A 115,343-nucleotide genomic window follows, 5' to 3' on the forward strand; every position below is an offset into this window, starting at 1 on the left:
GCCGGCACCCTAGTGCGGGTACTTCCGTCATTGAGACGGGAACCCATTGAGCTTCACGCGCTGTATCCGACTCACCGCAGCATGTCAGCAAAGGTCCGCGCCTTCATTGATGCCCTGATCGTTCACCTTGATACAGTCAAGCCATCGTCCTCGCGCGACTAGCAGCTGTTGTCCGCCAAACGAGCGCCCAGGCATCGATACCGGCAATTGACCCGACGAACAAGATCATGGTCTGAACGTCGCTTAGCTGCGTGTAGCGGACCTTCGAATGTCCGACTCTTTCGTTGGTCGGCGGACCGAAACTGGCCGCTCCCAGACAGTCGAGCTGCGCTAGATTTTAGGGAGCGATCTATCGTCCCTGCCCCTTTCGCTCACCAAAACCGCTTGCTAAATCGCGGCGTTCATATATGTACACATCGGCAATCCCTCCCTCGGCATTTCCTCATCTTACGCGTCGATCGCCAGACACTCGCTTTTTGAGATGAGTGCGCTACAATGCCCGAAGGCTGTATATCCATACAGTATTGGCGACCGACCACCATGCACCCTGCTCTCGCGCATCCGGAACTGATTCACCGCGACTTGTGGCGGGCCAGCCAGCTGGCCCACGGCGGCGTTCGCGGTATCGAAACAGGGCATGCGGCGCTGTCGGCCGAGCTGCCTGGCGGCGGCTGGCCACCAGGGTGCCTGGTCGAGCTGCTCACCCAGCAACCTGGCATTGGCGAGCTGCGGCTGCTCGCACCTGTCCTGGCTCGCTTGCAGTCGAAGCCGATCGTGATCGTGCAAGCGCCGCACACCCTGCAACCGGCCGCACTCGCATACTGGGGCGTAGATCCTGCTGGGTTCGTGAGCCTGCGTGCGCCGCGTACCGCTGACGGCCTATGGGCTGCTGAACAAGCGCTGCGCGCGGGCACATGCGGTGCGGTGCTGCTCTGGCAGCATGCCGTGCGGTCGGACGCACTCCGACGCTTGAATCTGGCTGCGCAGGCCGGCTCCGCGTTGTTTTTCATGTTCCGGCCGCTGGGCACCACTCGCGATGCATCACCGGCGCCTTACCGCGCTATGGTTTGCTTGGGGATGTTCCGACTGGAGCAACGTCATTTTGTCGTGCTCCCGTCACGGTTCCGCCATGAACATCCCGGAGATGCCGCCTGTTATACCAGGCTCGGTTGAATCACAAAATCTGCACGATCCTTGCCGACAATCCACGACGGCTCTCGTCCGCGGCCGCTCCACGTAACGCCACTTATCGGATCTCGATACTTGGCCACCGAGGTGCGATGCTTTTTGCGCGCTCGCCTCGCGGTCAGTTCGTCGGCCGAAATCCCGAACTCGGCCATCAAAGTCTTGATCTGCTCGATCGCAGCGCTGCGCTCGGCTGTCTGCGCGGCGGCGATCTCAGCATTGATTCTATCGAGATCCGCGATCAGTTCCGGATAGCTTTTGTGCGTCGTCATCTCAACCCTCGCTTACTGCTTGATCAAGAAGCGATCGCGATTCTTCGCGTCGCGGATCCACAGCGGAGCGCGACCGCGGCCGGACCACGTCTCGCCGGTCTTCGGGTTCTGATACTTCGCCTCAATGACCGCCGGCTCTTTCGCTACCTTCGGTCCACGCTTACGGCCGAAAATTTGTTCCGACGTGATGCCGTATTCAGCGACCAACTCCCGCACCTGCGTAATCACCCGTTCGAGCTCGGCGACGCGAGCGGCTTCCGCCCGCTCTTGCAGCGAGTCGAGTTGAGCCTTGAGTGCCTTGTAATTCTCTGCCATCAGTTAATTCCTTCCAGTGAGTCGATGGTTTTATTGTCTGCCTTGCTTAGAAAATCCTGACCGCGAATTTCTTCGAATCAGCGGCACTACATCACAGGTCCGCGTATCCCGGCAAGAGATCTTGGTCGACCAGCCGAATCTCGATGCGATTGGCAACATCGACGTGTTCGGAGTCGTCCGCGGAAAACACTTCATCTGGAACACTCACGACAATCGTGCCCCGTTGCTTGCGACTGTCATCGGGAACTGGAATCAGTGCACGCGCCTCCGGGATTTGCTGCTCGGTGAGCACCTTGGGGAGATAAAGCATCCAACCAACACCCGGCTTGTCATCGAACACCTGGCGGGGAAAATAATCCCGCGAAGAGACCGACACATACAGCGGATCATAGACAGCCACTATCGCAGACACGATCTCCGCTACGCCACGGGAGCTCTGCACGTCTGTCGACGCCGCACTCTTTGCCGGCAGGCCGATCTCCACCTCGCTGGGCAGGCTCCTTGTATCGATGCCAAGCTTCAACGTCGCGCTATCTGCTTCGGACATTCGACCGTTCCAAAAGCCGAAAACTTTGGGTCGGTCCATTTTCTTCTCGTACCGCTGGGCTAAGACTGCCAAAACAGCGGTCGACGGAACACCAGGCGATTCATACATCGGGTACAGACGCGCTTCTTCTTCAGTATCCGCTTTCAACCACCACTGGCCCAAGCGCTCATCCAGTTGCGACATGGCTTCGACTACTGGCCATAGACGCACGAGATGAGCCGAGAAATCGCCGACATCGGCGAAATCGGGAGCGCTACGGAATTGCGTGACGATTTCCATGTTTCTCAGGGTACCCATTCAGACTGGACACGGAGACGGGCGAGCGTGGTGCGCATGTAAGTCCAACTGCGTTCCGTCTGGAAATACCATTTCAGTTTCGCTGGAGGATTGTCATTTACCACCTCGGACTGGCCTTGGGCCTGCTCCTCCATGTCATCAAATGCCTTCGTGTAAGGCTCGTTGTTCTTGTCCAAGAACTGGTCGTACTTCCCCTTGGCTTCTATCAAAGTACAACTATCGGCGCGAAAGCCATCGAAGTCACGCATCCAGACCCACTCCATGCTCCAGCCCTCTCCGACGTTATACGGGAAGCCCGTCATGCGGCCTTGATACTCGCGAGAATTGGCGCTCATGCTCCAGTTACGTCTCTGCATGCTGCCCGCCTCCGGCGGACATTTCTTGCAGCTCTCTCCCGTGCGTGGAATCGATCTGGCGATGGGTGCGGCCTTGCTATCCTTCTCGGGGGGGGTCGCCCGACAGGCTAGCTGTCCCCGCCGCTGCGGCTCCGCCCAATAATGCGGTTCCAGCGCGAGCCAAAGCTGGTCCGAGTTCCGCTACTGCCGCTTCGATCGCCGGCACTGCCAATCCCGACATTCCCAGTCCCTCCCTCGGTTTCCTGATGTTCGATGCGCCATTTCATGACGCTACTCTTACTGTGTCAGTAAATTCATGCCACTATAGAAGCTCCTTCATCTACGGCGTGGGGAATGATGGACTGGGAGACGTCATTCGAGTTGTATCTGGGACATTTGTGCGAAGCGCTTGAGCATAACGATCGGGAAGCAGGATTGAGGGGCTATTGCCAAGGGCTGATGCTGCCAATTCGACGCAAGAGCGTCGAGCCGCTGGCGGCACATCTGGAACCGGAGCATGTGAGCGCGCGACACCAGTCGCTGCATCATTTCGTGGCGAAGTCGGGATGGTCCGATACGGCGCTGCTTGAGCAAGTGCGGCGTTGGGTGCTGCCGCACATGGACCCGACTGATGGGTTGTACTGGATCATTGACGACACGGGATTTCCCAAGAAGGGCAAGCATTCGGTCGGCGTGGCGCGGCAATACTGCGGCCAGTTGGGCAAGCAGGACAACTGCCAGGTTGCGGTGAGTCTGTCGGTGGCGACGGAAGACGCAAGCCTACCAGTGTCGTATCGACTGTATCTGCCGCGTGAATGGAGCGACGATCCCGCGCGACGACAGAAAGCAGGCGTACCCGATGAAATTGAGTTTGCAACCAAACCGGAGATTGCGACTGAGCAGTTGCGCGAAGCACGGCAAAGCGGCGCGCCCGACGGTATCGTGTTGGCCGATGCCGGCTATGGAGACGACACCTCGTTTCGCGAAGCCGTTAGCGAGTTCGGGCTGCAGTATGCGGTGGGAATTCGCTCGAACACGCGTGTATGGGCGCCGGGCACCGCTCCTCTACCGCCCGAGCCCTCCACGGGGAAATCGGGCCGGCCGCGTAGCTTGTTAAGGCGCGCGCCCGGACATGAGCCGATCGGAGTCAAGGATCTGGCCTCGACGCTCGATGCCTCGCGCTATCGCAACGTGATATGGCGCGAAGGCACGTGCGCCGCGCTCAGTTCGCGCTTTGCCGCCGTGCGAGTGCGTGCCTCACACCGCGATTATTGGCGGTCCACACTGCGCGATGAGGAATGGCTGCTAATCGAATGGCCTGAAGGTGATGCGGAGCCACTCAAGTATTGGCTTTCGACTATGCCCCCGGACACGACGCTCGAACGCATGGTTCATGTCGCCAAGATGCGCTGGCGTATCGAGCGGGACTATCAGGATCTCAAGCAGGAATTCGGCCTGGGACACTTCGAAGGGCGCGGTTGGCGTGGATTCCATCACCATGCATCGTTGTGTGTCGCCGCCTACGGGTTTCTTGTTGCTCAACGCCTCATTCAAGGCGACAGTAAAAAAAACTCCGCGATCCGCGACCCATTTGCCTTACCCTCGGATTACGTGCCACGCGGGTCCCCAGCGCGCGCAGCGCCACGTAGCTGATTCCATCACCACGCTGCGCTGGCGTATCGCCGCGTACATCGCGCGTCGGCTCCTGCGATGTCCGTTTTGTTCAGCGTTTAAGATTAATTTTTTGACACAGTAAGATTAGGTTGCTGAATCCGTCGAGCGTCGAAACTCGCACTGCGAGCAGTACTTCGACGCGCTATGAGGGTGCTTTTCGTTATGGTGCATCAAATGCGATGGCCTGATTCCTTGCTGCGGTCGCTTGTCCGGCTTCCGCACGATTGCGACATAATCTTGCTAATGGTCTTCACGAAGCTTTACGCCATGCCGCGGGCTGTGCCGTATGGAGGCAACGGCTTCAGACCGAGCACTGTTTCAAATTAGCACGTCTCGTCCACCGTATAGCCCGAGCCGTTGCCGCTCAATCACTCGATTTCGAACTCGGTATGCAGCACATTCCCGAACTGATTGTCCACGGAAGCCTGACCTCCGCCCTCAGAAAGATGGGCTTTTACAGTGCAGTCCAGTTTAGCTTGCACGCGCTGGGGACGCCTTCGATGTCGTCAATGTTGCAATCTCGGACTATGAAGATGGCCGCCAAATCCGACACTGCGTTTGCGGTAAGGCGTCGTGGGGCCGAGAAGGTGGTGCCGACGCTCTGCAGTAGTACCCGGTCTTCGCCAAGCGGCCCAAGGACTATTGCTTTCATGCGTAACAGCCGCTCGCCGAGCGCGCCTGAGACATTCTCGAGCCAGTCTAATACATCGTCCCATTCGGCAACGCCATCAAACTTTGCGCGAAGGACTCGCACTCGCGGATGCAGCAATGCTCGCTTGACACGAGGTATTTCGGCTTCGATTGGAAGCGATAGCTGAACCCCGCTGCCGACATCCTTAAACGTAACGCGAGCGCGGATGATTGGTGACTGCTCGCTCACGATAGTAGCGAGCGGGTTGATTGCCTTCGCCTCGCGCTCCGCCTGCTGCCTGACATCCAGGCCGACCTGGTCAATCTTCGTCAGCACGATGGTTTGAGCGGCAGCCAACTGCGCGCTCACCGTTTCGAAGTCTTCACCGGCCAGCGGGGGAATAGCGCAATCGAACGTGGTTATGACTCGAACCCGCAATCCGAGCTTCGAGAGCGGGGACAACGAACCAATCACCTGACCGGGCAACGAGAGGCCGCTGCACTCAAGGACGATTCGTTCGAATGGAGGCAAACCGCTGTTCGACCGATCCGTGACCAGTTCTTCGACCGTGATGACCAGGTCATCAGTCAGCGAACAACAGACGCATCCGTTACTCAGCTTGGCCAGCGGAACGCCGCGGGCGGATTCTGTAAGAACTGCTCCGTCAATGTCGATGGCGCTGGCCTCGTTCACAATCACGGCCGTGGCGTTACCAACATTGCCGCTCAACAAGAGCGCTTCGATTAGCGATGTTTTGCCGCTTCCCAGTTTGCCCGCAACAATGATGAATTCGGTTGACTTAGCCATGTTGCCATCACCCCTGGCTGCCGCTTCGGAACGGCGACTCGTCCGCGCCCCAGGTGCCGCGCACCATTTCTCGCACGTCGTAGAGCAACTCGTCAATGTCGAACGTGACGCCGCCTTTAATCGTCGTCTTGAGCGAGCGTTTCTGTTCCAGTTGCCGGACGTCATCGTTCAAACGCAACGCGCCAGTGCCGTAAAGCAACTTGAAATCGGACAATGGATTTTGTGAGTGCACGAGCATATCGGCGCGCTTGCCGACTTCGAGGATACCCGTTTCGTGCTCAATGCCAAGAAGCTCTGCGCCGTGCAGTGTCGCAGCACGGAGAACCTCCATCGGGAGGAAGCCTGCCTCCTGCAGCAACTCGAGCTCACGCACATAGCCAAAGCCGTAGATTTGAAACATAAAGCCAGAATCGCTACCAGGACAAACGCGACCGCCAAGATTCTTGTAGTCGTTCAGGAATTGCATCCAGATACGGAAGCTCTCTCTCCATTCGATTTCGTTCTTCACCGACCAGCGATAGAAGTAAGCACCATGGCCACCGCGCTGAGGCTGAAAGTATTTCCACGTCGTGCTGTCGGTGTAACTCTCATGCCACTCGGCACGACGCGCGCGCATCAGATCGCGGTTGCTGTCGTACACGTTCATGGTCGGAACGAAAGTGTGGCCAGCTTCTAGGAACGCATGCAGAACCTCGTTCCATTTGTCCGACCCCGGCTTTGCCGCCTGAAGGAAGGTTTGCCCAGCGGTCGAGAAGCGCAGGTACTCGTCGTTGTAGTTGTAGTCGTCGCCGATGCTCTGAAGGGTTCGACCGTCGAAGAGCGCCTCCGGCAAGCCATAGGAGTGCTCGGTACTTACGAGTCCCCAACGGGCAGTCTTCAGGGCGTTCATGCGTCCCACCGAGAGCTGGGCATGATGACAGCATGTGCGCAGGCCAATCTTTTTGCACTCGTCGAGAGCGGCTTCCATGATTGCCGGCGGCGCGCCGAAGAACTTCACGCCTTCCGCACCTTTATCCCGTACCTTTCGCAGCCATTCACGGCCCTCCTCTGGGCTGTATATGGTCTTTAGGTAATCGTTGACGGCGGGAAAATATACGTAGGGGTACAGGTGGGGTGCAGCTATCCGGTTCTCGCGTGCGGCCTGCTTCTGTTCGATGGTCCAGGCGAGGCCGTTCATGCAGCCAGCTTCACGAACCGAAGTCACGCCATGCGCCAGCCAAAGCTTATAAGCGTAGTCGGCCGGCAGCATCTCACCATTTTCGGCATGGAACGGAGTGCCGATATGTGCATGGCTGTCGACGAAGCCTGGAGTGACGAACTTGCCGGCACAGTCGATTTCATGGTCCCCGGCGGCTGGGCGGCGCGCGCTATTGATGGGCAGCCCAGGAACGCCAACTGCAGCAATTTCGACAATCCGGTCTCCTTCGACAACGATGTCGGCTGGTCCCCATGGCGGAGCGCCCGTGCCGTCGATGACAGTTGCACCGCGAAGGACGAGCCGACGGAACGGGCCCGCGCCACGGTTTCTCGAGGTGGCCGGACGCACCTGTCCGAGCCCCTTCTTCGCGAAGCCCGCAACCATTTCTTCGCCAATCTCAATCGATGAATTCTGCTGTTCCGCCATATTTCCTCCAGATGCCGCCTGTGGGGTCACGCGGTAACGATGCCGCGCTCTGCTCCTACGCGCCTCAAAATACCTTCGTTCCAGGAGGAACGAACCGCTCCGGCTTCAGATACACGACTGCACCATTGTCCTGCGGGACACCGAGCATCAGCACTTCGGACTTGAATCCGGCGATGCGCCTCGCACCCAGGTTCACCGCGCAGACGACAGATTGCCCCACCAAATCGTCCGGCTGATAAAGAGCGGTGTACTGAGCACTCGTTCCCAGTACACCGAGTGGACCAAAATCAATCCAGATTTTGTACGCAGGCTTCTTCGCTTCGGCATTTACTTCGATACGCTCCACGCGCCCGACGCGCATATCGACGATATTGAACGCCTCGTATGGGGAAGTCTCGCTCATTTCAAAATCCAGGTTGTTCGTTTGACCGGGTGGTCGGATAGGAACGATGTACTGCTCGCAGATAAGGAGAGTGCCGCATCACGTGCGGCCCCGGGACCCTCGCGTCCATCGAAAGCAAGGAATGCTCACAAGAGACGGCTCCTGACTCGTTAATCAGCACATGAGAAAATCCCAATTCATCGGCATAAGCCATTGCATGGCCAACATCGGCGCACCATATCCACGCCACTCTGCCCCGCGTACCTCTCGAAATGGCTGCGGCAACCTGTTCAGCACTGTAGAAGCGAAACACTGACGCGAGCGGCCCGGGTGGTGCCTCTAAGGTCGAGTCCATCACGATGCTTGTAAAGTCTAGGATAGTTGGTGCAACACGAAGACCGCCGCTTGGACGCCCACCGGTTACGACGCGCGCTCCAGCATCGACGGCATCGTCGATATGCTCGAGCAGCATCGTAAGTGCCGTCCCATCAATGAGCGGGCCGACCTGAGTATCAAGCTGCCGCGGGTCGCCTACAGTCAATGCCGAGACTCGAGCACGGAGCATTCCAATTAAGCGCTCGGCCACGGATTCATGAACATAGAGCCGGTTTGCGCTAGTACAGTCCTGTCCCGCATTCCGCAGGAATATGCACTCGACGATTGCGTCGGCGGCTTTTTTGAGGTCCGCATCAGGGAACACAATCATCGGGCTAAGGCCGCCCATCTCAGTGACCGTGGACTTATGCGCTTCAGCACATCGGGCCGAAAGATACCGCCCGACATCCAAGCTGCCTGTGAAGCAAACCAGGTCAACATTCGATGACTGCAGACACGCTGCAAGTGTTCCGACAGGGTCATCCGTCGTGAGGACCTGCACGGTACCCATCGGTCCGCCGGCTTCCGCCCACAAATCGGCCAGCATCAGAGCTGTGAGCGGCGCGCGCGACGAGGGTTTGATGATGATCTGACAACCTGACGCCAGCGCGAGCGCCGCGCGTCGAGCAACGGTAAAAGTAGGCTGGCACCAGTTAGTGATGGCGAAGACGGTCCCTACGCCTCGAACGGTGCTAACCAGTTGACGCCCGTCGTTCTGCTCTGAGTAGAATGATTTCTCAGCGACCCTGGCAAACTCCGCGCAGCGTTCGATAAACGAGGTGGCTTCGGCGACCTCAGCGCGCGATTCCGCTACAGGTTTCCCCGTCTCGAGCGTTATTGAAGTGGAGATTCGGCCGCTGTGCTGAGCAATGAGTGTGGCCCAGCGGCGCAACAGCATCGCGCGATACTCGGGCATGGCGCATCGCCAAACAGAGGCAGCCAAGGCGGCACCCTCGGCTGCGAGGAGCATCGCTTCGCGACCGCAGAACGCCACCATTGCGACTGGCTGCCCAGTGACAGGACTGGGTACTGGAAAGTATCGTTTCTCCAAATGCATTGCGCCAGCGACTCGAGCTTGCCAGCGATTGATGCTTCCGTTCCCCAGGTCTGCAACTTCCATAGCGACTTAGTTCACCTGCTTTGCAACAGCCACAGCGCGACCAAACATCGTCAGCGCATCGGAAACGTCTTGGTCCGAAGCCGTAAGCGGTGCGAGGAATCGAACGACATTGCGCTCGACTCCACACTTGATGACCAGCAGACCTTCGGCACGAGCCGTATCGAGCACGCGCTGGACCAGCGCGGCTGCCGGCGCCTTCGTCGCACGGTCGGTTACAAACTCGACGGCAACCATCGCGCCCGTCTGGCGAACTTCGCCCATTTCTTTGTGCGTCTCGCGCAAATTTTCGAGGCCGTCACGCAGTTGCTCACCAATCTTGCGGCTACGCGCGAGGAGGTTCTCCTGCTCGAAGATGTCGAGCACGGCGTTCGCTGCCGCGCATGCCAGCGGATTGCCGCCATACGTGCCACCGAGGCCGCCTGGAAGCGGCGCATCGATGATTTCGCCTCGGCCCACGACACCGGACACGGGGAGACCGCCGGCAAGGCTCTTCGCCACGGTGATGAGGTCAGGCTGGATGCCCGAGTGCTGGAAGCCGAACATCTCGCCCGTGCGGCCGAATCCCGTCTGGATTTCGTCCACAATCAGGACGATGCCGAGCTTGGTCGTCAGTTCGCGGAGCGCCTTCATGAACTCAGGCGGCGCGGCAAGGAAGCCACCGTCGCCCTGAACCGGTTCGAGGATGATTGCAGCCACACGGTCTGCTGCAATCTGGGTAGCGAAAATCTGCTGGATGGCAGCCAGCGCGTCGTCCGACGAGATGCCGTGGTATGCGTTCGGATAAGGCGCGTGATACACGTCCGGCGCGAACGGACCGAAGTTCTGCTTGTACGGCGCGCTCATGCCAGTGAGCGACATGCCCATCAGCGTGCGGCCATGGAACCCCCCGCGGAACGCGATGACGCCCGGGCGGTTAGTGTGGCCGCGGGCAATCTTGACGGCGTTCTCGACGGCTTCTGCGCCGGTGGTGAAGAACACCGACTTGTAGCCGGCGTCCGGCGCAACCAGTTCTGCCAGACGCGCAGCGAGACGAATGTAAGGCTCATAGCCTACAACCTGGAAGCACACGTGGGAAAACGACTCGAGTTGCTGCTGTACCGCCGCGACAACGGCCGGGTGGTTGTGGCCGACGTTCAGCACGCCGATACCGCCGACGAAGTCGAGGAACTTGCGACCTTCCGTATCCCAGAGGTACGCGCCGGCGGCGCGGCCGGCAATAATCGGATGCGCCGTCGCGACGCCGCGCGGCACGTAAGTGTCTCGGAGAGCGGCGAGTTCGCGGCTCAGTTGTTGATCGTTGCTCATTGGCCTTCCTCCATTGGGTCGGCCAATAGTAGGAATCCAGAAAATCACACGATACCTACTATAGGTATGATTAACGCCCGCCTTTTTCCTTCTTTTTATCGAATGTGCTACGTTAAGTAGTAACGGTACCCTTCGTTTATCTACTTATCGTGCGTAGTTATGCGATTTCTGGCTGATTCCAATTGTCTGCGAGGCGCAGTGAAAGCGCTGACGCCCCCGGATAACGGGGCGCCATCAATAGCAGGCATTGGGAGTGGAGATGAACACAGTCAACTACACGGGAAGCTTCGCGGCAGAGCGCAGCGCTCGCCGCAGGGCAATCGTCGCAACCATACTCGGGAACGGGTTCGAATGGTTCGATTTCATGGTCTACGGGTTCTTCGCCATCATCATCGGGAAGCTGTTCTTCCCGACCGGGAACGAACTGTCCTCTCTGATGCTTTCGGTCGCCACGTTCGGTGTCGGTTTTCTCGTTCGACCGTTCGGCGGCATCCTGATTGGCATCTATGCCGACCGGGCCGGCCGAAAAGCTGCGCTGTCGCTGACGATTCTCCTGATGTGCGTAGGTACGGCCATCATCGGGCTGGCTCCGACGTATTCGCAAATCGGCATCGCAGCACCCTGCCTGATTGTGTTGGCGCGGCTGCTGCAGGGCTTCTCCGCCGGCGGCGAGATGGGCACGGCAACCGCGTTCCTGACCGAGCACGCCCCCCCGGGCAAGAAGGCTTACTACTCGAGTTGGATTCAGACGAGCATTGGCTTCGCCGTGCTGCTCGGCGCGTGCTTTGGCACGGGTATCACGCTCGGGCTGTCCACTCAGGACGTCGAAAGCTGGGGCTGGCGCATTCCGTTCCTCTCCGGCCTGCTGATTGGCCCGATTGGCTTCTTCATTCGACGCAACCTGGAAGAGACACCGGTCTTCCTCGAGACGACCGACAAATCCAAGACGCCGCTCATGGATGTCTTGCGCGATTACCCGTGGCAGGCGTTCGCCAGCTTCGCGATGGTCGTGCTTTGGACGGTGTGTATCTACGTCATTCTGTTCTACATGCCGACGTTTTCAGTGAAGGTGCTGAAGCTACAGCCGTCGGCATCGTTCATCGCAGCCATGGTCGGCGGTGGCGTCATCACGGTTTGCTCGCCCATCACCGGCTGGTTCTCGGACAAAATCGGCCGCAAGGTGCTGCTGGCGTCCTCGTCCTGCGCGATGCTGCTGCTGGCATGGCCGATGTTCGCAATGATTGTGAACTCGCCGTCGCTCGGCACGCTCTGCATCTTCCAGGCAGTGTTCGGCATTCTCATCGCCATCTACACGGGCCCCATCCTCGCGGCATTGTCCGAGACCTTCCCGACGAAGGTACTGTCGACCGGCCTGTCCGTGGCCTACAACCTCGCCGTCATGACATTCGGCGGCTTTGCCTCACTGATTCTCACATGGCTGATTGCAAAGACCGGCACCGCAATGGCGCCGGCGTTCTACGTGATGTTTGCAGCAGCGTTCAGCTTGCTCGGGGTCATATTCGGGTATCGGCAGCCTGTCACACCGAAGAGTTGAATCTCTCGGCGGCATGGTCGCGCTCGCTTGTGGTCGGGGGGGCGGTATGAAGCTCCAGACCGCAATCCGGGAGACCGTGCTGCGAGAGGCAACAGTGGTGGCCGGCGCGAACAATCTTGAGCGGGATATTACCTGGGTTCACATGGTGGACCATCCCGACATCACAGACTGGGTCAGAGCCGGCGAACTGCTCCTCACGACCGGTTATAACTGGCCTCAGGATGCTGCCGCGTCCCGCGCGCTCGTCCGTGGGCTCGCCGAGCTTAAACTCACGGGCTTAGTGCTTGCTGTACCGCACTTCCGAGACCATTTCCCGCCGGAAGCGATTGCCGAGGCCGACGCTGTTGGCCTCCCGCTCCTCGAACTGCCCTGGGACGTGCAGTTCAGCCAGGTGACGCACGAGATTCTCGCGAAAATCATCAATTTCCAGAGCGAAATCATCGAGCGGTCGGAACAGATTCACCGCGCTCTGACCAACGCCGCCATCTCGGCGACGAACCTCACGGACATCGCGAACGCTCTGAGCGACCTGCTCGGCCAGACAGTCACTTTCTCTGACCCCTCAGGATACGTTCTGGCAAGCTCGAAGAAGACGGGCGAGACCGCGGTTGTTGAGGAGCAACTCGTTACCACGGTCCGCGACGATACGACCCGTCTGGCCGAGGCTGAGCGCCCATCTTTGGTGGCGTTCAAGACCGAAGAGGGTGTCACCCATCGACTTTGCCAGCCGGTACAACTGCAGGGCACTCTGGGCGCGCTGCTCTGGCTCGATGTGGACGTAGAGGCAAACCACGAGCTCGACGCGCGAGCCATCGAACATGCAAGCGTCGTGGCGGCCTTGCATTTGATTCACCAGCGGCAGCTTGCCCAGCAGGAAGACCGTCTCGGGTATGCACTGGTTGCCGGTCTGCTCGATGGAGAGTTCAACCCGACCGCGAGCGCACTGGAAAGAGCACGTGTTTGCGGCTGGAGCGATTCGCGTCAGTATCGCGTTTGCCTCGTGCTGCTCGATGAACCTATCCCGCTGACCACAGAAGGACTGTCGCGCCGCGAACGTTGGACCGAATCGCTGAAGCGCCAGCTCCGCGCTCGCGGCATGCCCGAGCTGCTGGCTATTTGGCTCAACCAAATCAAGTTCATCGTGCCGGCCGACGCCTCGCTCGACGCGCTCTGGGAGTCGATTTCTGACCGGCATGCGGCGATGGCCATCAGTCGCATACATGTTGGGGTCAAGGGTATGGCCACCGCAGCGAAAGACGTTGACGCGCTCGTCTCGTCATTGCGCCCAGGCCGCGTCCATCATTTCGACGAAATCCTGTTTCCTCGTGCCCTCATGGGTGACCCGGACGCGCGCGAGATGCTGCTTCAAAGGCTCATCAGGCCACTGACGGAAAAACGCAAAAGTGACTCGCTGCTCGAAACCTTGGCGAGCCTTACGGACGAAGGCTTCCAGCTTGCGAACACCGCCAAGGCGCTGGGTATCCACATCAGCACATTGCGCTATCGGCTTGAACGAATCGAGGACGTGCTAAGCGTAAAACTGGAGGAGCCGCGCGTGCGATTCCAGCTTCAGGTCGCCATGGCACTCCATCGACTCAGCGAAGAATAGGCCAATTTTTCCTATTTTTCCTACGGAGACGGGGACGTGATTCGCCGCTTTAATAGGAAGCATCAGCACGTGCGCTTGCACGTCGCATCGAATACCTAGCAAAGCGTCCTCGACGTCTCATTGAAATGACTGAAGCAACATCCGCGCGTCGTCACGACCTGAATGTACTTCTCGCTTTGCAGCGCGAGATTCAGAACACAACCAGCGCCGAAGTTCGCTTCGACGCTGGCACCCGCGCGGCCTACGCGTCGGAAGCATCGAACTATCGGCAGGTCCCGATTGGCATTGTGGTTCCGCGTACGATCGAAGATGTGGTCAAGACGATGGCGGCCTGTCACAACGCCAAGCTTCCGGTCCTCACCCGCGGTGCCGGCACATCGATGTGCGGCCAGTCAGTCAACGCGGCCGTCATCATCGACACATCGAAGCACCTGACCGACATCGAGGAAATCCACGTCGCGAGGCGGTACGCCACCGTGCTGCCTGGTGTCATCTGCGACCAACTCAAGGACGCGGCCGCGCTGAAGGGCCTGACGTTCGGACCGGACCCCGCCACGCACAGCCGATGCACGATCGGCGGTATGGTCGGCAACAACTCGTGCGGCGCCCACTCGGTGATGGCTGGCAAGACAGCCGAGAACATCGAAGCACTCGAGGTTCTGACCTACGATGGCGCGCGCTTCTGGGTGGGCCCTACAGACGAGCGGGCGTTCGACGAGCACGTGGCTGCTGGTGGCCGTCGTGCCGAAATTGTCCTGCGCCTGCGCGAGTTCGTCGGCAAGTATGAAGACGTGATTCGCGAAGGCTTCCCCAAGCTCAAGCGGCGCGTGTCGGGCTACAGCCTGGACCAGTTGCTGCCAGAGAACGGCTTCAATATCGCACGAGCATTGGTCGGATCCGAGGGGACTTGCGTGTCCGTGCTGCGCGCGAAGACGACGCTGGTCACCAACCCGACGCATCGTGTTTTGGTGGTGTTCGGCTTCCCGACGATTTACGACGCTGCCGATTGCGTGCCCCAGTTGCTTCCGCTCAACCCCATTGCGATGGAAGGCCTGGACACCGGCATCGTCGGCGGGCTCAAGGAACGTGGCCTGGCGCTCGCGGATATCGCCGAGCTTCCGCCGGGCGAAGCGTGGCTGATGGTGGAGTTCGGCACAACCGACGCGGCAAGTTCCGCCGCATTGGCGAACCGTGCGGCGGAACTTGCTCCCTCTTTGCCGGGCAAGCCGGCTGCAAAAGTTGTCTTCGAAGCATCGCTGATGAAGCGGCTGTGGTCTGTCCGTGAGACGGGCGCTTCGGCCACGTCCATCGGTGACGATCCATCGAAGCCGGACCCGGTCGTTGGATGGGAGGACGCCGCAGTCGAGCCGCGGCATCTGGGCGCTTATCTGCGTGAATTCTCGGCGCTGGTCGCGAAGTATGGCTACAAGACGAACATGTACGGCCACTTCGGCGATGGCTGCATCCACTCGCGCATCACCTTCGACCTTCGCGATCCGCAGGGTGTGCATACATGGCGCGAATTCCTGGTCGAGGCCGCCAACCTGGTCGTGAAGTACGAAGGTTCGCTCTCCGGCGAGCACGGTGATGGTCAAGCCAAGGGCGAACTGCTCTCGTTGATGTACTCGCCCGGCCTGATGCAGGCGTTCCGTGAGTTCAAGGCCATCTGGGACCCCACGGGCCGCATGAATCCCGGCAAGCTGATTGATGCAATGCCCGTCGACGAGAACCTGCGGCTCGGCCCGACCTATCGCCGCGTGGACGTCACCAGCCCGTTCTCATTTGGCTCCTCGGTTAAACCGGAAACCTTTGCACGTGCTACTGAGCGCTGCATTGGAATGGGCAAGTGCCGTTCCCTCAATGGCGGCACGATGTGCCCGAGCTATCGCGCGACGCGAGAAGAAAAATACTCGACGCGCGGCCGTGCCCGTCTGTTGTTCGAACTGCTCAAGGGAGAAGTCATCAAGGACGGTTGGCAGAACGAGGATGTCAAAGAGTCGCTCGACCATTGCCTGGCGTGCAAGGGATGCCGCAGCGACTGTCCAACACACGTGGACATCGCGAAGTACAAGAGCCACTTCCTGTACGAGTATTTCAAGAACAAGCGTCGCCCTGTCATGGACGCGATGATTGCGCGCATCGGTGCCTGGTTGCCCGTCGCGACGCACCTCAGCGGCATCACGAACATGCTGATGCGCAACCCGGCATTCCGCCGGATTGGAGCGCAATTCGGGCTGGCCGCCGATGTTCGTTTTCCGGCCATCGCTGGCGTGAGCTTCCGGAACAGCAGCAGCGCCAAGCGCCTGATGTCGACTCAGGCTACTCCTGCGCAGGTACGAGGCACGGTGCTGCTCTGGACAGACACATTCAACAACGGCTTCTCGCCCGACGTGATGGAAGCCGCAGTGCGAGTGCTGGAGCGCAACGGCTTTCACGTCCAGCTTCTGAACAAGCACGTTTGTTGCGGCCGACCGATGTATGACGCAGGGATGCTCGACCAGGCGCGCGCGAATCTGCGCACCATCATGACGGAGATGGAAGACGTCATCGCGATGAAGACGCCGATTGTCGTGCTGGAGCCCAGCTGTCTCTCAGTGTTCCGCGATGAACTCGGCGCGCTGTTCCCGAACGACGGCCGCGCGAAAGCCCTCGCTACCTCTGTCAAAACGCTGGCTGAATTGTTCCGTCAGCACGACATTCCGCTTCCGAAATCAGATGCCGAAGTGCACATCCACGGGCACTGCCACCAAAAATCGTGCGGCGGCATGGGCGCCGAGACCCAGTTGCTGAAGCAAGCCGCCCGCGATGGCAGCGTACTGTCGACTGGATGCTGCGGAATGGCTGGCGCATTCGGCTATCACGCGAAGACGGCCGACATTGCGAAGCGGGTTGCAACTAGCGAACTGGTTCCGGCAATCAATCGCCTGAATGGCGACGCGGTGGTGGTTAGCGATGGCTTCAGCTGCCGTTCGCAGATTCGAAACACCACGGGCCGAACTGCAATCCATCTCGCGCAATGGCTCGACTCGGCTGTGACGCTTCCGTCACAGTCGACGTCGGCGCAGGCCCAAGAAGAGGCGTCGTAACGACCCACAAAGGCGAGCAGGCAAGGCCGCGTACCGTTGGCAGCAAGTGACTGCGCGCCGGCTTCGAGTTGCTCAATTTATCGAAAGAATCTGCTGCTGATGGTCTGTACTTCGTTACTCCATGCTTGAGTACAGACCTACCATCACTGGTATCAAACCAACTTTTTGAGAACCGTCATGTCCACCAGTAACCTCATCGAATCAGACCGAAAGCATCTCATTCATCCCGTGGTGAACTACCGTGCCCATGAAGCGCGGGGCGCAACTATCCTCGAGTCCGGCCACGGTTCGTGGTTGCGTGATGCCGACGGCAATGAAGTTCTGGATGCGTTCGCAGGACTCTGGTGCGTGAACACGGGTTATGGCCAGGAAAGCATCGTGCGCGCTGCGACCGAGCAGATGACTCGCCTGCCTTACGCGACTGGCTACTTCCACTTCTCGTCCGAGCCTGCCATCCAGCTCGCGGAGCGCCTTGTTGAACTGGCGCCGGCGGCACTGCAGCACGTCTACTTCTCGCTGGGTGGCTCGGATGCGGTCGACTCTGCGGTCCGCTTCATCACGCACTACTTCAACGCGATTGGCCGCGCGACGAAGAAGCACATCATCGCGCTCGAGCGTGGCTATCATGGCTCGTCATCGACCGGAGCGGGCCTGACGGCGATTGCGAGCTTCCATCGCAACTTCGACTTGCCCCTGCGCAGTCAGCATCACATCCCGTCGCCGTATCCTTATCGCAGCGCAACCCCGAACGATGACGCTGCAATCATCGCTGCATCGGTCGCCGCGCTCGAGGCAAAGGTCGCGGAAGTCGGCGCGGAGAACGTCGCGGCGTTCTTCTGCGAGCCCATCCAGGGTTCGGGCGGCGTGATTGTTCCGCCCAAAGGCTGGCTCAAGGCAATGCGCGAAGCTTGTCGGCGTCTGGACATCCTGTTCGTCGCTGACGAAGTCATCACGGCGTTCGGCCGCACGGGCCCGATGTTCGCCTGCGAGGCTGAACAGGTCGAGCCGGACCTCATGACGGTGGCAAAAGGCTTGACGGCCGGCTACGCCCCGATGGGCGCTGTGCTGATGTCCGACCAGATTTATCAAGGCCTGGCCGACAGCGGCTCGCGCGGTGACCCGATTGGGCACGGCCAGACCTACTCGGCACACCCGGTCAGCGCAGCCATCGGCCTCGAAGTGCTGCGCCTCTACACGGAAGGTGGTCTGCTCGAGAACGGCGTCAAGCAAGGCGTTCACTTCGCAAATGGTCTCGACAGCCTCCTGGACCACCCCCTCGTTGGCAATTCGCGCCATCGTGGCCTGCTAGGCGCCGTCGAGCTGGTGGCTGACAAGCAAAACCGCACTCGTTTCGACCCGGCGCTCAACCTGTCGAGCCGCATCGCGGAAGCCGCGTACAAGAACAAAATCATCTTCCGCGCGTTCGGCGACAACATCCTCGGCTTCGCACCGGCCCTCTGCTTCACCGAGGAGGAAATCGGGCTGCTCGTCCAGCGCGTGCGCAAAACGCTTGACGACGTACTGGCCGACGCCGATGTGCGTGCAGCCCTGCGCCAGCCGGCGACCGTTTAAGTAGCGGAATCAAAACGACCCCGCCGGAAAACACGATGTTGCCGGCGGCAAGTGAAATCACGGAGGAAACAATGTCACTGAATCTCAAGCGCCCGGAACTGCTGCGCACCAAAAACCTGATTGGCGGAAAATGGGTCGACTCGAATGTCGAAGCACGCTACCCGGTTGTCAATCCCGCGACTGGCGAAACCATCGCGTCGGTCGTCAACAGCAACGCCGACGATGCGCGACGCGCGACCGATGCTGCTGCGGCGGCGCTCCCGGCATGGCGCAATACGCTGCCCCGCGAGCGGGCGGAAATCCTCCGCCGCTGGTACACACTCATCGTTGAGAATACCGAAGACCTCGCGACGCTCATGTCGACGGAACAAGGCAAGCCGATGGTGGAAAGCCGTGGCGAAGTGGCGTACGGCGCCTCGTACGTTGCGTGGTTCGCTGACGAGGCAACCAGGATTTACGGCGACATCATCCCGCAGCAGCAACGCGGCAAGCGCATGAGCGTGGTAAAGGAGCCCATCGGTGTGGTGGCTGCCATCACGCCGTGGAACTTTCCGCTGGCGATGATTGCTCGCAAAATCGCACCAGCGCTCGCAGCTGGCTGCACGGTCATCGGCAAGCCCGCCGAAGATACGCCGCTGACCGCGCTCGCGCTCGCTTCGCTGGCACAGGAAGCTGGTGTGCCGGATGGCGTCCTCAACATGATTAGCGCAGACCGCAACGAAGGCATCCAGGCGGTTGCCGACTGGCTCGCCGACGACCGCGTCCGGAAAATCACGTTCACCGGCTCGACCGCGGTGGGTAAGCATCTCGCCCGGGAATCCGCAGGCACGCTCAAGAAACTCTCGCTCGAACTCGGCGGAAACGCTCCCTTCATCGTGTTCGACGATGCGGACCTCAACGCTGCCGTCACCGGCGTCATGGCTGCCAAGTTTCGGAACGGTGGCCAAACTTGCGTGTGTCCGAACCGCATTTACGTTCAGGCGGGTGTCTACGACCAGTTCGCTGAACTGCTGGCGCAGCGTGTGGGCGCTCTGAAGGTTGCACCGGCATCTGATCGGGCCGCCCAAATTGGACCGATGATTAATCAGAAGGCCATCGACAAGATTGCGCGTCACGTCGACGACGCGGTCTCGCACGGCGCGACGGTGAAAGTCGGCGGCAAACGCCTCGAAGAGCTCGGCCCGAACTACTACGCTCCGACGGTCATCACGAACGCGAACGACCAGATGCTGGTTTGCCGTGAAGAGACGTTTGGGCCGGTTGCGCCCCTCTTCAAGTTCGAAACGGAAGAAGAAGCAGTACGGCTCTCGAACGACACGCCGTTCGGCCTAGCTGCCTACTTCTACACCACGGATATTCGTCGAATCGACCGCGTCGCGCGCCAGCTTGAAGCTGGGGTCATCGGTATCAACGAAGGCGCGGTTGCTAGCGAAGCCGCGCCGTTCGGTGGTGTGAAGGAGTCGGGCTATGGTCGGGAGGGCTCCAAGTACGGTCTCGATGATTTCCTCTCGGTCAAGTACATGTGCCAAGGTGGTTTGGACTGATAGTCCAGTTGTATCGTCTCTCCCGCCTCCCGGTGGGGGGGCACCGGCTGAATCAGCCCGGGCCTCAGGCCCGCAGTCGCCGGCCTGAACCAGGTGTATCTACCCTCTGCCGCGCCAACCGAGCGCGACAAGCGACGCGACAGCTGTCTGTCGCAAGGTAAGCATCTGATCTGTACCGTTCCCCGACTTGCGTAGAAGATGCAATCATCGGCTGCGACGGACATGAGTGACCGACTCTGTCCACAAATAGCGAGAATGGACACAGTGACTCAGACAGTCGAGTTACCCGCAAGGCGCCAGAACCGACGGCATCCGTTGGAATGGAAGCGATTAGTCGTCGAGCAGACATTTGAACCCGGTGCTTCTGTCGCCCGGGTCGCCCGCGACAACCATGTCAACGCCAATCAGGTGTGGGCCTGGCGCAAACTGTACACTCAAGGTCTGTTGAAGATGTGCAGACGCAGACCATGTTGCCTGTCGTTGTAGATGGTCAGTCCGATCGATCCGCGATCCATGCGCTGGCGGCGACGGAAGCGCCGACACCTCCGGTGACGACAACCGGCAGCATTCAGCTTCAGCGTGGCGACACTTCGGTCCGGATAGAAGGTGCGCCCGATGCGACGATATTGCGGCTGGTCCTTGAGCGGATTCTCCGATGATCGGTATGCCTGCCAACACGCGGATCTGGATCGCTGCCGGCGTCACCGACATGCGCTCCGGCTTCAATTCGCTCGCAGCAAAGGTACAGACGGTGCTTGAGAAGGATCCGTTCGGAGGCCATGTTTTTATCTTCAGGGGCCGCCGTGGTGATCTGCTGAAGGCGCTGTACTGGAGCGATGGCGGCCTATGTTTATTTGCGAAGCGTCTTGAGAAAGGACGTTTTGCATGGCCCCGAGCCGACGCCGGCGTCGTGGCGTTGACCACAGCTCAACTCTCGCTCCTGCTCGAAGGGTTTGACTGGCGACAACCAGTCGAAGCGGCACGCCCGCACAGTGCTTTGTAAACGTCTGTTACCGCGTGCCTTTGCGTGCGCCAGATAGTCGTAAACTATCGCGATGGATCTGACCGATTCTGGCCTGCCCGACGACATTGATGCGCTCAAGGCGCTGGTGCGCGCGCATGCGGCATCAGCTCATGCAAACGCGCAGCGGGTCGTCGAGTTGGAGGACCAACTCAGCTCCCGCATAATCGAGATCGAACATCTGAAGCTGACGATTGCGAAGCTGCGCCGCATGCAGTTCGGTCGCAAGTCTGAGAAGGTGGAGCGTCAGATAGAGCAGCTCGAACTGCGGCTTGAGGACCTGCAGGCCGACGAAGGTGCGACTGCACAGGCTGACTCAAAGAAGGCGCAACAACGCCGCGAGAGCGCCTGTCGCAAACCGCTGCCCGATCACCTCGAACGCGAAGAGCGTGTGCATCGACCCATTGAGGAAGACTGCCCGGAATGCGGTGGCGCGCTCAAACCGCTGGGCGAAGACGTTTCCGAACAGCTTGAATACGTGCGCGCGCACTTCCACGTCATACGTCATCGCCGTCCCAAATTCGCCTGTTCGTGCTGCGACTGTATCGTGCAGGCCGCAGCGCCGAGTCGGCCGATCGATCGTGGCCTGCCGGGTCCGGCTTTGCTCGCCCACATCACGACATCGAAGTTCGCGTACCACATCCCGTTCTATCGCCAGTCCGTCATGTACGCGCGCGACGGCGTTGAGATCGACGCGGGCACCATGGGCCACTGGCTGGGCAGTCTGACATGGCTACTCAGCCCTCTGGTCGACGCGGTGCGCCGCCACGCGCTTGGTGGCAGCAAGGTTCACGCCGACGACACCCCGCTGCCGGTGCTCGCGCCAGGCAATGGCAGGACGAAGACCGGTCGGCTCTGGGTGTATGTGCGCGATGACCGGCCCAGTGGTTCGGACGAAGCGCCGGCCGTCTGGTTTGCCTATACACCGGATCGTCGCGGCGAACATCCACAGCGTCACCTTGCCAACTTCACGGGCGTACTGCAGGCAGACGCCTTCGCCGGTTATGCGGATCTGTATCTGGGCGGTCAAATTCACGAAGCAGCGTGCATGGCGCATGCACGTCGAAAGCTACATGATCTACACGCTGTTCGGGCATCGCCGATCACCAGCGAGGCACTCGAGCGCATCGGCGCCCTCTATCGCATCGAAGAGCACATTCGTGGCAAGCCGCCTGAAGAACGACGGCGCGTTCGCCAGGAGAAGGCTGTGCCGCTGCTTGATGACATGAAGCGGTGGTTCGAGGCGACACTTCTCACTCTCTCCGCGAAATCAGACACCACCAAAGCGATCCAGTATTCGTTGAATCGCTGGCCTGCGCTGGTCTATTACTGCAGTGATGGTCAGGCCGAGATTGACAATCTGATTGCCGAGCGCGCATTGCGCGGCGTGGCAATCGGAAGACGGAATTTTTTATTTGCCGGTGCGGATTCAGGCGGAGAACGTGCAGCCGCGATGTACAGCCTGATCGGATCTGCCCGCATGAACGGCGTTGATCCCGAAGCCTACCTGCATTACGTCATCGAACGCATCGCCGACCACCCAGTGAATCGCATCGATGAACTATTACCCTGGAACGTTGCTCCGTTAATGTCCGATACGGCACGCATCATGCCGATCAGTTAACGGAAGGTCCCTGTCACCGTTGCACGCCGACTGCAACTCGTCTCGCGTGATAGCGTAACGCCTGCACGGCACGCCGTTGTGCACGCCATCTCCACGATGCGTCATGCCCAACTTCGATGCCACACGTATCGATGCGCTGTTCTCCGGATGAATGTCGGCCACGATCTCCCGCAGCCCAAGCGTGCGAAGGGCGTAGATTGCCACTGGACGTGCCGCCTCCGTCGCATAACCGTGCCCCCACGCTTCCCTGTTCAAACGCCAGCCGACTTCTATCTCGGGTCCGACGGCATCGTAGGGTATGAGCAGCACCCAGCCGAAAAAGCGCTCAGGAATCTGCTTTGAGAAAATAGACCAGTAACCCAACCCCTCGCCGAAGCTCGCTTCAATGCGACTCTTAAGAAAGCGTTGGTGTTCCAGAAGATCGTCCCAGGGCCCAGCGACAAACTGAACCACCTCAGGATCCCGATCCATAGCAAGACAGGCATCAAAATCCCGTATCGTTCGGGGCCGAAGTTCCAGACGGTCGGTATGAAATGTCGGAAGCGGCATGGCTCGCATCAGCAATCGGCAACAGGGAGAACAAGCTTAACATTCTCGGCGCAGCGCATGATTCCGGCGGCGCCAGTCCGTCAAGACGGCGTTCCCTGAATGCTTACGTCGCAAGCGAGCCACCAGATTCCTGAAAGTCGAGACGAGCGTCTCATCGTGATGCCCTGCCGCGCTGTCGGCGCGCTGCATGGTCTCGGCGTTGGAGCGCCAGAAGGGCCATTCGGGCGGGGGCATGTCGAACTCCTCGTTGTGGTGACAGCCCGAGTGTCGCCATCCAAATTTCGCCGGCCTACCTACGAGATGTAGGAATGTCTCTGCTTCGTTCCAAACGCTGGGTGGAAGTCGTGGCCTTCAAGATTCCTGCTTCGAGGCCTGAGTGAGCTGGCGCCCGGCGCACCATTCGCGAAACGCGGTCGCGCAACAGAAGTTGAGGTGGTATCCGAGGGCAGTAACGGCACGGTGACCGAGCAGGAGGCCATTGGCCCCTGCTGTCCTGAGGTCGAATTTGTCATCGATTTCACCGAGCGCTTTCAGACGACGCAGTGTGCTGGTCAGCTGCTGCTGAGATGCTCCAAACAAATGCGCGACTTGCTGTTGTCGGACCCAAACAGCTTTTCCATCAAGGTGCGCCAATATGCTCCGACCACTTCTGCCGCATGTGTATTGGACGCAATCGTGGTGGTTCATTTTGCATCTCTCTATTCGTCGTCCGTCAGGAGCTTGTCCAACGGCAACACATGCTTCACGAGGGGAGACCGAATGACGATGTAGCTGAAGTATTTCTCGATGCCGATATTCCGGTCGACAAGATTCTCGATGACTTCCTGGTAATGACCAATGTTCTTCACCAGGAATTTCAGGAGGTAGTCGTATCCACCGCTGACGAGGTGGCACTCCATGAGCTCATCGCATTCCCGGAGATTGCCTTCGAATCGCACGAAGTCGTCCCTGCGGTGGTCGTTCAGCAGTATCTCGGTGAACACGGTAACGGAACTGGTGAGCTTTGCCAGACCGATGTGAGCGCCATATCCCGATATGACACCCGAGGCTTCCAGTCGCTTGACTCTCTGCAGGCAGGGGCTTGCTGAAAGGCCCACCGCGCTCGCGAGACTGGCGTTCGTCATGTTCCCGTTCCTCTGCAGCTCGCAGAGGATTTTGAGGTCAATTCGGTCGAGTTTCGATGAGTTGCGCATATCGTGCCGGTCTTCTGCCCTGAATCGCGCCTACGGGTTTTCGCCTAATTTCGTGCGAGCTCTTCGTGGTGAGCCTTAACCAACTGCGCCATGCTAGTGAAACGATAGTCGACCACGGGCTCAATCGAACTACGCATTGTTGCACCGAAACCCCGCTGCTCAAAGCGGCGGTGAATCCAGCATGACGGGATGCCAAGTTCGCCGGCCGGCGCCAGGTCGTGGAAGATGCTGTCCGCGACGTGCAAGCTCTCGCCCTTCTGAATGCCCATCGAGGACAGCGCATCGAACATGCACTCGAAGTTGCGCGCCGACGGCTTGTACGAGCCCACATCCTCTGCAGTCACGACTGCGTCGAATTCAACAGCGAGCTTCGCCTTGCTTGCTCGAAAGCTCTCGTTATCGACGTTCGAGACGATGACCAGTTTGAAATACTTCGCGAGGTACTGAAGAGTGCTTGCGGAATCGGGGAACGCCGGCCAGTTTTTCACCGACTCGCCGTATGCCTGTGCATCGTCCAATTCGTAGGGCGAGGACCACTCTTCTGCCAGTCGCTTGTAGACGATGGCGAGCAGCTGGTTATACGGCAGCTTAGGCGTCAACTGCTGCTGGTCTGACTCGTGACGAGCGTGTGCCTCGAGCACCTGGTCTCGCGAGAGCTGGTGACTCGCCTTCGATGCCAGCCTTGACAGCCCATCGGCAATCCCCGATTCCCAATCAATCAGCGTGCCGTAGCAGTCGAACGTCAGTGCCTTGAAATCAGTCAACCGCACATTGCTCTCCTCGTTTCAGATGCATTAGCTTGGAGTGTACCGATTCCGTGTTGGCGGTCGGTCGCCTGATGGGTTACATCGAGGCCGGCCACCAACACGTGTGGAATCGAGATTACTTCTGCGCCAGCGCTTCCTGGTGTGCCTTCGCGAACTCGCCCATGTTGTTGAAGCGGAAGTTGATGTTCGGTTGCATGCCAGGGTTCATCGTCGCGCCGAAGCCTTCCTGAGCGTGGCGGCGGTAAATCCAGTTCGATGCCAGGCCGAATTCGTTGGCGGGCTTGTGGTCGTGGAACAGGCTTTCTGCCGTGTGCAGAATCTTGTCCTTGCTGATGCCACGCTCGCCCAGCTTATCGAGCATGTAGTCGAAATTGCGCGGCGACGGCTTGTACGAACCGACGTCTTCGGCTGTGAAGATGGCGTCGAATTCTACCTTCAGGCGCGCATTGCTGTACGTGAAGGTTTCGTTGTCGACGTTCGACAGGATGACAAGCTTGTAGTGCTTCTTCAAGTATTGCAGCGCCTCGACGGTGTCGGGGAACGCAGGCCAGTCACGGACCGATTGACCGTACGCCACACACTCTTCGTGCGTGAACGGGACGCCCCATTCTTCGGCCAGGCGCTTGTAGACGATGGGCAGCAGGTCTTGGTAGCGCTTGCTCGGGGTGTACTTCTGTTGCGACGACTCGTGGCGAGCATGCGCTTCGAGCACCTGGTCGCGCGTCAGCGCCGGTTTGACTCGCTCAATCAGCGTCTTCAGGCCGGTGAAGATTCCGGATTCCCAGTCGATAAGCGTACCGTAGCAGTCGAACGTCAGCGTGTTGAAGTCAGTCAGTTTCATGGGTGTCACTCCTGTCTCGTTGTTTGAAGATGGAGATGACAGTGTAGGGACGGGCTGCGGTAGCCGTAACCGATGTTGCTAAACCAAACAGCAACTTCTATGGTGTTCTGCGAGGGGCGCAGCAGAATCTGCTGAGGTTGACCTCTCCCGACTAGGGCGCGTTCACACTACCCTGATTTAGAACCGCTAACACAAGCCATCCACGAATCTCGAGCAGATGATGGCGGCAGCCAGGACGAGCAAGGCGGCATGAATATTGAGGCGCCGCTCGAAGCGAATCCGGAGCTTGCCGAATCCGGAGAACCGGGCATGCGTGCGCTCGACCACCCAATGATGCCGCCCGAGCCGCTCACTGCTTTCGACGCCGCGACGGGCGATACGGGCCTTGATGCCATGTTGTCTCAGATAGCGCCGGCAACGAGCGAAGTCGTACCATTTGTCCGCGTGCAGTTTGGTGGGCCGCTTGCGCGGCTGACCATTCAGGCACGGCAGGAATGGCATCGAGCGTGGACTCGAACGGCATCGAATCACGGCGGTTGGCTCACGTGATCGTGACGGCCAGCGGGATGCCGCGTGCATCTACGACGATGTGTCGTTTCGATCCGAGCTTGCCTCGGTCGGTCGGGTTGGGGCCGGTTTCCTGGCCCTCCGGGGGCTGGAGGCGCTGGCTCCATCAAGACTGGCGCGCTCCCAATCGATCTGGTCGTGCTCACGCAACCGACGCAGCATCGCCCGATGCAGCCGATGCCATACGCCTTGCGCCTGCCAGTCTTGCAGACGTCGCCAGCACGTCATGCCACTGCCAAAACCTAGCTCTTGCGGGAGGTCTTCCCAAGGGATGCCAGTTTGCAACACATACAGGACACCGTTGAGCGCTGCGCGATCATTGACCGTGCGCCGTCGCCCGCCTTTGGGCGAGGGTGTGAATTCCGGAATCGGAGGTTCCAGTGCTACCCACAACTCGTTGCTGATTTTGCGTCTTGCCATACCGCAGACGATATGATGTTCGCAGCTTCATGTCCAGGTTGTGTTAGCGGCTCGTATTCAGACGTCGACCGCTGGTCGGCAATCAAGCGGCGACGAGGCCCTATTTGAAGTAGGAAATGCTCGAGCTTCGGTTCATATGGCTTGACCGATGACAGCGCTGTGCAAAGGAGCGACAGTCCGAGCTATTTGCGAACCACGACGGTATGGCTCTTTTTGGCGTTCTCATCACGATACTGATGTGGAGCACGCTCGCGGCGAGCGTAGATTCCCTACACAACTTCCCGACACTGATGCTGAACGGCATAGCATTGACGATAGGCGGCCTTATTGGCTTGCCCTGGGTGCGCCATTGGCGGATGCCCGCCGGCTTGGCCGTGTTGGGCTCGACCTCCATGTTGGCGTATCACGTGGTGTATTTCTATGCGTTGCAGGTCGGTGAGCCCGTAGGAGTGAGCCTGCTTCACTATCTTTGGCCGCTGCTCATAGTGGTTATGACGCCTGCATCGTGGAGTCGCGATGCTTCGGTAGTCCGGCAGTTTCTGGGAGTGGTGCTCGGCTTCACCGGTGCGATCTTCGCCTGCATTGCGAGCGTCGAGAGCGCACAGCCAGATGTCGCCACACTGACGCTTGGAATGCGCATCTTCTCGTACGGCCTAGGTCTGGTATCTGCATTTGCGTGGGCCGGGTACTCCCTGCTGGGCCGGCGCTTCGGTTCGGTTTCAAGCCATTCAGTCGGACTATTCTGTCTCATCGCAGGCATTGGCTGCCTGGTACTGAGCATCTGCGCGAGAGAAGTTCCCCACTTTACTGGCCGGGACAGCATCACACTCGCGTATCTGGGCCTCGGGCCGATGGGGGCGGCGTTTTACATGTGGGACTATGGAATGAAGCGATGCGACCCGAGGAAGGTAGCAATCCTGAGCTACGCGACCCCGGTACTGTCGACGATAGCTTTGTGCATTCACCTCAATCGCCCCATATCGCTGATGACATGGATAGGAACGGTACTTGTAGCCATCGCTATTGCCATCGCTCCGAAAGCGAAATCACGCTCGAGTTCTTCCGGCATGTCGATGGCATCTGAGAGCTAAAGTCAAAATTGGTGTGTGAACCGCCCCGGCTTTCGAGGAGGCCGGTTGGTTTAGGTTAACGCAGGCGCTTCAATAGTATTTCTGAGTTGCCTATAGTAGTTTGTCTCAGCCTCGACTGGCGGGATATAGCCCAGAGGTTCCATCAGCCGATGGTGGTTGTACCAGGCGACCCATTCCAGCGTTGCAAGCTCGACGGATTCCCTTGTTTTCCAAGGCGCTCGTCGGTGAATCAGTTCCGTTTTGTACAAACCGTTGATTGTTTCCGCCAGGGCGTTGTCGTAGCTGTCGCCGCGACTGCCGACCGATGGCTCTATGCCCGCTTCGGCAAGCCGCTCGGTGTACCGAATGGAAACGTATTGCGATCCCCTGTCGGAATGATAAATCAGCGTCCCGTCGTCGCCCGGTTGGCGAGCGTACAGCGCTTGTTCAAGCGCATCGAGTACGAAGTCGGTGCGCATGGCACGACTCACCCGCCAGCCAACGACGCGCCTAGCAAACACGTCGATGACGAACGCCACATACAGCCAGCCCTGCCACGTCGAAACGTAGGTGAAATCGGAAAACCAGAGTTGATTCGGCCGGTCGGCCTTGAATTGGCGATTGACTCGATCCAGAGGACGAGGTGCCGAGACATCGGGAATCGTCGTGCGAACCCGTTTGCCGCGAACCGCGCCTTGTAATCCCAATCGCTGCATCAATCTCTCGACCGTGCAACGGGCCACCCGGATTTGCTCCCGGTTCATCTGTTTCCAGATCTTATCCGCGCCGTAGACCCGCATGTTGGCGTGCCAAACACGCTGGATTTCCGGGCATAGCACGTCATCACACTTCGCGCGGGCGCAGCGCTTCGACGGATCACGAAGCTGGGCGGCATGGCGCCAGTAGGCCGACGGGGCGATCCGCAAAACCTTGCAGATCGACTCGAACCCGAAGGTGTCGCGATATTGATCGATGAAGGCTTTCAGGACTTGATACGGCGGTCGAGTTCCGCCTGGGCGAAAAACGCGCTGGCCAGCTTGAGAAGCTCGTTGGTCTTGCGCAATTCCTTGTTCTCGCGCTCCAGCGCCTTCAGGCGCTCACGCTCGTTTGTGGTCAGGCCATCGCGTTCGCCGTTATCGATCTCGTCGCGCTTGACCCAATCGTTCAGCGTTTGCGGCGTGCAGCCTATCATCGGCGCAATCGACTCGACCGCCGCCCACAGCGACGGATGCTCGCTACGCTGCTCGCGCACCAGGCGCACTGCGCGCTCCCGGACTTCCGGGGAAAATTTGCTCGATTTCTTGTTCATGGCTCCATTTTCTCAAGAGTTGGAGCCTCCTCAAAATCCGGGGCGATTCATACCTTCCAGCAAGTCGGCCATTTCGGTTTCCTCCGGCGGGTGGTGAACGGACAATCCCAAGGATGCCTGTTACCCCTGATGGCTGACATTCTGCATGTACTACGGCAGCGAGTTCATCTCGCATGCATTGGATCACTGGGCGTATGAAAACGGTGTGACCTTGAACTTCTCACGCCCTGGCAAACCCACGGATAATGCGTTCATCGAGTCGTTCAACGGCAGCTTGCGAGACGAATGTTTGAACGTGCATGGGTTCTTGTCACTGGACGATGCGCGGGAAAAGATCGAGCACTGGCGGCAGGATTACAACGAATTCAGACCGCACAGTTCGCTGGGCGATCTGACGCCGTGCGAGTTCCGGCTCGCACACCTTGAAGCCGGAAACCTCCAAGTCCAAGCGCTCGGCTAGTCGGGAGGAGGTCATATTTCGAATGGCTCGAATCGCTGTTCGACGAGAAGCTCGAAACGCGCGACGGCCGCATGATCCTACCGGCACGGCCGGGGCCGTACGCGCGACGAGCGTGTGCGGGGTCGACAGCGCAGGGCGACCAGGCCGCCGCATCCCTCGCGGCGGTCTGCCAACTCATGCTCACCTAGCTCATGCTGCTGCCGCCTCGACGTGCTCCGCAGCGCCGACGCCCGACGCCGCGGCGCCGGCATGCCCCCCTGCCGGTGGCACGAGCTCGCCCAGTGCGCTTGCCACCAGCCGCCGCTGCTCGGCCTGATGTGCACGCACCGACGAATGAGCGCCCGAGGCCGTCGCCGCCCGACACACCGCCGTCAGCCGGCAGCCGCTGGGCAGCACCGCTTCCAGTTCGTCACGCACGAACCGCCACGCCCCCTGGTTCATGTCCTCCTCCTGCGCCCAGACGACTTCCTCGAGATTGCCGAACGTCCCGAGCGCGCATGCCAGTTCCAGTCCCGGAAACGGATACAATTGCTCGACGCGCACCAGCGCGATGCTCGTGTCGCCGGCGGTGTCGCGGGCGTCGCGCAGCGCGTAATGGAACTTGCCGCTTGACAGCACCACCTTCCTCACACGCACCGCATCGGCTACCGAGTCGTCCTGGATCACGGTGGCGAACGCGCCTTCCAGTAGCGCCGTCGTGGCCGAATGCGAGCGCGCGTCGCCGTACAGCTGTGATTTTGGAGACATGACGATGAGCGGCTTCGGCTGGTGCGTAGCGGCCTGCCCTCGCAGCAGGTGAAACCACTGCGCCGACGTGGATGGGCACACCACGCGCATGTTCTCGTCCGCGCACAGCTGCAGGAAGCGCCCAAGGTAGCCGTTCGAGTGCTCCGGCCCCACGCCCTCGTGCCCGTGCGGCAGCAGCACGGTCAGTCGCGATCGACAGCCCCACTTGTGCTCGCCAGCCGCGATGTACTGGTCGACGAACACCTGCGCGCCGTTCACGAAATCGCCGAATTGCGCCTCCCATATCGTGAGCACCGCGTGTGCCGACAGGCTATAGCCATACTCGAAGCCGAGCACCGCCTCCTCGGTCAACGGCGAATTCACGATGTCGAAGCGACCCTGGCCGGAAGATAGCGCACCGAGTGGCACGTGCACCTCGCCAACGCGAGCGCCGCCGTCCTGGAAGTGCCACACGGCCTGCCGGTGCATGAAGGTGCCGCGCCCGACGTCCATGCCGGAGAGCCGCACACCGAACCCGTCGTCAAGCAAGGACGCATAGGCAAGGCTCTCGGCGAAGCTCCACTCCACGCGACCGGCATCGTCGGTGACCGTGTCGCGCCAGCGGGCTGCCATCCTTGCAATGAGCTCGTGGATCCGCACGCCCGGCGGCACGCGCGTGAGCGCGTCGGTCAACGTGCGCAGCCGCTCGAGCGACAGTCCGGCGAGCGGTGTCGCCGTGGCGTCGGCCTCCTTCGCGCGCTCCGCCGAATCCGGCGCGCCAGCACGTCCACGCAGCAACGCCTGCAAGGCCGCCTGCCGCAACCCGTCTAGCGGAGTCGCGCCGTCGAGCGACGCGTGATACAGGTCGACCACGCCCGGGTGCGTACCTATCATCGCCTGGAGCGCCGGTTGCGTAAGCGTCGGCGTGTCGTGCTCCGAATGACCGAGGCGCCGGTAGCCGATCAAGTCGATCAGGATGTCGGCCCGGAAGGTCATCCGATAGTCCAGCGCGATCGCCACGGCGCGCAGCACTTCGTCCGGCCGATCGGCGTTCACTCGCACGACGGGCGCATCCACGCCGCGCGCCACGTCGGTGCAGTAAACATGCGACGCGGTATCCATGCGGTTCGGCGTGGTGAACCCGATCTGGTTGTTGATGATCACGTGAATGGTGCCGGATGGCGAATAACCGGCATGACGCGCGAGGTTGAGCGTCTCGGTCACAACGCCCTGCCCGGCGAACGCGGCGTCGCCGTGCACCACCACGGGCAGGCAACACGCCTCGCCATGCGCGTCCTGCCAGGCGCGCGCCATGCCGACCACCACCGGATAGACGCTTTGCAGATGGGAGGGGTTGTGAGCCAGCTGCACGGTGACCTCGCCGTGCGGAGTGCGCCTGTGTGTGGTTTCACCCAGGTGATACGGCAGGTCGGTTTGCGTGGAGGCGACGTCCGAATCGGGATCGAGCCGGGCGAGGACGTCCGCCGCGCCCGCGTCCATCACGTTCACGAGCGCGTTGAGCCTGCCGCGATGCGGCAGGCCGAGGAACAGCCGGACGATGCCGTGGCGGCCCGCGTTGTCGATCACCGCGGTCAACAGCGGGATCAGGCTTTCGCATCCTTCGAGCGAAAAGCGCTTGGCGTCGCCGAACCGTTCAGCCACGAGGCGCTCCCACATTTCGGCCGCCAGCAGTTGGCCCAGAACGGCGTGCCGCTGCCCTGCCGCCGGCACCGGATTCGACGCGAGGGATTCCATCTTTCCGAACAGCCAGCGTCGTCGCATCTCGTCGCGCACGCCGCTGCAGTCGAGCGCGAGGGCGCCGCAGTAGATCTGCTTGAGGCGCTGCGCCAATTCGCCGACAGTGCGCGCCGTCCCAAAGCCAACGAGCTGCGTGTCGAGCGGTTCATCGGGCGCGAGCCCATGGAAGCTCGGGTCAAGTTCGGGCGCATCGGGGCACACAGCGAGCCGCAGCGGATCGATGTCGGCCACGCGGAAGCCAGCGTGGCGGTGCGCGTCAATGAAGCGGCCGATCAACAAAGGCTTGGCGCCCTGGGAGGCGTCCTGCACCTCGGTGCTGGCGAAGCCGGTGGTGGTAGCGTATTCGGGATATCGACTAAACATGGACGAGTGCCTGTATGGACAAAATCGGTTAATCGAATCTCGCCATCCGGACTCCGATACGCGCGCTCCCCGCTCGTTCATGGACCAATCCCACGGGGATGAACATACCAACGGATCGCGATCCGGCGCGAAGCGCCTGTGTGCGTTGCATAGGCGCTCCGTCATGCGTCATCGATCCGTACGCGTACGGCTCGTGTCTCCGTCCTTGATGTCTGTCGCCTCTGATTCGCGTGCCGCTCAGGTGGCGGAGAGCAGTGGCATGCGGGATGGGTGTTTGATGGCGCGAGGCGCCCCGCCCTCGGTGTGGTGCGCATCGGTGTCGAGCCGGAACGCGGCAACGGTGCCGGCCAACGCATCGGCCTGGTTGCGCAGCGCTTGGGCGGCCGCTGCGCTTTCCTCGACGAGCGCGGCGTTTTCCTGCGTGACCTGATCCATTTGCGTGATAGCGTGGTTGATCTGCTCGATACCATCGCTCTGCTCCAGGCTCGACGCGCTCATCTCGTTGACGATCGACGACACGGCCGTGATGCTCTTAACGACCTGCCGGATCGTATCGCCCGCCTGCTCGACGACGCCGGTGCCCACGTCCACTTGGCTTACCGATTCGTCGATCAGCGCCTTGATCTCCTTGGCAGCCACCGCACTGCGTTGCGCGAGGCTACGCACCTCGCCGGCTACCACTGCGAAGCCACGGCCGTTCTCGCCGGCGCGCGCGGCCTCCACGGCCGCGTTCAGCGCAAGGATATTGGTCTGGAAGGCGATGCCTTCGATCACGCTGATGATCTCCACCACCTTGCGCGAGGACGCGTTGATCGTGTTCATGGAGTCCACCACGCGGTCGACCTCCCCGCCGCCCCGCACCGCTACCGCCGACGCGTCGCCAGCGATCTGGTTGGCCTGCTGCGCGTTGCTCGCGTTCTGCTTGACCGCCGAGGTGAGCTGCTCCATCGCAGCGGCAGTCTGCTCAAGGGCGCTCGCCTGCCGCTCGGTGCGAGTGGACAGATCCATGTTGCCGCTCGCAACCTCCTGCGAGGCAAGCGTGATAGCGTGAGTGCCGGTACGCACGCTCCCCACGATGATGTTGAGGCTGTCGGTCATCTTGCGGAGAGCCATGAGCAAACGCGAAACCTCGTCCTTGCCGGTGGTGTCCAGGCGGTGCGTGAGGTCGCCGCTGGCCACGGCCTCGGCGAGCGCGACCGCTCTGTTGATCGGGCGGGTGATGCTGCGCGTAATGAACCATGCCGTGAACACGGAGATCAGCAGTGCGCAGAGCGCGATGACACCCATCTGCAATTTGGCCCAACGGCCCTCGGCGGTCGCCTTGGCAACATCGTCGTTCATCTCGCCGGCCTGGAAGTCCACCATCTTGTCGACCAGCGTGTAGTAATCGTCCTGCAAGCGCGCCATCTCGCCCTGGTAGACGTCGCGAGCGGCTTCCTGGTTGCTGGCGGCGATCAGGCCGAAAAATTTCTTGACGCTCTGGCCATAGTCACTGCGTGCCTGGAATTGGCTCGTGAACAGCGCCTTGCTTTGCTCGTCAGTCAGTTGCTTTTCGAATTTCGCGTAAGTGTCGGCGTTCAATTTACGGATGACGGCATAATCGTCCATATACTTTTTCGCCTGATCCGCATTAGTCGCCAACAGCAGGTTGCTGAGGATGCCGTTGGCTTTGTAGCCGTTGTTCTTGATCTGGGTGCTCGATGCGATCAGCGAATAACGCTGACTGACAATCCCGTTCATTCGGGCCACACTCGATTCGATATTGCGGACACCCAACAGTGTGGTGCCGATCAGCAGCGCAACCACGATGCCGAATGCCGTGCTCAAACGAACGCCGATTTTCAGGTCGGAAATCTTCACGATACGTTTCCTTGCAAAAGGACGCTATTTTCAATAGTGCGTTTCTTTTCCCCAGAAACCGAACCCACGATGCCGACCGAAGAGTCGTTACCAGTCGCCGATGGAGAATTCGGTGCGTCGCGCGATCACTGGTGCCATGGCACGGACACGAGGATCAGGCGGCAGAAGAAATTGGAGGCCCCGAGCACTATCTCTCCAGCGTGTTTACGGCATGCAACCAGAATCTTTAAATTTCTTTTTCTATGAGAACAATCAGCTGGCCTCGCCGATTTGCCATGCACCCGGTGCAACGCCGGGAGCGGCCTTCGCTGACGTGGGTTCGGCATCCGGTTCGCCCCTCTTCGAAGCAGGTATTCGATCGCAACGTCGTCCATCCACGAATGCGGAAAGTGCAATTTTATGTCTGCCGAAAAAAGTCGCCTTGTGGAAAAGAATTAATGCGGCAGCGCCACGCGATATGGCCATCGTCAAGCTCCATGACCTGTCAAAACCAGCAGGGACGATTGGGAAAGATTTTCGACAGCGTCCGTCAGAATGCTGCGGACGGCTCATCGGCGAGCGCCGCGAATGAATGAGCGCTGATCAGCCAAGAGACGCCACCGCGCCCGGCCGCCAACATCTCAAGGCGCGCACGAGTAGCTTGGCCTGCCAGATCGTAGTCGATCAGCCGTGGCCCGGCATCGGAGAGAGACGCGGCCGCGGTCTGATCAAAGAGCGCAACGGTAAATGGTGAGCACGCGGGTGCGCTCGCCTAGTCTCCGTACGACAGGCCGTCGACCAATGCGAACAGTCGCACTGCGGGGGAGAGCGCCTGCCGCCGTCAGTCGAAAAATGCGTGGATATCCGGAGAGGTCATGCTATCACCCGCGAGCGACCAAGGTCGCAGCGTTGGCGGCGGCCGCCTTCAAGCACTCCAGACACAGCGCTGGAGAGGGTGCGAGCGCGCTGGAAGTCTCTTCGACCACCGCAGAGGCTGACGAAGCAGCACCGGATCCGACTTGGTCGAGCGACATTGCATTTTGGGATGCGATCAGCGTGGCACCGCAGGCGGTCTTCATGCCAGCTACGGCCGTCTCTCGCCCGTTTATCTGGTGCGGGATCGACCGCCCGGAATCCGCAAGAATCGGGAATTCGCTTCGCTTCGTTGTTCATGATCAGCGTGTTTTCTTCGGTGCCAGCGGTGCCGGCATTTCCGAGGAGGATCGTGTACTGACATCACGGGACGTGGCCCATCGGCTCGGGGTGTCCATCAAGACCGCGCAGGCCTGGATTGAAACCCACGTGCCGCAGTCCTGGAAAACGCCCGTGGGACATCGCCGTGCCCACGAGCGTGACGTGCTTGCCGCGCAGATGCGCATGATCAACGCACGCGTCAGTCCTATGATCGAGGTCGATACCCTCATCAAGCTGGATAAGGAACCACCGATCGCCCACCCGTCGCGGATTGATTCGCGCGCTCCTGAACCTTCAGGCATCGATGGCTCGGACTGAGCCGCTGCTGATCATGCGTGGCCAGCCTGGATCTGTCGACGGTGAGCCAAGCACGAGCCGTGCTGGCACGGCTCATCACGACCAAATGTGACTCAGTATCAGGCTCAGGGAGACTAGGGGATAAAGTTCGAATCGAGCGGCTACATCGAGTGTCACCTATCGACGCGTCTTCCAACAAACTGGGCGCCTACGCCTTGATCAAGAAGTCCTCTCGGTTTTTGGCGTCCTTGATCCAATCTGGCGGCCGGCCCCGGCCAGACCATGTCGCGCCGGTCTTCGGATCGCGATACTTGGGGCGAGCCGGATTTTTTGCTGAACCTTTACGCCGCCGGCCAAAGACGTCCCTTTCGGTAAACCCATATTCGGCCACTTTCATACGCACGTCATCGAGCGCCGCCTGAAATCCCTCAAGGCGCGCCGCTTCTGCTTGTTCAGCAAGGGCTTCGGCTTGTGCCTTCAACTCTTGGTATGTAGCCATCCTTTCCTCTCCTGGTTGTCTGACCTAATGGCCCCTTTCTTCTCCCAATCGGTCGCGTTGCCGTTAGATCCTTTATAGCCATAAAGTAATCGGATGCTCTCGATTATTTCAAGTTTCGTGCACTGAGGCGAGCATGATACTTCGCGCTCTCCTGGCGCATGCGCTGCTGCTCGGCGTTGACGTAGATGGTGGTGGTCTGCAGCGAGCCATGAGCGCCTGCACCAGCACCTCATGAAACGGTGTCAACCGCGTCGGCTGCGCGCGCCGCTGATACTTCGGCTCTTCCTGAACATCCATGTTCAGGTATTTGCTAATCGTGTTGCGCGACAGGCTTGTGAGATGCGCTATCTCGCGTACCGACTTGTTCTGGCGGTGGAACATCCGCCGCACCTTGCCAATCATGGTCATCGGGATCATCCCCAAACACCCTGCCCGAAAAACTAGCAGGATAGGTTGATTGCCCGGCTCAGTTTTCAGTCGGCGCGATCCGTACAAGTGGCTCAATTTCCGGTCGGCGTAAACAATCAAGGAGCCTCTGTGAAGTCGACAGGCGTCGAGTCCGGTGTTCGTAACGTCCCAGTCACATTGACACTCATACAGTGGGTGACCTGCCTGATTTCTTCGGACCGATTCAATCTTGGGGAACGGCCTCGATTGCTTCAGTTGAACAGTATCGCTGCTTAAACTCGTTGGGCGTCAGATAGGCCAGACTCGAATGCGGCCGAATGCCATTGTAGTGACGCCGCCATTGCTCAATGAAGACCTTGGCTTCGCCCGTGCCCGAAACCACTCCAGGCACACGCACGCCGCGAATCGGCGGGATCGCGGTGACGAGCGGCAGCAATTGCGTGACGTCGTGAGCATTCGCGCCTGTCAGGATCGCGCTGACCGGCGCGCCGCTGGCATCTACGAGGATGTGGTGCTTCGAACCAAGGCGCGTACGATCCGTACGTTCGGACCAGTTTTTCGCCCGCCCCAACGGCTCGTACCGATGAAGAATCGACGGCAGCATACGAAAAGTCGAGCTGGCCTGCGCCTGCCTCGCGTAGTTTCGCCAACAGGCGTTCGTGCAGCCGGTCCCATACGCCGGCTGCCTGCCCGTCGTGGAGTCGCCGCCAACAATTTGCTCCAGAGCCGAACCCCAATGGTGTCGGCAAGTGGTTCCAACGTAATCCTGTCTTCATTACGAACAGGATGCCGTTGAACGCCGCACGATCCGACACGCGCGGGCGACCGGGATCGCTCTTCCCCTGAAGTTTCGGTGGCGGCAGTAATGGTTCGATCAGCGTCCACAAGTCGTCTTCAATGACCGGCGCTTCCATCCTTGGGCTTCCGTTGTTCAGGTGCCGAAGGTTAACCGCTTGCCGGGAAAGTTATCATCTCCCTTCAAGGTTTTTTTTAAACTGCGCTCTTAGGGAAGCGGCTGGAGACCACACCAGCGATATCGGTGTGCTGCCGGTCAATTAGCGACGACTGCCCATGCCCGCGGCCATTTCCTCAAGCAGGCTGGCTTGTCCCTCGGTGCGTTGGATAGATCCAGATTGCCTTGGGCGATTCCTCCTGCCGACGAGTTCGGCGCTTCACGGATAATTGGACGCCAGCGGCGATGCGCTCGTACGAGCGCTTGCGTGAAGCATTCATCGCTTCGGCGGCAAGCTGACCAAGTACCGTTCAATCAAGCCAAAACGGCCGTGGTCGAAAGCGATGCTTTGGTGAAGACCAACATGCCTGGAACGATCTGTTGCTCGCCCTGGCCGACCCATGCGACCTGCGCTCCGACCCAACCCGCGGTTGGCTGCGGATTTCTTTCGGGCGATACGATCCGATCGCCCACGGCCACGCGTATTGCCCGTGGACGAGGAAGCGCCGCTGTCGGCTCAGGCTGAACTGCCGCCATTCGTGTCAGAACGTTGCCCATTCGTCGCTTCCCGCCCTGGCCGCAGCCATTTGCGTCTGCGCCGGCTCGGGACGACGCTTAGGCTGCTTCGGCGCAACGCGCGTCCTGGCGGGCGCAGGCGCGGGCTCCGTCTGCGCCCTTGCGTCGACCTGGAAGATCGACACCGCGGCCCGCAGGCTTTCCGCCTGATCCGCCATCGACTGCGCCGCAGCCGTGGCCTGCTCGACCAGCGCCGCGTTCTGCTGGGTGACCTCATCCATCTGCGCCACGGCCACGTTGACCTGCTCGATCCCCGTGCTTTGCTCCGCAGACGCCGACGCGATCTCACCCATGATGTCGCTGACCCGCTGCACCGAACGGACGATCTCGTCCATGGTCGCCCCAGCGCCGGCAACCAGTTGCGAGCCAGCAGTCACATGCGCCTCCGACGTCTCGATCAGCTCCTTGATTTCCTTGGCTGCCACCGCGCTGCGCTGCGCCAGGGTCCGCACCTCACCGGCGACGACGGCAAAGCCGCGCCCCTGCTCCCCTGCGCGCGCCGCTTCCACTGCCGCGTTGAGCGCCAGAATATTTGTCTGGAACGCGATGCCCTCGATCACGGTGATGATCTCGGAAACCTTGCGAGAACTCGACGTGATGTCCTCCATGGTGCCCACTACCTGACGGACCACGTCACCGCCAGACGAAGCGGTCTGCGACGCCGTGACCGCGAGAGTGCTGCCTTGCCGGGCGTTGTCGGTATTGTGCTTCACCGTCGACGTCAGCTCCTCCATGCTGGCCGCCGTCTCTTCGAGCGATGCCGCCTGTTCTTCGGTGCGCTGGGAGAGATCGACATTGCCCTGGGCGACCTCGTTGGCGGCAACCGAGATGGATTCGGCCGAGGTCTTGATGCCCTGAACGATAGACGTGAGCCTGACGCGCATCGATTCCAGTGACGCCATGAGGCTGGTCGAATCGCTAGGCTTCACGTGCAGATCCACCATCAGGTTGCCATTAGCGATCTCCGCCGCCACTGACTGCGCGAGGCCCGGTTCACCGCCAAGCTGGCGCAGGATGCTGCGCGTAATGAGGATCGCGGTCGCGGCTGCCAGAAGTAGCGAGACGACGACGATGGCGGCGATTAGTGCGCGAACGCTCGAGTACGTGCTCGCGGCTTCCCGTTGCGCCTGGTCGTTAAGCTGGTCTTCGAAATCAGCCAGCTCGATCGCACGGGCCAGCCAGATCCGCTGCGGCGGTCGAGCATTCTGCATCAGCTCCCGGGTAGCGCCAGCCATATCATTCGAAAGACCCAGTTGGACGGCCTTGCGCAGTGGCGGCAGCGCCGCCGCCTCGTCCTGCTTGAGCTCAGCGAGGAGCGTCTTCTCCCGCTCCGTGGTGCCTGGCTCGTCCGCAAACATCTGCGACAGCTTCTGGTACGCATCGGCATAGATTTGATCCTGTTTGCCGATACGCTCGGCCTCCTTCGCCATGTCCTGCGCGTCGGTAAGCAACGCCAGGTTCCGCATGGCGATCGCTCGATCCTGTATCGAGGAGCGTAGCTGATTAGCCAGCTTCGTCTCCGTATTGTTCACTCGAGCGATATCGTCCAGCGTCCCATTCAACTGCGACAAGCCATAAAAGCCGATCGCCGCGACTGCCAGCAACAGTGCGGTCAACAATCCGAACCCGGTCATTAAGCGGGCGGATACTGTCATGTTTTTCATTGCGGCTCCCGATCCGTATCAGAACATTACATCGTGTTTACGGCCACTCTACAAATGACTGAAGGGACGGGAAGACCCTGTGATTGCCTCCTCGCTGAGTTTCAGCGCGACGACTGCCTGATTTCCGAGGATCGCTTCAATCTTGGAGAACGGCCGCAGCAGGCAAACATCCAACGCACCTATCTGCCCCCGATTAGCGAGTTCTGTAGCCTCGTTACGCTTGATCAGGAATCGCTGATCGTCCAACCTCTCCAACTTGGCGTCTCTTGCTCATCGTCTTCCTCAATGCCGGCCGCCAGCGTTTTTCATGGTCCTCAGACGCGCGGGTAGACCAATTATGTCCGCTCGGCGCGAGTGAAACCACAACATATTGAGTCGAGGCAGCTGATGTAGGACAAGATCTTGTTGTTCCCGCCTGGCCGGTTGACCGACTGCTCGGCACCGCGTGCGCCGGGGGAGCCGCGATCGACTGGGTGGCCCCACTGAACCCGAACTACCAGCGCCAAGTCTCGCCCGAGACCTCTGCCACGGCTTCGCTCGTCGAGACGCACTTGTGCTGCTCGGCGGCCAGTTCAATCGCCACCATTTCGTCGTCCACCTCACGGTCGAACGCCTCGTCGGACTCGTAGTGGATCTGCAGCGTGACGCGACCGTCCCGAATTACGAACGCGGATACCGCGACAGCACCTCGCGCTCGATGCGATCCAGCACGCGCACCCGCCCTCGGCCGCCTGCTGCTTTCGGCTTGATGCGCAGGGTGATGTGGACTGGCACCATCTGCGGTTCGCGCGCGGTGGATGTGTGGCTCTCGTCCGCGCTCGAGCAGACCGCAGCCTCAGTCTGCATGCCGGCCCCATCGAGCGCAGAGTTGAACATTGCGTCGACGGTCCGATACTGCCGTGCGGTGTCGGCTTTGGTGTATTGGGTGGTGGTCGCGAGGCTGGCATGCCCCAGGATCGTCTGCATGTCGCGGATGTCCGCGCCGGCGTCGAGCCCGTGATTCGCGAACGTGTGACGCAGCCAGTGTGTGCTCGCGCGCGCGAGGTCGGCGGCCGCGCCGGGATACGCGCGCAAGCTGCTCTGCCGCTCGCGTGAAGATCCGTTTGAACAGCCGGCCGATGACGTCGGGATGGAGCGCCGCGCCGGTGACCAGGTGAGCGACGAGCAGCGTGCCCGCCGGTGCACTCTCCAGCGTGCTCGGCACCGGGCGAGCGCGCAGCTGCTCCACGAGGCGCGCGGGCATCGGTACGCTGCGCAGGCGCCGCCCCTTCCCGTCGCCGCGCAGCATGTACGCGTCATCGAGCACCTTTCGTGAGAGATCGCCAACTGTGGCGGCGGCGATTTCAGCGCGGCGCAGTCCGGTCGCATAGGCCAACAGCAACAGCTGCATGTCGCGGTGTGCGCCGGCGGCGTCGCTGGCCGCTGCCTGACCGATAACAGGATCGGCCTGCAGAACCGACTGCAGGACGAATTGCCACTGCGCTTCAGCGTGCGCCCCGCCGTGTCGATCGGCACCGGAGCACCAGCCGCGAGGCCATCGAACGAGTTGACGCGCAGATATTGCTGGCGAACCAGCCACGCGCCCATGCTCATCAGGATTTGGTGCGCGGTTTCGCGGCTGCGGGCCGAGAGCGGCCCCACGAACGGCAGCCAGTCGGGATCGAAGCGCTCGACCTTGCCGAGCCCGATCCAGCGCTCGGCCGGCTGCGGATCGCGAAGGAACTCCTCGAGGTATTCGGCCGCGTCGAGTGTGTTCGACGACGACAGCGGCTTGTGCTTCAGGCCTGCCGAGCCGTCAAGCGCTCCCGGCACGCGCAGGGCCTCCATCGGCACGACGTCGGCGCCGGCGCGCGCCAGTGGCTGCAGCGCGGCATGGCCGGCGGGTACTCGGCGACGTGGCGTGACAGCAGGCGTGGATAGGCTCCCGAGCGAGCCGACGTGCGTATCGATGAAGGCGGCGATGCGCTGCGCGCCGGTCGCGCCGAGCCGAGGTCCGGCCGTATACCAACGCTGTCGGCGACGGCGTATCAGCACGAGAAGAGCCGCAAAGGTGACAATGCCGACGGCGGCCAGCCGCGTGGCCACGGCCGGCTCGAGCCACCCATCGAGCGTGTGGTCGGGACGCAGTGCCTCAACGAGGGTGGCTTCCATGCGTGCGAGCGCGGCATCCTCGCGTGCCCGCAGGCGCCGATTGCGCGCGACCCGGCGATCGATCGCTGGTGTCGTGGCGGCCGGCGGATACGCTTCGACATCGCGAGCGATCAGCTCCTGCTCGTTGTACACGTCATCGGGATCGACGGCCTCGCGGAACGCCTCGAGGGTTGGAGGCACTGCCGCGTTTGAGGCTTCGTCCGAGTAAGCGCCAGCTGGAAGGCTACCGGGTTTCAAACGCAACAGGTGGACCGCATCGATATCGCGCGCGCGGCGCGCCGCGATCATCAGGGTGTCGCGCAGGGTGGTGAGCGTGCGGCGCGTGACGCGCACGTCGGTGCCGATGACGCCGTAGGTGGCGTGCAGCACGGGCTCGTCGAGCCCTTCCAGATAGGCGCGATAGAGTGCGAAATGACCGGTGGTCAGCCGCAGCAGCGCCGGAGATGACGGATTGCGCATCTCAGCTGCCAGCCGAGGTGAGCAGCACGTCGGACTCCAAAACCACGCTCGGGCATTCGCGCCGAAACCGCGCCTTCAGGTCGAGAATCAGTTCGACGCGACCGCGCGCGCGCACGTACTCGTCGCGACGCCGGTCGAGCTCACGCTGCAAGCGTTGGCAGCAGTCGGTGGATAGAGCCGATGCCGGCACCTCGATCGCGGAGCGGATCTGGATCGCCAGGTCGCAAGCACTGAATCCGTAGAGAATCGCGCGCTGGCTGTCTAGGCGATGCGCATCGACGGTATCCAGCCATTCGTCCTCGATGCCTGCACGGATCCATGCGTCGCTCGCGGCGAGCGCCAGCGGCAGCTCCTGGCAGTCCGAGTGAAGCCGAATCGGCACCTCCGTCCAGTCCTCGACCATTGCCATGTCGATTTTCAACGGAGTCCACTCCGGCAACGCTTCCGGAGCATCGCCTTCCTGCTCCGCGTACCAATTCATGATCCGTGCTTCGCAACCATCGACATAGCCGGCCGCCTGTTTCGCGAAGGCCTCGAGCATCAGCGCGACTTTCAGCTGCGCCGGCGCACGCTGCTCCGCGAGCTTCGCCCGCTCGTCGCGACGCGCGGTGTAGTCGCCCCATAACTTGAAGGCGCCGTTCACGAGCGCGCTGATCACCGCGCTCGAGCCACCGACTACCCACCAATTCACGCTCTGCGCGACCTGCACATCAGGCATGGGCCACCTTCCTGGGCGTGGCGCGACCAGGCACTGACAACCGCACGTTGGAGCACGCTTCGAAGTCGGCGGCCACTGCGGCCGCCTGCTCGAACGAGCCGATCGAAGCGATGCCGGCGGTGAGCACCACGGCGCTCGCACGCGTGCCGCACGGAAAGCGTACAACCTGGTAGGTGGAGCGCCCATCGCGCTCGAGGAAACGCTCAATAACGAAGCGGTCGTCGCCGATTTGGGCGTACCAGTTGGCGTCACTGTTCGCGTCCGCGACCCAGGTCACGCCCGCGTGCTCGCGCAGCAGGAACCGCTCGCCCTGGATCCACGAGAGGGCCGCCTCGAGCGTCGGCATGCCGGCATGGCTCACCAGCAGGCGCGGCGTGGCGAGTCGCTCGAGGCTCACGGTGTAGGTCATCGTGCCGTCGGCGGGATCGCGCACTTCCTCGATCGTGGCGTCGCCAGTCGGCCAATCAGGCGGCGACAGCCAGGCCCGCGCGCCGGCGGCGTCACGCTCCACGCGCCAGCGCTGCGCGCGGAGCCGCGCCTCGAGCGGGTGGAAATCAGCTACGGGTGATATGCGCACGTCGTTCATGAGTCGGATCCATTCAGTTAGCGGTGCCGGGTCACGGCGCGCGTGGCGCCCACACCGGTGCCGCCAAGATGGGGGCTGCGCAGGCCGTGGCGACGACCGCGCAGCGCGCGCCGAGCTCGCCGACGGAGTCGCAACGGCCGTGATCGCCGCCGCGCACCCGCGCCGTGGCGCCGCTATGCCACGTCAGCGCGAGCCCACCCTTGAGCGCGTCGCGGCTGGGTGGCCGGCGTGGTGTTCGATACGGAAAGCGTCGCGAACCACACGTCGTGCCGCATCGATGGCTCGAGGCCCGGTTCCGCGCCGAACGGGTCGATCGGCCGCCCTGCCCCGCCGGGCGGGGCTTCGGAGGAAGTGTCGCCGAAAATCCCAAATCTGAAAAGGAAAAGTTGCACATCTGATAATGATAGTTAGCAGTCCGACAATTAAAATTTCACAACTATAAAAACCTGTTTATCACGCAGTACTTCACGCAATTCGATTGAAGATTTTTTTAACCACATATGACTCCACTGAGCAAGGCAGGCGACTGCCGCTCCGCCAGCACAATGGTGCGCTGGCGCCATCAACGGAGTCTGATGGTGTTTCCGATCTCTCCCCTCGAATACCTCACCGCCTTCGCTATCGCGTTCGCTGCAGGCGCGTTACTGACGATCTGTGCAGGCATTGCCAAAGCGCGAATGAGGGCCGCTGCCCATGCATGACCCTCGTCTATTCGAACCGTTTGACGATGAGGAGGAGCCGCCTTTACCCCAAAGCAAACCTGCGACATCTGAGTTCTCGCACTCAAGCGCTCGATTCACGGGTACAGCACATTCGTGTCCGCATTGCCAATCTGATCGAACTGAGCCGCGTCACTTTGCGCGTCGGATTGGTGGCGTCATCGGCACAGCAGCCGGCATAGCCAGCGCGCTCTCTGTATTGCTGTCAGGTGCCGAAGCTGGCGCAGTCGTCGGCCTGATGGGCGGCCCTGTCGGCTCGGCGTGCGGGGCTGTGGCCGGAGCGGTCCTCGCCGGACTTGTTGCCGGTGCTGCCGGATGTGCAACGGGCGCAGCTTGCGGCCAGGCCATCGACCAAGCAGTTCTCGACAATTGGCGCTGTCTCAGCTGCGGGCGAACCTTCAGCGTCTAGCCGGTCTCCCCTTTCATTTTCTCTACGACTTAGCCCGGCCTCGTGCCGGGCTCTATGCACTCGTCTTTTCGAAGGAGTTTCCATGCATCTCGTCCAGTCGATGGCCTATGTAGGCCAAGAGCCGTGGCACGGCCTCGGTAACAAGCTCTTCCCGAAGCAACCGCTCGAAGTCTGGGCCAAGGCAGCCGGTATGGATTGGCGCATCGAAGAGTCCGAGGTTCGCTACGTCGCTACCGGCAACAGCAATCTCGGCTCGATCCATGCGTTTCCGGAGCAGAAGGTGCTCTACCGCTCCGACACGCAAGCCGCCCTCTCGGTAGTCAGCGCGCGATATCAGGTTGTCCAGCCGTCCGAGATCCTGGAGTTCTATCGTGATCTTACGGAGGTCAGCGGATTCGAGCTGGAAACGGCTGGCGTCCTCAAGGAGGGCCGCAAGCTCTGGGCACTTGCGCGCACCGGACAAAGCTCAATTCTCAAGGGCAATGACCAGATCAACGGCTATCTACTGCTAGCCACCGCGTGCGATGGTACGTTGGCGACCACCGCACAGTTCACCTCGGTCCGAGTCGTCTGTAACAACACGCTGCAAATCGCCCTCGGTCATGACGGCGTCGGGGCGGTCAAGGTGTCGCATCGAACCCAATTCGATGCCCAAGCGGTCAAGCGTCAGCTCGGCATCGCCGTGTCGTCATGGGACGCCTTCATGGCACGCACCAAAGCCCTCGCCGACCGAAAGGTCAATGCAACGACTGCGGAGACCTATCTGCGACGTGTGCTCACCTATCCCACGACCAACGTGGTGGATCGCGACGCACTTGCCGTGAACGAACGGGCGATCAAGGCCGTCGCTCAGCTGTATACCGGCCGCGGCAAGGGCTCCGATCTCGCATCGGCATCCAACACCGCCTGGGGTTTGGTCAATGCGGTAACGGAGTATGTCGATCATCACCGGCGCGCACGCAGCAATGACCATCGTCGCGACGCGGCTTGGTTCGGCGCCGGTTCGCTGCTGAAACAGCGCGCGTGGGACGAAGCCCTGAAGCTTGTCGTGTAAATGCTCCCGTATCCCCTCACCGTTGGCCCGGCCAGGTTCGCCTGCCGGGCCTTTCTGTTTTTGGAGACTTCATGAGTGCGACGCCATCCAATCATGGCCGATCGCGGCGCGGTGCACTGCGCCTGGTCAAGACTGACAATCTGTCTCGCGAGGAATGGCTCGAAGTCCGATGCACCGGGATCGGCGGATCGGACGCAGCGGCAGCCGTTGGCCTCAATCCCTACATGAGCCCCCTCGAACTGTGGCTCGACAAAACCGGACGGGCAGACGGCCTGCCCCGGCCCGACCCTGCCGACACGACCGCACCGACGTATTGGGGTCAGCTTCTTGAGCCGATCGTCGCCGCTGTCTATACGCAGCAGACCGGCAACAAGGTTCGCAAGGTCAACGCAGTGCTCAGGCACTCCACGATCCCCTGGATGCTCGCCAACATTGACCGCGAGGTCGTGGGCGCACCCGATGTGCAGATTCTGGAGTGCAAGACCGCGGGCGAATTCGGCGCCCGCCTCTGGCGCGACGGCGTCCCGGAGTACGTGCAGGTCCAAGTTCAGCACCAGCTCGCTGTAACCGGCAAGGCGGCCGCCCATGTTGCAGTGCTGTTGTGTGGCCAAGCCCTTGAAGTCCATCGCATCGAACGCGACGACACACTGATCGCCCGGTTGATCGAACTCGAAGCGCGGTTCTGGAGGTTCGTGGAATCCGACACGCCACCACCTGCGGACGGATCGGAGTCGGCCGATCGCGCGCTCCGCCATCTGTACCCGGGCAATGGCGAAGCGATCGACTTCAGCGGTGATCGCGGTCTGTCGTCGGTGTTTGCCGATCTGGTGGCAGTGCGCGCTGACATTGAAACGCGGCAGCAGCTCGAAGCGCAGCTCAAGCAAACCCTTCAGCAAGCCATGGGCGATGCCACGCGTGCGGTGTTCGAGACCGGCTCGGTGTCCTTCAAGCGTAGCCGGGATTCTTCGTCGATCGACCTCGATAGGCTTCTCACCGATCACCCATCTCTGCGCGAGCAGTACGCCATCTCGAAGCCCGGCTCCCGGCGCTTTCTCGTCTCACCTTGAGGATCACCATGACCAATCTCGAATGCCTGGACGACATCATGACCTTCTCGCGCTACGGCGCACTTGCGCAGGCCTTCGTCATGGATGCCCTCAGCAAGCACGCGCTACGTGTCGCATCCCTTCCGCTCGACACGCTCAAGGAAAAGATCGGCGCACATCCGCTGATCAATGCCGAATCCTGGCAAGGCGTGGCGCGAGAGATCCACGAGAAGCTCGAAGCGCATTTTTCGCAATAGTGCCGGCCGGCCCCTTTGCTTCCCTCCTTCCGACTATAGGCTAATCATGATCAAAGGTCTGGCGGTGACCCCGCCTGTCATTGGACGTATCTCCATCGGACGCATCGTTGAAAAGAACGGTAAGCGCCTGCCCGAGAAGGACGACCAGTTCACCCTCACGACGCAAATCCAGCAGCGTGGCGAGTGGATGCTGCATCCGCTCAACGAAAGCTTGCGCAAAGCAACACAAGGCAAGCTCCGCGCCATACCGGTTCGGATGCTGTTCAACGATCCGGACTTGAACCTGCGCGCCGACTATTCGTTGTTCGATCGCGATACCGGCCGACCGGTGTGCGTCGGCAACGGCGAGACGTGTCGGCGTGCAACAGATGCAGGGATTGAATCCTTGCCCTGCCCGTCACCGGATGGTTGCATTTTTGGGCGCCAGGCGGGATGCAAACCCTACGCTCGATTGAACGTGCTCATCGGCGACGACGACGAAATAGGCTCGTTCATCCTGCGCACCACGTCGTACAACAGCATTCGGACGCTGGCGGCACGTTTGCACTACTTCCGCGCTGTCTCCGGTGACCTGTTGGCCTGCCTGCCACTGGAACTGAAGCTGCGCGGCAAGTCGACCACGCAAAGCTACCGGTCCGCGATCTACTACGTCGACCTCGGAATTCGACCAGGGAGCACGTTGGAAGGTGCACTCGTACAGGCGAGAGAAGTCGATACACGGCGGCGCGCCGCCGGGTTCGACCAAGCGGCGCTCGATGCGGCGGCGAGACTCGGGTTCGCCAATGGTGCGTTCGAAGACAGCCCGGACGAACGCGCCGCCGTCGCGGAAGAGTTTTTCCCCGGCAACTCGGCTGGCGTAGAGATCGAAGGGCGCACGCCGGACGAGACGCCCAGTACATTGCGCGGCAAGCTTGAGCGCAAAGCGGCGTTGTTGACCGGGAAAGCCGCATGAACGTTCAGCGCTGGTCGCTCAGGCTGGCGATCCTGGCCACGTCCACTGCGCTCAGCCTGTCGATTTTGGCCGGCTGGCAGCGAGGCGGAACAGTGCCCGAGCGGCTCGTCTGGGTGGCGATCGGCCTGGTGCTCGTCATCAGCGCGCACCTGCTGCCGGCGTTGATCCAAAACGCTTCGATCTCGACACGTTTGATGGGCGGGTTGCTATGGGCGGCGTGTTTGGCGGCAGCGTGTTATGGGCACGCGGAGTTCTTCGTCTTCGCCCAGATACACGCCGGCGAGCAACGCGTGTCGTTGGTACCCGTAGCCCCCGTCGCGGCTAGTACACGCAGCCTCACGGTGGTCATGCAGGAGCGCGCCGCCGTGACCGCTCAGCTTGCTTCGGTAGACGCGCGTTACTGCGCCGGTAACTGCGCCATCCAGGCCGGTCGTCACGCGACGCTTACGGCCAAGATCGCTGCCCTGGATGCCGAAGCAGACGACATCCATCGGCGGCAGGTCGTGACTGATCAGGCAGTCGCGCACCACGACGCACTACTGGTCGATCCAGTCACGTCGCGACTCTCAGCGCTACTCGGCACGACCAATGCTCGCGTGGATCTACTGACGAGCCTTGCGTTCGCTGCTGTGCTCGAAGGCGTGGCCTGCGTGTTGTGGACTGTTGCACTACGACCGTCCGCACCGGCCACTCCAACTGGCAAGCCGGAAACTGAGGATTCAGTCGTCGTGGCGACCATTGCGACTCCGGCTGACGTCTCCAGCGATGCGGAGGCGCATGCGGGCAAGACCGTTAGTAGCAACATTTTGCCTCCCGATCCCGTGCAGCCCGATGCACCGAATCCTCCGATACCGCCTGTTGATCCCCTCAGCGTCACCGTGGATCAGCTACGCCGAGATGTGGCGGCTGGCCTGCTGCGCCCCACCGTAGCCGACATCCGTATCCATCTCGCCTGTTCGCAGGCTCGCGCTCTGGCCTTGCGCCGGGAACTCTCAAAACACGACTCGACGGCATAGAAGCCGGGCCTCGCGCCCGGCTTTTTCTTGCTCGTCTCCTCTATTCATTGCCATGACCTATGGACTCAACCGACCTCGTCAAAAGCATCAGCATCGCCAACCTCGCCAATCAACGCGTCGCCGTCGTCGAGCGCGTGCGCGCCGCCCTCGACCTGCTGGACGAAGCCCAGGAGCTTGCCAAATCGGCGAACCTTGGATTTCCGCGGCTCGTCCTTGATGAAAGCTACGGCTGCCGCGGGCGCCCCACCATCACCGGGGAATACGCAAAGCGTCACGAGGCGGAAGCGGCCGTGGTACGCATCATCGACATTCGTGGCTGGGATTATCTGCTGAAGGAATCGGGGCTCCGAACGTTCATGGACGCCCAGGCCCGCGATCAATGGAGTCGACAGATTGCTGAAGGCGAAGTGCCCGAACTGACGGCAGCCAATATCGAAGCCACCTTCACGCAGCTCTATGGCGCGCGAGGTGACATGTTCGAGCGCGGGGTGCTCCAGTGCTTCCGACGACTATCTTGGGACTACAAGACCAACCAGCCCTTCAAGTTCGGCAAACGCATCGTCGTGAAGTATCTACTGCTGCAAGGCAGCATCAATCACCGCGTGACCGACGAACTGGACGACCTGATCCGTGTGTTCAGCGTGCTGGATACCAAACCCGAACCGGATCACCGGCACGGCGCCTATCCGCTCATCTCTGACGCGCAGCGAGCTCGACAGGTGGAAACTGAGAACGACTACTTCCACCTACGCTGGTTCAAGAACGGGAACGGGCATCTGACCTTCAAGCGCCCTGACCTCGTCAACAAGATGAACCAGATACTTGCGAAGCATCATCCGAACGCCCTCGCCTCAGCAGCACGGTAGCACCGAGCCTCGCCCTATCCCGCTCCTTTACCTATCAATGCAACCGGCTTCCGGGTAGCCGGAGGACCGTGTTCGCCTATCACCTGGAGTACTTCGTGAATCAACTATTAGCGAAGCCATCCGGCCCACGCTTCAAGCTCGGCCGGATCTTTGCCACACCTGCAGCGCTGCACGCGTGCGAAAACTCGAACGTAGCGATATTTGACTTACTGCTGCGCCACTTGCGAGGCGATTGGGGCGATCTGCCCGAGTCGGACCGCCAACAAAATGAGCGCTCCCTTGAGGTAGGGCTGTCGCTCCTATCCAGCTACAAGCTTCCGGATGGGCAAGTCGTCTGGGTCATCACTGAATGGGATCGCTCGATCACGACGTTACTGCTGCCAAGCGACTATTAGTGTACTTGTCCACCAGTGACTTCCTCGCGCCGCTAGGCAAATTGGGCGATGTACTCAAGGACAGACTGCTGCTGTCCAGCAGTCAAGCCGTGAAATTTAACGAGTAACTCGGCCTCGATGTCGTTAGCGGCATAGAAAAACGCTGCTGGCACCCGAAGCACACCTGCTAAGCGCTCAACCAATTCCATGTCAGGCACACGCTTGCCTAGCTCGTAACGATTCATTCGTGTGCTTGCAGACATTGGATCCAACCCGGCCTCGATTCCGAGCCTCTCCTGGGAAATTCCCACGCGCTGGCGAGCTTCTTTCAGCCGTCTGGCAAGTACTGACATTTTTACCTTCAAGCCATAGAAAGTAAAAATCGTCCTAGTTTCGTTCACGCTCAATACTACCGATTTGGTAGTATTGAGCGTCGTCGTTGATCGACGAGACAAATGCAGCACACGTCGCGTCACGCAACGACGATTTACCCCGACCGGCGCTTTCGACGACCGTTCGAATCGCCTGCGGGAGAACCCGCCGATCGATCAATCGAGCTTCTAAATTCCGGTAATTTATACCGAAAATAACGGTGACAAAAATGGCCTTTAGTACATATCCGGGGTATGCCAGGCATATCATTGGCGTAGCAGTTACAGCCGTCTTGGCAGCATGCGGCGGTGGTGGTGACTCCGCCCCTTCTTCGCCAGCTACCGGCTCCAGCGGTACGCCCAACAATCAACAAGCTGCCACGATTACGGGCAAGGCGGTCGACGGCTACTTAGTCGGCGCCGTGGCTTGCCTAGACCTGAATAACAACGGCGTCTGCGACTCGGGCGAGCCCAGCGCGACTACCGACGCGACCGGGCAGTTCTCGATTCCCTACAGCGGCGACCCGACAGGTAAAGCGCTACTGGTGCAAGTCACTACGGCAACGAAAGATCTCTCGCGTCCGACTGGCTTCCAGTTCCCGGCTTCGTTCACACTGAGCCAGGTCGTGCAATCGGCCGGCGCTCAGGTCGTGAGCCCACTGACTACGCTGGTCGCGACTCAAATGCAGACCGGGCTGAGTCGCGCTCAGGCCGTAGCCGTCGTGCAAGGTTTGATCGGCAGTCAGATCGACCCGAACGCCGACTACGTCGCGAATCACGACGCTACGACCCTCGCACTCGCCCAACAAATCGTTGATAAGGTCGGTAGCTTTTCCACAAACGGCACAATCGACGGCACGACGCAGCGTAACGTCCTGAATGCCATCGTGGCCAAAGGCAGCGTGACGTCAGTCACGTCGCAAGACGTGGCTGCGCAAGCCGGCAAGCCGGTTTATCAGATTGCGGATGCCTCGCAGATCTTGGCCCAGCCGACCTATAGCTTTGTCGACTACTTGATCTCGTTCTTCGGCGGCTTCAATCAAACACCCGGCTCAACGAACCAAGCATTGGTTCGCGATGTCCGACAGATCGTTAATGGCGCGCTGCAAACACAAGAACAAGAGAACCTGCCGGTCGGCGGTTCGGTTTGGTCGAATGTTGCATTGGGTGCATACAACGGTGGGAAATATGACGGTCTCAGCGGTGAATACGTTCTGAAAGCCGACGGCACATGGTCGAATTTTGTGACGGAAACGCAGCGACTTGCAGCGCTCCCGCTCTCCCTTACTGGCACCACGCTGTCTGGAACCGATCCGATTTCCAGTATTGCGTTCAGCTACACCCTACGTTCCGTTGATCTGTCGGGCCAACCGCTATCTGTCGCTGCACCAGCCGTACGTGGATTCTACGATTTCGCACACGCTAGTCAGTTGACCAGTGCGACATTTCCGACCGGCACGACAGGTTATCTCGGCATTCAAAGCTCCGCGGCCGATCGTATCGTTTTGCCGATTTCGGTTCCCATGTGCGATAACGCGTCGATTCAGAACGGCTTGGTTTGCAACAGCACGCCGGCCTATTCGGACGGCAACGCAATTGTCATGACGTCAGGATCGGCCAATACGACGTATACGTCTGTTCAGCAAGCAATCGGCATTAATCTGCAAGGACAGAATATCGGCGTCGACACGCTCAAGCTCGCCGCCGATCACACGGCGGTCGTCAACAACGTTACCGCAACGTGGTCGGCATACGCGGCGAATGCCAATGTTCTGATTATCGATATCGCGTCGAGCGATGGCACGGGATTGGCTGCAACCAGTGGACGCCTGAGTCCACTCGTGCTCGGTGCGAAATTGGTCATCGCACTTCGTCAAGGTCATCTCCAAATCGGCTGGCTGTATCCAACGACTTACGCGGATAAATCAATCCAGTTCGTTAACAACCTGCCGAGCACGCTGACGAGTGCTCTGAATTCGGTTATCGCTACGTTGCCGTAATACACAGAAACCTGTTTAGTCGCCGCAGGATGATGTAATTCGCATCTTCGCATGAACACTCCGGCCGAATCCGTTTGGTCGGAGTTTCTAAGAGTTCCGCGACAAACATCACCTCACAACACGACTCAATCATGACTCGTCTTCGCACCTACGTCATCGCCTCAGTGATATTCGTCGTCGTAGCCATTTCAACTCCGTCAGCATTCGCAGTTTCCACTTGCGACACCATGCCAAACAAAGCGCAAAGCAAAAATTGCTGGATGGAAATGATCGGCAATGCGACTGAGATTGCCGACGACTACAACGCCGCTACGTTGGCATCGCGCAATGTGCCTGACAAGGTTAAGCAAGAAGTCCACACGGAATTTCTCTCAATCGAAGGAAACATTCACCTGCAATGCAAAAACACTGACTACACGTGCACCATTTCGATCTACGAACACTTCTATGGCTTCGCCTATCACGAGACTACCAAGTATGGCGTGCCGGATAAACGACTCAACTGACACATCTGACTAAATCAAAAGGAAACACAAAATGCGAAAGATCATTTTTACACTCGTGCTTGCCACCGCAGCGGCACACGCCAACGCATTCTTCGATGCTTGTTCGATGAAGCGCTCGCAGGCAGAAGCCACCCAATTCTACCAATATAGCGTCAGCGGCGGCATGCTTCGTATGAGAGAGAACTTCAAGCGCATTGGCAACTCGGATCGCGTATCGAACAGCGAGAAGCAAAGCTTGCAAGATAATCAGGCAAAGTGGGAGAAGGCAGTCAAAAGCAAGTGCGACGATGACGCCTGCTACTATCAAGCGATCGGCACACGCAACGATGAGATTGAGAAATTCATGAGGGATCGCAATCTCCAGCCGATGTAATCGACCTCGTCAAAAGATAGAGGGGAACAGGCCACTGGCCGTTCCCCTCTTATTTTTTTGTATCCTCATTCTCGATTAGCCTACATAGGTTCGATCGAATTACAGATATCGATTTCTCCGCAATCCCTTTAGCAACCCCGACTCCCTCGAACCAGCCACGAGACGATGCTGAACGTCTCGCACCTCTACGAATTCGCTGGCTCCTACGACCTCCAGACGACGTACGCACCGCGCTCAACCACCGTGTGGCCCGGCGCGTACGCTTGCTACCAAATGCCTGTTTACAAAGGCAGTCTAGAATTTCGGATATCCATTCTCAACGCTCGGCTCGCTGGTTTGCCGCCCCTTGGCCCGCGCGCATCGAGCGTGGGCGTCCGCCTGCCGGCCGCTTTCGACGGATAGGACCACTACAGCCAAACAGACGGCATTTCGGATACGGGACGACCTGAACAAGCTGATTCGTTTTACAGAAATAGCTCATCGCCTTGCGCAGCTTCTCGCGCTTCTGCGTATCCGAGTGGTCAACCTGGCCGAGCGCCCAATCGCCGCCATAAGCTGACCTCTTCCGATTGCAGTTCTCGAAGTAGCCTCGACCATTGGTAATGACGTCTCGCCAGTAGCACCCAATTTGATCTGCGATGTACTCATGCTTCTCAACCTCCGAACCATTGAAGAAAAGCATGACATGCAGGTGATACCCAGCCTCCCGCCCATACTCGATACACCACGCATATCCAACCAGATGCTCGAAGAGCGATGGCTTGCCCTTCCTATTGGCAAAGAAATGTTCCCTATCCTTCTGCACTTCCTCGAGCGCAATACGCCCTTCTACCGCTTTCGGCATAGAGATATCACCGTTATCAAAGTATCGACTCAGATCGCGTTCGTTACGGACCTGGGCGTCAGCAAACGCCCTTTCTACGTCCTCTCTGGTAAAGCGAGCCTTGTGATAATTGAAATCGAGCCGAACCACCATTAAACGAGAATATCTTTCAAATAGCGCTTGCTCCACACGTTCAAGTCGATGGAGATTCTTCTTTGATTTACCATCCCAGTCAGACATCTTCTTTTTGAGATTCACGTCAATTGCCCGTCGTCGCATCCTAGCGACGAACTGATTGAAATACAAAGACGTTAATCCATCAACGTCTGCCTTATCAAGAAATCTCGCATGCTTGAAGATAGGATCATGACGATACTCCTCAAAGAAGAAGGCAAGCAGTGGCGAGAAGGTGTACTCGCTCGAATAGATCAAGCTATAGCTATGCAGCAGCCCAACGTGACTCCCCAGAGAGGAAACAACACGACCCTCAACACCATCCCTCCTCACATACAAGGCATGGAACCATTTCTCACCATAGATCACCTCCTCCATAAATTTAACCAAGCCGATAATTCCATCCATGAACTGCGGCATGATATAGCTGACTCCATCAACACCTTTCAGTACCGGCCAGACACCTACTGAATTCATCCAAGCACCCTATTCAAGCGCTGTCATCTCGATGACAGCGCATCATCGAGATGAAGCCATTATTCTTTAACATTAGGATAGGATAGTTAATCGATGCAACCTCGTCGATACTGCAAGCCCATAGATACGACAAGCTCATCAGAGATACCCTCCTTCTATACTACGAGCTCATCGAAACACTATCTCACTAATAACCAGAACTTCGAGAGAGGCCAAACACGAATCAAACGCGACAATTCCCGATCCAAATCCCCAATGGATCACAAGCAGATTCATATTTGGAAAATATCCTTAGTTATTCCGATAAATTCATTAACGCACAAGCGTCCCAGGGCACGTCTGATGCCCCAGGACGTATGGATCATCAATACGACGGCAAGCTCGGCACAACGAGCTCAACCCAAGAGTCGTTAGCAAACCTCACCACTTGCGTTCGACCTTCCGCACACAAAACCGCTAACGCCCGGTCGAAGCGGCCCGAGGTGAGTCCCAAGTTGATAGCATCGTGTCGCATCTTGGGACGAGGATATTGTCGAATACCCAGCGAGCAGTAGTATTGAACAAGCGCATCGTAAAGCTTACCGGCATCCAGCTCGCTCTGAGTGTGCTTGGGGGGCTCGTTAAATGCTCGAGCGAACGATTCGATATACCAATTCCCCAGCTGCTCGGCTCGCATGAGCGTATCAAGTGAAATTTCACCGTCGACGCCATATTCAAAGATATGAAATACACCAGCCAGTCGGAGCACACGCTCGGCGTGTCGAGCAACGTATTCCGACACCGGAAACCACGGCGATCCTGGAACACATTGATCTTTCGCGTTATCCATAATCTCGGCGAATATGGGTTTCGCTTCGTCACTCAGTCCGATCGCTCGCCGCGCCAGATGGTTTCCTTTGACGTTCTCAACAAGCGCATCAAGGAGAACGCAGACACGCTGCCCATATGCTTCTGCGACATCATCCGACAGACAAACGTGCTGCGACGAATTGATTGAGCGATGCTCTTTCAGGAGCGCGACAAAAAATCGGTTGATCAAACCCACTCCGCCTTTGCGCCCCCCCAAAAGCCGTTTTGTCTCCTCGAATACCTCGGGCTGCTCCAACAGGAGCATAGAAACGCGCTGCCCGACCAAGGCAAGCCGTCCAGTGGAAACACGTGCGCCACGGAAAGGGGCGCCGTCCAGCAACTTCACCAACGTCGCCGAGTCTTTCAGCAGCCGTTTGAGCATCCCTGCTTCATCCGTGAAGAGCCCAGCAACAGGCCAATCACGGAGACTCTGTAGAATTGCCTCGCGCGTCACGTCCTCGAGAAAGAGGTCGCAATGCTTCCCTACGCTCTCTACAGGAAACACTGCAAGGTACCGCTCGATCGCATGCGAAAGAATTTTGTAAACAAGTGATTTGCCGCTTCCTGACGGGGCTGCCACAAGCGCATTGGCTCCCACTGCCAACGGCAACCCGTTTGGCCAAACCAAGTCCGCTACCCCCTGAGTGAGGAGCGACGAAAATCCGATTAGTTCGGTCCCGATGATCTCAGTGGCAATGCTCCCGCCTGCGCTAAGATCGCGCGCCATCTTGCCCAGAAGACCTGAAAAGGCTCCGATTGGGTACGATGAGTGTCCCGCCAACGATCGGCGGCACATCGACCTATATTGAACTGGCTGATTCATCTTCCCCCTCCAATGATCAGACTTGAATAGTGCATGATTTTTCCTTATTCACAATTGGCTCGCTCGCGCATTCGCAGAGCAATCCATTTATCTATTTCCGCTTCGCTCCAGCCCACTGCTCCTGCACTGAGACGAATCGGCTTAGGAAATTCCTCATCGTAATATTTACTTCGATGATTGATTTTGTTGTAAATACTGCTACCGGAAATTCCAGTCTTTTCTTTCACTCGCTTGAGGCGCAATATTCTTTGCAATGGCACTGAATTTTCGTTCATCGAATATCTCCTTGGATTGGGTTGAGTTCGATGAATGAAGGTTAGATACCCAGTGGCGTACCGGCTAGACCTTTAACCAGCAAACAGGGGATGTTTGCCAGCTAAAGGGGTATGTTTGCTGGCAAAATGGAGGGCAAATTTTCCAAGCGCTATCAAAATTCGCCACCAGGCAGGTATCTAAGGATGTGCGGCGTAAGGGTCGGCGGTGTCTAGTGTGCTCTATGGGCAGTCCACCGCTCTTGGCCGGAAGCAGCCCGATGCGACAGGCTGTAACCGACCCGGAGCGGTCCTTCGGTTCAAGGAGGGGCGAGCGACCGATTTGCGAAACCAAACGGCCGCCCGCATTGCTGCTCCTGGTGAATCGAGTTTAGAGCGTGGCATCCGCGTACGGCTGCAGGCTACCCCATGGTTCAATTTTCAGAACTTAACGCCTTCAGCAACGATCGTCCCCTGTCAGTCAGCTGCGGGTTGCGATGGCCTTCTGCAGAATGCTCAAGCATGACGAGCTGTCGTTCGAGCAATGCATCAAGCTCTGCACGGTTCATGTCGATTTGGTCCGGTGCATGCCGAACCAGCATCAAGGCCGCAAATTCGTGTGGACTTAGCATCGTCTTATCCCAGTAACAAAATAAACCGTAACCAGGGGCTCGGTGCAAAAACAGCGTGTGGCTCGAGGCCACGTGTCTAGGCGAATAATGACCTGAAGCGAGTCAGGCGGCGAGGCGCGATCCGCAAGTCGCCGCCCAGCCCCATCAACACCTATATCACTCAGCTTGCGGTAATCTCGATCCGCCGGGGCTTTGCTTCGTCGCGACGCGGAATCGTCAACTTCAGTACGCCGTCACGCAGTTGAGCATCGATATGCGACACATCGAAGTCCGGGCTCAACGTGAAGGAGCGCGCGAATTGCGGGTTGCGGATTTCCCCATGGTGGAGTCGCAGACTCGATGGCGCCGGCACGACCGCCTCCGCCTCGATACTTAGATTTCCATCCTGCACCCGCACGTCCAGCTTCTCGCGCGGCACGCCCGGCAGGTCCGCATACAGCGTGATGCCGCGGCTGTCCTCGAAGATGTCGACCGCGGGCGCGAGACGGGTGCGCGATTCACTCGCCTGTCCGTTGTCTCGGTTGGTGGTGGCTTTACCGGCTTCCTTCGTCGGTACGCTCAGCTCAGTGTTGTTGCTCATGATGTCCTCCATTATTCATTGGGCGGGCGTCATGCCCGTTATGCTGGCGACTTGCGCCCCGCTCACTGCACGGCAATCGCACGCGGCTTCGACGCCTCCGAACGCCCGATGCTGATCGTTAGGCATCCGTTGACATAGCGGGCCTTCACGTTGTCGGGATCCGCATGCGCCGGCAGTTCGATCGCCCGACGGAACGCCCCCGTGAAGCGCTCCTGCGCATAAACCTTCCGGTCGTCGGACGCCTCGCGCTCCGGCGCCTTGCGTTCACCGCTGATCGTGAGCAGCCCCTTGTCGATCGACACGTCGATCTGCGCAGGATCGAGGCCCGGCGCAAACGCGACGATCTCGATCGAGTCGTCGGTGCTGCCAATGTTGACAGGCGGAAACTGGCTGGTGCGCGTGGCTCGCAGGCTGGCCGGAAAGCCCGTGAAAAGGCTGGCCATCTGCCGTTGCAGGCGGTCGAATTCGCCCTGCGGATCGGTACTGAAGATGAAATCACTCATGGCTGGCTCCTGGAAGGGGGCCTGCACGGAGGTCGAACTGGACTACGCGTTCCCGTTCACCCGTCCGCGACAGACCCACAGACTGACAAATCGAAACACGCAGCGCGCTGGCGAGATAACTCGCGCGACTGCTTGAGCGGAATCTAAAATAGTGCAGCGTCTGCAAATTTCAAGAGGTCGAGACACACACTGTTGAAAGAAGGCTTCATGGATCTTTTCGATACCCTGCGCGAGCAGATGGATGCAGTGAACCTGCCGCTCTATGCAGTCACCGTCACCGCCGTGGCGCGGGTCAATACGCCGCTCGTCGCCATCCTGCACTGGCACGGCTTCCGGAGAGCCACCCCGCTCGTGCTGCCCGGCGTCGCCATCCAGCCCCGATCCGTGCCGGGCTCCGCGGTCCAGCTCGGCAAGCCGTGGCACTGCTTCGAGACAGTCGAGGCCGCCCTGCTCGATGCAGCTTGGCAGCTCGGTGCGTGGGACGTCGAGCGTATCGAGCGACGCGCCTGCAAGGTGATCGGCGCATCCGACGCCGAAGCGCTCGCCTGCCGCCAGGCGTTCGGCAGCTATGACGACGGCGAACCCATGGACCGACATCTTCTCGACGGCGCACCAGACCGGGAAGCACTCATGCAGCTCGCGGCGCACAGGGGCTATCTGCGCTGGCTGTTCCGCCCGGTCAAGGGCGGACTCTGGCAGGCACTCGACGAACCCGACGACACGCTCGATGCCGACGGCGGCCGTCCGTTACCGTGCCCGGTGCCGCCCCGTCCGCGGCGGCCCGGCATATCGAGCCGCACTGTCTATCGGCTGGGCTCCGTCCGGCGCATCCTGCCCCTATGAAATATTTTGTTACATATTTGTCGTTTCGAGTGGTCTTGAAGCACGCATAAAGCACCGCTATTTCGCTTTCCGCCAGACATTGGCACGGCCCGCGCGCCACGGCAACGCCCTGTTGCCGCTCCGGCGCGAGACCGGGTTCCCTTTTGGTGATCTATCGTTTAGGAGATGGAAATGCAGATTCGTCCCCTCTATGACCGGGTTATCGTCAAGCGAATCGAACAGCAGCGCACGACGGCATCCGGTATCGTTATCCCCGACTCTGCCGCGGAAAAGCCCGAACAGGGCGAAGTCATCGCGGTCAGCAACGGCCGGTTGCTGCAGGACGGCACGCAGCGCGCGCTCCAGCTGAAAGTCGGTGACCAGGTGATCTTCGGCAAATACTCCGGCCAGACCGTTAAGGTCGACGGCGAGGAACTGCTCGTCATGCGTGAGGAAGACGTGATGGGCGTGCTCGAAGCCGGTCAGGCCACCGCCCGCAAGGCCGCCTGATACCCGAACCGGTCGCGGACATCCGTTCTCTCCCATTTCGACTGGCTGTTCGCGACGCGTTGAGTCAACGACTTTTCCCGGAGCTAGAACATGAGTGCAAAAGACGTCAAATTCCATGACAGCGCCCGCGCCCGCATCGTTAAGGGCGTCAATGTGCTGGCCGATGCCGTCAAGGTGACGCTCGGCCCGAAGGGCCGCAACGTGCTGATCGAGCGCAGCTTCGGCGCGCCGACCATCACGAAGGACGGCGTGTCCGTCGCGAAGGAAATCGAACTGAAGGACCGTTTCGAGAATATGGGGGCGCAGGTGGTCAAGCAGGTCGCGTCGAAAACCGCCGACGTGGCGGGCGACGGCACCACCACTGCCACCGTGCTCGCCCAGGCGATCGTGCAGGAAGGCATGAAGTACGTCGCAGCCGGCATGAACCCGATGGACCTGAAGCGCGGCATCGACAAGGCCGTGACCGCCGTGCTCGACGAGCTGCGCAAGCTGTCGAAGCCGATCTCGACCAACAGGGAGATCGCTCAGGTCGGTTCGATCTCGGCGAATTCGGACGAGTTCATCGGCAAGATCATTGCCGATGCGATGGAAAAGGTCGGCAAGGAAGGCGTGATCACTGTCGAGGACGGCAAGTCGCTCGACAACGAACTCGACGTCGTCGAAGGCATGCAATTCGATCGCGGCTATCTGAGCCCCTACTTCGTCAACGACCCGGAAAAGCAGGCCGCTTACCTCGACGATGCGCTGATCCTGCTGCACGACAAGAAGATCTCGGCGATCCGCGATCTGCTGCCGATCCTCGAAGCGGCCGCGAAGGCGGGCAAGCCGCTACTGATCGTTGCCGAGGACATCGAGGGCGAAGCGCTCGCCACGCTCGTGGTCAACGCGATGCGCGGCATCCTGAAGGTCGTCGCGGTCAAGGCACCGGGCTTCGGCGATCGCCGCAAGGCGATGCTGGAAGATATCGCGATCCTCACCGGTGCGACCGTGATCTCGGAGGAAACCGGCAAGCAGCTCGACAAGGCGACACTTGACGACCTCGGCAGCGCAAAGCGCGTCGAAGTGCGCAAGGAAGACACCATCATCATCGACGGGGCGGGCGACGCGAATCGCATCGAGGCGCGCGTCAAACAGATCCGCGTTCAGATCGACGAGGCGACGTCCGACTACGACCGCGAGAAGCTGCAGGAGCGTGTCGCCAAACTCGCGGGCGGCGTTGCGGTCATAAAGGTCGGCGCGGCCACCGAAGTCGAAATGAAGGAGAAGAAGGACCGCGTCGACGATGCGTTGCACGCGACGCGCGCGGCCGTCGAGGAAGGGATCGTGCCGGGCGGCGGCGTCGCACTGCTGCGTGCCCGCGCCGGCGTGACGAACCTGAAAGGCCTCAACGCCGACCAGGACGCAGGCATCCAGATCGTGCTGCGCGCACTGGAAGCACCGCTGCGCGTGATCGCGTCGAATGCTGGCGACGAGCCATCGGTCGTGATCGCGAAGGTGCGCGACGGCAAGGGCAACTTCGGCTACAACGCGGCCACCGGCGAATACGGCGATTTGGTCGAAACCGGCGTCGTCGATCCGACCAAGGTCACGCGCACGGCACTGCAGAACGCCGCGTCCATCGCCGGGCTGATCCTCACGACGGACGCGACCGTTGCTGAAGCACCGAAGGACGACAAGCCCGCACCGACCCCCGCACCGGAACTCGATTATTGAGCAGTAGCTGGGCTGTCATCCTCAGGCGGACCTGGTCCGGCCGGACAGCCCCAGTTTCGCGCTACACCCCTCACCGGCGTGTAGCGCCTTTTTGCTCCGGAGCCCGTCATGCACCTGAAGCTCATTATCGACTCGAAACCGCTCGACATCGAAGTTGACGATGTCATCGCGGGACTGCTTGCGACCCGCCTGAATCTTCCCGCGGACATCGACCATCAGGAGGCCCTCGTCCGGTATCTGGGTGAGAAGGGCGAGCCATGGTTGCTCGACGAGGAACATATGCGAAAACGTATTTTCCGCCGTCTCATACTCGACGTCGCCGACCCGGCGCTCGTCATCCGCTATCTCATGGCCGACCGATAAGTCCACCGGCTGATGAGCAAGCAGAAACCGACGCTCGAATGTCCAACAACGCGTGAGTATGACGGTCTCCTCCTGGCCGATAGCCGCCTTAGAGTAGCAAAAAAGCGATATGAGCCCAGTTAACTAGATCAAAAGCAAAAACAGTCCCAGCCGCATTTTCACGAACATTCGACTAGTAAGTTGCGGCACCGGCACCACCGCCATGCAATGTTGGTAACACATGAGGCAGATTTTGCGCCGTAGCAATACTGCCGCAAAGCTACGACGCCCCACTTAATTTAGCACCCTGATTTAGTCAATTCTCTTTTTTCGATTTATATTAAAAATATTTTCATAATCAGGAATTTTCGAAAACCAATTGTCCAACAAATTGGCAACATTCTTGTCCGCGAGCCGTCGACCATTTTTATTCGAAAAATCTAGAACTTCTTTTTTAAGTTTGTCCACAGCTACTGCACGAGACGCCCAACCGGTCTCTGGTTTTTTACTTCGAACAAGCTCGTATGCGAATTGCCGGATAGGCTCATATGCTTGATCGCGAGCCTTCCCTCCCGCACGTGCTTTATTAACCAGAACTTCTTTAGACGTTTCCGAAATCGTTTGCTTCCTTGCTTCCTCTATACCTTTAGATGCCACCGCAACCCCGCACCAATATCTTGCCTGCGCCATGTGGGCCCACGCGAGATTTACATCTTCAGCATCAAAAATTTTAATCGCTCGCATGCAATATACGCATGATAAAATATGCGGGAGACTTCCGGAATTTGAAATCCAATCCAATCCTTTTCCCGCATCAGAGTCGGGAAAACATTGCACGACGAACGCCACCACGTCATCAACAGCGAGATCGTCGCGCGCTCTAATAACGTTTATAACTTCTAATACGAAGTCTGCCGGCTTCCTTCCCGCCTTGAGAGCCGCATAGCTGACCGCAAGGTTGCCAAGCGTTAAGTTTGCCAAATTTACGATGTTCGTTTCGTGTCGCGCTAAGCAGTCAGAGACGGTCATGATCTGAAAATGTTGTCGAGTTCAGGGGCGCTTAGCTTAGCGTCAGTTGCCGTCGCCAGCACACGCGCCATCGATCAACTTACCGTCTGTAATTTTTGTGAGACAAATCTGCGCTCCGAAGCCACCGACCATACGTTACTGCCACACTCGATGTACCGGGGTCGCCTTAGCTCCATGTCTCTCACCGATAGCAGCAAACCTCGTTCAAAGAAACCCTGTACCTGCCTCGATACACGACAACATCCCAACGCCTGCACGATTAGATCGCGCACCCGCGCGTGTCAAGAGAGTACCTAGTTGAGAATTGGACGCGCGAATCTGAATGCCCCGCCACCAGATGGTATCAGCGGCCTACTAGCATCGGCACGACAAGGTGATAGCCGCCCACAGGCCGATACTCAATGATGGGCTGTGTGATGGGCTGAAAAAGGAAAAGCCCCGTAAGTCCTTGAACTTACGGGGCTTTTGTCCCGCTTTTGGCGGAGACGGAGGGATTCGAACCCTCGATCCAGGTTTTGGCCCAGATGCTCCCTTAGCAGGGGAGTGCCTTCGACCTCTCGGCCACGTCTCCCAAACTGTCGATCGCGCCAGGGAGGCAGCGCGACGAGAACGAAATTCTATCTGGACACGACACTCAGGTCAAATGTTTCGGCACGTTTTTTAGCGGAAACAGACAACCTGCTGCGCACCCATGCCGACCTTGCGGACGACACGGCTTAGTCATCGAGCGCGAGCCCCGAAGAACCCGCGTCGACACCAGGCCGAATTCAGGCCTGGTCGAGTTCGAACGCCTTGTGCAGCGCGCGCACGGCCAGTTCCATGTACTTCTCGTCGATCAGCACCGAGATCTTGATTTCGGAGGTCGAGATCATCTGGATGTTGATGCCCTCTTCCGACAGCGTGCGGAACGCCGTGCTGGCCACGCCCACGTGCGAGCGCATGCCGACGCCGACCACCGACACCTTCGACACCTTCGGGTCGCCGAGCACCTGCTCCGCGTTCACATGGCCCTTGACCTGATTGGTCAGGATATCCATGGCGCGCTGGTAATCGCCGCGGCCGACCGTGAACGTGAAGTCGGTCTTGCCCGCCACGCTCTGGTTCTGGATGATCATGTCGACGTCGATGTTGGCGTCGGCGACCGGGCCGAGGATCTGGTAGGCGATACCCGGCTTGTCGGGCACGCCCATCACCACGATGCGGGCTTCGTCGCGTTGAAATGCGATGCCGGAAATGACTGCCTTTTCCATGGTCTCGTCTTCTTCAAAAGTAATCAGGGTGCCCGACTTCATTTCCTGGTCGAGCGCAATCAGGGGATCGGTCAGGCTCGACAGCACGCGCGTCTTGACGCGGTACTTGCCGGCGAATTCGACCGAGCGGATCTGGAGCACCTTCGAGCCGAGGCTGGCCATTTCCAGCATCTCCTCGAACGTGACGCGATCGAGGCGGCGCGCGTCGTCCACCACGCGCGGATCGGTCGTGTACACGCCGTCGACGTCCGTGTAGATCAGGCATTCCTCGGCACCGAGCGCGGCCGCAACCGCCACCGCCGAGGTGTCCGAGCCGCCGCGGCCCAGCGTGGTGATGTTGCCTTCCGGGTCGACGCCCTGGAAGCCCGTGATCATCACGACCTTGCCGGCCGCGAGGTCCTGCTTCACGCGCACGTCGTCGATCGACTGGATGCGGGCCTTGGTATAGGCGTTGTCCGTCTTGATCGGCACTTGCCAACCCGCGTAGCTGACAGCGGGCACGCCGATGTCCTGCAGCGCGATCGCCAACAGACCGACGCTGACCTGCTCGCCCGTCGACGCGATCATGTCGAGTTCGCGCGGGCTGGGCTGGCTCGAAATTTCCTTCGCGAGACCGAGCAGGCGGTTCGTTTCGCCGGACATCGCCGACGGCACGACCACCAGCTGGTGACCGGCCTGATGCCATTTCGCGACGCGTTTCGCGACGTTCTTGATGCGCTCGACCGAGCCCATCGAGGTGCCGCCGTATTTGTGTACGATGAGTGCCATTGTCGTTCAGTACTGGAGATTGACCGCGCGGGCGCGCTGCGCTGAACGCCGCGCTGCCGTTCGGTCACGCGGCTTTTGGCAGTGGACGACGACGAGGAAGACGGCGGGAAGCAACACGCTGGCGTGGCGGATTTGCCCGGAAGGCGGATCAGGCCGCGCAGACCGGGTACGTCACGCGGGAAACCTGCACAAAATGCTCGAAATATCGAGCCGAGCAAACGCCTGAGCGTACTCTATCGAGGTCTGCTTGACAAGTTTGCCGATTTGATCTGGCACCACATAAGAAAATGCCCCAATTTGGAGCGATATTTCGGGGCCCGATCAGCCGATCAGCAGGTCCGGCCGCCATTCGATGCGGCGGCGCGCGTGGCCGGCGCGGCCGTTCCCGCTCCCCTCACCGCCCGCTTCGGGCGCGCGATTCACGCCGATACGCGGCACGAACAACAGCACCTCGCCCACATGCAGCAGCGGCACGTCGCGTTGCCAGGCCGGCACGCCACGCTCCTGGAACAGATTCTTCAAAGTGCGCGACGGGCCGGCGGCCGATGTGCGCAGCCGTTCGCCACCGCTGCGCGCGAGCACGACGAGCGGCGCGGCGGCGAGTTGCGCTTCGGTCACGGTGCATTCGTCGAGCGCCTCGTCTTCCGCGATCGGCCGGAACACGAAGCTGCCGCGCCAGGCCGGCAGGTGCCAGACCTCTTGCCCATGCCAGGCGAGCCGGGCAGCGGGCCGCGCGGGTGCGGTGCCGTCGTCGGCCGGATCGGCGCTGTCGCCGGCTTCCCAGTACACGTCGCCGCGATACAGGCGCAGGCACTGCCCCGCGTGATCGATGCGCAGCGCATGCGACACCTGCGTGGCGCGCAGTTGCTTGATCATCTCGGCCAATCGAGCGGCCGAAGCGCCGGGCAGGCCCAGCGTGCGCATCCAGTGCCGCAGCAGGTTCGCGCCGCGTTCGTCGTCGAGCGCCAGCAAGCGCTCGCGCGATAACAGGCGGCGGCCCTCGTCGTCCTCGTGCCCCACGTTGTCCAGATCGCCGGCCGCGAGCACGTCGAGCAGCCGTTGTGCGGCGGCGGCATGCTGCGCGGTGCGCGACAGCGCATCGCGAAACCCGGGGAAATGGACCGACAGCGCGGGCAACACCTCCAGGCGCAGCGCATTGCGTGCATAGCGCGTGTCGGCGTTCGACTCGTCGTCGATCCAGCGCAGGGCACGCGCTTCGGCATAGCGTTCGAGTTGCGCGCGCAACAGATGCAGCAGCGGCCGCACCCGCACGATGCGCGCATCGGCCGGCAGATAGCTCGGCGCCATCGCCGCCATGCCGGCCAGCCCGGCGCCGCGCAGCAACTGCAGCAGCACGGTTTCGGCCTGATCGTCGGCATGCTGGGCGAGCCACAGCGCCTGCGCGTCGTGATGTTCGCCGAGCGCGTCGAGCGCGCGATAGCGCACCTCGCGCGCGCTGGCCTCGACCCCCAACCCGGTCTCGCGCGGCACCGCGACACGCTCGGCCGCGAAGCGCACGCCGAGCGCCGCGGCGGTGGCCTCGGCATGCGCCAGCCACGCATCGGCATTGCCGCTGAGGCCGTGATGCACATGGAACGCGAAGCAGCGCGCGGCGCCGGCCACGCGCACCGCGGCATCGAGCAGCACGGTGGAATCGAGGCCGCCGCTGTAGGCGATGCCGATCGTCGCGTCGTCGGGCAGGCGGCCCAAAGCAACGCGGACCGCGTCGAGCACGACGCGGTCCGCGGAGAGATCTTTCGGTGGAATCATCGGTAACACGCGCGCGTCACGAAGCGGGCGGCGCGATATGCCAGGCTCACAGGCCCGGCGTGGTTTCCTTGAACTTGCCGTAGCCGAGCAGGCGCTCCATGCGGCGCTCGCGCAACGCATCGATGCCCATGCCCTGGAACTGGCGCAGCGTGTCGGCGAGCGCACGGCGCAGCAGCGCGGCCATGCCCTTCGGATCGCGATGCGCGCCGCCGAGCGGCTCGTTGACGATCTTGTCGATCAGGCCGAGCGCCTTCAGGCGATGCGCGGTCAGGCCCAGCGCTTCCGCCGCTTCCGGCGCCTTCGCCGCGCTCTTCCAGAGAATCGACGCGCAACCTTCCGGCGAGATCACCGAATAGGTGGAGAACTGCAGCATCAGCACGGTGTCGGCCACGGCGATCGCGAGCGCGCCGCCCGAGCCGCCTTCGCCGATGATGGTGGTGATGATCGGCGTCTTCAGCTCGGCCATCACGTAGAGATTGCGGCCGATCGCTTCCGACTGGCTGCGCTCCTCGGCGCCGATGCCCGGATACGCGCCCGGGGTATCGACGAACGTAAACAGCGGCAGGCTGAACTTCTCGGCCAGGCGCATCAGGCGCTCGGCCTTGCGATAGCCTTCCGGTCGGGGCATGCCGAAGTTGCGCGCCGCGCGCTCCTTGGTGTCGCGCCCCTTCTGATGGCCGATCACCATGCACGGGGTGCCGCCGAAACGCGCCAGACCGCCGATGATCGACTGGTCGTCGGCAAAGGCGCGGTCACCGTGCAGTTCATGGAAATCGGTGAACAGCTCGTTCACGTAATCGAGCGTGTACGGGCGCTGCGGATGACGCGCGATCTGCGAAACCTGCCAGGGCGACAGGTTCGCGTAGAGATCCTTGGTCAACTGCTGGCTCTTCTTCGACAGACGCTCGATCTCTTCCGAAATGTCGACAGCCGAATCGTCCTGCACAAAACGCAGTTCTTCGATCTTGCCTTCAAGTTCGGCGATCGGCTGTTCGAAATCCAGAAACGTGGTCTTCATGTATGAGAATCCTTGGGTCATGCGGCAGCGCGTATTCTAACCGCGCTCGCCCGCATCAAAATCGGGTCGAAACTATCGACCCAACCTAAGCAATAGTCAATTCGGGTCAAGCGTCGCCGGTTTCCGTGTCCAGACTGCGCCACATGTACCAGGTTGCGACAGTACGCCACGGCTCCCAGTTGGCGGCCACTTCGCGCGCCTCGCTGCGCGTGACCGGCTCGCCGCTGAAATAGTTGACGCTGATCGCGCGGATCAGGCCGGGGTCGTCGAGCGGCAGCACGTCGGGCCGCGACAGGTTGAAGATCAGGAACATCTCGGCCGTCCAGCGGCCGATGCCGCGGATCTGCGTGAGCTCGGCGATCACGGCCTCGTCTTCCATCGAGGTCCACTTGTCGACGTGCAGCGCGCCGGACACGAAGTGCTGGGCCAGATCGATGATGTATTCGGACTTGCGCTTGGACAGGCCGCAGGCGCCGAGCTTGTCGAGGCCGAGCCGGATCACCTGCTGCGGCGAGAGCTTCGGGCAGGCCGCTTCGATCGCGGCCCACACGGCCTGCGCCGAGGCGACCGAGATCTGCTGGCCGACCACCGAGCGCGCGAGCGTGACGAACGGGTCGCCGCGCTTGACCAGATGGGCCGGGCCGAACTTCGGGATCAGCTTTTTGAGGATGCGGTCGCGCTTGACGAGATCGGCGCAGGCCTTGTCCCAATAGGGCGGGCGCACCACCACCTCGAGCACGGCGTCGGCATGCGCCGGCGCCTCCGTTTCGGCCGGCGGCTCGCGGCGCTCGGCGGGCGCGGCCTTCGCCACGGCGCGCGCGAGCGGCGCATGCGCGGCGCCGTTAATGGCGTCCACGCGCTTGGCGGCGACCTTCCCGGCCGGCGCACGCTTCGCGGCCACCGGCGACGCGTTCGCCGTGCGTGCCGCGCCTTTCGCCGGCACTTTCCTGCCCGTTGCCATCTTGCCTCCTGCCTGGCGGGTCAGCGGAACGGACGACGCGCGATCAAACGCGACGCCATTCGGTCAACCCGCCCGGTTTGTCTTCAAGCGCGACGCCAGCTTCGAGCAATTGCGCCCGGAGCCGGTCCGCTTCGGCATAGTTCTTCGCCAGCTTCGCCGCGGTGCGCGCGGCGATCTGCGCCTCGACCGCTGCGGCGTCGAGCGCATTGTCGGCCGCGCCGGCAGCCTGCTGCAAATAGGCGCGCGGCTCGCGGCCAAGCAGGCCCAGCAGCGCACCGAGATGCTTGAGCTGACGCGCCAGCGACGGCGAGCCCGTGCGATTGACTTCGCCGGCCAGTTCGAACAGCACCGACACGGCCAGCGCCGTGTTGAAGTCGTCGTTCATCGCGGCCGCGAAACGCTGCGCATGCGGCTCGTCGCGATCGAGCGGCGCCGCATCGGGCGTCACATCTTTCAGCGCGGTATACAGGCGCGTGAGAGCGGCGCGCGCATCGTCGAGCGACACATCGCTGTAATTGAGCGGCGAGCGGTAATGGGTGCGCACGATGAAGAAACGCATCACCTCGGCGTCGTACTTCGCGAGCACTTCGCGGATCGTGAAGAAGTTGCCGAGCGATTTCGACATCTTCTCGCTGTCGACCTGCACGAAGCCGTTGTGCATCCAGTAGTTGACGAAGGGGGTGCCGGTGGCGCCTTCGCTCTGGGCGATCTCGTTCTCGTGGTGCGGGAACTGCAGATCCTGGCCGCCGCCGTGGATGTCGAAGTGATCGCCGAGCAGCGTGCAGCCCATCGCCGAACATTCGATATGCCAGCCCGGCCGGCCGCGTCCGTACTTCGAATCCCAGCTCGTATCGGCCGGCTCGTCGGGCTTGGCGCTCTTCCACAGCACGAAATCGAGCGGGTCCTGCTTGGCGTCGTTCGCGGCGACGCGCTCGCCGGCGCGCAGATCGTCGAGCGACTTGCCCGACAGGCGGCCGTAGTTGGCGAACTTGCGCACCGCGTAATTGACGTCGCCGTCCGTCGCCTGATAGGCGTAGCCGTTGGCTTCGAGCTTCTCGATCATGCCGAGCATCTGCGGGATGAACTGCGTCGCGCGCGGCTCGTGCTCGGGCCGCTCGACGCCGAGCGCATCCAGGTCTTCATGCATCGCGGCGATGAAGCGGGACGTGAGCGAGGCGATCGTCTCGCGGTTCTCGACCGCGCGGCGGATGATCTTGTCGTCGATGTCGGTAATATTGCGCACGTACGTCACGCGATAGCCGAGATCGCGCAGCCAGCGCTGCACGATGTCGAACACGACCATCATGCGCGCGTGCCCGACGTGACAGTAGTCGTATACGGTGATGCCGCAAACGTACATCCGTACTTCGCCAGGATGCCTTGGCGCGAAGACTTGCTTGTCACGCGCGAGCGTGTTGTAGATGCGCAGAGATTCCATAGAGATGAAACGAGAGCCGATGGGTGCCGCCCTGGCGACGGGCGCTTGCAAGAGATTCCGCTCGGAGCGCCTGCCGCGGGCCGACTCGACTCGCCGCGCAACGGCGGCGCCGAACGGACGGCGGGCGAAGCGTCAACGGCCGCAAGAAACGGCTGCGAGAGGCAAAAGACAGTCCGCGGCTCGCCGGAACGCGCGGACGATTTGCTAGAATGGGTCGGAGTATAACATTGCGATTTAAGCCCATGAAATCTTCCCGCGGCCGCGCGCCGAGCGCTGCGACCCTCGTTGCAACCGCCGTACTCGGTGCAGCGCTGGCCTTCCCGGTCTTTGCCCAGAAGGCTCCCGCCACCGCCGACGGCACGCCGGAAATCGACACGTCGATCACCGGCCGCAACTGGTCGGCGGCACTGTCGCAGCTCGACGCGCGTATCGCGTCGAACCCGCGCGACGTGCAGGCGCAGTTCAAGCGAGGCACCGTGCTCGCGCGGCTGAATCGCGACGACGACGCGATCCGGCAATTCACCGCGATCACCCAGGCCTACCCCGAACTCCCCGAGCCGTACAACAATCTCGCCGCGCTGTATGCCAAGCATGGCCGCTATGAAGAAGCGCGCGCCGCGCTCGTCACCGCGATCCAGGCCAACCCCGACTACACCGTGGCCTACGAGAACCTCGGCGATCTGTACCTGCGGCTCGCGGCCGAATCGTACAAGCGCGCGCAGAAGCTCGGCCACACCAGCGGCCCGACCGCGCAGCGGCTGGCCGATATCGACCGGATCGTCTCGCCGTCGCCGGCCTCCGCCGCCGCGCCTGCCGCCGCGAGCCGCACGAGCGCGTTGTCGAACGCCGCGGCGGCGAACGTCTCCACCACCACGCTGCCGCTGTCGCCGAGCTTCCAGTTCGGCGTGAGCGGCACGTCGCTGACGACGCCGCCCTACCTCGCGCCGTCGAACTGACGCCGCATCGCCACGCGCCTTTTACCCATCATCCAGAGGATCGTCATGAAACGTCTGTTGTTGGCGCTCGGCAGCGCCGCCCTCGTTGCGACCGCACCGGCATACGCGCAAACGGCCGCCACGCACCCCGTCGTGCAACTGAAGACCTCGCAGGGCGAGATTCGCGTCGAGCTGTATCCGGAGAAGGCCCCCAAGACCGTGGCCAACTTCCTCGACTACGTGAAATCCGGCCAGTACAACGGCACGATCTTCCACCGCGTGATCCCGGGCTTCATGATCCAGGGCGGCGGCTACAAGGCCAACTTCGACGAAAAGCCGACCCGCGCGGCGATCCCGCTCGAAAGCCGCAACGGCCTGAAGAACGTGACCGGCACGATCGCGATGGCCCGCACCAGCGATCCGAATTCGGCCACGGCGCAGTTCTTCATCAATACCGTCGACAACGCCAACCTCGACTACCCGAACCCGGACGGCAACGGCTATGCCGTGTTCGGCAAGGTCGTGTCGGGCATGGATGTCGTCAAGAAGATCGAGGCGACGCCCACCACCTCGCGCGGCGGCATGCGCGACGTGCCGGAAAAGCCGATCACGATCGATTCGGCGAGCGTCGTCGGCAAGTAAGCCGATCAACCGGCGCGCAGGTACGCGCCCCCTACGCGGCCGCGTCGTTTCGACCGGCCGCTTGCCATTTTCACCACCCTCAACGAAGGAACCATCATGGTTGAACTGCATACGAACCACGGCGTGATCAAGCTCGAACTCGACGCCGAAAAAGCACCGAAGTCGGTGGAAAACTTCCTCAACTACGTGAAGGCCGGCCACTACGACAACACGGTGTTCCACCGCGTCATCAACAACTTCATGATCCAGGGCGGCGGTTTCGAGCCGGGCATGAAGCAGAAGCCGACCGAAGCGCCGATCGACAACGAAGCGAACAACGGCCTGAAGAACGCGAACTACACGGTCGCGATGGCCCGCACCAACGATCCGCACTCGGCCACGGCCCAGTTCTTCATCAACGTCAACGACAACGACTTCCTGAACCACTCGTCGCCGACGCCGCAAGGCTGGGGCTACGCCGTGTTCGGCAAGGTGGTCGAAGGCCAGGACGTGGTCGACAAGATCAAGGCCGTCAAGACGGGCAGCAAGGGCTTCCATCAGGACGTGCCGGCCGACGACGTCGTGATCGAAAAGGCCGTGGTGGTCTGACGCGGCGAGGAGGCACTTCGATGCTGCAGGAAACACCGCCGCGAAGCGTCTCCGGGGGCGTGCCGGGCGAGCAGAGTCTCGCTCACGCGGCACGCCCGTTTTTGTTCATCTCCGATCTGCACCTGAGCGACGCGATTCCGCGCACCGTCGCCGCGTTCGAGCACTTCGTGCACGTCACGGCCGCGAGCGCCGATTCGGTGTTCATCCTCGGCGATCTGTTCGAATACTGGGTCGGCGACGACATCCTCGACGACGACCCGTTCGCCCGGCACATCGCCGCGCTGCTGCACACGTTCCCGGAGCGCGGCATCGCGCTCTACGTGATGCACGGCAACCGCGACTTCCTGCTCGGCAAGCGTTTCATGAAGCAGGCCGGCGCGATGCTGGTGCCCGATCCATCCGTGGTGCTCGCGTTCGGCAAGCGCATCGTGCTCGCGCATGGCGACGCGCAATGCACGGCCGATCGCGGCTATCAATGGTTCCGAAGGTTCGCGCGCAACCGGCTCGCGCAGTGGCTGTTCCTCGCGCGCTCGCTGGTATGGCGGCGTGGGCTCGCGCAACGCATGCGCGCCAAGAGCGAATCGGGCCGCGAGCGGCCGGTGTCGCCGCGCTACGACGTCACACGCCACGGCATCGCGCAATTGTTCCGGCGCAGCGGCGCCGACCTGATGATCCACGGCCACACGCACCGCCCGGCCCGGCATGCGGAGCCGGAAGGCACGCGCTGGGTGCTGCCCGATTGGGATCTGGACCACGGCGCGGCGCGCGGCGGTTATTTGCGGCTCGACGCCGAAGGCGTGCGCGCGCTGCCGCTCGAATCCTGAACGGCGGGCGGCATGCGCCGCCCTGGGCCGATCGGCTCGCTACCTCAGCCCTTCACCCGGTATGTTCGATCGCGTGGCCGCCGAGCGCGGCCGACAACCTGCGCAGATCGAGCCGCCCGTCGGCCTGCAGCGCCTCGAAGCGCTCGCCGAGCCGCTCCAGCGCCGCCACCACCTCGTCGACGCGCTGCGCTTCCTTCGCCGCATGATCGACCAGGCCGTGAATCGCGAGCGACATCGGATCGTCGGCGTTCGGCGTGATGCCGTAGGCGCTGAACGCGGCGCGCTCGGGCGTGCCGCGTTTCGCTTCGGCCGGCGCCTGCGCCGGCATGACCACCCGCGCCGGATTGCCGACCGCGGTGCCGCCCGCCGGCACCGGCTTGACGACCACCGCGTTGGAGCCGATCTTCGCGCCCTCGCCGATCGTGAACCCGCCCAGCACCTTCGCCCCCGCCCCGACGATCACGCCGCGCTCCAGCGTGGGGTGCCGTTTCGCGCCGCGCGTGAGCGACGTGCCGCCGAGCGTCACGCCCTGATAGATCGTGCAGTCGTCGCCGACGATCGCCGTCTCGCCGATCACCACGCCCATGCCGTGATCGATGAACACGCGCCGCCCGAGCGTGGCGCCCGGGTGGATCTCGATGCCGGTCATGAAACGCGCCACCTGCGACACGAAGCGGCCGAGCCAGCGCCGGCCGCGCCGCCAGCAGGCGTGCGCGATGCGATGGAAGATCAGTGCGTGGATGCCGGGGTAACAGGTCAGCACCTCCCAGGCGCTGCGAGCGGCGGGATCGCGCTCGCGGATCGTCGCGATGTCTTCTCGGAGTCTCGTGAACATGGTGTGGGGCTGATGTCGACCGGGATGGGGATGCGCCGCGCGCTCTGCGTCGCACGGCCCTTATGCGTCAACGGCATTTGCTTATGACGCGCCGACCGATTGTAGGGCGACTCGCGCGCGGCCGCTGACGGTGCGCGCTTGCCCCCATCGACGCCGGGGGTATTGGCTGCGAACGCCCGGCACCCCGCCGCTTCAGCACTCTTCGCGCCCCGATTTGATCAGGATGTGCTTGGCGATGCCGCGCAGGATATTGACCTCCTCGCGCTCCAGCCCGGCGCGCGAGAACAGCCGCCGCAGCCGCGACATCAGTTTTTTCGGGTTGTGCGGATCGAGAAAATCGAGCGCGACCAGCGCCGTTTCGAGATGCGAGAACATCCGCTCGATCTCCTCGGCCTGCGCGAGCGTGCCGACCACACCGACCGCGCCGACCGGACCGTCGTGCGGCTGCGGCGCCTGCGCCGCGACCTCGAGCAGCGCCACGCGCAGCTCGTACGCGAGCACCTGGATCGCCTGCGACAAATTCAGCGAGCTGTAATCGGGATTGGCCGGGATATGCGCGATGGCGCTGCAGCGCTCGACATGCTCGTTCGACAGCCCGACGCGCTCGTTGCCGAACACGAACGCAATTTCGCCGCTGGCGAGCTGGCGCTGCGCCTCGCCGGCGGCCGCGCGCGGCGCGAGACGCGGCGGGCCGTATTCGCGGCTGCGTGCGCTGAGGGCCACCGACCACTGCACGCCGGCCAGCGCCTCGTCGAGCGTGGCCACGATGCGCGTGGCGGCCAGCACGTCGTCGGCGCCGCTCGCCATGGCGATGGCGTCCGGATCGGCCAGCACGTCGGCCACGCGCGGCGCGACCAGCACCAGCCGCGAGAAACCCATGGTCTTGAGCGCGCGGGCCGCCGCGCCGACATTGCCAGGGTGGCTCGGCTCGACCAGCACGAAGCGTGCAGCGGCGAAGGCGGAGCCGGAATCAGAACCGGACAGCGTGGCCGGGGTGGAATGCGAGGTTGCCAACGTGTGGATCCGTCCAGAGAACATGAGAGTCGGGCGTCATGGTAGCGCCAACGCCACACTAATCCCACCCGGCCGAACGGTCCAGGCCACGTGACGGTCGGAAAAACGCCCCGACTCGGGTAAAATGCCGGTTTCGCGCTTGCCCGTCGCCTGTCATGGCAGTGGGCAACGGCACAGCGCCAGCGCCCCGTTCTTTGTCAATTCGCGTCTTCCGTCGACGAAACGTCCGCCCAGCCTTGCCGGGCGGCGCTTCGCCGGTTCAGTTCACCTTCGTGGCGGCCCCTTGCCGCCGGCTACAGGATCAGGCTCATGCATCCCATGCTCAATATTGCTGTCAAGGCTGCGCGTCGCGCCGGGCAGATCATCAACCGCGCCTCGCTCGATCTCGATCTGGTCGAGGTCCGCAAGAAGCAGCACAACGATTTCGTCACGGAAGTCGACAAAGCCGCGGAAGACGCGATCATCGACACGCTCAAGACAGCCTACCCCGATCACGCGATCCTGGCCGAGGAATCGGGCAAGTCGGACAACGAATCCGAATACGTCTGGATCATCGATCCGCTCGACGGCACCACCAACTTCATCCATGGCTTCCCGTACTACTGCGTCTCGATCGCGCTCGCGCATCGCGGCGTGGTGCAGCAGGCTGTTGTCTACGATCCGAACAAGAACGACCTGTTCACGGCCACTCGCGGCCGCGGCGCGTTCCTGAACGACCGCCGCATCCGCGTCGGCCGCCGCGACCGCCTGGCGGACGCGCTGGTCGGCACCGGCTTCCCGTTCCGCGAAAAAGATGGCCTCGAGGAATACACGCGCCTGTTCATGGAAATGACGCAAGCCTGCTCGGGCCTGCGCCGCCCGGGCGCGGCCGCGCTCGATCTGGCGAACGTCGCGGCGGGCCGCCTCGACGCGTTCTTCGAGCAAGGCATCCACGCCTGGGACATCGCCGCGGGCAGCCTGCTGATCACCGAGGCCGGCGGCCTGGTGGGCAACTATCACGGCGAATCGGATTTCCTCGACCGCAACGAGATCGTCGCGGCGAACCCGAAGGTCTACGCACAGATGATCCCGATCCTGAACCGCTACTCGCGCATCGGCCTCGACAAGCCGGCCCAGCAGTCCTGAGCCCGCGCCGGGCGCCGCGTGCGCCCGGCTCGCGACGCGCCATGAAAAAGGCCCGCATCGAAACGATGCGGGCCTTTTTTCGTCGGCGGCCGGCGGCTTGCGGGCTACCCAACCTCAGCCGTCGATCGCCCCCATCGGCCCGTGGCCGCGAATCCACGACCAATCGGCGCGCTCGGCCATCTCCTTGTCGCCGCGGCTGTCGCCATAGGCGAACAGCTTCACCGGCGGCTGCGCCCCCCACCACGCGGCGAGGCGCACCACCTTCTGCGGCCCCCAGCAATTCTCGCCATCGAAGCGGCCCGTGAAGCGGCCGCCCTCGAACGCCAGGCGCGTGGCGAGCACGGTGTCGATGCCGGCCGTCGCGGCCCATTTCTCCAGGTACAGCGACGGCGACGCGCTGACCAGCACCACCGTATGACCGCGCGCCTGATGCTCGCGCACGCGTTCGAGCATCTCGGGCCGCACCAGGCGCGGCAACTCGGTGGCGACGAAGCGCGCGGCGCGCGCATCGAGCTCGACCTGCGCGATCGGCCCGAACGCGAACCACGCGAAGCGCGCCTTGGCCGCGCCGCGCGAGATCCAGCCGGCCTTCATCGCGACGATCCACGGCAGCGCGCGCAGGCCGGCCCAGGCAAAACGGATCGGGCCGACGGCCTGCTGCACGAAGTGCCGGAAGCTGTCGGAAGTGGTGATGGTGCCGTCGAAATCGAAGGCGGCAACGATGCGGTCGGTCATGGCAAGGGCGTGTAGCGCAACGAACAAGCCCGGACGATAGCAAATTTGCGCGGCCTGGGGCGCGCATCGACGACAACGCCGGAGCCAACCACGCTCCGGCGCTCGATTCCACGACCGGCGCACCGCCATCAGGCGGCACGCCGGCGCGCGATCGGATCAGATATGGCCCTGCTGATGCGCGGACACGCCGACCTGCTGCAGCCCGGCGTCGCCCGCCGCCTCGCCGGCTTCCACCGGCTTCGCGAAGCGCCGCGCCCAGATCGCCGTGACGATCGGCACCAGGATCGCCGTGATCAGGCAGGCCGTGGCCACCGTGGCCGTGGCGGCCGGCACCAGCGGCTTCAGGCGCGGCACCATCTCGCCGATGATCGCCGGGTTGGCGACCGCCGCACCCGCCGTGGACGAGGCCGCGATGCCCGCCGTGCCGTTGCCGCCGCCGATGAAGCGATCCGCCAGGATCAGCGGAATGCCCGTGACGAGGATCACGGCCACGCCGAGGAAGATGCCCGGAATGCCGCTGGTCGCGATCACGTGCAGATCGATGCCGTTGCCGAGCGCGAAACCGAAGAACGGAATCAGCGGATGCACGCAGCGGCCGAACAGGTCGCGCAGGTCGCGGTCGAGGTTGCCGAGCGCGAAGCCGATCAGGAACGGCAGCACCGCGCCCACGAACAGCCGCGGCTCGAACACCGCCACCCCGGTCGCGCCGAGGATCGTCATGCTGACGAGCGGCCCCGATTCGAGCGACATCAGCACGAACGCCCCGGCCTCCTCTCGTGTGCCGTACTGCTGCATGACGGCGGCGTAGAGGCCGCCGTTGGTCATGTCCATCGAGGCCACGATCGCCAGCAGCGACAGCCCGGCGAACACCCCGCTCTGAATGCCGTCACCCGGAATGAAGCGCGCGCAGATCAGCGTGACGAGCCACGCCACCAGCGTCTTGGTCAGCACCAGCGTGCCCGACTTGCGCAGCACCACGCCGGTGGCGCGCAGGTCGATGGTCGCCCCCATGCAGAAGAACCACACCGCCAGAATCGGCACCGTGCCCGAAATCAGCCCGTTGGTAAACGAGCCGAAATACTTCCCCGAATCGGGCGCGAAGGTGTGCACGCAGGCGCCGAGCACCATCGGCACCAGCATCAGCCCACCCGGCACGCGGTCGATGAATTTCTTGATTTTCACTGGGTTCTCCATCCCTGGACGCAGGCGTCCGTTATCGAATCCGTCGTCTCCTGACGTGATTTCGGAACGTTATTCCATTCTCTGATCGCCTCCCATGGCGGTTAACCCTGCACCAAGACAAGGCCCCCGCATCGAGACGCAGCGGATTTTCCGGCGACCCAGAAAAATAGTTGGAACGATGTTCCGATTATTTTCCGGTTGTGCTCTAATGCCGGAACACCAGCGGGCGCCGAGCGCGGCAGCCCGCGCATCGATCCCCCACGGAGACAGCACATGGAAGTCAGGCAGGCGATTCACAGCGAGCACGCGAAAACCCTCGATACGGCCGGGCTGCGCCGGCATTTCCTGGTCGAGAAGGTGTTCGAGCCGGATGCGCTGCAACTGACCTACAGCCATATCGACCGCATCATCGTGGGCGGCGCGTTCCCCGCCACGCGCGCAGTGGAAGTGCCGGCCTCGCTCGGCAAGTCGATCGGCGTCGATCACCTGCTGCAGCGGCGCGAGCTGGGCGCGATCAATATCGGCGGCGACGGCTGGGTGGACGTGGACGGCACGCGTCACGCGGTGCGCTTCGAGGAAGCGATCTATATCGGCCAGGGCGCGCAATCGGTGGCGTTCGGCAGCGACGACGCCAGCCGCCCGGCCAAGTTCTACCTGAACTGCGCGCCGGCCCACACCGCCTACCCCACGCGCGTCATCACGCTGGCGCAGGCCTCGCCCGAAACGCTCGGCGATCCGTCCACCAGCAACCGCCGCACCATCTACAAGTTCATCGTTCCGGAAGTCGTGCAGACCTGCCAGCTGTCGATGGGCATGACCAAGCTCGAACCGGGCAACCTGTGGAACACCATGCCGTGCCATACGCACGAGCGGCGCATGGAGGTGTATTTCTATTTCGGCATGCAGGACGACGCGGCGGTGTTCCACATGTGCGGCGAGCCGACCGAGACGCGCCATCTGCTGGTGCACAACGAGCAGGCCGTGATCTCGCCGAGCTGGTCGATCCACTCGGGCGTCGGCACGCGCGCCTATACGTTCATCTGGGGCATGGTCGGCGAGAACCAGGTGTTCAAGGACATGGACCACGTCGCGATTTCCGCGCTGCGCTAAGCCTCATGAGCCTCGAGAACCGAACCGTGACCCCGGCCTCCCCCTTCGACCTGAGCGGCAAGGTCGCGCTCGTGACCGGCTGCAATACCGGCCTGGGCGCCGGCATGGCCATCGCGCTGGCGCAGGCCGGCTGCGACATCGTGGGCGTCAACCGCGGCGCGCCGGCCGACACGCTCGCGCGCGTCGAGGCGCTCGGCCGCCGCTTCCTGGACCTGCGCGCCGACCTGTCGAGCATCGCGCCGATCGACGACTTGATCGCCGCCAGCGTCGAGGCGTTCGGCCGCATCGACATCCTCGTCAACAACGCCGGCATCATCCGCCGCAACGACGCGCTCGCCTTCACCGAGGACGACTGGGACGCCGTGATCGACACCAACCTGAAGACGGTGTTCTTCCTCGCGCAGGCCGTGGCGAAGCAGTTCGTGCGGCAGGACGGCCCCGGCAAGATCATCAACGTCGCGTCGATGCTGTCGTTCCAGGGCGGCGTGCGGGTGCCGTCGTACACCGCGTCGAAGAGCGGCGTGCTGGGGCTCACGCGCCTGCTCGCCAACGAATGGGCCGCGCGCGGCATCAACGTCAACGCGATCGCGCCAGGCTACATGGCCACCAACAACACCACGCAACTGCGCGAGGATGCGCAGCGCAACGAGGAAATCCTCGGCCGGATTCCGGCCGGGCGCTGGGGCACGCCCGAGGATCTGGCCGGGCCGGTGCTGTTCCTCGCCTCGTCGGCCTCCGATTACGTGCACGGCCACACGCTGGCCGTCGACGGCGGCTGGCTGGCCCGCTGATGCAAGGCCGCGCCCGGACACGCTATGCTCACGCCTGATTCATATTCGACGGATGGTCTGCACATGGAAGCGATGCTCACGCGCCGCAAGGACGAGGCCGCGTCCCGGGCGCGAAACGACGACGGCGACAAGGCCGAATCGGCCTCGGCCGCCGGCAAGGTGTTCGCCGTGCTGGAAGCGCTCGGCGCGCACGGCCCGATCGGCATCAGCGAGCTGTCGCAGCGGCTCGGCATGTCCAAGACCACCGTGCACCGCTTCCTGCAGACGCTGAAGACGCTCGGCTTCGTCGCGCAGGAAGACGAAACCGAGCGCTACCGGCTGACGATCCGCCTGTTCGAACTCGGCGCGCAGGCGCTCGACAGCGTCGACCTGGTGCGCGAGGCCGACATCGAGATGCGCCGCATCGGCCGGCTCACGCGCGAGGCGCTGCACCTCGGCGCGTTCGACGAGGATCACATCATCTACATCCACAAGATCGACGCCGATTACGGGCTGCGCATGCATTCGCGGATCGGCCGCACCAACCCGCTCCACAGCACCGCGATCGGCAAGGTGCTGCTGGCCTGGATGGCGCCCGACGAGGCGCGCGAGGCGCTCGCGCGCGTGGTGTTCCGCAAGTCCACGCCGAAGACGCTGGCCTCGGCCGAAGCCGTCTGGAGCATTCTTCCGCACGTGCGCGAGCAGGGTTACGGCGAGGACAACGAGGAACAGGAAGACGGGCTGGTGTGCCTGGCGGTGCCGGTGTTCGACCGCTTCGGCCGCGCGATCGCGGGGCTGTCGATCTCGTTTCCGACCATGCGCTGCGGCGCCGACACCAAGCCGCATTACGTGGCGCTGCTCAAGCAGGCCGGGCAGGCGATTTCGGAGAAGCTCGGGTATCGCGGCGGCAGCGAGAACGAAGGCGAGGCTTCGGCCGTCTGAATCGCCGGGCGGCGCGCCGCCCGACTCGTATCCACGCCTCAATGCATCGGCAAACTCAAGACGCCCCATCCGCCGTGTGCGGAATCCCCTCCACCGGGCACTCGGGCGTGCCCGGCATCGGCCGCGTGATCGCCTCCACGGCCGCGCGCGCCTTCTGCGGATCGGCGATCCAGTCGCGATAGAACGCAAACGGGCAATCGGCCACGCCGTGCACGCTGTCGCCCGAATGGATCGTGCCGGTATAGCCGCGATGCAGCAGCTTGTAGAGATGGTTCTGCGACTGCAGGTTGCGGCGCGCGTCGCGGATCAGCGAGACCGAAAGCTCCGCGTACTGCACGCCCATCTCCTCCTCGCCGCATTCGCCGAGCGTGCGCCCGTCGAAACCGACGATGGCCGAATGCCCGAAATACGAATACACGCCGTCGAAGCCGGCCGCGTTGGCCACCGCCACGTAGGTGTTGTTCATCCAGGCCATCGCCTTCGACACCATCACCTGCTGCTCCTTGGCCGGGTACATGTAGCCCTGGCAGCGCACGATCAGCTCCGCGCCGCGCATCGCGCAGTCGCGCCAGATCTCCGGATAGTTGCCGTCGTCGCAGATGATCAGGCTGATCTTCAGGCCCTTCGGGCCGTCGCTCACGTAGGTGCGGTCGCCCGGATACCAGCCCTCGATCGGCGTCCACGGCATGATCTTGCGGTACTTCTGCACGATCTCGCCGTGGTTGTCGATCAGGATCAGCGTGTTGTACGGCGCCTTGTTGGGGTGTTCCTCGTGGCGCTCGCCGGTGATCGAGAACACGCCCCACACGTTGGCCTGGCGGCAGGCGGCCGAGAAGATCTCGGTTTCCGCGCCGGGGATGGTGGAGGCCGTTTCATACATTTCGGCCTCGTCGTACATGATGCCGTGCGTCGAATACTCGGGGAAGATCACCAGGTCCATGCCCGGCAGCCCGCGCTTCATGCCGATCAGCATCTCGCCGATCTTGCGCGCGTTCTCCAGCACCTCGGCGCGCGTATGCAGGCGCGGCATCCGGTAGTTGACCACCGCCACGCCGACACTGTCGCGGCTGCTCGAAATATCGCCATGTCGCATCGTCTTGCTCCGTTCGGTGCGCGGGGCGCGCAGGCATGCGGCCCCGCGCCAGGGTTCAGTGACTGATCATCCAGGGCCGGCCGGCGGGCTGCTTGAGCGCCGCCGCCGGGTTGGCCTGCGCCGGCTTGCCGATCGCCCCGCCGCCGCTCGCGCCGGCCAGCGTCGCGCGCCCGCCCGAACAGCAGCCGCAGCCGGGCCGGTGACGGCCCCCACCGCCGCCGCCACCCTCGCCCGATTGACGCGGCGCATGGGCGGCGCGCTCGTTGGTGGCGTGCGCGGTGCGCCGGTCGCCCGCCATCAGCGCCAGCGCGGGCGCGGTCAGCCGCCGCGCGCCGATCGTGCCGCACGCGGGGCATGGCGCGGGCCGGTCGCGCTCGGCGATCGCGCGCATCGCGACGAACGGCCCGCAGGCCTCGCAGTGAAAGTCGTAGATCGGCATCTCGGGCGCTCCGTGCTCAGGCGTGAGTCAGGTCGTACGAGATCGGCAGGTCCACCTCGCCCGTCACGTGCCGCACCGGCCCCTGCGCGTTCGGCCGGATGTCGAAATCGAAGATCTGGGTCGGCAGCCACAGCGTCGCGCAGGCGTTCGGAATGTCCACCACGCCGCTGATATGCCCCTGCACCGGCGCGCAGCCGAGCAGCGAATAGGCCTGCGCGCCCGAGTAGCCGAACTTCTTCAGGTATTCGATGGCGTTCAGGCAGGCCTGGCGATAGGCGACGGTCACGTCGAGGTAATGCTGGCCGCCCGACTCGTCGACGGAAATGCCCTCGAAGATCAGGTAGTCGTTGTAGTTCGGCGTGATCGGGCTCGGCTGGAACACCGGGTTGCGGATGCCGTACTTGGCCATGCCGCCCTTGATCAGGTTCACGCGCATGTGCACCCAGCCGGCCATCTCGATCGCGCCGCAGAACGTGATCTCGCCGTCGCCCTGGCTGAAGTGCAGGTCGCCGACCGACAGCCCCGCGCCATCCACGTACACCGGGAAGAACACCTTCGAGCCGCGCGACAGATCCTTGATGTCGCAATTGCCGCCGTGTTCGCGCGGCGGCACGGTGCGCGCGCCTTCGGCGGCTGCCTTGGCCTTCGCGTCGCCGGCCAGGCTGCCCATGTGCGCGGTGGCCGCGAACGGCGGGTTGGCCAGCGGCGGCACGCGTTCCGGGTCGGTCGCGATCAGGGCCGTCTCGCGCGTGTTCCAGGTTTCGAGCAGCTTCGGATCGGGTAGGCAGCCGATCAGGCCCGGGTGGATCAGGCCCGCGAAGTTCACGCCGGGAATATGGCGCGAGCTGGTGTACAGGCCGTGGAAATCCCAGATCGACTTCTGCGCCGACGGGAAATGGTCGGTCAGGAAGCCGCCGCCGTTGGTCTTCGAGAAGAAGCCGTTGAAGCCCCATTGGCTGTCGGACTTCGCGCCGATGTCGAGCAGGTCGACCACCAGCAGGTCGCCCGGCTCGGCGCCCTTCACGCCGACCGGGCCGGACAGGAAGTGGACGATCGACAGGTCGATGTCGCGCACGTCGTCGGCGCTGTCGTCGTTCTTGATGAAGCCGCCGGTCCAGTCGTAGGTTTCGAGCACGAAGTCGTCGCCGGGCTTGACCCAGCACGCCATCGGGATGTCGGGGTGCCAGCGGTTGTGGACTTGTTCGTTTTCGTAGGCGGACTGGTTCAGGTCGACCTTGATCAGGGTTTCGGGCATTTCGCACGCTCCTCGGTGCTGCGTTGGACGATGACGGCGCGCACGCCGTCAGACGGACAGGTATTCGCGAATGCGGTCGGCGTCGCCGGCCTCGCGGGTACTCTGGTGAACGAAACGGCCGCCCTCGATCACGAACAGCCGGTCGGCCACCTCGAGCGCGAAGCTCAGCACCTGCTCGGACACCACGATCGCGATGTCGCGCGAGGCGCGGATCTGGTTCAGCGCCTTGGCGATGTCCTTGATCACGGACGGCTGAATGCCTTCGGTCGGCTCGTCGAGCAGCAGCACCTTCGGATCGGTGGCCAGCGCCCGCGCGATCGCCAGTTGCTGCTGCTGGCCGCCCGACAGGTTGCCGCCCTTGCGGCGGCGCATGTCCCACAGCACCGGGAACAGCGCGTACAGCTCCTCGGGCACGGTTTGCGTGGGCGCGTTCTCCAGGCCGGTGCGGATGTTCTCCTCCACCGTCAGCGACGCGAAGATCTGCCGGCCCTGCGGCACGTAGCCGATGCCCTTGGCCACGCGCCGGAAGCTCTCGTCCTTCGAGACATCGGCGCCGCCCACCTTCACGGTGCCGCGGCTGGCCGGCAGCATGCCGATCAGCGACTTGAACAGCGTGGTCTTGCCCATGCCGTTGCGGCCCATCACCGCGACGCTTTCGCGGTTGCCGACCGAAAAGCCGATGCCGTGCAGCACCTCGCTCTGGCCGTAACTGACGACGAGATCGTCGACTTCGAGCATGTCGGGTTCCTCCTTTTCAGTGGCCCAGATAAACGTCGATCACGCGCGGGTCCGCCTGCACCGTGGCCATCGGCCCTTCGGCCAGGATCTTTCCCTGATGCATCACGGTGACCTTGTGCGCGATCCGCTCGACGAACGCCATGTCGTGCTCGATGACGATCATCGAGCGCTGCTGGCAGATCCGGCCCAGCAGCTCGGCCGTGATCTCGCGCTCCTTCACGCTCATGCCGGCGATCGGCTCGTCGAGCATCAACAGTTCGGGGTCCTGCATGAGCAGCATGCCGATCTCCAGCCACTGCTTCTGGCCGTGCGACAGCAGCCCGGCCTCCATGTCGAGCACCGCGGCCAGACCGATTTCCTCGGCCACCGCCAGCACCTGGTCGGTCACCGCGCTGTCGCGCCGGAACGCCAGCGCGCCGAACACGCCGCGCCCGCGCGGATACGACACCTCCAGGTTCTGCGACACCGACAGGTTTTCGTAGATCGACGGCGTCTGGAACTTGCGGCCGATGCCCTTGCGCACGCGCCGGAATTCGGCCAGCCGCGTGATTTCCTCGTTGCGGAACTTGATGCTGCCGGCCGTCTCGCGGGTCTTGCCGCAGATCAGGTCGAGCAGCGTGGTCTTGCCGGCGCCGTTCGGGCCGATCACCACGCGCAGCTCGCCGCGTTCGAGATAGAGGTTCAGCGAATCGATCGCCTTGAAGCCGTCGAACGACACGGTCAGGTCCTCGACCGCGAGCAGGAAGTCGGTATTGCTCATCGTCAGGCCTCCTGGTTGGCCGGCTCGCCGAGCCAGCGCCGCAGCCGCGGCCGTGCATGCGCCTCGTACAGCCCCGCGATGCCGTTCGGGAACGCCATCACCACGCCGATGAACATCGCCGCCATCAGGAACAGCCACAGGTTCGGGAAGCTCTCCGAGAACCAGGTCTTGCCGAGATTGACGAGGATCGTGCCGAGCACCGCGCCCGCCACCGACATGCGCCCGCCCACCGCCGCGTAGATCACCATCTCGATCGACGGCACGATGCCGACGAACGACGGCGACATGAAGCCCACCTGCAGCGTGAACATCGCGCCGCCGACCGCCGCGAGCAGCGCCGCCACGCAGAACGCGAACACCTTGAACATCGCCACGTCGTAGCCGGAAAAACGCACCCGGTCCTCCTTGTCGCGCATCGCCAGCAGCAGCGTGCCGAGCTTGCCGCGCTGCACCCAGCGGCAGGCCAGCATGGCCACGATCAGCAGCGCCGCGTTGACGAAATACAGCACGTATTTCGACGCGTTCGACTGGATGCTCCAGCCCAGCAGCGTGCGCAGATCGGTGATGCCGTTCACGCCGCCCGTATAGCCCTGCTGGCCGATGATCAGCACCGACAGGATCAGCGCCACGGCCTGCGTGATGATCGCGAAATACACGCCGCCCACGCGCCGCTTGAACATCGCGAAGCCCACCACGAAGGCCAGCAGCGTGGGCACCACCAGCACCGCGAGGATCGCGAACGGCAGCGAGTGGAACGGCTGCCACCAGCCCGGCAGCGCGGTGAGCTGGTTCCAGTCCATGAAATCGGGAATGCCGGGCGTGGTCTGGGTCTTGGTCGAGACGGGATCGGACGCCTCCAGCTTCAGGAACATCGCCATCGCGTAGCCGCCCAGGCCGAAGAACACGCCCTGCCCCAGACTCAGCACGCCGCCGTAGCCCCAGGCGATCACCAGGCCCACCGCGACGAACGCGTAGGTCAGGTACTTGCCCATCAGGTTCAGGCGGAACGCGTCGAGCGCGAGCGGAAACACCACGACGATCAGGATCGCCAGCAGCACGATGCCGGCATAGCCGGAGGCGTCGGCGCGGCGCGCCAGCGCGCGCCAGCCGCCCGGCTTGGCCGGGCCGGCGGGCGAGACGAGCTTGCCCGCGACGGATTGGATGGGTTCCATGATTGCTCTCCGGTCAGGAGGTCAGAATTCGGTTGAACTGAACGGTCGATGCGGGCAACCGCACGGGTCTACGCCGGTCAGGCGCGCCGCACCTTCGAGGCGAACAGGCCTTGCGGGCGCAGCATCAGGATGATCACGACGGTCAGCAGCGTCAGCACGCGCGCCGTCGAGCCGGACAGGAAGAACTCGCTGATCGACTGCATCTGCGCGATGCCGAACGCCGAGGCCACCGTGCCGAGCAGGCTCGCCGCGCCGCCGAACGTCACCACCAGGAACGAATCGACGATGTAGAGCGAACCGCTGGTCGGCCCGGTCGAGCCGATCGCCGTGAACGCCGCGCCGGCCACGCCGGCCACCCCGCAGCCGATCGCGAACGTCATCCGGTCGGTGAGCCGCGTGTTGATACCGGCGGCGTTCGCCATCGGCCGGTTGGCCACCGTGGCGCGCACCCGCAGGCCCCAGCGCGAGCGGTACAGCGCGAGCAGCAGGCCGCCCGTCATGACCAGCGCCAGCCCCATCACGAACATGCCGCTCACGGGAATGTCGAGGCCCTGCGACGGCTCCCACGAGCCCATCAGCCAGTCGGGCAGTTGCGGGCTGACTTCCTTCGGGCCGAACGTCGAGCGGAACACCTGCTGCATGCCGAGGCTCAGGCCCCAGGTGGCGAGCAGCGTGTCGAGCGGGCGGCGGTACAGGTGGCGAATCAGCGCCCATTCGGCCAGCCAGCCGGCCGCGAACGCGATGAAGAACGCGGCCACGATCGCGATGAAGAAATACACCGGCGTGATCGCGTGCCAGACGTTCTGCGCGAACCACGAGAACAGATAGACGGTGTACGCGCCGATCGTCATGAATTCGCCGTGGGCCATGTTGATCACGCCCATCTGGCCGAAGATCACGGCGAGGCCGAGGCCCATCAGCAGCAGGACGCTGAACAGGCTCAGGCCGGCGAAGCCCTGCATCAGCGTGATATTGAAAATGTCGGTAGCGGACATCGAAAACCTCCTCGCGCGGCGGCCGGGCGGCCGCCGCCATGCGCGTGATACAGCGTGCGGAGCCTCGCGGCCCCGCGCCGGCTTACATGTAGCCCTTCGGGAACGGGTTCGGCTGGATCGGCGCGTCCGATGCCGCCACCACCTTGAACTGGCCGTCCGCCTGGCCTTCGCCGATCAGCGAGCGGCTCCACAGGTGATGGTTCGGATCGACCTTCGCGTAGCCCTGCGGCGCGTTCTTCAGCTCGATGCCGGCCGAGGCGGCCACCACCTTGTCCACGTCGAAGCTGCCGGCGCGCTCGCAGGCCGCCTTCCAGATCCACGGCCCGAGGTAGGCCGCCTGCGTGACGTCGCCGATCACCGATTTCTGGCCGTAGCGCGCCTTGAACGCCTGCACGAATTTCTTGTTGTTGTCGTTGTCGAGCGATTCGAAATACTTCATCGACGAGAAGAAGCCCGCGAAGTTTTCGCCGCCGATGCCGAGCACCTCGTCCTCGGTCACCGACAGCGTCAGCAGGAACTGCTTCTGCGGCGTGATGCCGGCCGCCTTGAGCTGCTTGTAGAACGCCACGTTCGAGCCGCCCACCACGGTCGCGAAGATGCAATCCGGGCGCGCCAGCTTGATCTTGTTCATCAGCGAGTAGAAATCGGTGGTGCCGAGCGGGTAGTACTCCTCGCCCACCACCTTCGCGTGCAGGTGCTGCTCGATATGGCGGCGCGCGATCTTGTTCGAGGTGCGCGGCCAGATGTAGTCCGAACCGATCAGGAAGAAGCTCTTGGCCTTCTTGGTGTTCGAGGCCCAGTCGAGCGCCCAGACGATCTGCTGGGTCGCTTCCTGGCCCGTGTAGAACACGTTCTTCGACTGCTCCAGGCCTTCGTAGAAGGTCGGGTAGTACAGCAGGCCGTTGTCCTTCTCGAACACCGGCAGCACCGCCTTGCGCGAGGCCGAGGTCCAGCAGCCGAACACCGCCGCCACGTGGTCGTTTTCCAGCAGCTTCTTCGATTTCTCGGCGAACGTCGGCCAGTCGGACGCGCCGTCTTCCTGAATGATCTGGATCTTGCGGCCGAGCACGCCGCCCATCGCGTTGATCTGTTCGATCGCGAGCCGCTCCGCCTGGATCGAGCCCGTCTCGGAGATCGCCATCGTGCCGGTGGCCGAGTGCAGCTGGCCGACCGTCACCGTGGTGTCCGTGACGGCCAGCTTGGTCGTGTTGACCTTGGCGGTCGGCGGGGTCTGCGCATAACCGGCGCGCGGCAGGCCGAGCGCCATCAGCGGCGCGGCGGCGAGGCCGCCGATCAGGCGCCGGCGCAGCGGCGACGGGGCTTCGTCATCGAATCGATCGTCTACGGACATCACATTCTCCTTGTCGGGTCGCACCGCCGGCGAATCGTGGCCGGCGTGTGAGGCGAAATGTAGGAAGCCAAATAAACGATCGAAATACGTCGATTGACGTATATCCGGGCCCGCGCCTGGAATGTAACTTGCGTGACGCATGCCTCCCGCCACGGACGCACCAACCTGGATCACCCGAGATGGCATCCATGCACCCGAGCGCCGCACCCGCCCCCGAGCACGCGGCGCGACCCAGCACGCAGCGCATCGTCAAGGTGCGGCGCGACTACAACGCCTGGGTCGGCGACGAAACCCTCGAGGATTACGCGCTGCGCTACACCCCGAGTTCGTTCCGGCGCTGGTCGGAATTCCGGGTCGCGAACACCGCGATCGGCGCGGTGTCGTTCCTGGTGCTGGAGGCGATCGGCGGCAGCCTGGTAGTGGATTACGGCTTCACCAACGCGGTGTGCGCGATCGCCGCCGTGTCGGTGCTGATCTGGCTGACCAGCCTGCCGATCAGCTATTACGCGGCGCGCCACGGCGTGGACATGGACCTGCTCACGCGCGGCGCCGGCTTCGGCTATATCGGCTCGACCGTCACCTCGCTGCTGTACGCGAGCTTCACGTTCATCTTCTTCGCGCTGGAGGCGGCGATCATGTCGCTCGCGCTCCAGATGATGTTTCCGATCTCGATCGGCCTCGCCTATGTGATCAGTTCGCTGGTGGTGATTCCGATCGTGATGTTCGGCATCACGCTGATCAACCGCCTGCAAAGCTGGACCCAGCCGCTGTGGCTGGTGCTGTTCGTGCTGCCGTACGCGGGGGTGCTGTGGCACCACCCGGAGCTGCTGCGCGAATGGTCCACGTTCGCCGGCTTCGCGCACGAGGGACGCGCGTTCAGCACGATCGCGTTCGGGCAGGCGGCCACCGTGGTGTTCGCGCTGATCGTGCAGGTCGGCGAGCAGGTGGATTACCTGCGCTTCCTGCCGCCGCTCACGCGCAAGAACCGCCGGCGCTGGTGGATCGCGCTGCTGTCGGCCGGCCCCGGCTGGATCGTGCCGGGCGCGCTGAAGATGCTCGGCGGCGCGTTCCTCGCGTTCATCGCGATCCAGCACGAGATCGACGTGGCGCACGCGGTGCAGCCCACCCAGATGTACCTGGTCGCCTATCACCTGCTGCTCGACCCGCTCGGGCTGGCCGCTTGGGCGGTGCCGGCCGCGGTGCTGTTCGTGATCGTCTCGCAGTTGAAGATCAACGTGACCAACGCCTACGCCGGCTCGCTCGCGTGGTCGAACTTCTTCGCGCGGCTCACGCACAGCCACCCGGGGCGCGTGGTGTGGCTGGTGTTCAACGTGCTGATCGCGCTGCTGCTGGTGGAGCTGGGCGTATTCGACGCGATCGGCAAGGTGCTGTCGATGTACGCGAACGTGGCGATCGCGTGGGTGGGCGCGCTGTTCGCCGACCTGGTGGTCAACAAGCCGCTCGGCTACAGCCCGCGCGACATCGAGTTCAAGCGCGCGCACCTGTACGACATCAACCCGGTGGGCGTGGGCGCGATGGCGATCGCCGCCGTCACGGCGATGCTGGCGCACGGCGGCGCGTTCGGCGAGCTGGCGCAGGCGATGTCGCCGTTCATCGCGCTCGGCGTGGCGTTCGTCTGCGCGCCGGCCATCGCGATCCTCACGCGCGGGCGCTACTACCTCGCGCGCCAGGCCGAACCTGGGCCGCCTGGGCCACCCGGGTCACCTGCAGCGCTGCGGCGCTGCGCGATCTGCGAAAACGAATTCGAGCACGAGGACACCGCGTACTGCCCGGCCTACGGCGGCACCATCTGCTCGCTGTGCTGCTCGCTCGATTCGCGCTGCAACGACCGCTGCAAGCCGCATGCACGGATCGCCTCGCAACTCGACCGCGCGCTGCACCGGCTGTTCCCGAACGCGCGGCTCGGCGTGGCCGGGGTGCGGCTCGCGCATTACCTCGGCCTGGTGCTGGCGATGCTGATGCTGCTCGCCACCGTGCTCTACCTGATCTGGTCGCAGAGCGCCGACACGCTCGCGGTGCCCGGCTCGCCGGCCTGGCGCGAAGTGGCCGGCAGCTACGTGAAGGTGTTCGTGGCGCTGTCGCTGATCGGCTGCATCGCCGCGTGGTGGCTGGTGCTGGAACGCGAGAGCCGGCGCGTCACGCAGGAGGAATCGCAGCGCCAGACCGAGCTGCTGATGCACGAGATCGACGCGCACCAGAAAACCGACGCCGCGCTCAAGCGCGCCCGCGCCGCCGCCGAATCGGCCAACAGCGCGAAAAGCCGCTACGTGACGGGCTTGAGCCACGAGCTGCGCACGCCGCTGAACAGCATCCTCGGCTATGCGCAACTGCTGCTGCAGGGGCGCGACGACATTCCGCCCGCGCGGCTCAACGCGATCCGCACCATCCACCGCAGCGGCGAGCACCTGCTGGCGCTGGTCGACGGCCTGCTCGACGTGGCGCGCATCGAGGCCGGCAAGCTGCAACTGAATGTCACGCCGATCGCGCTGCCCGAATTCCTCGCGCAGATGACGGCGATGCTGCGCCCGCAAGCGGTGGAGAAGGCGATCGATTTCGCGGTGCAGCCGGCCGGCCGGCTGCCGGCCACCGTCAAGTCGGACCAGAAGTGCCTGAGCCAGATTTTGACGAACCTGATCGGCAACGCGATCCGCTTCACGCAGGCGGGCGGCGTGACGCTGCGCGTCGGCCACGCGCTCGACACGCTGACGTTCGAGGTGATCGACACCGGCCCCGGCATTCCGGCCGACGAGATGGAGCGGCTGTTCCTGCCGTTCGAGCGCGGCGAGGCGGCCAGCGCGCACGATCACGGCGCCGGGCTCGGGCTGACCATCTGCAAGCTGCTCACGCACGCGCTGGGCGGCAGCCTGGAGGTCGACAGCGAGGTCGGGCGCGGCACCCGCTTCGTCGTCAAGGTGTACGCGCCCACCGTGCGCACCGCCGTGCCGGCGCGCATCGAGCTGGCCGACATTCGCGGCTATCGCGGCACGCGGCGTGCGCTGCTGATCGTCGATGACCTGCCCGACCAGCGCGCGATCGTCGTGCAGATGCTCGCGCCGCTCGGCTTCGAGATCGTCGAGGCGGGCAGCGGCATCGACGCGCTGCGCTGGCTCGGCACCAACGCGGCCGACGCGATCCTGATGGATATCTCGATGCCCGACATGGACGGCTACGAGACCAGCCGGTTGATCCGCGAGCGGCGGATTTCCTCGGCGCCGATCATGCTGCTGTCGGCCAATGCGTTCGCCGACGACCGCGAGCGCGCGATCGCGATCGGCTGCGACGACTATCTGGTCAAGCCGGTGCAGGTGCCGGTGCTGCTCGACAAGCTCGCGGCGCTGCTGCGGATTGAATGGGAGCGTGCCGACGCTGCTGCGGCATCCTCCGAAGCGAGCCGCGAGGCCTCGCCCGTTTCGATGGCTGCCGCGATGGGTGTCGCGGCGACCGCCGACGGTGCGTCACCGTCGCCCCCGTCGTCGACACCGGTCGCGTCCGCCGCGCCGACCGAACCACCCCGCCTGCCGCGTTCGATGCACGCGCAACTCCGCGCGCTGCTCGACGTCGGCTACGTCGAAGGCCTGATCGAAGCGCTCGACGCCGCCGTGGCCCGCCGCCCGGCGCTGGCCGCCCCGCTCGCCGCGCTGCGCGCGCGGGCCGAACTGTTCCAACTGAAGGAGTTCGAGCATGAGCTTGACCGCCTGCCGCTCGGCGCCGATGACTGACGCCGCGTGCCCGCTGCCCGACGCCGCCCTGCCCGGCGTGCTCGGCAATCGCCCCGTGGTGCTGATCGTCGACGACACGCCCGACAACCTCGCGCTGCTGTCCGACACGCTGCGCGCCGACGGCTACGCGGTGCTGGTCGCCCTGAGCGGCGACGACGCGCTGAAGTGCCTGGCGCGCGTCACGCCCGACGTGGTGCTGCTCGACGCGATGATGCCGGGGCTCGACGGCTTCGAAACCTGCCGGCGCCTCAAGCTCGACGCGCGTCACGCGCATCTGCCGGTGATCTTCATGACCGCGCTGGCCGAAAGCGAGCACGTGGTGCAGGGCTTTCGGGTGGGCGGCATCGATTACGTGACCAAGCCGGTGCGGCCCGAGGAGGTGTGCGCGCGGATCGCCGCGCATGTGCAGCGCTCGCGCGCGCAGCGCTACGCCGACACGGTGCTCGAACTCGATGCGCGCGCGGCCGTGATCGTCGATGGCGGCGGCGCGATCCGCTGGCAGTCGGCGCAGGCGGCTGCGCGGCTGGATGGGTATCGCGAGCTTGGTGGCGACGGCAGTAGCGGCAGAAATGGCGGCGGTAGCGGTAACGGCGGCAGCACTAGCGGCGACCACAACGATCGCGACAGTGCGATCGCACACGGCACGACGACCGGCAGGCGCGCCCTGCCTCCCGAGCTGCATCGCTGGTTCGCCGAATGGCTCGAACAGGGCTGCCCCGACGAGGCCGCGCACGAGACGGCCGACGGCGCGGTACGTCGTTCGGCGCGCGTGACCGGCACGCCGGCACAGGGCGAATGGGTGATCGTGCTGGAGGCGTCCGACGACGGCGCGCAGGTCGCCGCGCTGATCGAGCGCTTCGGCCTGACCGTGCGCGAGGCCGAGGTGCTGCTGTGGGTGTCGCGCGGGAAGACCAACCGCGACATCGGCGACATCCTCGACATGGCCGCGCGCACCGTCAACAAGCACCTGGAGCACCTGTTCCGCAAGCTCCACGTCGAAACGCGCTCGGCCGCCGCCGCGCTGGCCGTCAAAGCCGCCGGGCGTGGTTAGCGCCTGGGCACTCAGCCGAGCGCCCCCGTGCAACTCGCCGCCGTCGCGTCGCCGGCCGGCGCGGCGTAAATGCGCACAGCCTTCACCGCCAGCACCGACGGGTTCGGCGTGCCCTTGATCGGAAAGCCCGAACCGAGCGCCAGATCGACCAACGGAAACAGCGGCAGCCGGTGCTCGGGCGGCGTGGACTGCCGCCACATGGGCCGACGGTCCAGATAGAACGTGATGTCCTCGGGCGTGACGCGCACGCCGTAATCGTGGAAGCCCGCCTCCAGCGCGCCGGGCGGCACCGGAATCGACCGCGAGCGGTGGCGCGATTTCGCCTTGTCCGCGCCGTCGTACCAGACATGCACGGCCGACTGATACGCGGTGTCGGCGTGGCCGTAGTATTCGACCGCGTCGATCTCGATGCCCGGCGAGCGGTCGCCGGCCGCCTTCAGCGTACTGAGCCAGAACGCGGGCCAAGTGCCCGGCCCGGTCGGCATTCGCAGGCTCGCCTCGAAATAGCCGTAGCGCACGCCGCTGCCCTTGCCGCCGGCGTCGGCCGCCGCGATCAGGCCCGACGTCCACTTGCCGTCGGCCGCGCGGCGCGCCGTGATCGCCAATCCATTGCCCGATACCGAGAACGGGCCGTTCGGGCCGGGGTCGGCGAACGCCGCGTCGCCGAAATCGCCGTTCCACGGCGTATGCGCGGTCCAGCGCGCGTCGCCGAGCGTGCGCGAGGCGATGCGGAAATCGGCGAACGTCTCGTCGAACACCAGGTTGTAGCCGCACAGATCGAGCCGGTCGGCGTCGAGCGGCGTTCTGGCGTTCACATGCGAGGTTGCCAGCGCGAGGCACAGCGCCAGCCCGGCCGCGCGCCTCATGCGCCGCGCCCCAGCAACTGCTCGCTGAGCCGCACATGCGCACGCACGTAATGCTGCGCGCCGAGGTCGCCCTGCTCGCCCATGCGCCGCTGCGCGCGCGCGGCGCGAGCGATCGACGCGGCAGGAGCGCGCGCCACCTCGACGATCGCCGCGCGCAGCGCCGGTGCGTCGCCGCCCGGCACGTAGCGCACCTCGTCACGCGTGAAATACGCCGACAACCCGCCCACGTCGCTCGCGATCACCGGCAGTCCCGACAGTACGGCCTCCTGAACGACCGTGATGCCGCTCGCGTGCAGGTTCGGCCGCAGCGGCACGCACACCAGCGTCGCGTCGGCGAACGCGGCCTCCAGCTCCGCGTTGCTGCGCGCGAGCCGGATCTCGACGTTGGCCGCGCCGCGCGCGAGCCCGGCCGGCACGCTGCCCGACAGGATCGTCAGCGCGATGCCCTCGACGTTGCGCACCGCCTCGATCAGCGTGGCCCAGTCGCGATGCCGGTCGTTGCCGAGCGCCAGCACGCGGATCGTGTCGCGCGACGCGCAACGCGGCGCCTGCCGCCGCTCGGACGGAATGCCGAAGCGCACCAGCTCCGTGCGCGCGGCCGGAAACAGCCGCCGCGCGATCGCGAGGTTGTCGGGCGAATGGAACGTCAGCACGTCGACGCGCCCGATCAAGCGCCGGAACAGCAGCTTGTGCGGCCACCACAGAGCGCGCCAGCGGTCGATCAGCCAGACCGACTGGCCGATCACCCGCACCCGCTTGCCGATCAGCAGGCCCACCGCCGCCACCGCCAGATACTGCGATTCGGTGTGGGTCCAGACCACGTCGGCCACGCGGATCGCATCGCGATTGCGCCAGGCGTGAACCAGGTCGAAACCGGTCGCGGCGCGCACGGCCAGCCGCAGCCACTTCGCCACGGCCGGCTCGGGCGCCGAGCGCGAGAACGCCACGCGGCACTGCATCGCGTCGGCGCGGCCATAGCCGTACGGCGTGGCGTCGTTCAGACCCACCAGCCGGCCGGCCTCGCGGCTGCGGCGCCATTGTTCGGCATCCTTGTCGATCGCCAGATGTGCGAACACCTGCAACGGGCGCGGGCGTCCGGTGTGGGCAGCATCGGCCGACGCCGCGTGCGCCGGCATGAGCGCCGCATCATCGAACGTGTCGAGTGCATCGAGATCGATCGGTTCACGGTAAGTGGACATGGCATGCGGCTCCGAAAAAAGATGAGGCGAATGCGACGCTCACTTCGCGCCGATATGCAGCACGCGCAGCGGATGGATCTTGCCGCGCACCACGTCCCAGAAGCCGATCACATTGCCGTGCAGGCGCCCCGGATAGTCGATGAACGGAAAGCGCAGCAGGCTCTTGACCACGTTCGCGCTGACGTTGCGCACGATGAAGCGCATCGCCACGCGGCGGCTCATGGTGCCCTTGTGATAGAGGTACAGCGGGTTGGCGATCTGCGAGTAGCCCATCCGCACGCCCGAGGTGCGGCCGCGCTTGCTGCCCAGGTGCACGCCCACGCAGCGCGGGTCGTACACCACCTTGCCGAGATGGCGGATCAAGCCGGTGAAATCGCGGTCCTCCTGCCACGCGTAGAGCGGCAGGTTTTCGTCGAAGCGAAACGAGCGCTGCGCCCGGCCGGTGATCGCCATGTTGCAGCCGTACACCGATTGCATCTCGCGCTGCGCATCGCCCGACGCCCAGTGCGCTTGCGGCGGCAGCGCGCCGCTCAGGTGCGCGAGCGCCTGCTGCTCGCTCAGGCCCGCGCCCATGATGCCGTCGGCCAGCACGCGGCCGGTCAGCGCGACGATCGCGCGATCTTCCTCGAACACCTGCTCGCAGCGCACCGCCCAATCGGCGGCCGGGCGGTAATCGTCGTCGAAGAACACCACGAACCAGTCGTTGTCGCCGGGCGTGGCGGTGTCGATCTCGCCCAGCAGGCGCGCGACGCCGTGGTTGCGCTGGCGCGTCAGGCCGGCGGTGGGCGCCAGGTCGATCACGAGCCGCGTGCGGGCGGCCAGCGCGTGGGCCTGCAGGCCCGCCACGTCCGACGGCTCCGCGCCCACCACGTACACCGCGTCGAGCGGCACCGTCTGCGCATCGAGCAGCGTCAGCAACGTGCGGCATTCGTCGGCCCGCCCCTTGGTCGCCACGATCACGTATTTCTTCATGTTTGCTCCCCCCTCGAATCGTTCGTATCCATCCGCCTGATTTTTTGCCTGCTCGTCCGCATGCCGCCTCACGCCGCCGGCCCGCCGCCCGCCTGGAACCGCCCCCGCAGCAACGGATTCGCGATGAAGCGCAGCATGTGATCGGACAGCCGCCGCCCCGGCATGAAGCAGCACAGGCTGATCGCGACCAGCGCCGCCTTCTTGCGCCAGTTCCAGTACGGGTTGGTCACGATCGAGCGGAAATAGCGCGGCGAGCCGAGCGCGAGCCAGCGCATGCGCGACGCGAACGGCCGCCCGTACAGCTCGGCGACGAACACCGATTTGGTGTACGAAAAATCCATCAGGTCGGCCGGCAGCGCCACGCCGAGCCGGTTCGCGGCCAGCGTCGACAGCAGCCGCCAGCGCTCGCGAAACTCTTGCGGCGTGTCCTTCCACTTCGCGGCGTTGGCGAACGAGATGTCGCGCGACTTGTCGGCGCGCAGGTTCGGCGCATGCGCGCGATAGCCGCCCAGCGCGTGATCGATCGCGCCCACCTGGCCCGTCAGCGCGATGCCGTAGATCGCGTAGAAATCCGCGCCGTACTTGCTGTCCATCGGCTCGCGGATCGGATAGATGCGCTTCAGGTTCGCGACGCGATAGGCATTGCCCGAGGCGGGCGGCGACGGATACAGCCAGCCCTTGCGCAGCGACGGCCCGCAATCGCGCGGCGGCCGCGAATTCGGGATCTGGCTGCCGGTCGCCACGCCGCCGCTCGAAAAGATGTCGAGCCGGTATTGCACCTTCGCCACGCGCGGGTCGGCAAAGCCGGCCGCCACTTCGGCCACGGCTTCGGGGTACAGAAAATCGTCGGCGTCGAGAAAGATCACGATCTCGGTGTCGAGCAGCTCGACCGCCGCGTTGTAGGCCGATACCTGCCCGCCGTTCTCCTTCAGGCGCAGGTCCACGGCCGCGCCGTAGGCGCGCAGGATCGCCACCGAATCGTCGGTCGAGCCGTCGTCGATCACCAGCACGCGCGCGGGCGGCACGCTTTGCGCGAGCGCCGAATCGACGGCTTGCCCGATGAACCGGCCATAGTTGTAGTTGCAGATCACCACCGTTACCGAAGGCAGGCTCACCGGTTTCTCCCAAGTTGCGATCAACGTTGCATCAAAGTTGCGATGCCGATCGGATGCGGCATGGCGCGCCTCACAGGCCGGCCGGCGAGCCGGCGCAGCGCCGCGCGCCGACGATTTCCGCCACCAGCCCGGCGCGCCACACGCCCACCAGCAGCACGCCGAGCATGGTCAGTTCGCCGAGCAGCCGCGCCACGCCCATGCCCATCGCGCCCCAGTGCGTGGCGAGCGGCACCGCGCAGGCCAGGTTGACGATCGCGCTGATCACGCCGCTGCGCGCGAGCAGGCCTTCGCGCTTGCGTGGAATCAGGAAGTACATGCCGAGCACCTGGGTGCAGACGCTCACCGGCAGCACGAACGCCAGCAGTTGCAGCACCGGCACCGCGTGCGCGAAGCCCGCGCCGAAGATGAACGGCACGACCCAGCCGGCCGCGAACACCGTCACGAACGTGGCCAGCGTCGCGCCGCCGAAGAAGAACGCGAAGATGCGCCGCGCCAACAGGTTGGCGCGCTGCGCGTCGCGGCCCACCAGGAACGTGACCTTCGGCACCAGGATCTGCGCGGCCGGCCCCATCAGGCTCAGGCCCGCGCCGATCAGCCGCTCGGCCACGCCGAACGCGCCCACCTCGGCGGCCGGCGCGAGCAGCGACAGCACGTAGGTCGAGGCGCCGATCAGCAGCACCGAGGTGCCGCCGTAAATGAAGATCACGGTGGATTGGCGAATCAGGCCGAGCGCATCACGCGGGCTCGACAGCAGCCCCGAGAATTCGCGGCGCACGGACCAGTACGCCAGCCCCAGTTGCACGACGCTCGACACGAGCAGCAGCGGGAACACGAACTTCAGATCGCCGGGCCGGTGGATGAAGCAGAAGATCATCGACAGCGACAGCACGAAGCCCACCACCTCGATCGCCACGCTCTTCTTGGCGCGCCCGGTGCTGGCGAAATACCAGCCGAGGTTGAACGCCGCGACCAGCCCCATCGCCACCACCGGCACGCCGATGCCCGGCACGCGCGCGAAGATCGCCGATTGGGTGGCCGCGATCGCGCCGACGATCGCGCCGGGCACGCACAGCACCAGCCGCGCGCTGAACTGGCGGCGCAGGATCGCCGCGCGTTCGGCGTCGGTCTGGGTATGCACGGTGTCGCGCGCGCCGACCGTCGAGAAGCCGTAGTTGACGAACAGCCAGATCGAGTTCGACAGCGACATGCCGGCCAGGATCACCGCGTAGCCGCCCGCGCCGAGCGTGCGCCCGTAGTACGGCAGCAGGAACAGCGGATACAGGTAGCGCGAGACGTACGACAGATAGACCGCGAACAGTTCGAAGCTCGACAGCGTCGGCTTGATGCGATTCATGGGCGGCCTCCGGTGCGTGAAGCGGCGTGGCGCATCGCGCCCGGGCGCGGCGCCTTTCGCCACGCCGCGCGCCAGCCCGCCGGCCCTGCTGCGCGCCGCCGTTCGCGCGCGCCGGCCGGCGCACGGCGGTTGACGGCCGCGAACGCCACCGCCGCGAACAGGTAGAAGCACGGGCCGAGATCGAACACGGCGGCCGAGATCGTCGCGCCGATCAGGTTCGCGAACATCGCCTGGCGCGCCGCGAAGCTGACGGCGGCGTCGCCGCGCGTGGTCGGCGCGCTGGGCGTGCGCGTCAGCGTGCGCAGCATGAACACGCCGTAAATCAGGAATCCGAACGCCCCGAGATTGCCGAGCAGCACCAGCGGAAAGCTCGACGCACGCGCGCTGCCGAGGCCCACACCGAGGCCGTGGGTATCGATCAGGTTGACCAGCGACTGCATGTTCCAGGCGCTGCGCTCGACGCCCGAATCGGTGTTCATCTTGTCGAACAGCGCGCCCGACAGCAGGTCGGACACGGTCTGGATCAGCGGCGAATCGATCGCGGCCAGCACGCCGCCGAGCAGCACCAGGCCGGCTGCGGCCAACACGATCAAGAGGCGCTTGCGGCCCCGGCTCGCCGGGTCGATCGTGTGCCACCGGCTCGCGACGAACACGATCAGGTAGCCGGCCAGGCCCGCGTAGGCCGTCGTCGAGGTCGACAGCATCAGCAGCACGAGCGTCGCGAACGCGAGCGCGCCACTCAGCACGCGCCGATAGCCGAACAGCCAGAGGCTCGATGAAAACGCGAACAGCGGCAGCGAGAACGCCGAGAACGCCGAGGTTTCGGTGAACGTGCCGCTGATGCGGCGCAGGCCTTCGACCTCGGCGCCGTCGAGGATCGCGTACTGCGCCGTCTTGATTTCGGACAGCACGTCGAGGCCGAGCAAGCCCGAGGCCAGATCGATCAGCGCAGCCATCACGTTCAACGCGGTCAACGCGAGGATCGCATCGGCGAACACGCGGCTCGCGTCGCGCCGGCGCAGATACACCGACGCCGCCACGTACAGCACGAACTCGCCGATCAGATAGACCGATTGCGACAGGTTGCCCGACACGGGCACGAGCGGCGTCAGCGCGAGCCGGCCGCCCGATGCATCGGCGCGGTCGATCGCGAACACGAAACTGTCGCCCTGCAGCACGCGCGGCAACAGCACGGCGCTCGCGCAGCCGAACACGGTCAGCACGCCGAGCCAGAACGCCGGCGACGCGGGCGTCAGTTCGCGCAGGAAGGCCGGTACGTCCTCGCGCAGCAGCGCGCGGCCCGCGAAGAACAGCAGGAACAGGTTGGCCGGCAGGATGCCGGTGCCGCCGATCGACAGCGCCTCGGTCGCGCCGAACAGCGTGCAGCAGGCCATCAAGGCCACGCCCCAGCGGAACGGCAGCGCGAAGCTCGCCACGCCCAGCACCGCGACGATCAGGCCGAATACGCTGATCTCCATGGCTAGGCCGCCGTATGCGCGAGAATGCGCCGCGCTACGTTCAAGCCATGCATGGCCGGATCTCCGCGAGCAGTTGCACGGCGCTCGCGCGCCAGGTCAGTTCGGCCGCGCGCGCCAGGCCGCGTGCGCGCATCGCGTCGCGTTCGGCCGGGTCGCCCGACACGCGCAGCAGGGCCGCCGCCAGCGCGGCCGGATCGTCGGGCGACACGTAGATCGCAGCGTCGCCGCACGCCTCGCGCACGGCCGGCAGGTCGGCCACCACGATCGGGCAGCCGAGCGTCATCGCCTCGACGGGCGGCAGGCCGAAGCCTTCGTAGCGGGACGGATGGACGAAGCACAGCGCGTGACGAAACAGCGTCTTCAGCTCGGCGTCGGACACGAAGCCCACATGCTTGACGTAATCGGGCAACGGCTGCGCACCGCTGCCGTAGACCGCCGGATCGGTGCCGCCCGCCACCACCACGTCGAAGCGGGCCTCGCCGATGTGGCGCAGCGCGTCGATCACGAGCCGGAAATTCTTGTGGCGGTTCAGGCTGCTGACCGCCAGCACGAACGGCCGCGCGCCGATGCCGTGGCGCGACAGGATCGTTTCGTCCTCCTCATGACGCAGCATGTGCTCGCCGCTCTCGGAGATCACGCCGATCTTGCCGCCCGGGATGCGATACGCGTCGATCAGCTCGCCGCGCGAGAAGCGCGACACCGTCACGATGCGCCGCGCCGCGCGCCCCACGCACGGCGCCATCACGCGATACCACGAGCGGAACGCGCGGCTGTAGCTGTCGGGCACGCGCACCGGCGCGGCATCGTGGATCACGGTGATCTGGTTGCGCATGAACAGCGGCGCGGAGTTGCACAGGTTCAGCAGCAGGCTGCCGCGCGCGGCGCCGGGCAACGCCCATTGCTCCCACGCCTGGCCGCGCCGGCCCTGCACCGTGCGCATCGGAATCCGCCCGAACGGATTGGCGATCGCGTAGGGGCCGTCGGGCACCAGCAGCTCGAGATCGAGCCCGGCCACCGACGGATCGCGCTCGGCGATCAGCGTGTCGATGCTGCGCATGATCTCGAACGCGAAGCGATCGACACCCGTGGCGGGACGGAACAGGAATCGCCCGTTCACCGCAATCTTTCGCACCCCGTTGGATGGTCGCATCGTGTTGGTCTGGTCCGTTCTTGATGTTCTGATTGTTCCGATCAGGCGGCGCGGCTGGCGCATGCCACGTGCCGCATGCCGCACGCCGTCGGCTGCTTCGATTCACGGATGGCGTCAGCCGTCACGAGCCGGGCCGTTCGGCGCCGGCTCCGCGATCGACACCGCTGCGCGGGCATTCCCCGACCCGCCGACACGGCCTGCCTATACAGCAGGTATCGTGCCAATCGCATCGCACGGCGTCGCGTGTGTTGCGACGCGCCAAAAGCGCCTGATTTCAAGGGGTTTCGCGCGTGGAACCGCGTGCGCGGTGCGCCTCGTCGGCCGATCTCGCGCCGATGTTCCCGATCGTTACGTAACCGTTGTCGGCTCGCGTTACGTAACGATCGGCAGCGGGATGCGTGCATCCGCCCGGCACCGCGCCGCGCGTCAAACGATTGCGCTTATTGCGCCGCAATAGCCGTGGCCGACCGCCGGTGCGCTCGGTCGCGCCATCGTTCGATCGATTTCGCTCGATACGAGTGAACGGCACGCATGTTGCTTGGATTCACGACATCACGACCTGCCGCCCACGATGCCGAACCCCGCCGCCCCGCTGTTATCCCGCCTCAAGCGCCACGCCGCCACCGGGCTCGCGACGATGCAGGCGGCGCTGCTGCGCGCGCGCCGCCGCCGTGCCGCCGCGCATCCGGCCGGCACCATCAAGATCGTGGCGCAGTTCGGGCTGACCAACGGCATCGTCAACGGCGCGCGCTATCAGGCGCAGACGCTGCGCCGGCTCGGCTACGCGGTCGAACTGGTGGACGTGACGGCGGCCGTCAAGCGGCCGTGGCGCAAGCTCGCCGCCACGCCGGGCGGCCTGTTCATCGTGCATTGCGGCGGCCCCGAGCTGCCGCTGCTCGCGTGGCCGCTGCGCGACGTGCTGGCGAGCGGCCGCACGATCGGCTATTTCGCGTGGGAATCGGCGCTGCCGCCGCAAGGCTGGCAGCGCGCCGCGCCACTTGTAGACGAGGTCTGGACGCCCAGCCCGTTCGCCGCCGAGGCGCTGGCGCCGGTGTTCGCGGTGCCGGTGGTGGTCGCGCCGCATGTGGTGGACCCGCGCGGCACGCCGCGCCGCTGGCGGCGCAACGAAGGCCCGCTCACGTTCCTGACGATGGCCGACGCGCGATCGAGCCTCGCGCGCAAGAATCCGCTCGGCGCGATCGCCGCGTTTCGCGCAGCGTTTCCGCACGAGCGCGACGTGCGGCTGATCGTCAAGCTCAAGCTGCACGGCGCGCCCGGCGAACTCGAACGGCTGCGCAAGGCCGTCGGCGGCGACCCGCGCATCGAACTGCTGACCGGCGTGCTGTCGCGCGAGGATGTGGAGGCGCTGTTCCGCGCGGCGCACGTGTTCGTCTCGCTGCATCGCGCGGAAGGCTTCGGCCTGCCGCTGCTGGAGGCGATGGGCCTGGGGCTGGCCGCCGTCGCGACCGGCTGGTCCGGCAACCTGGTGTTCATGAACGCGGGCAACAGCCTGCTGGTCGAGCACACGGTGCGCGTCGGGCAGGACGAAGGCGGCGTATACGGCACGGTGGCCTGGGCCGATCCCGATCTCGCGCACGCCGCCGCGCAGTTGCACAGGCTCCACGACGATCCCGATTTCCTGCATTGCCTGATCGAAACCGGCTGGCGCGATTGCCGCACCGACGCGCAATTGCAGCGCTTTCGCGCGGGCGTCGCCGCGAGCCGGCTGCTGCCGGTTTGCGTGGTGCGCGAGGCTGGAGGAGGCGCGGCGGCAGCGGCGTAACGTTCGCGTCGAGGCACCTTCAAAGCGCCCTCGCCACATCAAGCCATCTGCTTCGCGCGCACACCAGCCGTCTGCGCCACCACTTCCGCGAACTCGCGCCGGAACCGCTCGGCCCCGAAGCGCTGCGCATTCGCGCGGCACGCCACCGGATCGAACGGCCCCATCGTCTCGAAGCGCTCCACGGCCGCCACGATGGCATCGACGCTCTGCTCGCGGAAGAACACGCCGGTGCGCCGCAGCGGATCGTCGGACTCGACCACCGTTTCGAGCGCGCCGCCCCGCCCGTAGGCGATCACCGGCGTGCCGCAGGCCTGCGCCTCGACCGGCGCGATGCCGAAATCCTCCTCCGCCGCGAACACGAACGCGCGGGCGCGCTGCATGTAGCTGACCAGCACGTCGTTGGGCTGATAGCCGAGCAGCGTCACGTTCGGCGCGTCGATCGCCTGCACCTTGGCAAGATCGGGGCCGTCGCCGATCACCACCAGCCGCCGGCCCGGCATCTTCGCGAACGCCTCGACGATCAGCGGCAGGCGCTTGTACGGCACCATTCGCGAGGCCGTGAAGTAGAACGATTCCTTGTCGGTGCGCAGGCTGAAGCGGTCGATGTCGACCGGCGGATACACCACCCTGGCCGCGTAGCCGTAGGCCTTGCGGATGCGCCGCGCGATGAAGCCCGAGTTCGCGACGAACGCATCCACGCCGTGCGCCGTGCGCTGATCCCAGATCCGCATGTAGTGCAGCAGCGCACGCGCGAGCCAGCTCTTCGGGCCGGACGTCAGGCCCGATTCGGCCAGATAGCGATGCTGCAGATCCCATGCATAGCGGATCGGCGAATGCACGTAGCTGACATGCAGTTGATCCGGCCCGGTCAGGATGCCCTTGGCGACGGCGTGGCTCGACGAGATCACCAGGTCGTAGCCCGACACGTCGAGCTGCTCGATCGCGAGCGGCATCAGCGGCAGGTACGCGCGATAGCGCTTGCGCGCCCACGGCAGGCGCTGGATGAACGAGGTGCGCGCGCGCTTGCCGTGCAGCGTGCGGCGATCCTCGTCGGACAGGAAATCGACCACCGCGAACAGGTCGGCGTCGGGCCAGATCGACAGGATCTGCTCCAGCACCTTCTCGGAACCGGCGTAGGTGGTCAGCCATTCGTGCACCACGGCCACCCGGCCGAAGCTCGGCGGCGGCAGCGGCGCCGCCGCCGGTTCGGGCGGCAACAGCGCGTCGTTCGGGATCGTCCAGTTCATCGCATCAGGCCTTGTCGTCGTAGGCGTAATTGGCGCGGGCGTAGCGGTACTGCCCGTATCCGTAGGCATAGTTGCCGGGGCGCGGCCGCAGGCCGTTGAAGATCAGCCCGCGCGGCGCGATGCCGACCTGCCGCAGGCGGCGCAGCGATTCCTGGATCTCGCCGCGCTTGGTCACGCCCTGGCGCACCACCATGAACGTCACGCCGGCATGGCCGGCCAGTTGCACGGCGTCGGGCACCGGCAGGATCGGGGCGCCGTCGCAGATCACGATGTCGTAGGCCGCGCTCATCGCCGCGAAGATCGCGCGCAGGTCGGCGTCGAACAGCTCGTCGCTGGCGTTCTCCGAATGGCTGCCCGGCGAGATGTAGTCCACGCCCTTGAGCGTCTCGCGGCGAATCACCGCGTCGAGGCCGTGCGTGCCGCGCAGCAGTTCGACGAAGCCCGCGCCGCGCTCGGCCTGAATGATGCGGTTCATGCCGCTGCGGCGCAGGTCGGTATCGACCAGCAGCACGCGCTTGCCCGCGCCGCCGAGCACCGCCGCCAGGTTCAGCGCGATGAACGACTTGCCGATGCCGGGCGTCGGCCCGGTGATGAACACCACCCGGTTGCGCAGGTCGGTCATCGCGAAATCGAGCGCGGTGCGGAAGCTGCGCAGGCTTTCGAGCGCCGGGTCGAGCGCCGCGCGGTTGGCCAGGATCAGGTCGCGCGACGGCTGGTCGGCGGCGCGGCGCAGGCGCGTCAGCGACACCTCCTCGCGGCTGTGCGGGATCGTCGCGTACACTGGCATCGCGGCGAAGCGCTCGACCTCGCCCGGGTCCTCGATCGAATCGAACAGGCGGCGCCGCGCGAACGCGATGCCCATGCCGATCATCAGGCCGAGCACCAGCGCGCCGCCGATCACCAGCGCGCGCTTCGGGCGCACCGGCAGCTCGGGCACCGCGGCGGTATCGACCATCCGCACGTTGCCGACCTTGCCGGCCTTCACCAGCCGCAACTGCTCCTGCGTGTTGAGCAGGTTGGTGTACAGCTCGGTGCCCACCTGCACGTCGCGTTGCAGGCGCAGCACTTCCTGCTCGATCGGCGGCAGCGCGCGCGTCTTGCTGTCGATGCCGCCCAGCTCCGCCTGCGCGGTGGCGATCTGCGCATCGACCGCCTTGACGGCCGGGTGATCGGGCATGAAGCGCGCGAGCAGTTCGTCGCGCTTTTGCTGCAGGCCCGTCATGCGCGTCTGCGCATCCACCGAGCGTTGCAGCAGCGCGGTGGATTCCTCGTCGAGATTGAGCGTGCCCTGCTTCGCGCGGTAATCGTTGAAGCGGCTCTCGGCGTATTCGAGCTGGGTCTTCAGTTCCGGCAACTGCGCGCTGAGGAACTGGATCGAGCGCTCCGCCTCCTCCGACTTGCGCTGCACGTTCTGGCGCACGTATTCGGTGCCGATCGCGTTGAGGACGGCCGAGGTGCGGACCGGATCGGGGCCGTCGAGCGTCACGCCGATCACATCGGACTGCTTGCCTTTTTCGGCGATCTTCAGCGCGTCGCGCAGCCGCTCGGTGGTGGCCAGTTGCGAATGGCAGCGCAGCACGAATTGCGCGCCGGGCGCGCCGTCGATCGAGGCGACCGTCAGCGTGACCGGGCCTTGCCGCGTGGCCAGCGTGAGCGGCGCGCCGATCTCGCCTTCGGCCGAGGCGTCGCCGAGCGCGAGCCGGTAGCGCTCGCCGGCCAGCCGGGTCAGCGTGAACGCCTTGCCGTGCAGCGCGTCGGGCACCGCGAACGCCGCCACCGAGATCTGCTCGGCGCCGGTCACATAGCCGAGCGGCAGCGGCCGCGACACGCCGTCGGCGTGCTCGCCGAGCCAGCGGCCGATCACCGGCAGGTAGCGCGGCTCGGCGTCGATATACAGGTGGAGCTTGTCGACCACGCGGCCCGACACGAGCCGCGAGCGCAGCACCTCGATCTCCGAGGAGGCCTGGGTCTTCACGTCGAACATCGACGAGATGTCGCCGAGCATGCTCTTGGTCGAGTTGGTGTTCTCCTCGACCTGGATCAGGATGTCGGAGCGGTACACCGGCTCGGCCAGCAACGCGTAGGCGGTGCCGATCGCGAGCATCCCGGCCGTGATCGCGACGATCAGGCGGCGGTTGTCGTACAGCGCGTCAAGGTAGCTGCCGAAGCTGGACGGCGGCGCGGCGTCGTCGGGCTCCCGGTACGGGAGCGGCGCGTCAAAGTGGTTCATGCAAGGCTCCCTGCGAAACGAACGCGGCGAACGGAGAAGACGCGGCCGAGGCGGTGGATGTGGCCGGCGCGACCTTGGTTGTCGAAACGGGCGGCGCAGACGCAGCCGGCGAAACGGAGGCAGCGCAAGCAACAGCGACGGCGGACGCCGCCCCCGACGGCTGCACCCGCGTCATCCGCCGCGACCAGCGCTCGACGCCGTCCTGCAGTCGCTCCAGCGCCGCCAGATACGCGGCCGGCCCGCGCCGGTACGGATCGGCCACGTCCTCGTCGAGCAGGCGATACACGCGCCCGGTCGCCGTGGGGTAGCGCTGCACGATCGCGCGCCGTTGCCGCTCGCTCATCGTCAGCACCAGCGAGGCGGCTTCGAGCATCCATTGCGCGAGCGACTGCGAACGGTGCTCGCCGATTTCCAGGCCGAGCGCACGCAGACAATCCACGGCCAGCGGATCGGGCGGCAGGCCCGGCATCGCCTCGACGCCGGCCGACCACACCCGCACGCCGGGCAGCGCGCGCGCGAACAGCGCGGCGGCCATCGGGCTGCGGCAGACATTGGCGGTGCACATCACGAGCAAGGTATCCATCAGTACGCGATGCTCCGTCCGGTGGCGAGGGTCTGCGCGCTCGGCAGGAACATGCCGACCACGCGGCTCCAGCGCACCAGCGACGACGCATCGACGAACACCACGTCGTCGGGCCGCAGCGGAAACTCGTTGGCGAGCGCCATCGACACCGGCGAGGTCGCATCGAGATGGAAGATGGTCGGGCTCGTGCCGGTGCGGCTGCGGATCACGTACACCTGGCTCGCGTCGGCCGAATACTGGCTCACGCCGCCCGCGTAGCCGAGCGCCTCGCCGAGCGAGAGCCGCCCGTTGTTGAAGTTCAGCGTGGTGGTGTGGCCCACCTCGCCGAGCACGAACACCTTGGTGTCGCTGAGCGGATACACGCGCACCAGGTCGCCGTCGCGCAGCAGGATGCGATCGGGGTTGATGCCCTGCGCGACCAGCTTCGGCAGGCTCACGATGGCGGTGGCGTCGCCGCGCGTGATCGAGATGCGCGCGCGATCGCCCGCCGCCGTCAGGCCGCCCCCGCGGTTGATCGCCTCGGGCAGCGTCATCGGCAGGTCGTTCATGACCTGCAGGCCCGGCAGGCGCACTTCGCCGTCGAGATAGATGCGCCGGCTCCGGTACGCCTGAATCCGCAGCGTGACCTGCGGATCGCGGATGAACTTGCCGAGCCGCGCGCTGACGCGCTCGCGCGCCTCCAGCTCGGTCAGCCCGCCCACCTCCACCGGCCCGATGTAGGCGAACTGCACGCGGCCCGTCGCGTCCACCGTGTAGCCCGACACGATCGCGTTCGAGCCGGTGTTGTCGACGCCGGTGCTCGGGCCTTGCGAGAGCGGCATGTTCAGTTCGGGGTGATCCCACACGACGATCGCGAGCACGTCGCCGGGGCCGAGCGTGTAGGGCGTCGGCTTGGCGAACAACGCGCTGACGTCGGCCGGGATCGACGGATCGACGCTCGCCTGCACCGTGGCGATCAGGTTGCCGTCGATTTCGACCAGCGAGCCCGAAGGCGGCGCGTCGGTGCTCTTGCTGGCGTTAGTTGCATCGAGCGTGCCGCCGTTGGCAGGCGCCGCCGCTGCCAGCGCGCGATGGCACGAGGCCGGTTGCGCGCCGCCGTTGCCGGCCGGCCCGCAGCCGCCGCGAAACGTCATGCCCGGCGCGAACGCGCAGCCGGTGATCAGCGCGCTCGCCGCGCCGAGCGCGACCCACGCCGCCGCGCGACGCGCACCCTGCCGCGCGATGCGCTTCGTGATGCGCATCGTGGTGAATCGGGACTCGCGCCGAAGCGCTTTCTCCATTCGTGACAGCAGTGCTATCGTTCGCTTTCCCGTTGCCGTGTCTAACATGGTGTCTGGCCTGGTTGTCGGCGCGCTCGGGCCGATCGCCCGATCGTCCGGTTGCACCGTTTGTTCATCGTCGAACCGGCCCGCTGCGATGGCGTACCGGCGTCCCCGCGAAACCTCTACCCTCGTTGCTGCCCACCGAATGAAGCCAAGCCTCCTGGCCGTGCCGGCCGCCGCCCTCGTGTTCGCCGCCGCCGGCTTGCCGGCGAGCTTCGCCGCTCACGCGCAAACCGCAGGCGGCGCGTTGCAATCGCAGTCGCAGCCGCCGCGTTACCTGCCGCCGAACCAGACCGGCGCGATGCTGCCGAAGCCGGCCGCCACGCGCGCTGCCTCGGGCGCCGCCGCGCCGCTCGGCGCCTCGCTGCCGCGCGCCTATCGCGCGCCCGGCCGGGCCGGTCTCGCGCCAGGCGCGGCCGACACGCGCGGCAGCCGCGCCAAGCTCGCGCGCTATCGCGCCAAGCCCGCTGCCGCCGCCAGCGACGACGCCGCCAACCCGTATCGCTACGACGGCTGGAGCGCGTCGTCCGCTTACGGCGGCAGCGCGCCCGCGCGCTGATCCCTTACCTACCGCTTGCCTAGATGCGCGGCCGCCCGGCGGGCGCCGCGCAATATCGGCTCGATATGCGGCTCATACGTGGTTCGATACGTGGCTCAGTACGTGGCCCAACAAGCGGCTCAATACCGGCTCGATAACGACTCGACACGCCGCGCCGATACGCCGCTCAACACGCCGCGTGACAAGCCGCCCGATACGTTCAGTTCAATACGCCCCTTCGCGCCGCATCACTACGCCGACCGTGCGCAGCAGGATTCCGCAGTCGAGCATCGGCGACCACTGCTTCACGTACGACACGTCGAGCGACACGCGCTTCGCGTAATCCACGTCGCTGCGCCCGCTGACCTGCCACAGGCCCGTGATGCCGGGCTTGGCCATCAGGTAGTAGCGAACCTCGTGGCCATAGCGCTCCAGTTCCTTCTCGACCACCGGGCGCGGGCCGACCAGGCTCATCTCGCCGCGCAGCACGTTCCACAACTGCGGCAACTCGTCGAGGCTGGTGCGGCGCAGGAACTGCCCGACCCGCGTGATCCGCACGTCGTTCTTGAGCTTGAAATCGCGGTCCCATTCGGCGCGCGCCGCCGGATCGCGCGCGAGCAGTTCGCGCAGCACGGCGTCGCTGTCGGTCACCATCGTGCGAAATTTCAGGCAATGGAAACGGCGGCCATCGCGTCCCACGCGCAGGTGGCCATAGAACGCCGGGCCGCCGTCGCGACGCACCAGCAGCACGAGGATCAAAAACACGGGCGCCAGCGCCACCAGCATCGGGATCACCAGCGCCGTATCGAAGCCGCGCTTGAACGTGCGGCGCGCGAGATGCGTGGCGAGCCGCGAATCGGCCTGCGCGGCCAGCTCGTGCGCGCGGCCGACGAAACGCCACAGCGTGCGCAGCACGGTCAGCGCGAAGGTGCGCGCGATCAGCATCCCGAGGCCGCTCGTGATGGTCCAGTAGAGGAACCACAGGCGCGAGACCAGATGCAGGCGATGCAGCACGAACAGCAGCAGGAAGCCGCAGGCCTGCACGAACAGCCAGGCGATGACGGTACGGCTGATCAGGTTGAGCACCGAGCGCACGCTCGTCAGGCTGTCGGTGTCGCACGCCGGGAACACCGACAGGGCAAGCGCGACGGCGAACGCCACCAGCAGGCCGTCGAAACCGGAGCTGGCCGCCGCCGACGGCGGCATCAGCTCGAAATGCAGTGCGCATAGCGCGCCCACGATGATCAACGTGCCGTCGACCAGGCGCCAGATCAGGCCTCTCATCACTCACCCCGTTCAAAAAATGATTCGTTTTCGGTTGTTCAGGATTTCTTGTCTTTTCGGCATTTCGCGTGGCCGACGGCGCTGTCTCGCGCGCCGTCGGCCACGCCGCGGCCGCGCTTGACGGTCCGCAACAATCTTTCGCAGTCCTGCTTGATTGGCCTGCTGGATCGGTCTGCCCGCGTGGTCTCGCCGCCAAACCTTGCATGCGACGACCATGTTGCGATGCAGCGATTGGCTGGCGGTGTATCAAGCATGAAACATGCCATTGGAAAGAATTTTGCCGATGCACGTCACCGGAATCGCCAAACCTTTTCTGATCAATACCTTAACGAGTTGAGATGGGAACTTGGATGAAGCCGGCTGGGCGTTTCGAATCTGAAACGTGTCGTAACGTTACGAATGCGCCGCGAATCGTTACGTAACGATTGAAGTGATATGAAGAAAGATCGGCGCAACATAAAAGACATTGTCGAAAAACTCGCAAACGATTGCGCAAAATGACAACTTGAAGCGGCCAGCGCCGCCCGGGCGCTGGCCGCGATCCATCGCGGCCGTCAGCCGAGCCAGCGGTTCAGGGCGTACCGCTGGTGCTGCCGCCCGTGCCGCCGGTCGGGCGGTTGGCCGCCGTGCCGGCCGCGGCCACCGCCGCCAGCAGCGCCGCCGACGGCGTGCCGGCGCTGGTGAACGCGCCGGCCGCCTGCAACGCATCGAGATCGGCGTCGGCGCCCGGCTGGCCCGGCGTAAACGCCGTCGTCAGGAACGCCGAGGTCGACAGCGTGATGTTGAACATCGACTTCAGCACCGTCGCCACGCCGCCCTGCGCGGCGCTCAGGTTGCCGCTGTTGACCACCGCGCTCTGATAGGCCGTGTTCGACGCGAGGCCGCCGAGCAGGCCGTTCAGATCGGTGCCCAGTTCGGCCGCCAGGTAGACGAGCATCAGTTCGGTCAGCGGCGTCACGTTGAACGTGCCGCTGCCGTTCGCGAGCGAGTGCAGCGTGGCCGTGCCCGTGCTGCCCGTGATCGAGCACGGCCCGGAGAACGCGAAGCTCACCGTGAACGCGCCGGCGGACGTGGCCGTGCTCGCACCGGTGCCCTGCACGCAGGCCACCGTGATCGATGCGTTCGCCATCGCCGCGCCCACCGCCGCGGTGCCGCTGATCTTGCCCGAGGCCGTGGTGGAGGTCGTGACCGGCCCGCCTCCACCGCTATCCCCGCCGCCGCCGCAAGCGGTCATCAAGGCCATCGCAACGACGCCCGGCCCCATCCACTGCGCGGCGCGCAGTTTCGTAACGCGTGTCTTCATCGTGGTTCTCCGTGTTCTCGTGAATCGTCGTGCCGACCACGGGCGGGCGAAACGTCGGGATGACGGTTCGCGCCGCACGCGGCTCGTGTGGTTTCAGGGTTGCGGCGCGGCGGCGGGGGTCGTCGTCGTTGCGCTTGCGGCGTTGATGGCGTGGGTTGCGTTCGCGACGGCGACGAGGGCCAGCAGCGGGTCCTGCGCGGGTGTCGTCTGCGTCTGCGTCTGCGTCTGCGTCTGCGTCTGCGGTGCGGCGACCGGCGTCTTGCGCGTGGCCGCCGCATCGGGCGCGGCGTAGCGTTCGTAGGCATCGCGCATGCGGTAGAGCTGCGTCGAGAAATAGCCCGCGCTGAAGCGGCCCTGATTGAGCAGCAACTGTTGCGTGTCGTAGCCGAAATCGAGGCTCTGCGTGCCGTCGGCCGCCAGGTAGTTGGTCGAGCCCACGCGCGTACGGAAATTCAGATCGAACTGCGAGGTGCCGGCCACCTCGACGAGGCCCGGCTTCATGCCCTGGCGCGGCGTGAGCGGCAGGCTGACCGACGCCCCGATGAACGAGCCGTGGCCGCTGTGCTGCGCCTGGAAGCTGAACGCGACGTCGTCGAACCAGCGCGTCGCCACCACCAGCGGCCCCTTGTCGCCGCCCACGTAGCGCGCCACGCCCGCCTCGATCCACAGCTTCCAGGCCGGCTGCACCCAGCGATAGGTCAGCGAGGCGTTCCTGACGTCCGGCAGCGCGTCCTTGCCCGGCTCGCGACGCAGGTAGGCCAGCTTCAGGCGCACCACGTCGGGCCGGCCCGGCACGAACGCCGTCGTCTCGTTCTCGACGCCGAGGTATTGCAGATCGAACTTGCCCGCCGACGTGACGTTCAGCACGCGCGGCGCGATCCAGAAGCTCTGCGCGAGCGCGGCGTCGGCGATGCCGCCGCGCAGGCGGTAGGCGCTGTAGAAGCGGCCGTTGTCCATGTTGCGGCTGTTGGCGAGCGGCGCGATCGCGCTCGCGTAGAACTCCGCGCCGCGCCAGAGCGGCACGAACGCGCGCAGTTGCGCGCCGACCGAGTAATCGAAGTTGCCGTAATCGGTGCCGTACAGGTAGTTCGTGACCGGCGCGATCTCGAAGCGCACGTAGCTGTGGCGGCCCGTCTTGCCCGACCAGTCGACGCTGGCCGAATCGTAGGTCGGACGCATGCGCATCGCGAGCGACGCGCTCGCCGTGGTCGGCGCGCCGCCCGCGAGGAACGCCGCGTACGCGCCGCGATCCACGCTCACCTCGGCCATCGCCGCGCCCGCCTTGCGGATCACCACGCGGATCGTGTCGATCTCGCCGCCCGCGTGGCGCGCCGCGATGCCGAGCGCGATGCCGAGCGCGTCGGCTTCGTTCTGGTTGTAGCGGTGGTTTTCGTATTCGACCACCAGATCGTGGCCGACGATGCCCGCGCGGCCGCGTTCGAGCCCGGCCTCGGACAGCGCATCGACGATCGCGTCGAGCGAAGTCGGCCCGCTCGCCACCGGCACGATCGCGCCGACCCGCTGCATCGTTGCGCGCGCATCCATCTCGCCCGTCGGCGCGGGGTGCAGCGCAGACCATGCGATGGCCGGCAGCAGGAGTGGCGTGGCGGTGTTTGCCGAGGCCGGGCGGGCGTCCAGGCCCGAGGTTGCGCCCGCTGCGGCACGCGGTTCGGTGTCCATCGTCGCGGTGTCCGTCATCGCGGCGTTCGCGGCGGCGTTCGTGGCCGCGGCCTGCTGCGCATCGCACAACGCGCTCGCGCAATGGACAGCGTCGAAGCGCTTGCCGAGCGGAATCTGGATGCCGACCGAGAACGCCGTGCGTTCGGCCACGCCGCGGGTCTGCTTCAGCGAGCGCATCAGCGTGGCGACCACGCTCGCGTCGGCCATCCAGCGGATGGCCGGCGAGTGATAGCGGATGCCCGCATAGGGGGTCTGCGAATCGTGTTCGACCAGCAGCGACAGGCCCGTGTGGAACACGCTCAGCTCCGCGCCGCCGAACGCGCCGTCGAGCCGGTCGCCGCTGCCGTAGCCCACCGTGAACGTCGCCGGGCCGAGCGCCTGCGAGATCACGCCGTATTTCGCGCGAAAGAAATGCGTCTGGCCGCCGATGTCGTTGATGCCGAACGCGATGTCCGGCTGATAGCGGAAGAACTTCGGCACCGCCACCTTGAGGTTCGCCATCAGGTGGCGTACCACGATCGACTCGGCACCCGGGAACACCGGCCGCACGTTGCCGGTGTAGTTCACCAGGCCGCCCGTCACCTCGACGTACGGCAGGATGCCGATGCCCGCCCACGCGACGTCCGACTTCGTGGCCGTGCGGCCGAAACGCGGGTCGATGTAATCGTTGTATTGCCCTTCGAACATGCCTTGCGGCAGCGTGAAGCCGTACGGGATCACCAGCCCGCCGCTCGGCCCCAGCGCCGACAACGCCGGCTCCGCCGCCGTCGCGGCGCTCGCCGCGAACGCCTGGATCGCACCCAGCGCGAATACCCCAAGGCCGCTGCCGGCCCGCTTCTTTCGATTTTTGTAGGTCATTGTTGTCGCTATCGTTGACGTGTGATCGCCGCTTCGCCGCCCCCCGCTCTCCGCCATCGAGCCCCCCCCCGGCGCGGCGGCAAATCGCACGCGTCCGCCCTGCATCCGATGGACGGCTGCAAGGGAATCTGGCTCGATACCCGGTGAACCACGCCCGGCACCC

The 115,343-nt window shown here is 63.6% G+C and carries 98 protein-coding genes, 1 tRNA gene, 9 pseudogenes and 1 other annotated feature (1 of these 109 only partly in view); of the genes and pseudogenes, 40 read left to right on the forward strand and 68 right to left on the reverse strand.

Translation table 11 applies throughout. The annotated features are described in order from the left end of the window. Both AB4850_RS26230 and imuA read left to right on the forward strand, forming a co-directional pair. On the forward strand, positions 1-162 hold the 3' portion of the coding sequence (locus AB4850_RS26230) for a LysR substrate-binding domain-containing protein (RefSeq protein WP_414442376.1). It extends 735 nt beyond the left edge of the window; only the last 162 of its 897 coding nucleotides appear in the window; the start codon falls outside the window, past its left edge; it ends in the stop codon at positions 160-162. 378 nt (positions 163-540) lie between these two features. Further along, positions 541-1,173: a translesion DNA synthesis-associated protein ImuA gene (gene imuA / locus AB4850_RS26235; RefSeq protein WP_414442377.1), complete on the forward strand. Its 633-nt coding sequence runs from the start codon at positions 541-543 to the stop codon at positions 1,171-1,173. Here imuA and AB4850_RS26240 read toward each other — a convergent pair. From AB4850_RS26240 to AB4850_RS26255, 4 genes and pseudogenes are all read right to left on the reverse strand, one after another. Further along, positions 1,155-1,457, reverse strand: coding sequence for an H-NS family nucleoid-associated regulatory protein (locus AB4850_RS26240; protein ID WP_414442378.1), 303 nt, complete (start codon positions 1,455-1,457; stop codon positions 1,155-1,157). The two genes, imuA and AB4850_RS26240, sit on opposite strands and share 19 nt — an antisense overlap. Positions 1,458-1,469: 12 nt before the next feature. Continuing rightward, positions 1,470-1,772, reverse strand: coding sequence for an H-NS family nucleoid-associated regulatory protein (locus AB4850_RS26245; protein WP_414442379.1), 303 nt, complete (start codon positions 1,770-1,772; stop codon positions 1,470-1,472). 91 nt (positions 1,773-1,863) lie between these two features. Further along, a complete protein-coding gene (locus AB4850_RS26250) occupies positions 1,864-2,598 on the reverse strand; it encodes an immunity 52 family protein (protein WP_414442380.1) in 735 nt (244 codons plus the stop codon). Positions 2,599-2,603: 5 nt separating this feature from the next. Then, a pseudogene (locus AB4850_RS26255) lies at positions 2,604-3,192 on the reverse strand (restriction endonuclease fold toxin 5 domain-containing protein). A gap of 116 nt (positions 3,193-3,308) precedes the next feature. On the opposite strand from AB4850_RS26255, the gene AB4850_RS26260 reads away from it, so the two are divergent. After that, entirely contained in the window at positions 3,309-4,604 is a 1,296-nt protein-coding gene (locus tag AB4850_RS26260; RefSeq protein ID WP_414442002.1) for an IS701 family transposase, read from the forward strand. Positions 4,605-4,709: 105 nt separating this feature from the next. Here the strand turns inward: AB4850_RS26260 and AB4850_RS26265 are convergent. The 6 genes and pseudogenes from AB4850_RS26265 to gabT all read right to left on the reverse strand — a co-directional run. Next, positions 4,710-5,050, reverse strand: a pseudogene (locus AB4850_RS26265) (IS3 family transposase); the annotation flags it as partial. Positions 5,051-5,079: 29 nt separating this feature from the next. After that, a complete protein-coding gene (locus AB4850_RS26270) occupies positions 5,080-6,063 on the reverse strand; it encodes a CobW family GTP-binding protein (protein ID WP_414442381.1) in 984 nt (327 codons plus the stop codon). 7 nt (positions 6,064-6,070) lie between these two features. Then, positions 6,071-7,687 carry an amidohydrolase family protein gene (locus AB4850_RS26275; protein WP_414442382.1) on the reverse strand — a complete coding sequence of 539 codons (1,617 nt, stop codon included), beginning with the start codon at positions 7,685-7,687 and terminating at the stop codon, positions 6,071-6,073. A gap of 64 nt (positions 7,688-7,751) precedes the next feature. After that, complete coding sequence (locus AB4850_RS26280; protein ID WP_414442383.1) at positions 7,752-8,090, reverse strand: tRNA-binding protein; 339 nt, start codon at positions 8,088-8,090, stop codon at positions 7,752-7,754. A gap of 1 nt (position 8,091) precedes the next feature. Next, positions 8,092-9,564, reverse strand: coding sequence for an aldehyde dehydrogenase family protein (locus tag AB4850_RS26285; RefSeq protein WP_414442384.1), 1,473 nt, complete (start codon positions 9,562-9,564; stop codon positions 8,092-8,094). Positions 9,565-9,570: 6 nt separating this feature from the next. Beyond that, a complete protein-coding gene (gene gabT / locus AB4850_RS26290; RefSeq protein ID WP_414442385.1) occupies positions 9,571-10,869 on the reverse strand; it encodes a 4-aminobutyrate--2-oxoglutarate transaminase in 1,299 nt (432 codons plus the stop codon). 259 nt (positions 10,870-11,128) lie between these two features. On the opposite strand from gabT, the gene AB4850_RS26295 reads away from it, so the two are divergent. The 8 genes from AB4850_RS26295 to tnpC all read left to right on the forward strand — a co-directional run bounded on the left by AB4850_RS26295 (position 11,129) and on the right by tnpC (position 22,880). Next, positions 11,129-12,424, forward strand: a complete 1,296-nt coding sequence (locus AB4850_RS26295) for an MFS transporter (protein ID WP_414442386.1) — start codon at positions 11,129-11,131, stop codon at positions 12,422-12,424. 46 nt (positions 12,425-12,470) lie between these two features. Next, positions 12,471-14,033, forward strand: coding sequence for a PucR family transcriptional regulator (locus tag AB4850_RS26300; RefSeq protein ID WP_414442387.1), 1,563 nt, complete (start codon positions 12,471-12,473; stop codon positions 14,031-14,033). 125 nt (positions 14,034-14,158) lie between these two features. Beyond that, positions 14,159-17,119, forward strand: a complete 2,961-nt coding sequence (locus tag AB4850_RS26305) for an FAD-binding and (Fe-S)-binding domain-containing protein (protein ID WP_414442388.1) — start codon at positions 14,159-14,161, stop codon at positions 17,117-17,119. A gap of 177 nt (positions 17,120-17,296) precedes the next feature. Beyond that, positions 17,297-18,691 (forward strand): aspartate aminotransferase family protein, encoded by a 1,395-nt coding sequence (locus AB4850_RS26310; RefSeq protein ID WP_414442389.1) that lies wholly within the window; start codon positions 17,297-17,299, stop codon positions 18,689-18,691. A gap of 71 nt (positions 18,692-18,762) precedes the next feature. Then, entirely contained in the window at positions 18,763-20,235 is a 1,473-nt protein-coding gene (locus tag AB4850_RS26315) for an NAD-dependent succinate-semialdehyde dehydrogenase (RefSeq protein ID WP_414442390.1), read from the forward strand. Between the two features lie 255 nt (positions 20,236-20,490). After that, on the forward strand, positions 20,491-20,721 hold the full coding sequence (locus AB4850_RS26320; RefSeq protein ID WP_414442391.1) for a transposase: 231 nt from the start codon (positions 20,491-20,493) through the stop codon (positions 20,719-20,721). Positions 20,722-20,890: 169 nt separating this feature from the next. Next, positions 20,891-21,238, forward strand: coding sequence for an IS66 family insertion sequence element accessory protein TnpB (tnpB, locus tag AB4850_RS26325; protein WP_414442392.1), 348 nt, complete (start codon positions 20,891-20,893; stop codon positions 21,236-21,238). 52 nt (positions 21,239-21,290) lie between these two features. Then, on the forward strand, positions 21,291-22,880 hold the full coding sequence (gene tnpC / locus AB4850_RS26330) for an IS66 family transposase (protein WP_414442393.1): 1,590 nt from the start codon (positions 21,291-21,293) through the stop codon (positions 22,878-22,880). Here the strand turns inward: tnpC and AB4850_RS26335 are convergent. The 5 genes and pseudogenes from AB4850_RS26335 to AB4850_RS26355 form a co-directional block, all read right to left on the reverse strand. Next, positions 22,842-23,429 (reverse strand): GNAT family N-acetyltransferase, encoded by a 588-nt coding sequence (locus tag AB4850_RS26335; protein WP_414442394.1) that lies wholly within the window; start codon positions 23,427-23,429, stop codon positions 22,842-22,844. The genes tnpC and AB4850_RS26335 overlap by 39 nt on opposite strands. 698 nt (positions 23,430-24,127) lie before the next feature. Continuing rightward, on the reverse strand, positions 24,128-24,622 hold the full coding sequence (locus tag AB4850_RS26340) for an Lrp/AsnC family transcriptional regulator (RefSeq protein WP_414442395.1): 495 nt from the start codon (positions 24,620-24,622) through the stop codon (positions 24,128-24,130). A 44-nt stretch (positions 24,623-24,666) separates the two neighbouring features. Then, entirely contained in the window at positions 24,667-25,392 is a 726-nt protein-coding gene (locus AB4850_RS26345; RefSeq protein WP_414442396.1) for a haloacid dehalogenase type II, read from the reverse strand. A 112-nt stretch (positions 25,393-25,504) separates the two neighbouring features. After that, positions 25,505-26,230 carry a haloacid dehalogenase type II gene (locus AB4850_RS26350; protein WP_414442397.1) on the reverse strand — a complete coding sequence of 242 codons (726 nt, stop codon included), beginning with the start codon at positions 26,228-26,230 and terminating at the stop codon, positions 25,505-25,507. A 186-nt stretch (positions 26,231-26,416) separates the two neighbouring features. Continuing rightward, positions 26,417-27,217, reverse strand: a pseudogene (locus tag AB4850_RS26355) (IS5 family transposase). Positions 27,218-27,420: 203 nt separating this feature from the next. On the opposite strand from AB4850_RS26355, the gene AB4850_RS26360 reads away from it, so the two are divergent. Continuing rightward, positions 27,421-28,308, forward strand: coding sequence for a DMT family transporter (locus AB4850_RS26360; protein ID WP_414442398.1), 888 nt, complete (start codon positions 27,421-27,423; stop codon positions 28,306-28,308). Positions 28,309-28,358: 50 nt separating this feature from the next. Here the strand turns inward: AB4850_RS26360 and AB4850_RS26365 are convergent. Further along, positions 28,359-29,596, reverse strand: a protein-coding gene (locus AB4850_RS26365) for an IS3 family transposase (RefSeq protein ID WP_414442399.1) whose coding sequence is annotated in 2 segments (ribosomal slippage) — positions 28,359-29,305 and positions 29,305-29,596 — 1,239 coding nt in all. Because the reading frame shifts where the segments join, the coding sequence is not laid out codon by codon here. After that, positions 29,199-29,315, reverse strand: a sequence feature (AL1L pseudoknot). It overlaps the preceding gene by 117 nt. A 154-nt stretch (positions 29,597-29,750) precedes the next feature. On the opposite strand from AB4850_RS26365, the pseudogene AB4850_RS26370 reads away from it, so the two are divergent. Next, positions 29,751-30,056: pseudogene (locus tag AB4850_RS26370) on the forward strand (integrase core domain-containing protein); the annotation flags it as partial. A gap of 189 nt (positions 30,057-30,245) precedes the next feature. Here AB4850_RS26370 and AB4850_RS26375 read toward each other — a convergent pair. Both AB4850_RS26375 and AB4850_RS26380 read right to left on the reverse strand, forming a co-directional pair. Next, positions 30,246-32,903: a 2-oxoglutarate dehydrogenase E1 component gene (locus AB4850_RS26375; protein WP_414442400.1), complete on the reverse strand. Its 2,658-nt coding sequence runs from the start codon at positions 32,901-32,903 to the stop codon at positions 30,246-30,248. A gap of 237 nt (positions 32,904-33,140) precedes the next feature. Beyond that, on the reverse strand, positions 33,141-34,763 hold the full coding sequence (locus tag AB4850_RS26380; RefSeq protein ID WP_414442401.1) for a methyl-accepting chemotaxis protein: 1,623 nt from the start codon (positions 34,761-34,763) through the stop codon (positions 33,141-33,143). A 211-nt stretch (positions 34,764-34,974) separates the two neighbouring features. On the opposite strand from AB4850_RS26380, the gene AB4850_RS26385 reads away from it, so the two are divergent. Continuing rightward, positions 34,975-35,334, forward strand: a complete 360-nt coding sequence (locus AB4850_RS26385; protein ID WP_414442402.1) for a hypothetical protein — start codon at positions 34,975-34,977, stop codon at positions 35,332-35,334. On the opposite strand, the pseudogene AB4850_RS26390 reads toward AB4850_RS26385, so the two are convergent. The 10 genes and pseudogenes from AB4850_RS26390 to AB4850_RS26435 all read right to left on the reverse strand — a co-directional run. Beyond that, a pseudogene (locus AB4850_RS26390) lies at positions 35,293-35,436 on the reverse strand (hypothetical protein); the annotation flags it as partial. The gene AB4850_RS26385 and the pseudogene AB4850_RS26390 sit on opposite strands and share 42 nt — an antisense overlap. Positions 35,437-35,623: 187 nt before the next feature. Further along, a pseudogene (locus AB4850_RS26395) lies at positions 35,624-35,893 on the reverse strand (PAAR domain-containing protein); the annotation flags it as partial. A gap of 548 nt (positions 35,894-36,441) precedes the next feature. Next, complete coding sequence (locus AB4850_RS26400) at positions 36,442-36,732, reverse strand: H-NS family nucleoid-associated regulatory protein (RefSeq protein ID WP_414442403.1); 291 nt, start codon at positions 36,730-36,732, stop codon at positions 36,442-36,444. Between the two features lie 189 nt (positions 36,733-36,921). Continuing rightward, positions 36,922-37,140 (reverse strand): annotated as a pseudogene (locus AB4850_RS26405) (IS21 family transposase); the annotation flags it as partial. Between the two features lie 223 nt (positions 37,141-37,363). Next, positions 37,364-37,536 (reverse strand): annotated as a pseudogene (locus AB4850_RS26410) (integrase core domain-containing protein); the annotation flags it as partial. Continuing rightward, positions 37,532-38,054: pseudogene (locus tag AB4850_RS26415) on the reverse strand (IS5 family transposase); the annotation flags it as partial. The pseudogenes AB4850_RS26410 and AB4850_RS26415, both read right to left, overlap by 5 nt. 580 nt (positions 38,055-38,634) lie before the next feature. After that, entirely contained in the window at positions 38,635-40,332 is a 1,698-nt protein-coding gene (locus AB4850_RS26420; RefSeq protein ID WP_414442404.1) for a methyl-accepting chemotaxis protein, read from the reverse strand. 660 nt (positions 40,333-40,992) lie between these two features. Continuing rightward, positions 40,993-42,942 carry a phage integrase family protein gene (locus AB4850_RS26425; protein ID WP_414442405.1) on the reverse strand — a complete coding sequence of 650 codons (1,950 nt, stop codon included), beginning with the start codon at positions 42,940-42,942 and terminating at the stop codon, positions 40,993-40,995. Position 42,943: 1 nt separating this feature from the next. Next, entirely contained in the window at positions 42,944-43,660 is a 717-nt protein-coding gene (locus tag AB4850_RS26430; protein WP_414442406.1) for a hypothetical protein, read from the reverse strand. Next, positions 43,653-44,246 (reverse strand): hypothetical protein, encoded by a 594-nt coding sequence (locus AB4850_RS26435; protein ID WP_414442407.1) that lies wholly within the window; start codon positions 44,244-44,246, stop codon positions 43,653-43,655. The genes AB4850_RS26430 and AB4850_RS26435 overlap by 8 nt, the downstream gene beginning before the upstream one ends. Positions 44,247-45,456: 1,210 nt before the next feature. On the opposite strand from AB4850_RS26435, the gene AB4850_RS26440 reads away from it, so the two are divergent. The 7 genes from AB4850_RS26440 (at position 45,457) to AB4850_RS26470 (ending at position 50,960) form a co-directional block, all read left to right on the forward strand. After that, on the forward strand, positions 45,457-46,428 hold the full coding sequence (locus AB4850_RS26440) for a DUF932 domain-containing protein (protein WP_414442408.1): 972 nt from the start codon (positions 45,457-45,459) through the stop codon (positions 46,426-46,428). Positions 46,429-46,499: 71 nt separating this feature from the next. Further along, complete coding sequence (locus AB4850_RS26445) at positions 46,500-47,495, forward strand: YqaJ viral recombinase family protein (RefSeq protein WP_414442409.1); 996 nt, start codon at positions 46,500-46,502, stop codon at positions 47,493-47,495. 8 nt (positions 47,496-47,503) lie between these two features. Next, on the forward strand, positions 47,504-47,731 hold the full coding sequence (locus AB4850_RS26450; protein WP_414442410.1) for a hypothetical protein: 228 nt from the start codon (positions 47,504-47,506) through the stop codon (positions 47,729-47,731). 46 nt (positions 47,732-47,777) lie between these two features. Further along, positions 47,778-48,683 carry a phage capsid protein gene (locus AB4850_RS26455; protein WP_414442411.1) on the forward strand — a complete coding sequence of 302 codons (906 nt, stop codon included), beginning with the start codon at positions 47,778-47,780 and terminating at the stop codon, positions 48,681-48,683. Beyond that, on the forward strand, positions 48,680-49,699 hold the full coding sequence (locus AB4850_RS26460) for a hypothetical protein (protein ID WP_414442412.1): 1,020 nt from the start codon (positions 48,680-48,682) through the stop codon (positions 49,697-49,699). Before AB4850_RS26455 ends, AB4850_RS26460 begins: the two co-directional genes overlap by 4 nt. Before the next feature lie 59 nt (positions 49,700-49,758). Continuing rightward, complete coding sequence (locus AB4850_RS26465) at positions 49,759-50,565, forward strand: DUF4942 domain-containing protein (RefSeq protein ID WP_414442413.1); 807 nt, start codon at positions 49,759-49,761, stop codon at positions 50,563-50,565. A 68-nt stretch (positions 50,566-50,633) separates the two neighbouring features. Then, a complete protein-coding gene (locus tag AB4850_RS26470) occupies positions 50,634-50,960 on the forward strand; it encodes a hypothetical protein (RefSeq protein ID WP_414442414.1) in 327 nt (108 codons plus the stop codon). 32 nt (positions 50,961-50,992) lie between these two features. Here AB4850_RS26470 and AB4850_RS26475 read toward each other — a convergent pair whose 3' ends face one another. Beyond that, entirely contained in the window at positions 50,993-51,340 is a 348-nt protein-coding gene (locus AB4850_RS26475) for a helix-turn-helix domain-containing protein (RefSeq protein WP_414445618.1), read from the reverse strand. 200 nt (positions 51,341-51,540) lie between these two features. Between AB4850_RS26475 and AB4850_RS26480 the strand changes: the two genes are divergently transcribed. The 3 genes from AB4850_RS26480 to AB4850_RS26490 all read left to right on the forward strand — a co-directional run bounded on the left by AB4850_RS26480 (position 51,541) and on the right by AB4850_RS26490 (position 54,189). Beyond that, complete coding sequence (locus tag AB4850_RS26480; protein ID WP_414442415.1) at positions 51,541-53,310, forward strand: hypothetical protein; 1,770 nt, start codon at positions 51,541-51,543, stop codon at positions 53,308-53,310. A gap of 131 nt (positions 53,311-53,441) precedes the next feature. Next, positions 53,442-53,816, forward strand: a complete 375-nt coding sequence (locus AB4850_RS26485; protein ID WP_414442416.1) for a hypothetical protein — start codon at positions 53,442-53,444, stop codon at positions 53,814-53,816. A gap of 31 nt (positions 53,817-53,847) precedes the next feature. Continuing rightward, on the forward strand, positions 53,848-54,189 hold the full coding sequence (locus AB4850_RS26490) for a hypothetical protein (RefSeq protein ID WP_414442417.1): 342 nt from the start codon (positions 53,848-53,850) through the stop codon (positions 54,187-54,189). A gap of 316 nt (positions 54,190-54,505) precedes the next feature. Here AB4850_RS26490 and AB4850_RS26495 read toward each other — a convergent pair whose 3' ends face one another. The 6 genes from AB4850_RS26495 to AB4850_RS26520 form a co-directional block, all read right to left on the reverse strand. Next, complete coding sequence (locus tag AB4850_RS26495; RefSeq protein ID WP_414442418.1) at positions 54,506-55,663, reverse strand: inovirus-type Gp2 protein; 1,158 nt, start codon at positions 55,661-55,663, stop codon at positions 54,506-54,508. Positions 55,664-56,027: 364 nt separating this feature from the next. Continuing rightward, positions 56,028-57,335 carry a DUF3987 domain-containing protein gene (locus AB4850_RS26500; protein ID WP_414442419.1) on the reverse strand — a complete coding sequence of 436 codons (1,308 nt, stop codon included), beginning with the start codon at positions 57,333-57,335 and terminating at the stop codon, positions 56,028-56,030. Positions 57,336-57,379: 44 nt separating this feature from the next. After that, positions 57,380-57,610, reverse strand: a complete 231-nt coding sequence (locus AB4850_RS26505; RefSeq protein ID WP_414442420.1) for a helix-turn-helix transcriptional regulator — start codon at positions 57,608-57,610, stop codon at positions 57,380-57,382. A 410-nt stretch (positions 57,611-58,020) separates the two neighbouring features. Continuing rightward, the gene (locus AB4850_RS26510) at positions 58,021-58,218 is read right to left on the reverse strand and encodes a hypothetical protein (protein WP_414442421.1); all 198 of its coding nucleotides are present in this window, start codon (positions 58,216-58,218) and stop codon (positions 58,021-58,023) included. Positions 58,219-58,378: 160 nt separating this feature from the next. Further along, on the reverse strand, positions 58,379-58,798 hold the full coding sequence (locus tag AB4850_RS26515) for an Hsp20/alpha crystallin family protein (protein WP_414442422.1): 420 nt from the start codon (positions 58,796-58,798) through the stop codon (positions 58,379-58,381). A gap of 62 nt (positions 58,799-58,860) precedes the next feature. After that, positions 58,861-59,301 carry an Hsp20/alpha crystallin family protein gene (locus AB4850_RS26520; protein ID WP_414445619.1) on the reverse strand — a complete coding sequence of 147 codons (441 nt, stop codon included), beginning with the start codon at positions 59,299-59,301 and terminating at the stop codon, positions 58,861-58,863. A 207-nt stretch (positions 59,302-59,508) separates the two neighbouring features. On the opposite strand from AB4850_RS26520, the gene AB4850_RS26525 reads away from it, so the two are divergent. The 4 genes from AB4850_RS26525 to AB4850_RS26540 all read left to right on the forward strand — a co-directional run bounded on the left by AB4850_RS26525 (position 59,509) and on the right by AB4850_RS26540 (position 62,709). Further along, entirely contained in the window at positions 59,509-60,144 is a 636-nt protein-coding gene (locus tag AB4850_RS26525; RefSeq protein ID WP_414442423.1) for a diguanylate cyclase, read from the forward strand. A gap of 171 nt (positions 60,145-60,315) precedes the next feature. After that, a complete protein-coding gene (groES, locus tag AB4850_RS26530) occupies positions 60,316-60,633 on the forward strand; it encodes a co-chaperone GroES (protein ID WP_414442424.1) in 318 nt (105 codons plus the stop codon). Between the two features lie 90 nt (positions 60,634-60,723). Then, complete coding sequence (groL, locus tag AB4850_RS26535; RefSeq protein WP_414442425.1) at positions 60,724-62,346, forward strand: chaperonin GroEL; 1,623 nt, start codon at positions 60,724-60,726, stop codon at positions 62,344-62,346. A gap of 108 nt (positions 62,347-62,454) precedes the next feature. Further along, positions 62,455-62,709, forward strand: coding sequence for a hypothetical protein (locus AB4850_RS26540; RefSeq protein ID WP_414442426.1), 255 nt, complete (start codon positions 62,455-62,457; stop codon positions 62,707-62,709). 291 nt (positions 62,710-63,000) lie between these two features. Here the strand turns inward: AB4850_RS26540 and AB4850_RS26545 are convergent, their stop codons facing one another. From AB4850_RS26545 to cysS, 7 genes are all read right to left on the reverse strand, one after another. Beyond that, positions 63,001-63,717 carry a hypothetical protein gene (locus AB4850_RS26545; protein WP_414442427.1) on the reverse strand — a complete coding sequence of 239 codons (717 nt, stop codon included), beginning with the start codon at positions 63,715-63,717 and terminating at the stop codon, positions 63,001-63,003. Between the two features lie 477 nt (positions 63,718-64,194). Further along, positions 64,195-64,288, reverse strand: a tRNA-Ser gene (locus tag AB4850_RS26550). Between the two features lie 196 nt (positions 64,289-64,484). After that, a complete protein-coding gene (locus AB4850_RS26555; RefSeq protein ID WP_414442428.1) occupies positions 64,485-65,735 on the reverse strand; it encodes an aspartate kinase in 1,251 nt (416 codons plus the stop codon). A gap of 321 nt (positions 65,736-66,056) precedes the next feature. Beyond that, positions 66,057-67,505, reverse strand: coding sequence for a tRNA lysidine(34) synthetase TilS (gene tilS / locus AB4850_RS26560; RefSeq protein ID WP_414442429.1), 1,449 nt, complete (start codon positions 67,503-67,505; stop codon positions 66,057-66,059). A gap of 46 nt (positions 67,506-67,551) precedes the next feature. Beyond that, positions 67,552-68,523, reverse strand: coding sequence for an acetyl-CoA carboxylase carboxyltransferase subunit alpha (locus AB4850_RS26565; RefSeq protein ID WP_414442430.1), 972 nt, complete (start codon positions 68,521-68,523; stop codon positions 67,552-67,554). Between the two features lie 106 nt (positions 68,524-68,629). Then, a complete protein-coding gene (locus AB4850_RS26570) occupies positions 68,630-69,484 on the reverse strand; it encodes a DNA-3-methyladenine glycosylase family protein (RefSeq protein WP_414442431.1) in 855 nt (284 codons plus the stop codon). 43 nt (positions 69,485-69,527) lie between these two features. Beyond that, entirely contained in the window at positions 69,528-70,922 is a 1,395-nt protein-coding gene (cysS, locus tag AB4850_RS26575; protein WP_414442432.1) for a cysteine--tRNA ligase, read from the reverse strand. Positions 70,923-71,164: 242 nt separating this feature from the next. Between cysS and AB4850_RS26580 the strand changes: the two genes are divergently transcribed. The 4 genes from AB4850_RS26580 to AB4850_RS26595 all read left to right on the forward strand — a co-directional run bounded on the left by AB4850_RS26580 (position 71,165) and on the right by AB4850_RS26595 (position 73,911). Next, positions 71,165-71,878, forward strand: a complete 714-nt coding sequence (locus tag AB4850_RS26580) for a tetratricopeptide repeat protein (RefSeq protein ID WP_414442433.1) — start codon at positions 71,165-71,167, stop codon at positions 71,876-71,878. A gap of 45 nt (positions 71,879-71,923) precedes the next feature. Further along, the gene (locus AB4850_RS26585) at positions 71,924-72,499 is read left to right on the forward strand and encodes a peptidylprolyl isomerase (protein WP_414442434.1); all 576 of its coding nucleotides are present in this window, start codon (positions 71,924-71,926) and stop codon (positions 72,497-72,499) included. A gap of 96 nt (positions 72,500-72,595) precedes the next feature. Further along, the gene (locus AB4850_RS26590) at positions 72,596-73,087 is read left to right on the forward strand and encodes a peptidylprolyl isomerase (protein WP_414442435.1); all 492 of its coding nucleotides are present in this window, start codon (positions 72,596-72,598) and stop codon (positions 73,085-73,087) included. A gap of 20 nt (positions 73,088-73,107) precedes the next feature. Continuing rightward, positions 73,108-73,911: a UDP-2,3-diacylglucosamine diphosphatase gene (locus AB4850_RS26595; protein ID WP_414442436.1), complete on the forward strand. Its 804-nt coding sequence runs from the start codon at positions 73,108-73,110 to the stop codon at positions 73,909-73,911. A gap of 52 nt (positions 73,912-73,963) precedes the next feature. Here the strand turns inward: AB4850_RS26595 and cysE are convergent, their stop codons facing one another. Then, the gene (gene cysE, locus AB4850_RS26600; RefSeq protein WP_414442437.1) at positions 73,964-74,746 is read right to left on the reverse strand and encodes a serine O-acetyltransferase; all 783 of its coding nucleotides are present in this window, start codon (positions 74,744-74,746) and stop codon (positions 73,964-73,966) included. Between the two features lie 192 nt (positions 74,747-74,938). Continuing rightward, on the reverse strand, positions 74,939-75,784 hold the full coding sequence (locus AB4850_RS26605) for an RNA methyltransferase (protein ID WP_414442438.1): 846 nt from the start codon (positions 75,782-75,784) through the stop codon (positions 74,939-74,941). Between the two features lie 285 nt (positions 75,785-76,069). Here AB4850_RS26605 and AB4850_RS26610 point away from each other — a divergent pair, with 285 nt between their 5' ends. After that, a complete protein-coding gene (locus AB4850_RS26610; RefSeq protein ID WP_414442439.1) occupies positions 76,070-76,885 on the forward strand; it encodes an inositol monophosphatase family protein in 816 nt (271 codons plus the stop codon). A gap of 114 nt (positions 76,886-76,999) precedes the next feature. Here AB4850_RS26610 and AB4850_RS26615 read toward each other — a convergent pair whose 3' ends face one another. Together AB4850_RS26615 and kdgT are read right to left on the reverse strand one after the other, a co-directional pair. After that, positions 77,000-77,620, reverse strand: coding sequence for an HAD family hydrolase (locus AB4850_RS26615; RefSeq protein ID WP_414442440.1), 621 nt, complete (start codon positions 77,618-77,620; stop codon positions 77,000-77,002). A gap of 156 nt (positions 77,621-77,776) precedes the next feature. Next, positions 77,777-78,802, reverse strand: coding sequence for a 2-keto-3-deoxygluconate transporter (kdgT, locus tag AB4850_RS26620; protein WP_414442441.1), 1,026 nt, complete (start codon positions 78,800-78,802; stop codon positions 77,777-77,779). Positions 78,803-79,075: 273 nt separating this feature from the next. On the opposite strand from kdgT, the gene kduI reads away from it, so the two are divergent. From kduI to kdgR, 3 genes are all read left to right on the forward strand, one after another. Further along, positions 79,076-79,912, forward strand: coding sequence for a 5-dehydro-4-deoxy-D-glucuronate isomerase (gene kduI, locus AB4850_RS26625; RefSeq protein ID WP_414442442.1), 837 nt, complete (start codon positions 79,076-79,078; stop codon positions 79,910-79,912). Positions 79,913-79,917: 5 nt separating this feature from the next. Beyond that, positions 79,918-80,703, forward strand: coding sequence for a 2-dehydro-3-deoxy-D-gluconate 5-dehydrogenase KduD (kduD, locus tag AB4850_RS26630; protein WP_414442443.1), 786 nt, complete (start codon positions 79,918-79,920; stop codon positions 80,701-80,703). Positions 80,704-80,766: 63 nt separating this feature from the next. Further along, complete coding sequence (kdgR, locus tag AB4850_RS26635; protein ID WP_414442444.1) at positions 80,767-81,624, forward strand: DNA-binding transcriptional regulator KdgR; 858 nt, start codon at positions 80,767-80,769, stop codon at positions 81,622-81,624. A 55-nt stretch (positions 81,625-81,679) separates the two neighbouring features. Here kdgR and AB4850_RS26640 read toward each other — a convergent pair whose 3' ends face one another. From AB4850_RS26640 to urtA, 8 genes are all read right to left on the reverse strand, one after another. Beyond that, a complete protein-coding gene (locus AB4850_RS26640; RefSeq protein ID WP_414442445.1) occupies positions 81,680-82,717 on the reverse strand; it encodes an aliphatic amidase in 1,038 nt (345 codons plus the stop codon). Between the two features lie 55 nt (positions 82,718-82,772). Next, positions 82,773-83,156: an FmdB family zinc ribbon protein gene (locus AB4850_RS26645; RefSeq protein WP_414442446.1), complete on the reverse strand. Its 384-nt coding sequence runs from the start codon at positions 83,154-83,156 to the stop codon at positions 82,773-82,775. Positions 83,157-83,172: 16 nt separating this feature from the next. Further along, the gene (gene fmdA / locus AB4850_RS26650; protein WP_414442447.1) at positions 83,173-84,411 is read right to left on the reverse strand and encodes a formamidase; all 1,239 of its coding nucleotides are present in this window, start codon (positions 84,409-84,411) and stop codon (positions 83,173-83,175) included. 48 nt (positions 84,412-84,459) lie between these two features. Further along, positions 84,460-85,149 (reverse strand): urea ABC transporter ATP-binding subunit UrtE, encoded by a 690-nt coding sequence (gene urtE, locus AB4850_RS26655; RefSeq protein ID WP_414442448.1) that lies wholly within the window; start codon positions 85,147-85,149, stop codon positions 84,460-84,462. 16 nt (positions 85,150-85,165) lie between these two features. Beyond that, positions 85,166-85,909 (reverse strand): urea ABC transporter ATP-binding protein UrtD, encoded by a 744-nt coding sequence (urtD, locus tag AB4850_RS26660; RefSeq protein ID WP_414442449.1) that lies wholly within the window; start codon positions 85,907-85,909, stop codon positions 85,166-85,168. 2 nt (positions 85,910-85,911) lie between these two features. Beyond that, positions 85,912-87,081, reverse strand: coding sequence for an urea ABC transporter permease subunit UrtC (urtC, locus tag AB4850_RS26665; RefSeq protein WP_414442450.1), 1,170 nt, complete (start codon positions 87,079-87,081; stop codon positions 85,912-85,914). A 77-nt stretch (positions 87,082-87,158) separates the two neighbouring features. Next, positions 87,159-88,076, reverse strand: coding sequence for an urea ABC transporter permease subunit UrtB (urtB, locus tag AB4850_RS26670; protein ID WP_414442451.1), 918 nt, complete (start codon positions 88,074-88,076; stop codon positions 87,159-87,161). An 82-nt stretch (positions 88,077-88,158) separates the two neighbouring features. Further along, the gene (gene urtA / locus AB4850_RS26675; RefSeq protein WP_414442452.1) at positions 88,159-89,427 is read right to left on the reverse strand and encodes an urea ABC transporter substrate-binding protein; all 1,269 of its coding nucleotides are present in this window, start codon (positions 89,425-89,427) and stop codon (positions 88,159-88,161) included. A gap of 179 nt (positions 89,428-89,606) precedes the next feature. Here urtA and AB4850_RS26680 point away from each other — a divergent pair, with 179 nt between their 5' ends. Beyond that, positions 89,607-93,167 (forward strand): ATP-binding protein, encoded by a 3,561-nt coding sequence (locus AB4850_RS26680; protein ID WP_414442453.1) that lies wholly within the window; start codon positions 89,607-89,609, stop codon positions 93,165-93,167. A gap of 55 nt (positions 93,168-93,222) precedes the next feature. Beyond that, entirely contained in the window at positions 93,223-94,218 is a 996-nt protein-coding gene (locus tag AB4850_RS26685) for a response regulator (RefSeq protein WP_414445620.1), read from the forward strand. An 11-nt stretch (positions 94,219-94,229) separates the two neighbouring features. Here the strand turns inward: AB4850_RS26685 and AB4850_RS26690 are convergent, their stop codons facing one another. From AB4850_RS26690 to AB4850_RS26720, 7 genes are all read right to left on the reverse strand, one after another. After that, positions 94,230-95,084: a glycoside hydrolase family 16 protein gene (locus tag AB4850_RS26690; protein ID WP_414442454.1), complete on the reverse strand. Its 855-nt coding sequence runs from the start codon at positions 95,082-95,084 to the stop codon at positions 94,230-94,232. Then, the gene (locus tag AB4850_RS26695; protein WP_414442455.1) at positions 95,081-96,283 is read right to left on the reverse strand and encodes a glycosyltransferase; all 1,203 of its coding nucleotides are present in this window, start codon (positions 96,281-96,283) and stop codon (positions 95,081-95,083) included. The genes AB4850_RS26690 and AB4850_RS26695 overlap by 4 nt, the downstream gene beginning before the upstream one ends. Positions 96,284-96,322: 39 nt before the next feature. Further along, the gene (locus AB4850_RS26700; protein WP_414442456.1) at positions 96,323-97,255 is read right to left on the reverse strand and encodes a glycosyltransferase family 2 protein; all 933 of its coding nucleotides are present in this window, start codon (positions 97,253-97,255) and stop codon (positions 96,323-96,325) included. Between the two features lie 68 nt (positions 97,256-97,323). Next, a complete protein-coding gene (locus AB4850_RS26705; protein WP_414442457.1) occupies positions 97,324-98,370 on the reverse strand; it encodes a glycosyltransferase family 2 protein in 1,047 nt (348 codons plus the stop codon). Between the two features lie 70 nt (positions 98,371-98,440). After that, positions 98,441-99,724, reverse strand: a complete 1,284-nt coding sequence (locus AB4850_RS26710; protein WP_414442458.1) for a polysaccharide biosynthesis C-terminal domain-containing protein — start codon at positions 99,722-99,724, stop codon at positions 98,441-98,443. After that, positions 99,721-101,202 (reverse strand): hypothetical protein, encoded by a 1,482-nt coding sequence (locus AB4850_RS26715; protein WP_414442459.1) that lies wholly within the window; start codon positions 101,200-101,202, stop codon positions 99,721-99,723. The genes AB4850_RS26710 and AB4850_RS26715 overlap by 4 nt, the downstream gene beginning before the upstream one ends. A 40-nt stretch (positions 101,203-101,242) precedes the next feature. Beyond that, positions 101,243-102,319, reverse strand: a complete 1,077-nt coding sequence (locus AB4850_RS26720; protein ID WP_414442460.1) for a glycosyltransferase family 4 protein — start codon at positions 102,317-102,319, stop codon at positions 101,243-101,245. A gap of 571 nt (positions 102,320-102,890) precedes the next feature. Between AB4850_RS26720 and AB4850_RS26725 the strand changes: the two genes are divergently transcribed. After that, complete coding sequence (locus tag AB4850_RS26725) at positions 102,891-104,135, forward strand: glycosyltransferase (protein WP_414442461.1); 1,245 nt, start codon at positions 102,891-102,893, stop codon at positions 104,133-104,135. A gap of 38 nt (positions 104,136-104,173) precedes the next feature. On the opposite strand, the gene AB4850_RS26730 is transcribed toward AB4850_RS26725, so the two are convergent. From AB4850_RS26730 to AB4850_RS26745, 4 genes are read right to left on the reverse strand one after another with little or no spacing between them, the layout of a single operon-like run. Further along, positions 104,174-105,382: a glycosyltransferase family 4 protein gene (locus tag AB4850_RS26730; RefSeq protein ID WP_414442462.1), complete on the reverse strand. Its 1,209-nt coding sequence runs from the start codon at positions 105,380-105,382 to the stop codon at positions 104,174-104,176. 4 nt (positions 105,383-105,386) lie between these two features. After that, the gene (locus AB4850_RS26735) at positions 105,387-107,612 is read right to left on the reverse strand and encodes a GNVR domain-containing protein (RefSeq protein ID WP_414442463.1); all 2,226 of its coding nucleotides are present in this window, start codon (positions 107,610-107,612) and stop codon (positions 105,387-105,389) included. Next, positions 107,599-108,195, reverse strand: a complete 597-nt coding sequence (locus AB4850_RS26740; RefSeq protein WP_414442464.1) for a protein-tyrosine-phosphatase — start codon at positions 108,193-108,195, stop codon at positions 107,599-107,601. The genes AB4850_RS26735 and AB4850_RS26740 overlap by 14 nt, the downstream gene beginning before the upstream one ends. After that, positions 108,195-109,436 (reverse strand): polysaccharide biosynthesis/export family protein, encoded by a 1,242-nt coding sequence (locus AB4850_RS26745; protein WP_414442465.1) that lies wholly within the window; start codon positions 109,434-109,436, stop codon positions 108,195-108,197. Before AB4850_RS26745 ends, AB4850_RS26740 begins: the two co-directional genes overlap by 1 nt. A gap of 226 nt (positions 109,437-109,662) precedes the next feature. On the opposite strand from AB4850_RS26745, the gene AB4850_RS26750 reads away from it, so the two are divergent. Continuing rightward, positions 109,663-110,076, forward strand: coding sequence for a hypothetical protein (locus tag AB4850_RS26750; RefSeq protein WP_414442466.1), 414 nt, complete (start codon positions 109,663-109,665; stop codon positions 110,074-110,076). A 204-nt stretch (positions 110,077-110,280) separates the two neighbouring features. Here AB4850_RS26750 and AB4850_RS26755 read toward each other — a convergent pair whose 3' ends face one another. The 3 genes from AB4850_RS26755 to AB4850_RS26765 all read right to left on the reverse strand — a co-directional run bounded on the left by AB4850_RS26755 (position 110,281) and on the right by AB4850_RS26765 (position 115,180). Then, positions 110,281-111,339 (reverse strand): sugar transferase, encoded by a 1,059-nt coding sequence (locus AB4850_RS26755; protein WP_414442467.1) that lies wholly within the window; start codon positions 111,337-111,339, stop codon positions 110,281-110,283. 571 nt (positions 111,340-111,910) lie between these two features. Further along, positions 111,911-112,642, reverse strand: a complete 732-nt coding sequence (locus tag AB4850_RS26760) for a carboxypeptidase regulatory-like domain-containing protein (RefSeq protein WP_414442468.1) — start codon at positions 112,640-112,642, stop codon at positions 111,911-111,913. Between the two features lie 93 nt (positions 112,643-112,735). Beyond that, a complete protein-coding gene (locus AB4850_RS26765) occupies positions 112,736-115,180 on the reverse strand; it encodes a YjbH domain-containing protein (RefSeq protein WP_414442469.1) in 2,445 nt (814 codons plus the stop codon). Positions 115,181-115,343: the final 163 nt, after the last annotated feature.

This window comes from Burkholderia sp. 22PA0106 (assembly GCF_047497155.1).
GTDB lineage: Bacteria > Pseudomonadota > Gammaproteobacteria > Burkholderiales > Burkholderiaceae > Burkholderia.

Coding starts and splice junctions, on each gene's coding strand:
- tnpB (WP_414442392.1), top strand. CDS start 20,891: ATGATCGGTATGCCTGCCAACACGCGGATCTGGATCGCTGCCGGCGTC.
- AB4850_RS26640 (WP_414442445.1), bottom strand. CDS start 82,717: ATGCGACATGGCGATATTTCGAGCAGCCGCGACAGTGTCGGCGTGGCG.
- AB4850_RS26555 (WP_414442428.1), bottom strand. CDS start 65,735: ATGGCACTCATCGTACACAAATACGGCGGCACCTCGATGGGCTCGGTC.
- AB4850_RS26710 (WP_414442458.1), bottom strand. CDS start 99,724: ATGAATCGCATCAAGCCGACGCTGTCGAGCTTCGAACTGTTCGCGGTC.
- AB4850_RS26335 (WP_414442394.1), bottom strand. CDS start 23,429: ATGCCGCTTCCGACATTTCATACCGACCGTCTGGAACTTCGGCCCCGA.
- cysE (WP_414442437.1), bottom strand. CDS start 74,746: ATGTTCACGAGACTCCGAGAAGACATCGCGACGATCCGCGAGCGCGAT.
- AB4850_RS26400 (WP_414442403.1), bottom strand. CDS start 36,732: ATGGCTACATACCAAGAGTTGAAGGCACAAGCCGAAGCCCTTGCTGAA.
- AB4850_RS26360 (WP_414442398.1), top strand. CDS start 27,421: ATGGCTCTTTTTGGCGTTCTCATCACGATACTGATGTGGAGCACGCTC.
- AB4850_RS26745 (WP_414442465.1), bottom strand. CDS start 109,436: ATGCGCATCACGAAGCGCATCGCGCGGCAGGGTGCGCGTCGCGCGGCG.
- AB4850_RS26445 (WP_414442409.1), top strand. CDS start 46,500: ATGAGTGCGACGCCATCCAATCATGGCCGATCGCGGCGCGGTGCACTG.
- kduD (WP_414442443.1), top strand. CDS start 79,918: ATGAGCCTCGAGAACCGAACCGTGACCCCGGCCTCCCCCTTCGACCTG.
- AB4850_RS26605 (WP_414442438.1), bottom strand. CDS start 75,784: ATGTTCTCTGGACGGATCCACACGTTGGCAACCTCGCATTCCACCCCG.
- AB4850_RS26425 (WP_414442405.1), bottom strand. CDS start 42,942: ATGCGCAATCCGTCATCTCCGGCGCTGCTGCGGCTGACCACCGGTCAT.
- AB4850_RS26275 (WP_414442382.1), bottom strand. CDS start 7,687: ATGGCGGAACAGCAGAATTCATCGATTGAGATTGGCGAAGAAATGGTT.
- AB4850_RS26320 (WP_414442391.1), top strand. CDS start 20,491: ATGGACACAGTGACTCAGACAGTCGAGTTACCCGCAAGGCGCCAGAAC.
- AB4850_RS26250 (WP_414442380.1), bottom strand. CDS start 2,598: ATGGAAATCGTCACGCAATTCCGTAGCGCTCCCGATTTCGCCGATGTC.
- AB4850_RS26440 (WP_414442408.1), top strand. CDS start 45,457: ATGCATCTCGTCCAGTCGATGGCCTATGTAGGCCAAGAGCCGTGGCAC.
- AB4850_RS26460 (WP_414442412.1), top strand. CDS start 48,680: ATGAACGTTCAGCGCTGGTCGCTCAGGCTGGCGATCCTGGCCACGTCC.
- AB4850_RS26485 (WP_414442416.1), top strand. CDS start 53,442: ATGACTCGTCTTCGCACCTACGTCATCGCCTCAGTGATATTCGTCGTC.
- AB4850_RS26500 (WP_414442419.1), bottom strand. CDS start 57,335: ATGAATCAGCCAGTTCAATATAGGTCGATGTGCCGCCGATCGTTGGCG.
- urtB (WP_414442451.1), bottom strand. CDS start 88,076: ATGTCCGCTACCGACATTTTCAATATCACGCTGATGCAGGGCTTCGCC.
- urtA (WP_414442452.1), bottom strand. CDS start 89,427: ATGTCCGTAGACGATCGATTCGATGACGAAGCCCCGTCGCCGCTGCGC.
- AB4850_RS26565 (WP_414442430.1), bottom strand. CDS start 68,523: ATGAAGACCACGTTTCTGGATTTCGAACAGCCGATCGCCGAACTTGAA.
- urtD (WP_414442449.1), bottom strand. CDS start 85,909: ATGAGCAATACCGACTTCCTGCTCGCGGTCGAGGACCTGACCGTGTCG.
- AB4850_RS26730 (WP_414442462.1), bottom strand. CDS start 105,382: ATGAACTGGACGATCCCGAACGACGCGCTGTTGCCGCCCGAACCGGCG.
- AB4850_RS26580 (WP_414442433.1), top strand. CDS start 71,165: ATGAAATCTTCCCGCGGCCGCGCGCCGAGCGCTGCGACCCTCGTTGCA.
- AB4850_RS26450 (WP_414442410.1), top strand. CDS start 47,504: ATGACCAATCTCGAATGCCTGGACGACATCATGACCTTCTCGCGCTAC.
- AB4850_RS26480 (WP_414442415.1), top strand. CDS start 51,541: ATGGCCTTTAGTACATATCCGGGGTATGCCAGGCATATCATTGGCGTA.
- AB4850_RS26245 (WP_414442379.1), bottom strand. CDS start 1,772: ATGGCAGAGAATTACAAGGCACTCAAGGCTCAACTCGACTCGCTGCAA.
- kduI (WP_414442442.1), top strand. CDS start 79,076: ATGGAAGTCAGGCAGGCGATTCACAGCGAGCACGCGAAAACCCTCGAT.
- AB4850_RS26570 (WP_414442431.1), bottom strand. CDS start 69,484: ATGGCAACGGGCAGGAAAGTGCCGGCGAAAGGCGCGGCACGCACGGCG.
- AB4850_RS26645 (WP_414442446.1), bottom strand. CDS start 83,156: ATGCCGATCTACGACTTTCACTGCGAGGCCTGCGGGCCGTTCGTCGCG.
- AB4850_RS26700 (WP_414442456.1), bottom strand. CDS start 97,255: ATGAAGAAATACGTGATCGTGGCGACCAAGGGGCGGGCCGACGAATGC.
- AB4850_RS26295 (WP_414442386.1), top strand. CDS start 11,129: ATGAACACAGTCAACTACACGGGAAGCTTCGCGGCAGAGCGCAGCGCT.
- AB4850_RS26420 (WP_414442404.1), bottom strand. CDS start 40,332: ATGAAAAACATGACAGTATCCGCCCGCTTAATGACCGGGTTCGGATTG.
- AB4850_RS26715 (WP_414442459.1), bottom strand. CDS start 101,202: ATGGAGATCAGCGTATTCGGCCTGATCGTCGCGGTGCTGGGCGTGGCG.
- AB4850_RS26610 (WP_414442439.1), top strand. CDS start 76,070: ATGCATCCCATGCTCAATATTGCTGTCAAGGCTGCGCGTCGCGCCGGG.
- AB4850_RS26495 (WP_414442418.1), bottom strand. CDS start 55,663: ATGAATTCAGTAGGTGTCTGGCCGGTACTGAAAGGTGTTGATGGAGTC.
- AB4850_RS26545 (WP_414442427.1), bottom strand. CDS start 63,717: ATGACCGTCTCTGACTGCTTAGCGCGACACGAAACGAACATCGTAAAT.
- AB4850_RS26270 (WP_414442381.1), bottom strand. CDS start 6,063: ATGGCTAAGTCAACCGAATTCATCATTGTTGCGGGCAAACTGGGAAGC.
- AB4850_RS26305 (WP_414442388.1), top strand. CDS start 14,159: ATGACTGAAGCAACATCCGCGCGTCGTCACGACCTGAATGTACTTCTC.
- AB4850_RS26375 (WP_414442400.1), bottom strand. CDS start 32,903: ATGTTTAGTCGATATCCCGAATACGCTACCACCACCGGCTTCGCCAGC.
- urtC (WP_414442450.1), bottom strand. CDS start 87,081: ATGGAACCCATCCAATCCGTCGCGGGCAAGCTCGTCTCGCCCGCCGGC.
- AB4850_RS26285 (WP_414442384.1), bottom strand. CDS start 9,564: ATGGAAGTTGCAGACCTGGGGAACGGAAGCATCAATCGCTGGCAAGCT.
- AB4850_RS26760 (WP_414442468.1), bottom strand. CDS start 112,642: ATGAAGACACGCGTTACGAAACTGCGCGCCGCGCAGTGGATGGGGCCG.
- urtE (WP_414442448.1), bottom strand. CDS start 85,149: ATGCTCGAAGTCGACGATCTCGTCGTCAGTTACGGCCAGAGCGAGGTG.
- AB4850_RS26430 (WP_414442406.1), bottom strand. CDS start 43,660: ATGCCTGATGTGCAGGTCGCGCAGAGCGTGAATTGGTGGGTAGTCGGT.
- tilS (WP_414442429.1), bottom strand. CDS start 67,505: ATGATTCCACCGAAAGATCTCTCCGCGGACCGCGTCGTGCTCGACGCG.
- AB4850_RS26340 (WP_414442395.1), bottom strand. CDS start 24,622: ATGCGCAACTCATCGAAACTCGACCGAATTGACCTCAAAATCCTCTGC.
- groL (WP_414442425.1), top strand. CDS start 60,724: ATGAGTGCAAAAGACGTCAAATTCCATGACAGCGCCCGCGCCCGCATC.
- AB4850_RS26455 (WP_414442411.1), top strand. CDS start 47,778: ATGATCAAAGGTCTGGCGGTGACCCCGCCTGTCATTGGACGTATCTCC.
- AB4850_RS26740 (WP_414442464.1), bottom strand. CDS start 108,195: ATGGATACCTTGCTCGTGATGTGCACCGCCAATGTCTGCCGCAGCCCG.
- AB4850_RS26590 (WP_414442435.1), top strand. CDS start 72,596: ATGGTTGAACTGCATACGAACCACGGCGTGATCAAGCTCGAACTCGAC.
- AB4850_RS26520 (WP_414445619.1), bottom strand. CDS start 59,301: ATGAGTGATTTCATCTTCAGTACCGATCCGCAGGGCGAATTCGACCGC.
- imuA (WP_414442377.1), top strand. CDS start 541: ATGCACCCTGCTCTCGCGCATCCGGAACTGATTCACCGCGACTTGTGG.
- AB4850_RS26510 (WP_414442421.1), bottom strand. CDS start 58,218: ATGCTAAGTCCACACGAATTTGCGGCCTTGATGCTGGTTCGGCATGCA.
- AB4850_RS26735 (WP_414442463.1), bottom strand. CDS start 107,612: ATGAACCACTTTGACGCGCCGCTCCCGTACCGGGAGCCCGACGACGCC.
- AB4850_RS26680 (WP_414442453.1), top strand. CDS start 89,607: ATGGCATCCATGCACCCGAGCGCCGCACCCGCCCCCGAGCACGCGGCG.
- cysS (WP_414442432.1), bottom strand. CDS start 70,922: ATGGAATCTCTGCGCATCTACAACACGCTCGCGCGTGACAAGCAAGTC.
- AB4850_RS26385 (WP_414442402.1), top strand. CDS start 34,975: ATGCAACCAGAATCTTTAAATTTCTTTTTCTATGAGAACAATCAGCTG.
- AB4850_RS26755 (WP_414442467.1), bottom strand. CDS start 111,339: ATGAGAGGCCTGATCTGGCGCCTGGTCGACGGCACGTTGATCATCGTG.
- tnpC (WP_414442393.1), top strand. CDS start 21,291: ATGGATCTGACCGATTCTGGCCTGCCCGACGACATTGATGCGCTCAAG.
- AB4850_RS26505 (WP_414442420.1), bottom strand. CDS start 57,610: ATGAACGAAAATTCAGTGCCATTGCAAAGAATATTGCGCCTCAAGCGA.
- AB4850_RS26350 (WP_414442397.1), bottom strand. CDS start 26,230: ATGAAACTGACTGACTTCAACACGCTGACGTTCGACTGCTACGGTACG.
- AB4850_RS26435 (WP_414442407.1), bottom strand. CDS start 44,246: ATGAACGACGTGCGCATATCACCCGTAGCTGATTTCCACCCGCTCGAG.
- kdgR (WP_414442444.1), top strand. CDS start 80,767: ATGGAAGCGATGCTCACGCGCCGCAAGGACGAGGCCGCGTCCCGGGCG.
- AB4850_RS26260 (WP_414442002.1), top strand. CDS start 3,309: ATGGACTGGGAGACGTCATTCGAGTTGTATCTGGGACATTTGTGCGAA.
- AB4850_RS26765 (WP_414442469.1), bottom strand. CDS start 115,180: ATGACCTACAAAAATCGAAAGAAGCGGGCCGGCAGCGGCCTTGGGGTA.
- AB4850_RS26310 (WP_414442389.1), top strand. CDS start 17,297: ATGTCCACCAGTAACCTCATCGAATCAGACCGAAAGCATCTCATTCAT.
- AB4850_RS26540 (WP_414442426.1), top strand. CDS start 62,455: ATGCACCTGAAGCTCATTATCGACTCGAAACCGCTCGACATCGAAGTT.
- AB4850_RS26240 (WP_414442378.1), bottom strand. CDS start 1,457: ATGACGACGCACAAAAGCTATCCGGAACTGATCGCGGATCTCGATAGA.
- AB4850_RS26515 (WP_414442422.1), bottom strand. CDS start 58,798: ATGAGCAACAACACTGAGCTGAGCGTACCGACGAAGGAAGCCGGTAAA.
- AB4850_RS26585 (WP_414442434.1), top strand. CDS start 71,924: ATGAAACGTCTGTTGTTGGCGCTCGGCAGCGCCGCCCTCGTTGCGACC.
- groES (WP_414442424.1), top strand. CDS start 60,316: ATGCAGATTCGTCCCCTCTATGACCGGGTTATCGTCAAGCGAATCGAA.
- AB4850_RS26615 (WP_414442440.1), bottom strand. CDS start 77,620: ATGACCGACCGCATCGTTGCCGCCTTCGATTTCGACGGCACCATCACC.
- AB4850_RS26490 (WP_414442417.1), top strand. CDS start 53,848: ATGCGAAAGATCATTTTTACACTCGTGCTTGCCACCGCAGCGGCACAC.
- AB4850_RS26750 (WP_414442466.1), top strand. CDS start 109,663: ATGAAGCCAAGCCTCCTGGCCGTGCCGGCCGCCGCCCTCGTGTTCGCC.
- AB4850_RS26595 (WP_414442436.1), top strand. CDS start 73,108: ATGCTGCAGGAAACACCGCCGCGAAGCGTCTCCGGGGGCGTGCCGGGC.
- AB4850_RS26465 (WP_414442413.1), top strand. CDS start 49,759: ATGGACTCAACCGACCTCGTCAAAAGCATCAGCATCGCCAACCTCGCC.
- AB4850_RS26280 (WP_414442383.1), bottom strand. CDS start 8,090: ATGAGCGAGACTTCCCCATACGAGGCGTTCAATATCGTCGATATGCGC.
- AB4850_RS26525 (WP_414442423.1), top strand. CDS start 59,509: ATGGATCTTTTCGATACCCTGCGCGAGCAGATGGATGCAGTGAACCTG.
- gabT (WP_414442385.1), bottom strand. CDS start 10,869: ATGAGCAACGATCAACAACTGAGCCGCGAACTCGCCGCTCTCCGAGAC.
- AB4850_RS26300 (WP_414442387.1), top strand. CDS start 12,471: ATGAAGCTCCAGACCGCAATCCGGGAGACCGTGCTGCGAGAGGCAACA.
- AB4850_RS26315 (WP_414442390.1), top strand. CDS start 18,763: ATGTCACTGAATCTCAAGCGCCCGGAACTGCTGCGCACCAAAAACCTG.
- AB4850_RS26695 (WP_414442455.1), bottom strand. CDS start 96,283: ATGTCCACTTACCGTGAACCGATCGATCTCGATGCACTCGACACGTTC.
- AB4850_RS26690 (WP_414442454.1), bottom strand. CDS start 95,084: ATGAGGCGCGCGGCCGGGCTGGCGCTGTGCCTCGCGCTGGCAACCTCG.
- fmdA (WP_414442447.1), bottom strand. CDS start 84,411: ATGCCCGAAACCCTGATCAAGGTCGACCTGAACCAGTCCGCCTACGAA.